The following is a 115,343-nucleotide window of genomic DNA, read 5'->3' as shown; positions in this document are numbered from 1 at the left end:
TTTGCTTTCGTCGAACCTGTCAATAAAGCAATTTTGACATCAAATGTTTCAAATAATTTTACCAAGCTGATGAAGTGCTGTTCTGCTAAAATTTCTGTAGGTACCATCAACGCTCCCTGATAACCGGCAGAAACTGCCGCAAAGAGTATGATCGCTGCCACCACTGTTTTTCCGCTTCCCACATCTCCTTGCAGCAGGCGGTGCATATGAAGGGGACTTCTTAAATCACGGCAAATATCATTTGTCACTTGCTTTTGAGCATTCGTTAACTCAAAAGGCAGCGCAGCAATAAATGCTTTTAATTGCTCCACGTCATATAAAATCTCCAGCCCTTGGGATAAAATTTTTTCTTGATACCGCAATTCCTGCATCCGCATCTGAAATTCAAAAAATTCGTCAAAGATAATTCGTCTTCTGGCTTCTTCGTTCATTGCCATATCTTGGGGAAAATGCATTTCTTTTACAGCTTCTTTTCTCCCCAAAAAATGATATTTCTGAATGAGACTCTCCGGCAGCCACTCTTCGATCAGCTCTTGATACTCATCCAATCCTTTTCCGATCAAGTCTACCAGCGTCCGTTGACGGATATGTTTATTCACATGATAGATGGGAGAAAACTCGTCTTCCTGATTGCCTGAACTTAAAATTTTTATGCCGGTCAAAGACTTCCTTTTATCATCCCATTTTCCAAAAACTGCAATATCTTCTCCCTGAACAACTTGTTTTTGCAGATAATGCTGATTAAAAAAAGTGACATTGATAACCGCATGGTCTTGCAGCATTTTAAAATTCAAGCGATTTTTTCGGTAGCCGTAGTGAGAAACTACTGCTTCTGTAATCGCCTGACCTTTTAGCACCACTTTTTCCTGATCAGCAATATTTTCAATGGAGCGTACCTGAAAATCATTGTAGCGGAAAGGAAAGTATGTCAGTAAGTCTTCTATGGTATAGATACCTAAATTATTCAGATGTTCCAGTCTTTTTGGCCCCACTCCCGGAAGCACGATTACACTGTCTTGCAAACTTTTCACTCTGACTCACCTCATTAATTTAAAAAAGCCAAACAAAATGTTTGGCTTTGGCTTTTTTGACAACACCTATTCTACTGAAAACAAGTATGGATAAACAGGCTGGTCTCCTTGATGAATCTCAACCTCCAACTCATCATTCAAAGATTCGATACGCTCTTTGATTTGATTAGCTTCAGCAGCGACTGCCTCTTCCCCGAAAATAATGGTGACGATTTCGCTATCCTCCGTCAGCATATTTTTAATCGTATCTACAGCAGCTTCAAGACGGTCGGATGCCGATACGACAATGTCCCCGTCAACCATACCGATAAATTCGTCTTTATGAATTTCCAGACCATTTATTGTTGTGTCTCTGATAGCAGTGGTTAGCTGACCGCTGATAACTTCGTCCAGCATTTCAGTCATTGCTTCTTGATTTTCTTCAAGAGACAGCTGATCATTAAATCCAAGCATGGCTGTCATTCCCTGAGAAATTGTTTTGGCAGGAATCACAACAGCAGGGACATCGCTGACTTCTGCTGCCTGATCTGCAGCCATAAATATATTTTTATTATTAGGTAAAATAATGACTTTCTCAGCATGCCCTTCTTCAATGGCTTTCACAATGTCCTCTGTGCTTGGATTCATCGTTTGTCCACCGCTGATAACATAATGTGCACCTAAGCTTTTGAACAGCTCCTGCACCCCTTCACCCGCTGCAACTGCAATCACACCATACGGTTTGCGAGTCTGCGGTTTTTGTTGGGCATTTTCCTGATCTGCTTCTAAAATCGTTTCATGTTGCAAACGCATATTATCAACTTTGATTTTTAGCAATGAACCAAATTTTTGACCGTAATTCATCACTTCACCTGGATACTCTGTATGCACATGGACTTTTATCACTTCATCGTCAGCAACCACTAATAAAGAATCTCCTAGGCCGCTTAAATAATTACGAAAAGTATCATAATCAAACTCGCTGTCGACAGTTTCGCCTTCGCCGATCTTTACCATGATTTCAGTACAATAACCGTAAGTTATCTCGTCAGTCGAAACATGTCCCGCTACACTTCGATGGTGTTCAGCATTGACCATTTCTGTCATTTCTGCCTGACTTGGCTGATAAACTGGAAATTCAGCAACTTTTCCAGAGAGTGCTTCTAAAAAGCCTTCATAAATAAAGACCAGTCCTTGCCCGCCACTGTCTACTACGCCAACTTCTTTTAGCACTGGCAGCAACTCCGGTGTTCTCTCTAATGACTTCTTGGCAGATCTAACGACTTCTTCCATCACTGCCACACAGTCATCTGTTTTCTGAGATTTTTTGATCCCTGCTCGGGCACTTTCACGGGCAACGGTCAAGATTGTTCCTTCTACCGGCTTCATGACGGCCTTATAAGCTGTTTCTACCCCATTAGCAAACCCAGCAGCAAATTGCTGACTGTTTAAAGTCTTTTCTTCTTTCACTGCTTTTGAAAACCCTCTGAATAACTGAGATAAAATGACTCCTGAGTTCCCTCTGGCACCCATCAAAAGTCCTTTTGACAACAACTGGGACAGCTCTCCCACATGCTCAGACACTGAGTTTGTCACGGCCTTTGCGCCGCTGGTCATAGATAAATTCATATTAGTTCCCGTGTCTCCATCGGGTACAGGGAATACGTTCAATGAATTGACATATTCTGCATTTTGTTCCAACCGAACAGACCCTGCTCTAACCATCGCCTGAAACTGCCCACTGTTGATTTGTTTGATTTCCACTTGAATAATCCTCCTTGAGATTCCATTGATTCGACAACTAGTCTGGCAGTACACGTACATCCTGAACAAAAACGTTCACTGAATTTGCAGTGATTCCCAACATCGTTTCCAAATTGTATTTCACTTTTTCCTGAACATTTCGACAAACTTCAGAAATTTTTGTCCCGTAACTGATAATTGTGTACACATCTACTGCTACACCATTTTCTTCTTGGCGCACGACTACTCCTCGTGAGTAGTTCTCTTTACGAAGGATATCACTTAAATTATCTTTAATTTGATGTTTACTAGCCATACCAACGATACCATAGATATCTGTTGCTGCACCTCCCACAACAGTGGCAATCACATCATTGCTAATTTCAATGGTTCCTGCTTGTGTATTAATTTTTACAGCCATAAAACTAATCCTCCTTAGGGCACAAAAGGCCATTTTCTTACATTATTTTATCATAGTACGTGTTAATTTAAAAGGTTAACCCGCTTGTCTAAGTGAAACTATTTTAAACTTTCGCTGAATTTTTGAAAAATTTACTTGAAAGTTTCATCTAGTATCCATCTTTTCCACTTGCATTCACTCCTAGTTTATGATAAATTATTCTAGTATGAGCTAGTCGATAATCGCTCCGAGATCAAAGCAAAGGAGGAAGGAACATGGCAAAAGAATGTTATATTACAGGACGCAAAACCAGAACTGGCAACTCTCGTTCTCATGCACTGAACGCATCTAAACGTACTTGGAAACCTAATCTGCAAAAAGTTCGTATTTTAGTGGATGGTAAGCCTAAGAAAGTTTGGGTTTCAACTCGTGCTTTGAAATCAGGTAAAGTTGAGCGTGTTTAATTTTTAATAAAGTAAAAAACTGTTGGCAGTCAATGCTAACAGTTTTTTTTATCGTCTTTACTTTGAATCACGACAACTATCCCTTTGCTAAAAGAAAATCGGGCAGTCTCTCCGGTAAACTCGTTGCTGGCGTAACTGATGGGACGAGGAACATACTGATTGGTCAGGTGATATTTGGTATCGTACAAAGTCAAGTCCTCGACTTCCGTCAAACACACAAATGCTAAATATTTTTTGTCCGATTCTTTTTCGATGACGTATTCGCCGGGCAGAAAATAAGAAAGACTGTTCTGCCTGTCTAAAATAGATATCTGGGATGTATAAGGAGCTAATACCGAATTAAACGGCAGCCACAAATTTGACAGCAAATGGTCCAAACGTCCTCCAGTGGCACCGATAATTTTCAGCGAAGCCTCAGGATATGCAATAAAAGTTTTGTGTACCCCCAACTCGGTGTCGGTAAAATCCTTTTCCGGCTGGGCATAATGAATCGTAGCAACACTTTTCTCCACCGTTTCTAACTCTTCTTTTGTCAGTGAATCAAAATCCCCTACGGCCATGTCAGGAATAATGCCTTGTTCCAGCAAATGCCATGTGCCACGATCGACTCCCACCCAAATCGAAGAAGAAAAAAACTCATTTTTTATGTCAGGCCACAACTCGGGCGGCCCTCCTGCTGCTAAGATTACTTGAGTCATTTATTTGAGCGCATCCTTTAATTTTTGAATCTGTCCTGCCGGATCATCACTGGCATAAACATAAGAACCTGCTACGAAAACATCGGCTCCGGCTTCTGCACAGCTCTTGATCGTTTCATCTGTCACGCCGCCATCTACCTCTATTTCATAGACGTAGCCTTTAGTTTTTTTCAACTCCGCTATTTCTTTAACCTTCTCTAGGGTTTCAGGTATAAAAGATTGCCCGCCGAATCCCGGATTAACAGTCATAATCAATACCATATCTACCATTGATAAAACAGGTTCGATGGCACAAACGGGCGTGCCCGGATTGATCACCACACCAGCCTTCACTCCAAGGGATTTGATTTGCTGAACTCCTCGGTGTAAATGATTGGTGCTTTCAGCATGAATCACAATAAAGTCTGCTCCTGCCTTGGCGAAGTCTTCTATGTACCTTTCAGGTTCCACAATCATCAGATGCACATCTAAGGGTAATTTTGTCACAGGTCTCAAGGCTGCCACGATATTAGGGCCTAAGGTAATATTAGGAACAAACTGACCATCCATCACATCAATATGTATATAGTCAGCTCCCGCTTCTTCAACCATCACTACATCTCTTTCTAAATTTGCAAAATCTGCACTTAAAATCGACGGTGCAATTTTCATCTCACTCATCCTCCTCATTAATTTTTACTTCGACCGTAGACGGGTTTTCTATTTTCTAATTCATCCAACATTTGTAAATAATTTTTATAACGACTTTCAGAAATTTCTCCCTGCTCCACTTGTTTTTTTACTTCACAAGAGGGTTCATGAAGATGGCGGCATTCACGGAATTTGCAAAATTCACTGGCCCGGTTCATCTCAATAAACTGTTTCGATAGCTCGCTTAACTCCATGTCCGGTAAATCAAGCGCGCTGAAACCGGGAGTATCTCCTACCAAACCGTCCAATAACGGAATAAATTCCACATGTCTTGTTGTATGCTTCCCTCGGCCCAGAGATTGGGAAATCTCTCCCGTTTCTAAAGCTAATTCAGGTGAAATTTTGTTGATCAAGGTAGATTTTCCAGCACCAGTTTGCCCCATAAAAACGGTGATATTCTCCGGGAAATATCTTTCAAGCTCTCCTAAAAGAGAGTCAGGATCTTGAAATTTAGGAAGCAAAACATCGTAACCGATTTTCTGATAATAGCGGCAAATTTCTTCTATTTCCTGATATAAGATGTTATCTAACAAATCCGTTTTTGTCATATATATGATGGGCGTGATCTGCTGGTACTCCAAATAAACTAAAAATCGGTCTAAAAGATTGGCAGAAAAATCGGGTTCCACGCAACTGACAATAAGCACTGCCTGATCGATATTGGCTACCGGGGGACGAATCAACTCATTTTTTCTAGGTAAGATTTCAAGTAAATAGCCGTCCGTTGTCGAGTCACTTTTAAAAATCACATCATCACCTACAAGAGGTGTGATATTTTTATTTCTAAAGTTTCCCCGCGCACGTGTCTGATAGGTTTCTCCTTCAGAATATACGTAATAAAACCCGCTTAAAGCTTTTCTGATCTGCCCTCTTGACAAACAAATTCCTCCTTTATGTTGGCAATTATTCTCACTAACAGTTCAAGTATAACATACTCTTTTTTACAAAGAAAAAGAAACTGTCAGCTTAAAACTAACAGTTTCTATCTTTTAATTCCCAGCCCCATCGCCCTCATTTTTATCAGGCGGATCTTCTTTATTCTCATCTGTTGGGTCTGGCTTAGGCTCTGGGTCAGGTTTGGTTTCAGGTTCTTTACTCTCCGACGGCTCCGGTTGCGGTGCTGGCGGTGGCCCTAAGGAAATAATCAGTGTCACATTGTTTCCTTTTACCAGTTCAGTACCAGCATTGGGAGAGGTTCTGACAACGTTGCCGAATGCAACAGTTTCTGAGTTAACTTCCTGAATAGAATAAGTTAAGCCATTGTCATTTAGATAGGCAATAGCTTCCGCTTGAGACCAGCCTGTTAGGTCTTTGAGCGTGACCTTTGTTTGTCCCTTGCTGACTTTCAAAGTGATTTTCCGGTCTTTCCCTATTTTAGAACCCGCAGCAGGATCCTGAGAAAAAACCTGACCGGCATCAAAATCTGCATCTTCTTCTTCAACTTTGGTGATATTCTCTCGTTTGAAGCCTAATTCTATCAAATCTCGTCTCGCTGCTTCAAAGGTCATACCCACGTAGTCGCTAATTTCAACCAAATCCGCGCCTGTGCTGACAATCAGTGTGATTTCTTTACTCTTACTGACTTTGCTGTCCGCTACCGGATTGGTTTTGATCACATAACCTTCCTCTACGGTATCACTAGGCTCTTCCTCGATTTCATCGGCAACTTTAAACCCTTTATCCTCTAGCGCTTGCCGCGCATCCTCCACTGTTTTTCCTGCTACATCCGGCACAGCTTCTGACCGGGGGGCAAATATAAGAAAGCTGACGACTGCCAAGATAACGACGCCGATACCCAGCACCCAAAACTTTGCCCGTTTCTTTTTCTTCTGAATCTTTTTGAGATTTTTTTCGTCTTCCTGTTTCTCAAGAGAATCTTCTGGCGAAGCAGGGGTCTGTTCCATTGCATGGAACTCTTCCGGCATATCTCCGGTAGTGATTGGCGTCAATACTTTGGTTTCTTCAATCATTGATTGAGGTTCAAACCGCGGCTCATTCGCTCTGCCCGGCGAAAGACTCGTTGCAATATCATTAGCCATTTCATCTGCAGAAACATATCGGTCAGCCGCTTCTTTTGTCGTTGCCTTTAAGATGACGTTCTCCAACGCTTGGGGAATCGCCGGGTTAAGTTCCCTGACCGAAGGAATCTCTGCTTGAAAATGTTTCAATGCAATTGAAACGGCAGATTCTCCTTCAAAAGGTACGGAACCAGATAAAAGCTCATATAAGATAATACCCAAAGCATAAATATCTGACTGACGGGTAGCCATGCTTCCTCTGGCTTGCTCTGGAGATAGATAATGCACTGAACCAAGCAGCGTATTTGTCTGAGTCAGCGATGTTTCTGACAAAGCAATCGCTATCCCGAAATCAGCAATTTTTACGTTGCCCTCTTCATCCATCAGAATATTCTGTGGTTTCAAATCTCGGTGGATAATCCGATGTTCATGGGCCAACGAAATTGCCGCAAGAATCTGACGCATGATGATGACGACATTTTCCAAAGGGATCGGATAATTGTGCTGAATATATTTTTTTAAATCAGTTCCTTTGACATACTCCATAACTAAATACTGTCTGCCATTTTCTTCACCGACATCGTAGACGCCGACAATGTTTGGGTGCACTAATTCTGAAGATGCTAAAGCTTCACGCTGAAAACGGCGGATAGCTGCTTTATCATCCAAAAAGTCAAAGCGCAGCACTTTAACGGCTACGTCACGATCCAAAATCAGATCATGTGCCAAAAAAACATTGGCCATGCCGCCGCTGCCGACGTTTCCAATGACTTTATATCGGCCATTTATCATATCACCTATTTCAACCATGGGCCTGTTCACCTGCTTTTCTTTCGTAATCTACCAACAGAACAGTAATATTATCCCTGCCGCCAGCTTCATTGGCTTGCTTTATCAACGTATCGACTGCTTGCTTTATATCATCAGCTTGCGAAACAATAGCGAGTATCGTGTCATCTGAGACCATATTACTCAGTCCATCGGTACAAAGTAATAATCTGTCTCCTTCCAACAGTTCAAAACTAGTGACATCAATTTCAACAGTGCCTGGAATTCCCAAAGAACGTACCAGAACATTTTTTCTTGGGTGAGTCAGCGCCATTTCCTCCGTGATTTCACCGGTCTTGACCAGTTCATTCACTAGAGAATGATCTTCTGTTACTTGTTTGATGGTTTCTTGGCGTATCAAATAAGAACGGCTGTCCCCCACATTTGCTAAAACAACGGTCGTGCCTAACAAAACAGCAGCAACAATCGTTGTTCCCATGCCTGTCTGTCTAGGATTCACTTGACCTTCTTCGAAGATTTTTTCATTGAGCCGCTGGATATTTTCCAATAGCCATCTGATAACCTCTTCCTGATCCGTCATACTTGTTTCTCGCCAAATATTTCCCAAATCCGACACGGTCAACTGGCTGGCGATATCCCCTGCCTGATGCCCGCCCATTCCGTCAGCGACAATAGCCAGACGAATCTGTTCTTGATTATAAAAAATACCGACTGAATCCTGATTAGTTGTTCTTCTTTTCCCTACATCAGTTTGAAACTCGATTTTCATATTACACCTCTTACTTTACAGTTGCCTACCTGCGACGTTGAATATTACAGATAAAAAAGCCATCCGTACCGTACTCATGTGGATACAATGTCACGTAGCCATTAGAATTTTTTGCGAATTGCTCTGCACCTTTTACTGCTGTCATCTCAAACTCCGGATGGTTTGCAATAAAGGTCTGGATTACTTTCTCGTTTTCTTCCGGTAAGATTGTACACGTACTATATGTTATTATACCCCATTGTTTTACCTTTTTGGCAACACTTTCTAAAATTTCAAGCTGGATTTGAGGTAATTTTTCAAAATCCGCCAATGTTTTACTGTATTTAATATCAGGTTTTCGCCTCAAGAGTCCAAGTCCGGAACAAGGGGCATCCACCAAAATTCTGTCAAAGCTTTCATCTGAAAAAGTTTCTGGGACTTTTCTGGCGTCAAGTTGCCTGATTTCCACGACATCAGCGACCCTCTGTCGTTGACTATTTTCCTCAATCAACTTTGTTTTATGCTGGTGAATATCCAAAGCAATCACTTTTCCACCTTTTTCTGCCTCAAGATATTGAGCGATATGTGTTGTCTTGCCTCCTGGTGCGGCACAAGCATCCAATACTAAGTGATCAGCTTGAATGTCCAAACCGGGGGCTACGAGCATCGAACTCTCGTCTTGAATCGCCATTGCACCCGTCTTAAATAAGTTGCTCCCAGCTAAAAATCCGCTTTTCCCAACAATACCGACTGGGGAGATGCTACTGGCTGCAACATCGTAGCCTTCCTGAGTCAGCATTTCTATACCTTTTTCACGGGTTAATTGCTTTTTATTGATACGGGCACTGGCACGACTTGGCTGAAATAAAGACTCCCCCAACTTGATAGTTTCTGTTTCGCCCAGTATCTCTATCAACTTGTCTATCAACCAGACCGGCAAGCTCAACTCGGTGGATAATCTTTCACTTTTATCTTTTATTTCTTCAGTTTTCGGCAGAGAGCTTCTTAAAATCGTCCGCAAAACACCATTGATAAATTTACCGATGCCGGGATTGCCGTATAGCTTGCCAATCTCTACTGCATCATTGACAATGGCATGCTCTGGTACCCGATCTAAAAAACAAAGTTGATAAAGAGAAAGCAGCAACAACTGTTTCACCCAAGGATCGATTGTTTTAGCCTTTTTAATAAAAGGATGTAAATAATATTCCAATGTTATTTTTCGGCTGATTGTACCATAAACAATCTCGGTCATCAACCGCCCGTCCTTTGAGCTCAGGTTTCCCTCTCTGATTCCTTGATCGATTAATAGATTAGAATATGCTTGTTGTTCAGCGACTTTAACAAGTAGCTGCATCGCAACAAAACGCGGATTATGCTTGATATGTGCACTAATTTTTTTCTTTTTAGCCATTAAATCAACTTCTCTCCAATAGTCAGCTTTCGTCCCACACCATTCAGAAACTCTCGTGCAGTCAGGGCACCTTTGCCAGCTGGCTGCAACTCCAAAATTTCATAGACAGTGTTATTCCCAGCTGCCACATCAATCCCATCTTTCGACAGTGCTGTTATTTCCCCGGCTGATTTCGTCGTTTGTTTATCGCTTGCTCTTCCGGCAATGATTTTCCAGCGCTGACCATCATAAGTCGTGTAAGCAATAGGCCAAGGATACATCCCTCTCACCTGACAATCGACTTCCGAAGCAGTTTTTTCCCAGTTGATTTTCTCATCTTCCCGAGAAATATTAGGGGCATAGGTCGCTTGTTCCTCTACTTGCGGTGTTGGCGTAATTTTCTGATCAAAAATCAGCGGCAGCGTGTCTAACAGCAGATCTTTCCCAACTACACTCAACTTATCAAACATGGTTCCCACGTTGTCAGTCGCTTCTATCGGCACAGCTTGTTGGGTCAAAATATCTCCGGCATCCATTTGTCGGACCATCCGCATGATCGTGACCCCTGTTTCTTTTTCTCCGTTGATGATCGCATAATGAACTGGCGCACCTCCCCGATATTTAGGTAAAAGAGAGGCGTGGACATTGACAGAGCCAAATGTTGGAGCATAAAGCAGCTTTTCCGGCAAAAATTGGCCAAAGGCTGCAGTGACGATCACGTCTGGTTTTAATTCTAAAACCCGAGCCATCTCTTTTGAGTCGGATAATTTTTCAGGCTGCAACACTTCTATGCCGTGTTTTAATGCCGCTTCTTTGACCGGCGGCTGTGTCAATATTTTTTTTCTGCCCACGGGACGGTCAGGTTGAGTCACCACAGCCAGTATCTCATAATTCTGAGACAACAGCCCTTCTAAAATAGGGACCGAAAAAGACGGTGTCCCCATAAAAACTATTTTAGTCATCCTGTTTCTCCTCCATGTATTTTTCTGCTTCTTCACGGGTAAACCGTTGGATTATTTTGTCGATAAAAACTTTGCCATTGAGATGATCTATTTCGTGCTGGATAATCCGCGCCAAATAATCACTGGCTTCCATCTCATATTCCAGCCCTTGCCGGTCAAAGTAACGCAGCACAACTTGTTGGGCACGGGAAACCGTACCGTATTGGTCAGGGATGCTGAGGCAAGCTTCCACATCTATCGACTCCCCTGACTCTTCAATAATTATCGGATTGATCAATTCCAAGACTTCTTCGTCATCTAATTGAATCACGGCAACTTGCAATCTTTTCCCGATTTGCGGTGCCGCCAAACCGACACCGTCATGAGCTTTCATCGTCTGTTGCATATTATCCAGCATAGCAATCAACTCGTCAGTGATTTCAGTAACTTCTTCAGAGACTGTCATAAGCAGTCTGTCTGGATATAAAATTATGGGATAAATCATTTTTCTCCTCTAGATAAAATTCAACGGCTCCATGTCAATGGTTAGCTTTAGGCCCCGCTGAATCTCCTGTTGACTTTCATTTAATATTTTTTTTAGCACAGTCATCAATTCTGATTCAAATTTATATTTAATCACGATTTGATAAAAATAACGATTATTTACTCGCATCACAGCTTTAGGTGTCGGCCCTAAAACAATTGTCTTGTCGGAAACTGATTGGACCAGCTGTTCCGCTATTTCATACATTTTTTTTGCCACGGTGATTTCTTCTTCGTGGCTGCCGACAATTTGCACAGTAAAGAAAAACGGCGGGTAATTCCCTTGATGTCTTGCCACCATCTCTGTTTGATAAAAACTTTCATAATCATGTTTCTTAGCCAGCTGAATCGCATAATGCTCAGGATTAAACGTCTGAATCAATACCTCTCCCGGTTTGTCTCCTCGGCCTGCCCGGCCGCTGACTTGGGTCAACAATTGAAAAGTTTTTTCGCTGGAACGAAAATCAGGCAGATTTAAAGCCGTATCCGCATTGAGCACACCTACAAGGGTAACATTAGGAAAATCCAGTCCCTTGGCAATCATCTGAGTCCCCAATAAAATGGAAGCCTCGTGTCTGCCGAAGGTATCCAGCAATTTTTCGTGAGCACCTTTTCTTCTCGTAGTGTCCACGTCCATTCGGATAATACCCGTATCCGGAAATAACGTCTGCAACTCTTCTTCTACTTTTTGTGTCCCCGTTCCATAATAACGGATTTTATTACTGTGACATTCAGGGCAAATTTTAGGAATAGCTTCTTCATGCCCACAGTAGTGGCATTTCATGGCATAACTGTCCATATGGAGTGTCAGTGATATATCACAGTTCGGACAAGTATGAACATAGCCACAATCACGACACATAATAAATGATGAGTAGCCCCTGCGATTTAAAAGCAAAACGATTTGTTCTTCTCGAGCTAATTTTTCTGTCATTCGTTCCAACAACTGGGGAGAAAATGTTTGCATCTTCCCCTTGGCAATGACGTGACGCATGTCAATCACTGTGGTATCCGGCAACTGCGCTTCCGAAGAAGCCCGTTTTGTCAACTGCAAATGACGATACACTTTTTTTTGAGCACGGGCCCTTGATTCCAAAGAAGGGGTCGCACTGCCCAAAACGACAGGACAACCGTGATACTCCCCTCGCCAAATCGCTATATCTCTAGCGTGGTATCTTGGACTCTCCTCTTGTTTATAACTGCCTTCATGTTCCTCATCGACCACAATAACACCGATGTTTTCTAAGGGGGCAAAAATTGCTGAACGTGCCCCTACTACCACATGGGCTTGTTTTTTTTCTATTTTCCGCCACTCATCGTAGCGTTCTCCTTCTGATAAACCGCTATGGAGCACTGCTACTTCTTCACCAAAACGCTCTTTAAAACGTCTCACAGTTTGAGGTGTCAGAGAAATTTCCGGCACGAGCAAAATCCCTGTTTTCCCTTGGTCCAACGCGTGAGCAATCACTTGAAGGTAAACTTCAGTTTTGCCGCTGCCGGTAATCCCCTGAAGCAGAAATGTTGTGGCCTGATTGTCATCCATTGCATGAACCATTTCGTCACAAGCCGTCTGCTGCTCATCGTTCAGTTGTTCGGCTGACGTTTCTTTGAACTCATGGTTGGCATAAGGGTCCCGCTGAACTTCCACATCGACGATTTGCAGCCATTTTTTTTCTGCTGCACTGCGAATCGTCCCAGGAGTCAGTCCGTAATTTTTCTGAGCCTCTTGATAAAGCATTGTCTTATCTTGCAGCGTCTGCAAGACTGCCAGCAGACATTGCTGCTGATGGGCATTGGCTCTGATTCCCGCTCGGACTTCTTCTACTTGCTCAAAATCCAACAGGGAAACAAATCCTCTTTTGGTTTTTATTTTATTACGTTTTAGAACTTCGTAGCGAACTTCTATTTTATCTTCATTTCTCAGTCTGGTTAACAAAGGCAGATGCCCTTGCGCCTCAGCCTCCGTCCAACTAATTTCATGCAACCCTTTGAACACATCAAATTGAATGTCTTCGGAGACTTCATCAATCAAAACAAAATATTTTTCATAAGAAGTTTTCATCACGCTTGGAAGCATGGTCTGCAAGCAAGTAATTTTAAAGGACATCGTCGTCTGACTCATTTCTTCTGCCAAAGCTAACATCTCTTGATTAAGCACGGGAGAAATATCCATCACACGGTCAATAGCCTTTAATTCAAATTCTTGCGTCTTTTCATCGATGTTTTTGACATTTAAGACAAACCCTTGAACTTTTCGATTGCTGTTGCCAAAAGGCACGACCACCCGCATTCCTGCTTGGATCACCTGTTGCAACTCAGGAGGAACAAGATAAGTGAAGGGTATATCTGTCTGCATGGTCGGCACATCCACAATTACTTCCGCAACATCCGTCATTTCCTCCATCCTTTCTTTCTTCACAGTTTCATTTTACTAAAAAAAATAGCGTTTGTCTCCTAAACGAAAGAAAACAGAACAAACTCTCCGTTTGCTCTGTTCAACGTTTTATCTTTCTTCTCTAAGTTTTGCTTCTAATTCAGCCCGCTCGCGATTTTTTTCAGCCAAGCGCTGTTCTTCCTTTTGACGTATCAACGCCCGTTTTAACTCTGGGTTTGGATCGACGACAACGTCTCCTTCGACGATTTCCTCCAAAGCCTGTCCCACACGCTTCACAGAATAAAATTCCTCTTTCATCGGGGTTGCCCCTGATTCTAATTCGTGGGCTCTCTTGCTGGCTAAAATCACCAGTGAATATTTAGAATCGATTTTTTCTAACAAAGCATCAATCGATGGTTTCAACATCATAAACTACCACTCCTTTATCATTTCTTCATAGCTGCCTAATACGTTGGCAATCCGGCAGTGCTCACTTTCAATAATACAGCGAATCTTGCTGACTGCTGAATCGATTTGATCGTTCACCACTGCATAGTCATAGTGACTCATCATTTCAATTTCCTGCTGAGAAACTTTCATACGCTCTTCTATAACTGAAAGATCATCTGTCCCGCGTCCAACAATGCGCGACTTCAGCTCTTTTAAGTCCGGGGGAGTTAAAAAAATAAAAATACCCTCTGGTACTTTCTCTTTTACTTTCATCGCCCCTTGAACTTCTATTTCCAAGAAAACGTCATAGCCATCCGCCAGCGTTTTTTTGACATAATCCAACGGCGTTCCGTAATAATTCCCAACATATTCAGCATATTCCAGCATCTTGCCCTGAGCGATCAGCGCCTCGAACTCCTCTTTCGTACGGAAAAAGTAATCTACTCCTTCTACTTCTCCCTTGCGCTGATGTCGTGTCGTCATAGAGACTGAATATTTTAAACCGATCCCTTCTGATTCAAACAGCGCTTTTCGAACTGTTCCTTTGCCTACACCAGATGGGCCGGATAGTATGAATAATAACCCTTTTTCCGGCATGCTGTCTTCCCTTTCACTTTTCGATTACTTATCTCATCATACTACGCTAAATTCCAACTGACTGCAAGGGTTATGATAAATTTTTCATCTTTTTGCTTCTGTCGTCTATTCGACATTTTGAATCTGTTCCCTGATTTTTTCTAGAATTGTCTTCATTTGGACTACAGCATTTTTAATAGACATATTCGTTGATTTTGATCCAATGGTATTAACTTCACGGTTCATCTCCTGCAGAAGGAAATCTAATTCTCGGCCGATAGGTGTTGCTTTTTCCAGCAGTTCTGCCACTTTTTGCTGATGTATATTTAAACGATCCAATTCTTCATGAATATCCCCTCGGTCGATTAAAAGCGTGATTTCTGTCAACAGACGCTGTTCATCATACTCACGACCGACTTCGGTCATCAATTTGTTTTCTAGTCTCAAGCGGTGATCTTCCTCAATCTCAGGTGTCAGCTTGCTTACGCTGCTCACTTGTCGAGAAAAATCATGGAAGTAGTCAACTAAGACCTGACGAATTTCCTCCCCTTCTTTTTGACGGGAAGCATCCAACTGTGTGACTGCTTCTTCAAATGATTCTTCCAGATAATTGATCAAGTCTTCCGTCATTTCCCGGTTTTCTATAACTTCAAAGAAATCCTCACGGGTAGCTATGGCAGAAAGTATTTGCTCCGGATCAAAAGCCACCTCTTTGTAACGAGTCTCCTTGGCTTGCCAAAGCTGGGAGATGATGTCATCCAACAACCCCCATTGAATCTGGACTTTCTTTTGATCTTCTCGTTGATTGATAAAATAAATCGAACATTCTACTCTACCACGCTGGATTTTTTTATTCACAATATTTTTTAGGCGATGCTCAAATTGTTGGAATTCCCGCGGCATCCGAAACTGACAATCCAGAAAACGATTATTTACGGATTTGAGTTCTATTTCTAAATGATAACCATCTTTTACTAGCTGACTTTTCCCAAAACCAGTCATACTTTTCATTTTGACAGGGCCTCCTTCTCTACATATCAAGCATGGCTTGCTTTAAAGCATCAAATTCTTCGTTAGACAATGTGATTCCTTTGCCCATCTTTTCATGGCCGGGAGCCCAATCTCTTAAATCAAACTTAGCCGGACGCTCGTTCCAACTCACCAAATTCAGCTCTTTGCGCCAGCCTTTGGCATTTTCAGACAACACGGCAATCTCTTCAACAATCTCGAATTTAAATTCTTGTGCCATTTCGTTCACTTCCTTTTCTTTAATCAAACAACTTAACATTTGTGCCATCAGCACGATTACTGGATGGAGTTTCATCCCGATTTTCCAAACTTCTGTGGTAATCCGCTCTTCAAGGAAATATTGCAGCAATAAGAACAGCTGTGCTTCATCACCAATCACCGGTGTTTTCTCCAAATATTTTTGAATCCATTCTATGGGAGATAACAACATGTCTTCATAAGACATTTCGGCATCGTAGGACGGTCTCCCTTCGTAAGCTGTTAAAATACCATCAATGAATGACTCCAAAGTGTAACATTTACTAGGGGGCAAATCAAAAGCTTCCCCAAGCAACTCTAAAATAGCAAACAACCATGTGTGAACGGATACCCTGTCATGGTATAGTTTACGGATTTTTTCGCTGACTTCATCTATAAACTCATGAGAAAGAATTTTTATTTGCTCAGGTGTCAGCACTTTGCGCATCAATAATTGATTGTAACGGACCACTGCACCGCTAGCCGTCGAATCACTGAACGTGTACCAGCTGCCAGAATATTCTCCCAACATTTTTTTTGTTTCTAGATAGCCTAGCTGGATATTCAACTGGGAGCGCCCGCTATCAAACAGCAAGACAGTCCCTAAAGGCCAGCGACTCTTCAACAGATGCGTTGCCGTTTTAAGGGGAATAGAAGTATTTTTAGCAAACCCCGGACCAGAAATGTCCACAATAATCAACTCGGTCGCTCCTCGATTGATTGCTACATCTATCGGGATATTGTTTCGATACCCTCCATCAACATAAAATTCCCCCTCAATTTCTGTTGCTTCCATGGCTGGATAAAAGGAGGCAGAGGCAAGCAGCCAGTCAATCAGTTGTGCTTCTGGCACATCCTTGATATCTATCACGACTTCGACTAAATTTTTCATTTTTGTCGTACATAAGAACAACTTTTTTTCAGAAGCAAGTAATTGTTGGGTGTTAAGCAACTGTCCGACCAAATCTCTTAAAGGCTTGCTGCTTACGCCTTTATTGGTCAGCGCAGAAAAGGCAAAATTTTGCATTTCCTCCAGTAATCTATCCGGCGAACGGATAGCAGTGTCTTCCTTCATAGGAAAATCTAAAATTTTTCTGGTTTCGATTTTTTGCCACATTTCCTGTGCGGCTTTTAAGTCCCCCTGCAAAACCAAACCGCCATTCAAAGCTCCCACGGAAGTTCCTGAGATTATCTGAAAATCGACCCCGTGTTCCATCAGCGCTTGCCAGACACCGATTTGATAAGCTCCCTTTGCTCCTCCGCCAGCTAAAACCAACCCAGTATGATAGCTCAAATCATTGGTATATAGCAATCCTTGTTTTTCAAAACCGTTGGCCTGCAAAAGCTCATCAATATAATGATTGTTTTCCAGTAAAGAAAGGCTCATTCTTTCCATAAACTGTTTTTTAGCACCATTGATCAGTAAATCCAGCACACTTTGGATGCTTAACTTCTCTTGCCTTCTCACCAAAACACTTGTAACCCGACCTGATTGTTGCTCTTCTTCGATTCGAAAAGCCAACAGGATATGATTGTTTTTTGTCACAAGATGATACGAAGAGGAACCACCAGCATCATGAAAGTAGGCTGTCAGCCAATTTTTTTTACTATTGTTCAATGATTCTTCCAAAGGCAATAAAAAGGCTGCTTGCTCTAAAAATCCCAAAAGTTCCCCAACCGTTGACTGATAGAGAGGTATAATTTCATAAGATTTCATCTGCTCACATCCTTTCCTTTGACCGTCATCTTTTTAGCCTTTTTATAAACTAAGTTTTCCTGCTCTTCACTTTATTATAAAGCTATTAGAGTTCAAAAAAATTGAAATGTTGCTTTGTCTTTGTGTTTTTTGTATAATAGTAACACATGGTGAAAGATTGGAGGGAGTCCCTATGGAAAATAAAAGTAAACGCAATCCGATGAAAAATTTCACAAAAATTATTTCCGATTCTTCTCAGCGTTTTTTGGCTTCTTTTCTCGATGACTCTTTAGCGCAGAAGAAAGAGAAGGAGAAGAAGAAAACTCTTATTCGGCAGGCAATCTCGCAAAACAATATGGTTGTGTTGCAAATTGTTTTGGAAGACCATCCAAACGGCCCCTTTGAAACTCTTTACGGTAAAGTCAGAGAAAATAAAAATAATTCTGACGTCGTGGTGCTTGTATCAAAAGATACGAATGAAATAAAAATGATTCCCATGGATCAAATAAAAAAGGTCAGCATTATGGGACACTCACATAAAAAAATGGCAAAATAAGTCGAAAATATTTTCGGCTTATTTTTTTATTTCTTCCAAAATGATTTGCCCCACTGCCACCAAGTCCGAGTGGGAAATAGATACGTGAACTTTCCCTTCAAAAGGCGAACGAGTCACCACCGGCTTGCCGCTTCGCTCGTTTAAAATCTCTATATCCTGTAATCCCAGTACCCCGATGCCTGTTCCCCACGCTTTGGAAAAAGCTTCTTTACAGGCAAATCGGCCGGCAAAAAATTCTGCCTGCCTTTTCTCCCCAAGTGCTTCAAACAGCTCCAGCTCTTTTTCTGTCAACACACGCTTAACAAAAGCCGGATTGGTTTGAAGAATTTTTTTAATACGGGAGATATCTGCCACATCAATCCCTATACCATAGATACTCATCTGCTGTCACTTCCAAAAAAATTTACTTTTTAAATCAATGAAACAGAAAATGAATGACTCTTTTCTGCCCATGAGTGTTGATTTTTTAACGACTGCTCTGTTCTAAGGATACCATTTTCAAAATAATTATCCCAGTAAAAAAACAATTAAACGGGAGAATACGCCCGATTAATTGTTTTTAACTTTTTTATTTATGATTGGTACGGATGACAAAATCCCGTTTGCTTTTATTGCTGCGTTTTTTGCTATTCCAGTCTTTACGCTTATTTTTGTTGCTTCCCTGAAAATCACGGTCACGTCGATCATTGCGACGAGAGCCGCCGCCTCCGCCTCGGCGATCACCAGTTTTTTTGCCTTTTTGCTTTCCGTTATTCCGACGTGTAGCAGGCAAAGGTCTTTCAGGTGTGATTTTTACTGGAACTTCAGAGGCGTCTTCTTTAGTCACTGCCTTGATTAACAGTGCCACTAAATCTTCCGCAGAATACTGCGTCAAAAGTTCGCTTGCAGTTGCTTGATAAATTTCCAAGCCATTTTTTTCCAAATCTTCCTGAATTTTCTCCACAGCTGTTCCAATTTGTCCTTGAAAAGCTTCTCTTTGCGTTGGAGGACGCAAAGGAGACATTTTTTTCTTAGTAAGTTCTTCAATCACATGAAGATAGCCCATCTCATTCGGTGTAACAAATGTTACCGACATGCCGTCTGCTCCAGCACGACCTGTCCGGCCGACCCGATGCACATAACTTTCCGGATCTTGAGGGATGTCATAATTAATCACGTGAGTCACACCAGAAATATCCAACCCGCGAGCTGCTACATCTGTTGCTACCAACACATCAATTTTATTAGATTTGAACGCACGTAAAACACTCATTCTCTTTTGTTGGGTCAAGTCCCCATGAATGCCTTCAGCTTTATAACCTCTTGCCTCTAAACCTCTAGACAACTCATCTACCCGGCGTTTAGTACGTGCAAAGACAATCGTCAACTCCGGTGTCTGAACATCAAAGAAACGTGTCATCACATCAAATTTTTCAAAATCTTTACAACGAACATAGTATTGATCGATCAAACTTGCTGTCATTTCTTTAGCTTTGATCGTGATATGTTCTGGATTTTTCATAAATTTAACACCGATATCTTTGATACTTTTCGGCATAGTCGCTGAAAAAAGTAGTGTCTGGCGGTCTTTAGGGGTTTCAGAAATGATTCTCTCAATATCTTCTAAAAAGCCCATGTTCAGCATTTCATCTGCTTCATCTAAGACCAAGGTGCTAATTTTATTCAAACGTAATGTCTTGCGCTGAATATGGTCAATCAAACGTCCCGGAGTCCCCACAACAATATGAGGGTTGTCTTTCAAACTGCGGATTTGACGACCAATATCTGCCCCGCCGTAAACAACTTGAACGCGTACTCGCTTTTCTTTTCCCAGTCTGAAAAGTTCTTCCTGAGTTTGGATGGCCAGCTCTCTTGTAGGGGCTACAACCAATCCTTGAATTTCTCTTTTGTTAATATCTATCTTCTGGATCATAGGCAAACCAAACGCTGCTGTCTTACCAGTTCCTGTTTGAGCTTGACCGATGACATCCTTTCCTTCTAAAGCCAACGGAATTGTTCCTGCTTGGATTGGGGTGGCTTCCTCAAATCCAATTCTCTCAACTGCACTTAATAGTTCTGGTGCTAAACCTAAATCTTCAAACTTCAAATAATATCCTCCTAAGTATTTTTCTATCTATTTTTTTACGAACAAAATAATTCTTATCAATGTCCACATCTCTATAATATTAGCATAAAATGCTCTCCGTTACAAACCATTAATCCTGTTTTCTTGAAATTCCCTCAACTATTTCTGCAAGTTTCATACTATTGCTGCCTTTAAATAAAATTATATCTTGAGGCTGAAGCACTTCTTTGATTTTTTTTATCAATGCCTCCCGTTCTTCAAGAGGAAAATAAAAATAAGTCATTTCTTCTTTTTCTGCCAATTCAACCGCTAGATTTTTCATCCACTGCCCATACAACAGGACCACGCTGATTTTCTCAGAATCAATAACATCCGACATCTCACGGTGCATGGCAGCTGAGTCAGTCCCCAGCTCTCCCATGTCAGCCAAAACAGCCACTCGTTTTCCCATCGGCTCCAAGTCAATCTGACCAAACGTTTTTAACACCAAGCGCATGGCGGTAGGGTTAGCGTTGTACGCATCATTTAAAATATCTGCCCCATTCCAAGCTTTTCTCCACTCCGCCCGACTATGCGTCAAACGAAGAGAAGCCAGACCGGCATAAATGTCATCTTCTGATAATCCAAAATATTCTCCCACAGCTATGGCAATCAGTGCATTGTTGACGTTGTAATCACCTACCACTGGAATCGTAAACTTTCTTCCAGCAAAATGATTTGTAACAAAGGTGATGGCGGTTTTGGTACGATCCACGATGTCGGCTGTCACATCTTCCGTTCCTTTTTGGCCGAAAGTCACGATATTCTGCGGCAGATTTGCCAGCAAACTGGTCAGCAGTGGTTCTTCTCCAGGAACGATCAATTCTCCATTATGAGATAATCCTTCAGTTATTTCCATCTTCGCCTCGGCAACCCCTTGACGAGACCCTAAATACTCCAGATGAGACTCTCCAATAATCGTGATGGCAGCGACTTCAGGCTCGGCAAGCAAAGACAGAGGGCGTATCTCATCTTTATGGTTCATGCCCATTTCCAAAACCAACGTTTCCGTATCTGAAGGCATATGTAAAATAGTGTAAGGAAGGCCGATTTCATTATTAAAATTCCCTTGAGTCTTGTAAGTTTTAAATTTTTGACTCAACACGCTGGCAACCATATCTTTTGTGGTAGTTTTGCCATTGCTGCCTGTGATACCCACCACTCTAGGCGCGATTTTTTTAACAAAATAATGTGCCAAATCCTGCATAGCTTGCAAACAATCCTCTACAATCAGCAAAGGGAAATCTTTTGGTTTAGGGTAAGATGTCCCCTCCTCCCAAAAACTGACGCTGGCACCATTTTCAATCGCCAAGTCAATAAATTCATGACCGTCTCGTGTCCCCTTCAAAGGAACAAACAAACTATTTTCCACTACTTTTCGCGTGTCAAATTCCACACCTTTAATGATGACCTCTGACCACCTGCTGATATCATTTTTAGCCTTCACGATGTCAGCTATTTCAATTAAAGTAAACATTTCCCCGCCTCTTTCTCCGGTCGCTCTTCTTTCAAAAAAATAAGGTTGAGACGTTTTCCATCATCAACCCCATCAATAGCACATTAAAATAAATGACTAGACAACTGTTCCTTCTCAAAGCAATAAGCACGTGCCGCTAATTCAAAATAAATTTTTTTGAAACTAATGGCTTATTCGCTCGTATCATCACTTTGTCTAAATCACTTGCATTTATTCATGAACAAACTGTTGTTTTTCTTTATGACGCATCAAGGCTAATTGAATCAACTCTTCAATCAAATCGCCGTACTTCAAGCCCATCTCTTTCCAAAGCAATGGGTACATACTGAAAGGAGTGAAGCCGGGCATTGTATTCAACTCATTTAAGAACAATTCGTTATTGTTGGTCAAAAAGAAGTCGCATCGGCTCAATCCGCTGCAATCTAAGGCAATATAGGACTTTTTAGCTAATTCTCTAGCTTTGTCTTGGATTTCTTCAGGAATATCTGCCGGAATTTGCAACGTCACCTGATTGTCGATATATTTTGATTCGTAATCATAAAAAGCCACATCTTTCACGATTTCGCCGGGCACTGTAGTCCGGACTTCATCGTTGCCTAAAACACCGACTTCGATTTCTCTAGCGTCAATCCCTTGTTCTACGATAACGCGGCGGTCATATTGAAAAGCTAAATCGATAGCCTTTTGCAACTCTTCTCTTGTTTCTGCTTTACTGATTCCCACACTGGAACCCATATTGGCCGGCTTGATAAACATGGGATAAACTAAAGACCCTTCACAGTAATCAAAGACCCCTTCCTGATCATCTTTCCACTCACCCTTTGCAACCGCCACATAAGGCACTTGGGGAATCCCGATTTGCTGCAAAACATGCTTAGTCATAATTTTATCCATGGCGCAAGCACTGGACAAAACCCCGGTCCCTACATAGGGCATATTGATAGTTTCCAAAAGTCCTTGAATCGTGCCATCTTCTCCGTTAGGCCCATGTAAAATCGGAAAAACTACTGCGTCTTCCTCTACAATGTCTCCAACTTTAATTTTAGTTGCTGTTTCTTCCGTTAGATGAAGAACTTCTTCGGCTGTTGGCGCTTCGGTCAACAACGGTCCTTTCAGCCAAGTGCCTTCTTTGGTGATATACACTAATTGCACCTGATAGTATTCATAATAAAAAGCTTGGAGCATCGAGTAAGCCGACAAAATTGAAATCTCATGTTCAGCACTCTTTCCACCATACAAGGCAACAATCTTCATATTTCTCCCCTCAATTCTACAAAACTGTCTTCATTATAGCAATTCCCAACAGAAAAAAACAAGCCTAAATTGATTAGACTTGTTTAGAGCCATATAATAAACCAACATCCTCATATTCGATCGTCCACGTCCGGTCCAGATGGGAATAAATCAGCGTTAAAATCTTTTCGTCTCTTTCAGTGGCTGTCTTGATTTTATCTTCCATAATATACACTGGGACACAATATAAATCATCGATCATCTCTTTTTGAGAAAAATCAAAGACCACACCCTCTTGAAGGATTGATTTGGCTTCTTTCAACAGTTTTAAGTCCACTGTCGGTATCGCCACTTTTTGCTGAAAAAACAATCTTCTATGATTGACCTGCTCTTGGACTTGTCTTTCAATACCCCGCTGCAATACTAAAAAAAACTCATCTAAATGACGATAATAAACTTTGCCGTAGTCATCCTGACGGCCAAAGAAAACAAAATTATTTTGTAATTTATAGAAAAATGGCGAATGGAGATGTGTTCTCATGTGAGCAAAATAAAGTAATTCAGAAATTTCAATCGGAGTCAGTTGTCTAAGCAAGTCGATACTTTTGAAGTCGATCCATTTCATACTATTGCCGTTATCCAGAGAGCTGTTAAAAAATTGACGAATGGCTTCTTCCCCTCGAATCATTCGCAAGCCTGTAGAGGGTTCAAACTCTCCCGCAGATGGTTCCGCAGATAACAACAAAATATTTTGAGGAAATAAAGTTATGGCTTCCTGAAAATCTACAAGTGACATTCCTTTTGACATAACTGAATTTGAAATCGTATCTAAATGAACATACACTTGAGTCGCTTTCACCTTGTTCACCCCTTTTAACTTTTACCCATGTATTCTATTTTACATCATTTTCAAGAAAATAGCAGAGTTACAAGTTTAAATTTTGGTTACATTCCCGCGATTGGAAACACTATTGTAATATTTATAATTCACTTCCAATGCTATTTTCATTTTTTTATGTTATTATAATCAAAAAGAAAAGGGGTGAGGAGGATCACCGAAAAGAAAAACAGACAAGCACTTCACGGAAAAAAAGCATCAAAAAAGAAAAAACCAAACAGGATGAAAAATTTTTTTATCAATCTATTTCTCCTTCTGTTACTGCTTGTTGGATTAGCATTAATCTTCAACAAACAAATCCAATCCTTCCTGCTGAGCCAACTGCTGGATAAAAATCGAGTCGAAAATGTTTCTAGAAAAGATATTGAAGCCAATATGAATAAGAAAGCCAGCTTTGATTTTGAAGCAGTAGAATCTGCTGATTTTGAATCAGTGTTAAGAGGGCGTCTCAACAACGAAAATATGTATGTGGTTGGCGGCATTGCCATTCCGGAAGTCAACATCAATTTGCCTGTATATAAGGGCTTATCGCCAAATGCTATCACATTTGGTGCAGGAACTATGAAAGAGGAACAAAGGATGGGCGAAGGAAACTACGCACTGGCAAGTCACCACATGATCGACCGGGAAATTTTATTCGGTCCCTTGGTTCACATCGAGCTGGGACATACGATTTACTTGACAGACTTAGCCTACATCTACGAATACACGGTGGTTTTCAAAGAGTACGTTGCCCCTACCAGAGTGGATTTGATTGACGATGTTGCTGATAGAGTATTAGTTACTCTGATTACTTGTGATTATACAGGTGCTAATCGTATCGCCGTTCAAGGAGAATTAGTACAAAAAGTGTCTGTCAAAGAAGCTTCTAAAGAAATGCAAAATGCATTCAACTTAAAAGAAAATCTAATCGAAGGTACTATCGTCAACTAGCTTTAAAAGAAAATTAACCCTTAGTATCTAAATGTTCAACTTACTTATGATTAATACAGGCATGAAAAAAAGATAAACTCTTATTTCCATGCCTATTTTTTTCGGTCAATGAACCACAAATGATTTTTTTACTTTAAGTCTCTCTTCAAGTATCCCTTGGAGCATCCCTTAAAAACTTAAATTTCTTGTTTGATTATATCCAGCCACACCTCACTGCCCCGATCAATCAACTCGTAAGTATGGTCAAAATCCCCTGTATAATATGGGTCCGGCACTTCATCTGCTGCTACATCATCGACAACAGATAAAAATAAATGTATCTTATGATGATAAACTTCGGGAGATTTTCTCTTCAAATCAATAATATTTTGAGCGTCCATCCCGATAATGTAATCAAAAGAACTGAAATCTTCTTTACGAATAACTTCTGCTCTAATACCAGAATAATCGATCCCATGTCTGTCTAAAAGCTTTCTTGTCCCTTGATGGGGCTGCCGTCCCACGTTCCAGCTCCCAGTAGCTCTAGAAGATACCAAGACTTGTTCCGCTAACCCATGATCCAAAAGTTTCCGGCGAAAAACAGCCTCAGCCATAGGAGAACGGCAAATATTTCCGAGACAGACAAATAAAACTTTCTTCATTCTTCCACCTCATCTAACATCTGTTCAAATTTTTTCGCAAATTTTTGTCGTGATGCCTCACTAAATTTTTTGGGCCCTTTGGTTCTTTGACCGCTCTGTCTCATTTTTGCTGAAAAATGCCGACTTTCGAGAAGCATATCAATAGTTGCTTGAGTGTACTCTTTCCCTGAATGGTGAACCACTCTGACCTTTTTTGGCAATGCCAGAGATGCCAAACCATAATCTTGGGTCACTAAAATATCCCCTGTGTGTAATAAAGATATGATTTTAAAATCTGCAGAATCTTGTCCTCTGTCGACATAGACACAGTTAACATTTTCAGGAACTTTATTTGACGAATGGTCATAGCTTGTCACCAAAGTTACGGGAACTTGATATCGTTCACAAATCGTATAAATAATCTCTTTCACCGGACAAGCGTCACCATCAATGATTACTGTTATGCTAATCTCCTCCTCTAGATTTCACCGCTTTAATGAGAAAAGATGATGTGCCGAACACATCATCTTCCCTTGCGGCATTAATTTGCCACGATATTAACTAATTTATTAGGAACTGCGATGACTTTTCTAACCGATTTTCCTTCCAGCTGTTGCGCAATTTCTTCATGGGCCAGAGCAAATTCTGTCAACGCATCTTTTTCCATATTACTAGAGACAGACACACGGGCTCTTACCTTGCCGTTAATTTGAATGACGATTTCCACCATATCTTCCATCAATTCTTTTTCATCATAGTCTGGCCATGGAACGTAAGTCAAACTGCCGTCCATTCCCAGTATCTCCCACAATTCTTCCCCCAAATGAGGTGCGATAGGGGCAAGCAATTGAACGAAGCCTTTGATGTAATCATAAGGCAGAGAATCCAGTTTATTAGCTTCATTTACAAAAATCATCAACTGGGAAATCGCTGTATTAAAATGCAGCATTTCAAAGTCTTCCGTGACTTTCTTTACTGTTTGATGATAAACTTTCGTCAACTTGCCGTCATTATAAGTAGTGATGCGATCTCTCATTTTACCTTTTTCATCAACTATCAAACGCCATACACGATCCAAGAATTTACGGGCGCCCTCCAAACCGTTCTCGCTCCATGAGATGGAAGCATCCAGCGGCCCCATAAACATTTCATACAAACGCAGTGTGTCAGCTCCATATCTTTGGACCACATCGTCAGGATTGACAACATTTCCTTTTGATTTAGACATTTTCTCATTGTTTGCACCCAAAATCATGCCTTGGTTGAAAAGCTTTTGGAATGGTTCTTTGGTAGGGACTACACCAATATCATACAAAAACTTATGCCAGAATCGGGCGTACAGCAGATGCAGCACTGCATGTTCTGCACCGCCTATGTAGATATCCACAGGCAGCCAGCGTTTCAGTTTTTCCGGATCAGCAATTTCATTTTTATTATGAGGATCAATAAATCTTAGATAGTACCATGAGCTACCAGCCCATTGCGGCATCGTATTAGTTTCCCGACGGCCTTTCATGCCTGTCTTAGGATCAACCACGTTCACCCAATCATCAATATTAGCTAAAGGTGATTCCCCTGTACCGCTAGGATGAATATCTGTTGCAATAGGCAATTTCAACGGCAGCTCTTCTTCTGGAATAGCTGTTGTTGTGCCGTCTTCCCAATGAATAATCGGAATCGGTTCTCCCCAATATCTTTGACGGGAAAAGAGCCAGTCTCTCAAGCGATAATTGATTTCTTTTTTACCGACTTTATTTTCTTCCAGCCAGTCAATCATCGTTTGAATGGCCTGTTCATTTGTCAGACCGTTCAAAAAATCTGAGTTGATGTGGTCCCCTTCTCCTGTATAGGCTTCTTCTTCAATATTTCCCCCTTGAATCACAGCGCGAATCGGCAAATCAAAGGTTTTTGCAAAGGCATAGTCACGCTCATCGTGAGCCGGTACAGCCATAATAGCGCCAGTACCATAACTTGACAAAACATAATCTGCAATCCAAATCGGCATTTTTTCTCCGTTGACCGGATTGATGGCGTAAGCACCTGTAAACACACCGGTTTTTTCTTTCGTCAACTCTGTACGATCCAACTCCGATTTGTTTTCAGCTTCCTTGATATATTTTTCAACGGCAGATTTCTGCTCTGGAGTCATGATTTCTTTAACTAAAGGCAATTCTGGCGCAAAAACTGCATAAGTCGCACCAAACAACGTATCTGGACGAGTTGTAAAAACGGTAAACTCCTTATCCGTCCCCTCGATTTTAAATGTCACTTGGGCCCCTTCTGAACGACCAATCCAGTGACGCTGCATCTCCTTGATACTTTCTGGCCAATCCACTAATTCCAAATCATCAATCAACCGGTCAGCATAGTCGGTGATTTTCAACATCCACTGCTTCATCGGGACACGGTAAACCGGAAAACCTCCTCTTTCCGTCAAACCATCGATAACCTCCTCATTGGCTAAAACTGTCCCCAAATCTGGCGACCAGTTCACCGGCACTTCCGCTTCGTAGGCCAAACCTTTTTCGAATAATTTAGTAAAAATCCATTGCGTCCATTTATAGTAAGCAGGATCAGTGGTATTGATTTCACGATTCCAATCATAACTAAACCCTAAAGAATTGATCTGTCTTTTAAAAGTCTGTGTGTTTTTTTCAGTAAATTCAGCTGGGTCATTGCCAGTGTCCAAGGCATATTGTTCAGCTGGAAGCCCAAAAGCATCCCACCCCATTGGATGAAGCACGTTATACCCTTGCGCTCTTTTCATTCTCGCCAAGATGTCAGTTGCAGTGTACCCTTCCGGATGCCCTACATGCAGTCCTTGACCTGATGGATAAGGAAACATATCTAAAGCATAATAATTTGGTTTGCTTTCCTCTTCCGTTGTTTTAAAAACTTGTTCTTTGGCCCAATACTTTTGCCATTTTTTTTCTACTTCGAGATGATTAAACCCCATTTTCGTCCCTCCTGTAATTAAATAAAAAAGTCCTATAAAAGCATGATTTTTGCTTTTATAGGACGTCATATCAACGTGGTACCACCTAAATTTCATCGGGATTTCCGATGCTTTAATGCTCAATAACGTGAGCAAACCGTCTCAGAATTTTTTAAATCAACTTTTTTGTATATTAAGGCAAGTTCAAAAGCTCCACCATACACATTTTCACCAAACATGTGCTCTCTGCCATGATCTGACTTTTTACTACTCCTCTTCTGGATGATGACATCATATCAAAAAAGAATTACTTTTGCAAACATTACTTTACTCTAAGGCTTTGCCCCACATAGATAAGATCATTTGTCAGCTGATTCCATTGTTTAAGCTGAGACACAGAAACTCCCTTATCCCCTGAAATTTTCCATAGGGAGTCTCCTGCTTTAACAGAATAAAACGACGACCCTGAAGCTGGCTTAGTACTGGTCGATGCGGACTGGTTTACATTTAACTTTTGTCCCACATGTATAATATCATTCTTCAGACTATTCCAAGACTTCAACTGTGCCACAGAGACACCATATTTTGCCGCAATCGCAAATAATGTATCCCCAGATTTTATCGTGTATGTTGTCTTGCTGGTACTTGTATTCGCTGACGTTTCCGTCTTGTTGGGGTTACTTGTATTGCTCGAACTACTTGAAATTTTTAATTTGCCTCCAACGTAAATTACGTCGCTTTTCAAATTGTTCCAAGATTTCAGTTGTGAAACTGTCACACCATATTTTGCTGCGATACCATATAATGTATCTCCTGATTTGATGGTGTAGCTGGCTGTCGTATTAGTCGATTGATTATTGCTTGGTGCCGTTGTGCCAGCCGAAGTACTCGTTTTTAATTTTATCTTTTGACCGACATAAATCAGGTCGCTGGATAAACCGTTCCATGATTTCAATTGACTGACAGACACATTGTATTTTAAGGCGATACCATATAACGTGTCCCCAGATTTCACAGTATAACTTTTAGTGCTGTCCGTTGAAGCACTGTTATTAGTATTGTTTGTCGTATTGCTGTTACCTGTGGCAGCACCTTTTGAATTTATTTTCAACTGCTGCCCGATAAAAATCGTATCGCTTTTCAGATTATTCCAAGTTCTCAGCTGGGCTACGGTCACGCCGTATTTCAATCCCAAACCATATAAAGTATCTCCAGCTTTGACCGTATGAGTCGTGTTGCCGGAAGGAGTTGACGACTGATTTCCCGAACTGCCGGTATTTCCTGAACCGCTAGAACTACTGCCGGAAGTATTAAGTTTCAATGTTTGTCCCACATAAATCATATCACTGGACAGATTGTTCCAAGATTTCAACTGGGCCACGGTCACACCATGTTTTAAGGCAATACCATATAAAGTATCCCCAGCTTTTATCGTGTAAGTTCCATTCGTTGACTGATTATTATTGCTGTTGTTTTGATTGTTGTTGGAAGAAGTTCCGCCGCCGGAGACGCCCCCGCTCACGGAATTTTTTACTGTAAGGACATTTCCAACATAAATCGTATCACTTTTTAGATTATTCCAAGATTTCAGTTGCGCTACGGTTACGCCATATTTTAAAGCAATGCCATAAAGCGTATCCCCTGCCCTAACCGTATGTTTGGTAGAATTATTGTCAGGAGCAGTCGGCGGTGTGACTACAGTTCCGCCAGAATTATTCCCGCTGTTGCCTGTGTTTTCATTACCCGTATTTGTATTGCCGCTGCCCCCCTGCGTATCATAAGAGGTTAAGCCATAGCGGTCGATAATACTATTTAATTTAGAACCGTATGCCGGGTCCGTCGCATAACGGCCTGTTAACCAAGCAGTCGCATCTCTGAAAGATCTGGTATTGCTCTTCCATGCCCCTGAATAGAAATAATTGCCTGCAGAAAAACTTGTGTTTCTCAATACATTCGCATTGTCCTGTAACGATTCACTATAAGAAGGATACTTTCTAAAAGCTGCTGGAACTATAATATCTTTCCCATTGATGTGTTCCCACGTCTGCATCGTCACAGATTGCCCTTGATAGCTCCCTTTGATACCAAATAAGTTATGGTTTGGCGGCAGAGACAGCGCACTGGAACCCCAGCCGCTTTCTAAAATTGCTTGAGCGATCATAATGGAAGCATATAAGTCGTTGCGTGCAGCTACTGTTCTAGCCTGATCACCAATCGTTTGAATGAAATCCTGCTCTGAAGAAAAAGCACTGTAACTTCTGGCAGAACGATACATGGCAACCATTCCTGTTGGAAAAGCATTTTCCTTCAACTCTTTTTCTTCCGTCACGATCGGTCCGTCTGGTATTCCCTCTTCTCCTTCATAGAGAACTTCTTCTGTACTTTCCTCGTTAACATTTTCTCCCGATGGTTCCCCATTTTCAATGATTTCTTCAGATGATCCAACTGTTTCTTCTTGAGAGTTGACTGTTATTTCATCTGCCTCTGAACTTTTTGTTGTCTCAATATCAGGAAGTTTTTCCGTTTCCTGCTGATCTATCATTTTTGGCTGCTCAGGGTCCAACTCTGAAGCTTTCACTGTTTTGATTCCTTCAAGCGTTGGTACTAAAGCGGAGCCGACAACCATTGATGCACTTAATAAAGAAGCACCTTTTCTAAAAATCACAGGAGATTTCGGGTGATTGTTTCTTTTTCTTTCTGAACGTTTCTCACTCATCTTTTTCACTCCTATTTCCCTAAAAATTCACGTTTAGATAATTATAGCATTATTCCCTTAAAAATAACTGTTTAACACTTATTTGTTACAGAAAAATAATAAACGTTATACAATCGGTTTTGCCCTTTTCGCAGAAAAAATCACGTTGGAAAAAAATGGTGAACAAAATCTGATACGACTGATAAATCAATAAAACTCTAGTCTAATCCCTCCTCATACTTAAGCCCGATTTTGACCAAATCCTATTGTAATCAAGGTAAAAACACTATATATTGAGTATAGAAATCAATGTAAAGAAAAGAGGCTCTCTATGAACAAGGAACATTTTCTGACAGAATTGAAAATTCAGTTACGTCCTTTATATAATGCACAACTTGTTTCCGTGCTAGAAACATTTGAACAAAAGTTCGCTGAAGGCGAATTGGCCGGAAAAACAGAACAAGAAATCTCTAAAGAACTCGGCTCTCCAGTCAAGATTGCCCAGGAAATTTTAAAAGACTTAAACATACAGCCGGCAGCAGAATCACATACTTACCATGACTGGGAAGAAGTGATTCCTGATAATTACAATCAGGACAACAGCTTTGATTATTATCACGACTATGATCAACGCTATGCTGCACCGCCGAAAAAAACATCTCTTTTTTTACGGTTCTGCCAAGTCGCAGGCGTCATCTGTTTTAATTTATTTTTCATGATTTGGATGCTCTTTGCTGCTGCCATGTTTTTCGTGGGCCTTTGGATAGCAGATATCGTCCTTTTACTTACACCTATCCTAGGTATTATCAGCTTTTTTGTTCCGTTCACCTCCTATCGCTTTCTAACATTGTCAGGAACTATCGTATTGTTTGGGCTAGGCCTGCTGGGATTTGTTATTTTAAAAGCCTTGACCGTCTATTTCCTGAGATTCTCAAGATTTTATCTCCAATCTAATCTAAGAATATTGAGAGGTAGATAACAATGAAAAAGAGTACAAAATATCTTTTAATTATTGCTGTTTTTGCCATCGTCGTTGGGGCTGTCGGGGTCGGTATCGGGATTGGTCAAGTCAATGAGGATCGTCTGAATGTGGATCTTGCGTTGAAAAAAGACATAGAAGAATTGACTCTGCGTATCGATAATACAAGCGAGATAGACCTGCATATCAATCAAAGCGAAACCGACCACATGACAATTTCAGACCGGTTCATGCCTACCAATGCTTCTTACGAGTTTAATGAAAAAGGTAAAACAGCAGAATTAATTTTTAAGTTTGAAAAAAATAATTCTCTGCCTGAAGGGGTTCAATTAGGTATCAGTTCAGGAAACGAATTGGAAGTAACTATCCCTGACAGTGTGAAGAAACTTCATATCCAGTCAGATTCTAATCAGCAGACCTACTTGAACATCAGTCAATTGGCTTTGGACAAACTGTCTATGGGTGTGACCAAAACAGAGTCTCATCTCTATGACACTGCCATTCAAGAGTTGGAAGTGACTGCCGACAGCGGTTCTTTTCATCTGAACGACAGTAATGTTACCGGAAAATCAACTATTAAAGGCAAATCGGCTCATATCGTTCTGGAACGGTCAACTTTAGCAGAAGATGCCCAGATTACCTCACAATCAGGGGATATCCAACTTTGGAACGTGACGGCAAAAGATTTATCGCTGGAAAATAATAAGGGTGACACCACATTAGAAGAGATAAAAGGTCCCGTCAAAGTTACTTCTGAAACAGGAGACATTTATTACGCCGCATCCAAATTAACTCACGATGTTGAATTGACTTCAAAAAACGGCAAGGTCATCTCAGTATTGAGGGATAAAGCAAAATCTCAAACGAAAATTCAAGTCAAAAACAGTCCAGATGTGTTGTTGTTCAATGAAGAAAAAATGACCGTCGATAACGAAAAAGCAGAGCATACGATGACCCTTCAATCCGATTTAGGTATTGTCAGAGTGTATGAGCTTCTCCCAATTGGTTACGATGAAGAAACTGGAGAAATCGTACTGGACAAAGATGCTGATGATGAAACCATCGATCACTATCGAATTGATGGGGAGGATGAAACTGCTATGGAAAATTCTCGTATTGATTTTCACAATGAGTATTGGCCAAACTATCAAATCTTCGAAATTTATTACCATTATTAAGAGTTGGTCGCCTAACAATTTTGGCCTCTCCTTAAATAAAATTTGTGTTATAATGAAAAAGCCCTTTAGCTGCCTAAAGGGCTTTTTACTAACTGAAATGAGGAATCTAATTGAAACATTCGAATAAAGCACTTCTTATGCAATTTTATGCCAGCTCTGCCTTGGTCATTTTTATGCTCATCGGCTACACCGCTAAATTTTATGAAGAATTATTATTGGCAATCGATCTGCCTATAATAACTTTTATTGCTGACCATCGTTCAAGAGTTCTGACCAGCATCTTTACTTGGCTGACTAAATTCGGCAATGGCGTAACGGTCATTTTCTTATTACTAGTAGTGGTTGCCTTCCTTTGGCAACGAAAAAAGAAGGTGGAATCTGCTTGGCTGTTAGCGAATTGCGGGATTTCTGCCAGTGTCAATTTTTTGATTAAATTTTTATTTGAACGGCCTCGCCCTTCTGTAAAACATCTGGTTCCAGCGACTCACTTTAGTTTTCCCAGCGGGCATGCCATGATTTCAATCATGCTGTACGGCACTATGATCATTATTTTGGCGCCTTACGTCAGAGTAAATGTTTTTGCTAAAATGGCACAGGTGATACTCGCCCTTTTGATCGTGCTGATTGGCATCAGCCGCATCTACCTAGGTGTTCACTATCCTTCAGATATTATCGCAGGGTATTTATTAGCTCTCAGCTGGCTAGGCCTGAGCTATCCTGTGTTCGCTAAGTATCGTTATAAGCAACTATTCCATCACCCTTAAGAAAGAGAGTTTTATATATGACTTTTATTTATTCCAATGACCCAAACAAACGATTTCATACTTTGAATTACGCTTTTAGAAAAAAATTTGGCGAAAAAGTATTTAAAGTGACCATCGACGGCGGTTTTGACTGCCCCAATCGTGACGGAACAGTGGCGCACGGCGGTTGTACTTTTTGCAGTCTTTCTGGTTCAGGGGATGCGATTTTAGCACCGAAAGACCCGCTGCCGGTCCAATATCAAAAAGAAGTGGCCCGAATGCATGAAAAATGGCCATCAGTCAATAAATATATCGTTTATTTCCAAAATTTTACAAATACTCATGCCCCCTTGGAAGTCATCCGGCATCGTTTTGAACAAGTGATAAACGAAGAGCGTGTCATAGGGCTGTCCATCGGTACCCGGCCAGATTGTCTCCCTGATGATGTGGTCGAATATCTGGCAGAATTGAATGAACGGCTATATTTGTGGGTAGAATTGGGACTGCAAACCGTCCATGAAGAAACTAGCCGCAAAGTAAATCGGGCACATGACTACCAAACGTATCTGGATGGCGTGGAAAAACTCCGTAAACATCAGATACGGGTGTGTACCCATCTTATCAATGGTCTTCCCGGTGAAACACCGGACATGATGAGGGAAAATGTCCGCCGTACCATTTTAGATTCTGACATCCAAGGAATCAAAATTCATTTGCTCCATCTGATGAAAAACACCCGAATGATGCGGGATCATGCCAATGGAAATTTGAGGTTCATGAGCCAAGAAGAATATGTCAGTTTAGTTTGCGATCAACTCGAAATGATTCCCCCGGAAATCATCATTCATCGTTTAACAGGTGATGCCCCTCGGGAGGCGTTAGTCGGTCCTATGTGGAGTATCAATAAATGGGAAATCCTAAATGCCATCGATGATGAGATGAAACGCCGGCAGACTTGTCAGGGAGCACACAATGTCAGACTGGAAGGAAGCAATCAACTATGTTAGTCAGTGCATTGAAATTTGGTCATCAGCTGTTAGCAGAAGTTATCGTCTCTGGGGACACTGTGGTAGATGCAACTGTGGGTAATGGCTACGACACCTTATTTCTTGCTAAATTAGTGGGAAAGCAAGGGAAAGTCATCGGTTTTGATATCCAGCCCCAAGCCATTGAAATCACAAAACAAAAATTGCTGGAACAACATCTGTCATGCCAGACCCGCCTTTACTTAAAAGGGCATGAAAAAATTCAAGACGTTTTAACAAATGAGGAGCGAATCAAAGGGGCTGTTTTCAATTTAGGCTACCTCCCCAAAGGCGACAAACAAATCATCACTCAGGGAAAGACCACTATCACAGCTCTGTCTACATTGATGGACCATTTGGAAAAAGGCGGTCGAATTGTTATGGTTATTTACTATGGACACCCCGGGGGCGAACAAGAAAAAGAAACCGTCCTTGATTTTGTCAAAGCCATCCCTCAAGAGGAGTTTAATGTGCTGAATTATCAATTTATCAATCAAAAAAATTCCCCTCCGATACTGATTTGTATCGAAAAGAAGTTGAGAAAAAATAATCCTTAGCTGAAAAAATTTAACCTATTGACTCTTTTTCATCATAAATAAAGACTTTGACGTGTCTTACATCGGACTCGTCAAAGTCTTTATTTATTCTGCCAAACTAGCTAAAAGTGCTTCCACTTTATCTGTCCGCTCCCATGTAAAGTCAACATCCGTTCGGCCAAAGTGACCATAAGCAGCTGTTTTTTTATAGATGGGTTTGGTTAAATCCAGCATATCGATAATACCTTGGGGACGTAAATCAAAATTAGCTCTCACTGCTTCGACTAAACGTTCCTCTGCTACTGTCCCGGTGCAAAACGTATCGATAGCAATCGACACAGGGTAAGCAACACCGATGGCATAAGCCAACTGCACTTCACATTTTTTTGCCAACTTGGCAGCCACAATATTTTTTGCAATGTATCTTGCGGCATAACTAGCTGAACGATCGACTTTCGTGCCGTCTTTTCCCGAAAAGGCACCTCCGCCGTGACGGGCATACCCGCCATAAGTATCTACGATGATTTTTCTTCCGGTCAATCCGGCATCTCCTTGAGGACCGCCAATCACAAAACGTCCTGTTGGATTGATAAAATAACGAGTTTTTTCATCCAGCAAAGAAGAAGGAATCACAAAACGAATTACTTTTTCCATGATATCTTCTTTAATTTGCTCTAGAGTGATGCCATCTTCATGTTGGGTACTGATGACAACTGTATCGATACGCTGGGGCTGACCCTTGGCATCATATTCTACCGTCACCTGAGACTTGGCATCGGGTCTTAAATAAGGAAGCTCCTTGCTCTTTCTCAATTCTGCCAAACGACGCACCAAATGATGACTTAACGAGATAGGCAGCGGCATAAGTTCTGGGGTTTCATCACAGGCAAACCCGAACATCAGTCCCTGATCTCCCGCACCGATATCCTTGTCTCCAAGAGCTTCTTCTCTAGTCTCCAAGGCATTATCCACACCTTGTGCGATGTCTGGCGACTGTTCGTCGATTGCTACCATGACGGCGCAAGTATCTCCGTCAAAGCCGAATTTGGCCCGGGTATAGCCGATGTCTTTAATGGTTTGACGCACCACCTTTTGGATATCCACATAGCCTGTCGTAGATATTTCACCAAAGACAAACACCAAACCAGTCGTCACTGCTGCTTCACAAGCAACCCGTGCCTTTGGATCTTGTTCCAATAAAGCATCTAAAATCGCATCACTGATTTGATCTGCTACTTTATCTGGATGGCCTTCAGAAACAGATTCTGAAGTAAATAATCTTTTTTCAATCATTTCCATTCCCCCTTTTATATTTTTCGGTTACAAGGAATCTTTAAAAAGAAACTTTTTAAATCCTATCGGGAATCTTGCAACGTTCTTAGTATAACAAATTTAAAGCAAAACGCTATATTTATTTAAAAATCAATCACTACTTGACGAAATTCCGTTCTTTCTATAGGATTATTAACATAAGCCATTACTAGAAGAGGAGGCGCAAAGTGAACAAAACAAATAATCAGTCGTTTAATTTCCCGTTTATTTTATTAAATTCCGTAGCTCAAGCAATCATCGGCTTTCTCCCAGCGATGCTGCTAAATAAAACGGCCCGTTCTTTTTCGTTACACCTGCTGATTTTTATCGGCTACTTGCTGTTATCCGAATTTTTCATGGCTTTGATCCGAAGTCGTTATCAATTTGGGCGAAGACTTTCTATCCAATTGTACAGTGTTAAATTGGCTGTTTCTTCACTGCTCATTTTTTCATATGGCATGAATACCACATGGCAATTCGGTGTCATTTTAGCCAGCTATGAAGCGTTTCAGTTTTTGTTTTTCTCCAGTAATTATTACTATCCAGATTCTCTGCTTTTCACTATCACACAAGCTTTTTTTAAAGGCATTGTTTTAAATATGATCGTTTACTTGTCGGATTCATATTCATTTAAAATCGACTTGGCTCTCTTATTCGTAGTCAGTGCCAGTGTTATTTTATGGCAGACACTGATTATTCAAAAAACATATTCATATTTAAACCGACAGAAACTTTTCAGTTTGTTCAGTCTGATTTTTATGATAGTGAGCGTCGGTTGCCTATATTATTTTAATATACAAAAGCAGCTATCTTTCGTTACCTTCATAGCAGCTGCCCTTGCGTCAGTCATAGTTTTTTCACTGTCCCATCTGATGAGGAATCAGAAAAAAAGAGAACTTTTCTTAAATTTCAGCATTTTAGTGTTATTGTTTTTCATCTATATCAATTGGAAATAACCACACAGACTAAAAAATCTGCGTGGTTTTTATTTTTTCAAAAATAGACATAAAAAGAGTAGATTTCTCTACTCTTAAATGTCGAATCTTTAGAATCTACTACAAAATACTGCTTTTTTATAGTGATTATTTTAATTCTACTGAAGCTCCAACTTCTTCCAAAGCTGCTTTCAATGCTTCAGCTTCTTCTTTAGCTACGCCTTCTTTGACTGGTCCTGGAGCAGCATCAACAACAGCTTTAGCTTCTTTCAAGCCTAGGCCAGTAGCTTCACGAACTGCTTTGATAACTTTAACTTTTTGGTCGCCGATAGCTGTTAATTCAACTGTAAATTCAGTTTGTTCTTCAGCAGCAGCTCCGTCGCCAGCTCCACCTGCAACTGCAACAGGTGCTGCAGCTGATACACCAAATTCTTCTTCGATAGCTTTGACTAATTCACTTAGTTCTAAAATGCTTGATTCTTTCAAATCAGCAATGATTTGTTCAATATTTAATGCCATTTTGTATTCCTCCATTATTTGTATTAGTTTTGTTATGAAAATTTTAAGCAGAAATTAAGCTGCTTCTTCTTCTTTGGCTTCCGCCACTGCTTTGACAGCGTAAGCCACGTTGCGTACAGGTGCTTGAAGTACTGAAAGCAACATAGAAAGCAATCCTTCGCGGCTTGGCAATTTTGCCAACGCACTGATTTCCTCGACTGAAGAAACTTTTCCTTCAATAATACCACCTTTGATTTCCAATGCTTCTGCATTTTTAGAAAAATCAGCAATGATTTTTGCTGGTGATACCACATCTTCGTTACTAAATGCTACTGCAGTCGGTCCAGTGAATACTTCGTCTAAGCCTTCCAAACCAACTTTTTCTACTGCACGTCGTAAAATAGAGTTTTTGATTACTCGCATTTCAACACCGTTGTCACGCAATTGTTTACGCAACTCAGTTACTTCCGCAACAGTCAATCCACGGTAGTCAACCACGACAACAGAAGCTGCCTGATTAAACTTTTCTGCGACTTCTTCTACTAATTGTGCTTTTTTTTCAATCACTTTGTTGTTCATTGATTAAATTTCACCTCCGTAATAATAGATGGTGGAGAGTCTGTTTTCTATCGGCATCAAACCATTAAAACGATAAGTGCTGACGGAAAAACAAAAAACTCCATGCCACCGTTGACATAGAGGGACTATTGATCATACTCAATGTGGTCCTCGGCAGGAAATTAAGGCATCAGCCACCTACTGTCTTCGGTACATAATTAAATTATTTGATTTAACCTAGACAACTTTATCATGTAAAGTCGTCTAGGTCAAGCATTTTTTATTATAGAGATTGGGCGTCTACTTTTACTCCAGGTCCTAAAGTTGTTGTGATCACAAGGTTTTTAATATAATTTCCCTTGGCAGATGCTGGTTTTGCTTTCAAGATCACATCATGGATAGTTTGGAAGTTTTCTAGCAGTTTCTCATCAGAAAATGAGACTTTCCCCATAGGCATATGAACGTTTCCTTGCGGATCTACACGGTAAGTTACTTTACCAGCCTTAACTTCTTCAACTGCTTTTGCAACATCCATTGTCACTGTTCCAGTCTTAGGGTTAGGCATTAATCCTTTAGGTCCCAACACACGTCCTAATTTACCAACTTCAGCCATCATGTCCGGCGTTGCTACAACAACGTCAAAATCGAACCATCCACCTTGGATTTTTTCTACTAAGTCTGCTTCTCCTACATAGTCAGCCCCTGCTGCCTCTGCTTCTTTAGCTTTATCGCCCTTAGCAAAAACCAAAACAGATTGAGTTTTACCAGTACCGTTTGGCAAAACAACTGCCCCACGGATTTGCTGGTCTGCTTTCTTAGGGTCTACGCTCAAACGATAGGCAACTTCGACCGTTGCATCAAATTTAGCGAAATCTATCTCCTTAACCAAAGCAATCGCCTCAGCTAATTCGTAATTTTTTGTGTTATCAACTTTTTTCAAAGCTTCTTGCATTTTCTTGCCTTTTTTAGCCATTTTGTTTCCTCCTTGATTGTGGTTATAGCGGTAGAACCTCCCACGTAATTTATATTTTTCAATATAAACCGACTGAGAAGCTACTTCTTCGTGATTACTAGTATTATTCTACTGTAATCCCCATGCTTCTTGCAGTACCTTCTACCATGCGCATAGCTGCTTCAACATCAGCGGCGTTTAGGTCTTCCATTTTAAGTTCAGCAATTTCTTGAACTTGTGCTTTCGTTACTTTGGCAACTTTATTTTTATTTGGCTCACCAGAACCTTTGTCTACCTTCGCTGCTTTTTTCAATAGAACAGCTGCCGGCGGTGTTTTTGTAATAAATGTGAATGAACGATCTTCATAAACAGAGATTACAACAGGGATAATCAAACCGATTTGGTCTTGTGTACGAGCATTAAACTCTTTAGTGAATCCCATGATGTTAACACCCGCTTGTCCCAATGCTGGTCCTACTGGTGGTGCTGGAGTTGCTTTACCAGCTGGAATTTGTAACTTAACGATTTTTTCTACTTTTTTTGCCACGTGACATACCTCCTTAAGTCCGTGCTGTGGTTAATTGGAGCTAAGATTTCTCCTCCCACGATTCTTTTCGCAAAGAAGTGTGAAATTTACACACCCATATATTATACAATGCTTTCTGGAAAAAGCAAGAATATTTCTCTTGAAAACAAAGGATTTCTTTGTTTTTAGAGTAAGTTATCATTGGAAATTTTCAATTTTATGTTAAGATGAGTACGGATAAACTTGAAAGGGGTTTTTATCGATGAGCAACAACCAGTTTAAAAGCGTGTTCGATATTATCGGACCGGTCATGGTCGGTCCCAGCAGTTCACACACTGCCGGTGCGGCACGGATTGGTAAAGTCGTACGCCAGATTTTTGGAGAACAGCCTGAAACGGTCGATATTTTACTTTATGAATCTTTTGCAAAAACATACCGAGGACACGGCACAGATATCGCTATCGTGGGCGGACTGCTTGGCATGGAACCAGATGATCCCAGACTGGCAGACTCTTTAAAAATCGCCTATGAAAATAAGATGGAAGTTCTGTTTGTACCAAAAAAAGAAGCAGCTGAACACCCCAATCAAGTCACCTTGATTGTCAAAAAAGGTGAAAGAAAAATGCGAGTGACAGGTATTTCTATCGGCGGAGGAAATATTCAAATATCAGAATTGAACGGATTTAAAATCCATATTAATATGGGGACACCTACCGTTTTAATTGTTCACCAAGATGTGCCAGGCGTGATTGCTGAAGTGACGGATGTCTTCCGCAAACTCAACATCAATATTGCTACAATGACTGATTCACGGGCAGCTAAAGGGGAACAAGCCATTATGATACTCGAGATTGACGAACGTTCGACCGCAGATGCCCTTGAGAAAATCAAAAAAATAGCAAACGTTCATAACGTTTCTTTCTTTATTTAGGAGGTTAAGATGTTTAACACAATCGAAGAACTAATTGAGAGGGCTAATCATTGGGGCTCTGTAACTGAGGCAATGATTCAAGTGGAAATGACCCAATCAGAAACTAGCCGGGAAGAAATCTTGGCACACATGAAAAAAAATAAAGATGTTATGTTTCAATCCATTAAAAAAGGTGTGGGTGGTGTCACGTCAGTTACGGGACTGACAGGAGGAGATGCCAAAAAAATGCACGACTATCTTGGCGGAGAAAATTTTCTTAGCGGCAAATATATTTTAACCGCTGTTCAAAATGCTATCGCCGTCAATGAAGTCAATGCACAGATGGGTTTGATTTGTGCCAACCCCACGGCCGGCAGTGCGGGAGTTGCAGCCGGTGTGCTGGCAGCCGTGACCGAACAAAAACAATTAAATGAAGAACAGCAGCTTCAATTCTTATTCACCGCTGGAGCCTTTGGACTCGTGATTGCTAACAATGCTTCCATTAGCGGCGCTGCCGGCGGATGCCAAGCTGAAATCGGCTCGGCCAGTGCCATGGCCAGTGCCGGACTTGTAGAAATATCAGGGGGCACTCCCGAACAATGTGCCCAGGCCGTAGCTATCACGCTAAAAAATATGCTGGGACTGATATGTGACCCCGTTGCTGGATTAGTCGAGGTCCCTTGTGTGAAAAGAAATGCTCTGGGAGCTTCCCAAGCCTATGTCTCTGCTGATATGGCACTGGCTGGCATCACCAGCGTCATCCCCCCAGATGAAGTCATCAAAGCGATGCATAAGGTCGGTATGCAAATGCCTTCGATTTTCAAAGAAACAGCGGAAGGCGGCCTTGCCGTAACACCTACAGGGAAAAAAATAAGTCAGAAAATCTATGGCTGAGTTTAAGTCCTAATCTGAATCAGTTAAAATGATTCTCCATAAAATAGAAAAGAATGTCTTGCAGCTTTGACAGCTTGCAGGACATTCTTTTTACTTTATATTTTATCTACCTGATCAAAATCAACTTCGGTGGATGTCTCACGTCCGAACATATTGATATTTACTTTCAACTTGTGTCGTTCGTTATCTATTTCAGTGATTTCCCCAGTTAAATTAGCAAAAGCTCCTTCAATAATCGTGACAACTTCTCCTAGTTCAACATCTAATTCTGTGTGACGTTTGCTCATGCCAAGTTTCCGTAAAATCACTTCTATTTCTTCACTCAACAATGGAGCAGGCTTGCTTCCCGCACCATGGGAACCCACGAATCCAGTAACTCCAGGCGTATTCCTGACCACGTACCATGAATCATCTGTCATAACCATCTCAACTAGCACATACCCTGGAAAAGTCTTTTTCATATTGATTTTTTCTTTGCCATTTTTTACTTCACGCTCTTCTTCTTCCGGGACAACCACTCGAAAAATAAAATCTTCCATGCCCATACTTTGTGCACGTGACTCAATATTGGCCTTTACCTTATTCTCATAACCTGAATATGTATGCAGGACATACCATTGCTTTTCAAATGTTTCCATTTTTTCGATGCCTACTTTCTTATAAAATAAAAAAACCTCAGTCACATCCGAAGTTTTCCTCAAAACTAGTATAGCACTGAACCATCCTATTGGCTAGCAATTTATTATGCTAATTTTAAAGCAAAAAACGAAAGCAGCTACTTTTCGTTCCCTAAGCTATTTAGCAAAAAAAGTAACAACAAAGTTCAATGCGTAGTCTACAATTCCAAAAAATATCACAAATAAAACTGCCGTTTGGATAACGATAGCGACATCTTTACGGAGTTTTTTTCCTTTTGGCCATGTCACAAGTTTTAATTCTTCTGCCGTTTCCTTGAAAAATTTCATTTTATTTAAGCCTCCTGCTACTTGGTTTCCCTGTGGATCGTATGTTTTTTACAATATTTACAAAATTTTTTCAGCTCTAAACGTTCTGTTCTTTGTCCCTCACTAATTACTTTAGAATAATTCCGAGACCCGCAGACCGAACATGCTAGAGAAGTTTTTTTAATCGCCATTATACCAGCACCTTCTCACTTGAGTTTACTCATATACATTACCATTATTCAAACTTTGTGTCAATTCCAGGGAACAAAAAGATACAACTATTCACCATGTTCTTTTTATGATAAAATGAGTATGATAATAGAATTGGAGGGATGCTTTCTATGCTAATCAAACAAGTTTGTATACCTAAACGAGATCTAACGACAGTCAATGAAAATTGTACGTTAGAAAAAGCTCTTGAGATACTTGAAAAATCCGGTTTTCGGTGTGTGCCTATTCTGGATGATACCGGAAAGATTTTTCGAGGAAATATTTATAAAATGCATATTTACAAACATAAATCCGAAGGTAGAGATATGCAGCTGCCTGTGACTCATTTATTGAAAAACGCAACAAAATTTATACACTTAGACTCCTCTTTTTTCAAAATATTTTTTACTATCAAAGAGTTGCCTTACATTGCTGTTCTAGATGAACACCAGCAATTTTACGGCATACTTACCCACAGTAAATTATTAAATATCTTGGCACAATCTTGGAATGTCAACGAAGGGCGTTACGTGATCACTGTTGCCTCTTTAGGTAACCGGGGCGACTTATCCGCCGTGGCAAAAATCATTTCAAGACACGTGAACATTACAAGCTGTATCACATTGGATGTCGGACAAGATGAATTTATCCGCAGAATGTTATTCACACTTCCAGTTGAGACTAGCGATGACACGTTACAAACGATTATTGACCAGCTGGAACGAAGAAATTATGGCGTAATCGAAGTGGAAGACCTTCAAAAAGAACGGGAAAGATAATTTAATACCCTCAGTTAGAAACTTGTCTAACTGAGGGTATTTTTATTGATTCTTTTTATTCAAATCCTTCTGCTACAGCTTCTGGAAAGTTTTCTTCCACAATGTCAGCACAACGATGACAAAGTGTTGGTAATTTCTCATGGCTGCCCACATCTTTTTTGACTGCACGGCAACGTTCGCAAACGTCTCCCTCTGCTTTTTCCACTAGTACAGCCACTTGATCAAACTTCAGCGCATCTTCACTTGGAACTGTTCCTACTGGCATGATTTCCAGCTGTGAAACAATCAGCAGTTGTGCCAAATCAGTGTCTAAGCTCTTGAAAAGAACGTCTGTCACTTCATTTGGATAAAGGGTGACTTTTGCTTCAAAAGATTTACCAATCAGCTTTTCATTTCTAGCTTCTTCTAGAGCTTTCAAAACGTTGTCCCGCACTTTCATAAAGGCAGACCACTCTTCCATCAACTCATCTTGAGCTTCGAATTGAACGGCTTCAGGCATTTCTGCCAACTGAACGTAAACTTCTTCTTCTTTTAAGAAATGCCAGATTTCTTCACTTGTGTGAGGTAAAATTGGTGTCAGCAATTTAGTCAATGCCACCAGCACGTCATAAAAAACAGTCTGCATACAGCGACGGCTATCATCTTCCTCAGCTTCAATATATACAACATCCTTCGCAAAATCTAAATAAAAGGCAGACAAATCAACCGTACAAAAGTTTACGATTGTTTTATACACAGTAGAAAAAGAATACTTTTCATAACCTTTCTCTCTAACTGTTTGAATCACTTCATTCAGACGCACAGTCATATATTTATCCACCGAGCGAAGTTCGCGATAATTCACACGATGTTGTGCAGGGTCAAAATCACTAGTATTCGCCAGTAAAAATCTCATAGTGTTCCGGATTTTCCGGTAAGTTTCAGAAATTTGAGTGAGAGTATTCATATCCACACGCACATCAGATTCATAATCTACACTGGCAACCCAAAGCCGTAAAATATCAGCACCCATCTGTTTGATAACTTTACCTGGTTCAATCGTATTCCCTAAAGATTTACTTTGCTTTCTTCCTTTAGCATCCAGCGTGAAACCTTGAGACAACACAGCACGATAAGGTGCCACACCATTAATTGCAACACTTGTCGTAATACTTGAATTAAACCAGCCGCGATATTGATCTGATCCTTCAAGATACATGTCTGCCGGGAAGCTCAAATCATCCCTCGAACGTAATACCGCTTCGTGAGAAGAACCGGAGTCAAACCAAACATCCATGATGTCATTTTCTTTCGTAAATTTCCCGTTAGGACTGCCCTCATGAGTGAAACCTTCTGGCAGCAAGTCTTTAGCTTCATGGTCATACCACACACGGGAGCCATGGGCTGCAAATAAATTCGCCACATGTTCGATTGTTTCAGGAGTGATAATCGGCTCTCCATTTTCAGCGTAAAAAATTGGTAAAGGAACGCCCCATGCACGTTGACGTGAAATAACCCAATCTCCCCGATCACGAACCATGTTATATAAACGAGTTTTTCCCCATGGAATAATCCAATCTACCTTTTCGATTTCAGATAAAATATTCTCTCTGAATTTATCGATGGAAGCAAACCACTGTGGTGTGGCTCTAAAAATAACTGGTTTTTTCGTACGCCAGTCATGAGGATAACTATGGGTAAAGAAATCCAGTTTTAACAATGCGCCCTTTTCTTGCAGTAATTCTGTAATCATCGGGTTAGCTTTATCATAAAAAACGCCATCAAACCCTGGTGCTTCTTTTGTGAACACACCCCGATCATCCACTGGAGATAATATTTCCAAGCCATACTTGCGTCCGATTTGATAGTCGTCATCCCCGTGTCCAGGTGCCGTATGGACAAGTCCTGTACCAGCTTCCAAAGTCACATGTTCTCCAACCATTACAAGCGAGTCGCGTTCATAGAAAGGATGCTGAGCTATCAGCCGATCCATCTGGCTTCCTTTGATTTCTTTCAGCACTTCATAAGTTTCCCAGCCGATAGCCTCAGCCACATTGGCTAAAAGATCTTTTGCCACAACATACTTTTCATCTTCGACTTTCACCATGACATAATCAAAATCAGGGTGAACCGAAACACCTAGATTAGCTGGCAATGTCCAAGGCGTAGTCGTCCAAATAATCAATTGGGCATCATTATCAACAACACCTTTGCCGTCCTTCATTTTAAATGCAACATAAATTGATGGTGATTTAACATCCTTATACTCTATTTCAGCTTCCGCTAGAGAAGATTCGCTAGACGGAGACCAGTAAATTGGTTTCATCCCTTTATAAATATAGCCTTTTTCAGCCATCTTCCCAAACACACGAATCTGTGCTGCTTCGTAATCAGGTGTCAATGTGATATAAGGATTATCCCAATCTCCTGCCACCCCTAGTCGCTTAAAATCCTCCCGCTGTGTGTCGATTTGTGATAAAGCATAATCCCGACATTTATCCAAATACTCTGAACGGGTCATTTTTTTTCTATCCACACCTTTATTTGTCAACACCTGTTCGATTGGCAACCCGTGAGTATCCCAACCGGGCACATAAGGAGATCTAAAGCCGGACATTGATTTGGAACGTACAATAATATCTTTACTGATTTTATTCAACGCATGGCCTAAATGAATATTTCCATTCGCATAAGGAGGACCATCGTGCAAAATAAACGTTGGTTTCCCTTCATTTAATTCTTGCCTTTTTTCATAGACTTTTTTATCTTCCCAATCTTTTTGCCATTCAACTTCCCTGACTGGAAGATTTCCTCGCATTGGAAAAGCCGTTTTTCCAAGCTGTAGCGTGTCTTTCATCTTCATATTTGATTTTCTCCTTCTTCCTAACGATTCCATACTTCTCTGTGCATTCAAAATGATGAATCCTAAAACAATTCACCTTTATATATTTAAAAACAAAAAACACTTCGCCCTAACGCAGGGACGAAGTGTTCGTGTTACCACCCAAATTCCAAATAAATCAACTTGCATTTATTTGCTCTTATCATTCATAACGTGAATGACGCGGCAAGTACTAATATTAATTTCGCACTTGCTTCTCATGAAGGATCTTCCTTATTTTCAGTGTCCGTCAACCTCTCACCACCGTTGACTCGCTTTTAGGAATAAAAATAAGATTTTCTGTTTCATGATTAGTCACGTGAACGTCTCACACGACTGTATTTTGGTTTATTCTTTTCTACTATTTCATTTTTGTTTTCTTCAGCTTCAATGGCATCCAGCTCGATTGCCTGAGTATGTCCATCTGCAGTAGTTTCAGTTGAAGACTCAGCAACTTCACCCAATTCTTCTTCTACTTCTGTTGTCTCAAACATCTGCAGCTCTTCCTTCATTTTCTCTTCATTCTCCAACAGCTCTCTGACATGAGTATGTCTTTCGTCCATGTAGGTAGAGAATGGTTTCAATAAATCATCCCATTCACGGCCTTTGACGATTTCAAGCTGAGATTCTAAAATCAAAGAAAGATTGCGATGGAACTCTCTCGTTTTCTTCTTTAAGTCATCTGTTTCATTTGCCAACTGAGACGCTTGGATTTGCGCAGTCTTCAAGATTTCTGAAGAAATCCGGTTAGCATCTGCAACTGTCGCTTCAGCCGTCGCATTTGCTTCATCCAAAATCGCTCTGGCATCGGCTTGAGCCGTGCTGACCAATACGTCGGACTCTTTTGATGCTGTATTTTTTAATTTATCTGCTGTATCTTGAGCCACAATAATCGATTGATTTAAGGCATCTTTCAATTCATTAAAATATGTCAGTTTTTCCTCTGCATGTTTTAGATTTTTTTCCAACTCTTTTACTTTTCTCACAGAATCTTCATAGTCATCAATCACTTGATCCAGAAAATCATCCACTTCATCTGGATTGTAACCTTTGAACTTTGTAGAAAATGATTTATTTTTGATATCTAGCGGAGTTAATGCTGCCATCCCGTTCACCTCTTAATTTCTAATTTTTTATCACACCAACAATCAAACGAAACTTCTCTTTTCGTGTTTTTCCATCCATCTGTTCAAAACGAAAGCGACCATAGCCTCTGACAGAAACAGTATCAGCTACTTCAATCATACTATCGGCACGTTCAACGATACTCCAATTAATTCTCACTTTATTGGATTCTACCAAAGATTTCGCTTTTTGTCTTGAAATTTGAAAAATTTCGGAAATCAGCACATCTACCCTCAAAGAGCTGACAGTTATCGTCGCCATCTCCCAATTGTCTTGAGGGAGGATAATATCTCCAGCCGTCCGTTCTTCCAATCGGACACTGATATTTCCAATTTTTGTCAACTGCGGAACGACGTAATTTTGAACATTTCCACTAATAAAAAACTGCCAGCGGTCGCCATCAGTCAAGATATCGCCAAAGTATTCACGTTTGATACCCGTTCCCAGCAATGAGCCAAGAATATTCCGATGTTTCAATTCAGCAAATTTTTTAGGATACAATATTTCATAAATTGCTATTTCATAATCCTCTGCTGTCGGCTGATAGTATGACGGATAAATCAATCCACGTTTTCTTTCAGCATCTTTGTATCCCCCGTTGAATGAAAGTAGTAACTCATCACTTGAGGTCCTTAACATCGTTTCAAGCAAAAATTGCTGTCTTGGATCAAGAAAATCAGTCAAAAACGGAGAATAAAAGTGATCAACTTGATAAATCCAATCATTTATAGAGTCAAGAAAAGGATGCTCATCTTTCCGAAAATGTTGATAAACATTCACCTCCACAGATAATCATCCTCCCACAATTTTTCAACTTTACAAAAACACAACCAAAAACCTTACCAAAAGCCTTGATGCTAAATTCAATACAAAAATTGCCACTATTATGGTAAAACCTATTCCGCCAAAATTCAAATTAAAACGATCAAATAATCTCAGATAAGGTTCACATATCCGGGCAAGAAACTGACCAAAAATATTATCGTACCCTCCTGGGAACCAGGAAAGCAAAGCATATAACCCTAACAAAACCGAGTAAGTTTCAATCCCTCTAAGCAAATAGTATATTAAACTTGCCAAATTAATTCCCACTTTCTTAATTAAAAATCAGAAAACTGCGTGCGTAGTAAACTTTTGGCAACGGCGCTGTCGATTTCCATGTTTGCCGGTGTACAAATAAACATCAACCCATCAAGTCTTTGAATATCTCCATCTAAGGCATACACCGTTCCTGTGAGAAAATCAACAATTCTTCTCGCTTGGGACTCTTCGACAAGACGAAAATTAATAATCACTACCTCGTTGCGGAAAATCGCCTTAGCAATATCTTTGGCTTCCGTATAGGTACGGGGTTCGATTATGGCTATTTTTTTCACCTGTCCATCACCTTTAACTTTACCTTGATGTTTATTTTCTGTTCTTGATTCTCTTGAAACCACAGCTTTTTCCATACTTAATACATTACTTTCATTTTTGCTTGATGACTCACGAGCCGTCGATGATCGATTAGTTTGGCGACCCCCACGAGGCTCTGAAGTTGATCTGTTCTGAGGCTCCCTTGTCGGTTGCTTTGAATATTGAGATTGACGATGAGCTGGTTGCCGAACTTCCTGAGTTGCCTGCACAGGCTGTGAATATTCAAAATCATTGTCATAATCACTGGCTCCATCCAAGCCAAAAAACTTTTGTATTTTTTCAGTTGTCAATGCAAAACTCATTTGTGCTCACCCTCTTCATCATGATTTTCAAACAAACTTGTACCGATTCTTACAAATGTAGCTCCTTCTTCCACCGCTATTTCAAAATCATTGCTCATTCCCATACTTAGTTCAGTACAAGGAGCATAAGGCAGGTTTAATTCAGCTATATCTTTTTGTTTGTCTGCAAGTTGTCTAAAATACTTTCTGATGGTCTCTGGGGGTTCACCCAAAGGTGCCATGGTCATCAAACCGACAACTTGAATTTTATCAAATTTTTCCAAGTCTTCAATAAATTCTTTCACACCATCTAAAGAAATTCCTTGTTTCGTCGTTTCACCTGAAACATTTACTTGAACAAAGCATTTAATTACTTTTTTTGATCTTTTTTGAATTTCTTTGGCTGTTTTAAGCCGATCCAATGCATGAAAATAATCAATATCGTTAATTATATCTTTTATCTTTCGTGTTTGCAAGGTTCCAATCAGGTGCCAAGTGAGCTCATGCTGATCTTGAAGTTGATGCTGTTTTTCCAATAGATTTTCTGCACGATTTTCTGCTAAATCCACTACACCCAACTCTACCAATTCTTTTGCACGAGCACTTGTCACTGATTTAGTCACTGCTACAAGAGTAACATTTTTTCCCTTCGGAGCTCTTTGGAGCGCTTGATCAATTTTAGTTTTGACAACCTTTAAATTTTCCTCAAGCATTCCGAATTCTCCTATCTTCTTCTTCTAAAAAATGGTGGTGTGTTTAATTCTTCATCATCATCATTTTTGCCGTTAGCGTCAGAATCTCTCCTAAACGTTTCCAGCTCTCTTTTTTCCATTGTTTCAAAGTCAGCATCGCTGATTGCTTCACGTTGACTTGGCTCCTTACGGATATCCCAGTCCCCAAAGCCGCTTTCATCTTCTGGAGTTTCTGCCTTAACCGACTCAAACTCTACAGAAGGTCTGCTGATTGTCTGCTGCTGTGTTGGCACAGCTGCTGGCCGACTGCTTCGTGATTTAGAACGTCCTTTTTTCTCTTTTTTGGGAGAGTCGATACCTGTTGCAATCACTGTGACAATAATCTCATCTGATAATTCCTCATTGATAGAAGTACCCAAAATGATGTTTACATCACCGTCTGCTGCTGCAGCAATGATATCAGAAGCATCTTGTGCTTCGAATAATGTCATATCCAAACCGCCAGTGATATTTAACAATACTTGTTCCGCACCATCAATAGATGTTTCAAGTAATGGTGATGAAATTGCTTGTTTCGTAGCTTGTATTACTCGATCTTCTCCGCTAGCTGAACCAATTCCCATTAAAGCAGTCCCTTGATTTTGCATAACTGTCTTAACGTCGGCAAAGTCCAGATTGACATACCCTGGAGCAGTAATCAAATCAGATATTCCTTGAACTCCTTGGCGTAACACGTTATCAGCTTCTTTAAAAGCTTCTAAAATCGGTGTCTTTTTGTCAACAACTTCCAGCAGTCGATTATTAGATATAATCAATAGTGTATCAACATTTTCTTTTAATGCTGAAATACCTTCTGCTGCATAGCGGCCGCGTTTTGGTCCTTCAAAACTAAACGGACGAGTCACTACACCAACTGTCAAAGCACCAAGATTTTTAGCGATACGAGCAACTTCAGGGGCAGCACCTGTTCCTGTGCCTCCGCCCATTCCCGCTGTAATGAAAATCATGTCTGCGCCTTCTAGAGCTTCAGAAATTTGTTCTTCGCTTTCCTCAGCAGCTTTTTTCCCAACATCGGGTTGAGAACCGGCGCCAAGACCGCGAGTATATTTAGGTCCCAATTGAATAAGAGTCTCTGCATTGCTATCTCTTAATGCTTGAACATCTGTATTAGCAACGATGAATTCAACGCCTTTTACGTTTTCATCAATCATTCTGTTGATAGCATTGCCACCGCCGCCGCCTACGCCAATAACTTTGATTACAGCGCCGTCTTCCATGTGGTTATCTATTGTAAATTCCATTTTTGCTTTATCCTCCCATATTGATTAGTCAAAAATATTTGAAATGAAGCCTTTCACTTTATCCGACATTTTCTTTCCAGATTTTTCTTCCTCTGGATAATCATCATAAGCTGGCGGCTGTTCTTGTCTTACTTGTTCCGCAGGCTCTTGTGTCTGCTGATAAGAACTTTCCGGTGCTGCTTTAGTTCCTGTCACAGCATATTTTGAAATTTGATGAATTTCGCTTAGTTGGGCCGCGTATTCTACAATGCTGATAGCATTAGCAAAAATCGGATTTCGCAACCCCATGTGATTAGGTACATGAAGCTTGACATGAACGCCTAAAACATCAGAAGCCAGTTCAACTACTCCCGGAAGACTAGCATTGCCCCCTGACAAAACGACTCCGCCCGGTAAATCCAAAGAATCAATCTCAGCTAATGCCTCTCTAGCTTTTGTCAGGATTTGTTCTTCACGTGCTTCGATTATTTCAGAAAGATAACGTTCGTCCACTTTTATTGGGTCATTTTGACCAATAACATCTACAGGAAACTCTTCAGAAGAAGAAGTTCTTTCCGGATAAGCATCTCCATAATTAATCTTCAATGCTTCCGCATTAGTCAAGGAAGTATTAAGCACAACGGAAATATCTTTCGTGACATATTCGCCGCCCTCTTGCTCCACATTAGTGAATTTTAATTGATGTTCGTGCATGACAGCCGTCGTCGTTTGACCGCCGCCCATATCGATGATAATAGTCCCAAAATCTTTTTCACCACTTGATAAAATAGACTCAGCTAATGCCAATGGGGTGATGACCATCTCGTCCAATTGTAAACCAGCTTTTTCCACACACTTTTTGATGTTGTGAATAATGGTTTTTGGTCCGGTGTAAACAAGACCTTTCATATCTAAGCGGACACCGATCATCCCTCTAGGGTCTTTGATTCCGTCAAAGCCATCCACTTTATATTCTCGTGGAATGATAGTGATGATTTGACGTTCCGGCGGTGTGGACCGAACGATTGCTGCCGATGCCACATTTCTGACATCTTCGTCAGTAATTTCTTTAGACTCTGTACTGACTGCGATCATTCCTTCGCATTGCTCTACTTCCAAGAGATTAGCAGGAAGCCCCACATTTACTCTCCTAATTTGAATACCTGATTTTTCTTCTGCTTGTTTAATTGCGCGTTTAATAGTTGCGACTGCTTTATCAATATCTACAACGATGCCTCTGCTCAAGCCCTCTGACTTTGCATTGCCAACGCCAATAATATTTATTTGTCCTTCGATATATTCAGCTACCACAACTTTTACCGATGTAGTTCCGATATCCAGGCCAACGTATATTCCTGTGTTTGCCATGACAGGTGCTCCCTCCTACATATTTTCATACTTTTTGAGTGTTTTATTTTTAATCAATTTAGCTTAAAATTCAAAAGATTCCTACTCTTACTAATTCTACCATAAATTGGAAACATTACAAAACAAGAAAACGTAAATTAATCATTAATATTTTCTGTTTATTCCGTATTTTCTAAGTCTTCTTGATTCTCTAATTTTTCTTGTTCTTCTCTTTTTACTTTCTCTTGTTCATAGGATTCTTTGGTTGCAAAAGAGTAGGTAAAAACACCTGCTTCCATGTCTACTACACCAGGTTCTGACATTTGACTAGCAACTTCATGATAATAACCAATTTTTTCATCTAAATTCATTACAGAACCGATAATCTGGTTTTCATCTTTTAATCTAATGACCACCCGATTGACATTATGCTCTGTCGGCGACAAAATGACCTCAATAATATTGTCCTGCATAGCTTGATCTAGATCGTGATAAATCGACATCATTTTTTCTAACTTGTCACCATTTTCAAAATTGGTGAAAACCGGAAATCCCTGATGGGTTTGTTCTACTTCTTCATCAAGAATCAACCCATTTTCCAATATCAGGAAAAAGGCACCTTCTTTCTTAGCATAGGCAACTTCTTTATATTCTTCCACTGTTAATAAAATATTATTAATATGGCTGATGCTGCGATTCACCGATTTGATTCTCGGGTTGTTTTTTTTGACATCGTCTAGAGCCTTAGAGTCAAAATAGGCTTCCCAAAAAAATTGGTCTTTTTTATATTTAGTTGACATCGCAATGGCTTCTTCGGAAACTTTTTCATTTCCTGCAATTTCCAGAGCGCTTAATTTGCTGATAGGAGAAACATAATAAATCAGAGCAAGAGTCGCTACCCCAAAAATACCAACAATCAATAGTAAGCGACGCTTTAAACGATGTCGCCGTTTTTCTTTCATTTTTGGCAGCTTGTCTGCAAATGATTTTGACTTTGGTAATTCTTTAAGTTTTTCTGGGGTATCCTCATCTTTTTCATGGGATACCTTTTCTTCGCCTTCGTCATCATCTAGCTCTTCATCAGAAGTTTCAAGCAAAATAAATTTTGTATTTCCTACCTCAACTTTTTTCTCTTTTGAATGATCAGATGCATCACTGTCCTGCCCCTTAAAAGATAACTTCTCTACCTCTTCTTCTTTTGGGGTCTCCAACCATTGAGGTTCTTTTCCTTCTTGTTCAAGGTACTTTAAATTCTCTTGCTGCCAAGGAGTAAGTTTCTTATTATTTTCAGAATCATTATCAGTTTGCTTTTTATTAATTCCCACAAGACTTACCTCCTCAATTTCTATTGTATTTCTTTTAGCAGCAGGTATAACCTCTCGGCTGCATCAGGCATGCCCATACTTTTTGAAGCCTTGCTCATTGTTGAAAGCTTTTCTTCATCTAACATCAGGGCATCAATTTTTTTCAACAAGAGTTTGCCTGAAAGTTCGTTATCTTTTAATGTTTCCGCGGCACCTTTTTTGACCAAAGACTGGGCATTCTTGGTTTGATGATCATTGGTCACATTGGGACTGGGTATCAACAGTGAAGGCAAACCGACACCGGTTATTTCGGCAATAGAAGTTGCCCCTGCCCTTCCAACCACAAGTTGGATACTTGCCAGTACCTGTGCCATTGACTCAATGTAAGGAACTATTTTAACATTAGTCAGATGCATCCCTTTCGATTGGGTAACCATTTCTTTGTAGTATAAGTTTCCTGTACCGATCAATGTCTGGTAATCACGCTGATTCAATTCTTCCAAAATTTCCGTTACGGCTTTAGCCATGGAATACGCTCCCCGGCTACCTCCGAAAATCAATACAGTCTTTTTTTCAGGATCTAATGCGTAAGTCTCCAAAATACGGCTAGGACTTACTTCAGCTACCTCTTGTGCTCGAGGATTTCCCGTCAACACAACTTTTTTCTCAGGGAAAAAACTGGCAGCTTCATCAAAACAAATAGCAACTTTATCTGTATATTTCGACAAGAACTTATTGGCAATTCCGGGCACGCTGTTTTGTTCATGAATCAGAGTTGGAATGCCTAGTTGATGTGCCGCGTAGACGACTGGGGCACAAACATACCCGCCCGTCCCCACAACTAGGTCTGGTTGAAATTTTTTTAGTATTTTTTTACTTTCCTTCAAGCTGACTAAAAACTTCTTTACCGTCGTGATATTTTCTAAAGACAAGCTGCGACGAAAGCCTTGAATATCTATGGACTCAAAGGGTATCTTGGCATCTTCGGCTATCTTTTTCTCCAGTCCGTTTTCAGTACCAATATAGAGAAATTGCGAATCCGGCTCCACCGCTTTGACATATTGTATTAATGAGGTTGCGGGATAGACATGTCCGCCTGTTCCTCCGCCTGATACTAATAGCTTCATTAAAGATCCCTACTCTTTTTCCAAATTTTTAATCAAAGTTTTGAACTTGTCCCCACGAATTTCAAAATTCGTGAATTGGTCCCAACTGGCACAAGCTGGTGAAAACAAGATAATATCTCCCGGCTCTGAAAAATCAAATGCTGCTTGGACCGCCTCGTCTAGAACATCTGTCTTTTCTATGAGCTGAATCCCCACGTCTTGTGCTGTTTTCATTAATTTATTTTTCGTTTCGCCATAAAATACTCCCGCTTTGATTCCAGCCAGCGATTTTTCAAGACTCTCAAAGTCATTTCCTCGGTCCAGCCCGCCAGCGATTAAGATTACCTGATTTTTTTGATTCTCAAAAGAATGAAGGGCTGTTTCGGTAGCAAGGATATTCGTGGCTTTCGAATCATTATAAACTTTTCTTCCTGCTACAATGCCTACATATTCTAAACGATGGGCTACTCCAGAAAAGGTACTTAATGACTTTTTGATCACTGCATTAGAAACACCATAAAGTTTTGCAACAGCAATTGCAGCTAAGGCATTTTCTAGATTATGTTCACCCGGAACACCAAGATCGGCACTATTCATGATTTTTTCTTCTTGATAGAAAATTTCACCATGCTTGATATACACACCATTACTTAATGTATCTTTCCTAGAAAACGGTAGAATACTGGCTCTTGTTTTCTTACTTAAATCCCTGAGTTCTTTTTGATCGAAATTTAAGATTAGGTGGTCTGAAGGGGTCATATTTTTTTGAATCTGCCACTTAGCAGAAATATAATTTCCCCTGTTTTTATGGTAATCCAGATGGGCCTCATATAAATTAGTGATTACCGCCACTTGGGGATGAAATTCTTCAATACCCATCAGTTGAAAACTTGACAATTCTGTGACCATCACATTTTCTTCGGTCACACTTTGAGCTACCTGACTAGCTACCTTTCCGATATTGCCTGCCAGATAAGCAAATTGTCTTTCTCTTCCTTCATTTAATACTTGGGCAATCATAGTCGTGGTAGTAGTTTTTCCATTAGTTCCCGTAATCCCGATAATAGGAGCTTCGGAGATTTGATAAGCCAATTCTACTTCGGTAATTACTGGCAAACCTTTATCAAGGGCCTTTACTACCATCGGATTATCATAAGGAATACCCGGATTTTTAACCACGAGTTCAAAATCTTCATCAAGCAGTTCAGTAGGATGACTTCCTGTGATAACCTTGACGCCTAGAGCCAATAGCTGCTGGGCTTCTGGATTCTCATCAAAGTCTTTACCGTCATTGACTGTTACGATGGCTCCAAGCTGATGCAATAATTTTCCTGCGCTCAAGCCACTCTTAGCCAGCCCTAAGACTAAAACTTTTATGTTGTCATATTTTTTCACAACTTTCATCCTATTCAACTCCTCCTGATTTTGCAATATCATCTATTCCCAAGTTTTCATTTTAATATAAGATAACTAATGTCAATGTGGACATAATCAACCCGATAATCCAGAACACAATGTTTACTTTCCACTCCGACCAGCCAAGCATTTCAAAATGATGATGAATTGGTGCCATTTTAAAAATCCTTTTGCCTGTCAGCTTAAACGATGCGACTTGGAGCATCACGCTTGCTGTTTCAACAACATAGACAAAGCCGATCAACAGCAAGGTCCACTCTTGTTTTAACATGATAGAAATACCCGCTAGGAGACCGCCTAATGCTAAAGAACCAACATCTCCCATAAATATTTTAGCTGGTTTCTTATTAAACAAGAAAAAGCCTAATAATCCGCCAATAGTTGCTAAACAAATCAATAAAACATCTAATTGGGCCTGATTCCAAGCAATAATAGCATAAGTGCTGAAAGAAATCATCCCTAAACCTGCCACCAGACCATCCAGACCGTCTGTTAGGTTGACAGCATTAGAAAAACCGACTAACCAGATAATAATAAACAAGCCATAAAACAAACCTAAACTAATCTCACCAATTACAGGCAAGGTCACAACAAATGTGCTTGCTTGTTGAGATAAAACTAAGAAAAAAATAATCCCCCCAACAACTTGAGCAATCAGTTTTTGAAGAGAAGTCAATCCCATGTTGCGCTTTTTAAAGATTTTTATAAAATCGTCTAAAAAACCGATGGCACCATATAAAAATAGAATGAATAATAAGCCCAGCAACGTTGGGGTCAGCTGATGTGTAATAGCTCCGCTAAGTAGCGAAGTCACAAAAATACCAAACAAGAAGACCACGCCACCCATCGTCGGTGTCCCAGCTTTGACATTATGCCATTTAGGACCTTCTTCTCTGATTTGCTGTCCCTGCTTTTTCATCTGAAAGTATCCGATAAAAAAGGGCATAACATTAATGGTAATCGCAAAGCTTACTGCTATAGGTAAAAAAACTTGTGTCCATTCCATACTAGATTGCTCCTATTTCCATCTAAAATTCTTTTTAGGTCTTATTATTATTTTGTGTCTAAATCTAAAGCCATTTTCAAAACCGGATTGGAGATTTCAGCAACGACCTCTCCGCCTCCAACGGTATTATCCAATTTAACTGTGACGTACATGATGTACTTAGGATCTTCAGTAGGAGCGATTTGCGCTACTGAAAAAATATATCTGTCCTTATAGTAAGCACCCTTTTTGTTGTTAAAAATTTGTGCCGTACCCGTTTTTGCTGATACCCGGTATCCTTCTATGCCAAAATTTTGACCCGTCCCATAGTCTTTATCTTCCACTACAGAAGTCATCAAGTCCAGCGTCTGGCTGGCCGTTGTTTCTGAAATTGGTTGTCCAACTGCTTTCGGACCGATTTCTGTCGTTTTTTTGTCTCCATCAACAATCTTTTTAATATAGTTAGGCTTTAACATCGTCCCTTGATTCGCAATAGCCGTGTAACCTTGAACCATCTGAAAAGGTGTCACAGAAATCCCTTGACCAAAAGATGTATTCGCTGCATTAATCACGTTAGTCATGTCTGGTAAATATCCGGGATTTTCATTTAACAAGTTGGTTCCCGTAGGCTGTAAAAAACCAAAGCGTTTGATATAGTCCTCCCATTGCGTACCCATTCTCTCTTGTAGTGTAATCATGGCAACGTTACTGGAATAAGCAAAGGCTTGTCGATAGGTGACTGTTCCAACACCTTTGTTGTCCCAGTCATAAATTTTTGTTCCATCTTCAAATTCACGTACTCCGGTTTTTACAAAACCGTTTTGGTCAAATTGACCCAAATCTATGGAAGAAGCAACAGTGAAAGCTTTCATCGTGGAGCCCGGTTCAAAGGGCATTTGAGTCAACAAATTGTACCACTGAATACCTTCTTCATCAGATTCATCTGTCTCCTCGATTTCATCGATGACATCTGTATTTCCTTCCAAACCTTCTTTAGTTTCCGGATTAAATGTCGGCCGCTGAGAGGCAGCCACAATGTTTCCTGTTTTGGCTTCTACCAACATAGCTGTCATTTCATAAGGATTATACTTTTCCTGAACCTCATTCATCTTATCTTCCAAATATAGCCCTAGACTGACATCCAATGTCGTATATATATCTTTTCCATCTTTTGCTTCTTTTTTTACGATACGTGTGGTCGGGATTTCCCTCTGGTTTTTATCTTTCAGATATTCGATTTCACCATTTTCTCCTGCCAGCAAGTCGTTTTCAGCCTGCTCGATTCCCATTTGTCCAACTAATCCTTTAGTTTCATCCAATTCCTCATCTTCATTTTTAGGGAACTGTGCAAAGCCCACTAAATGAGATGAAAAAACTTCATTTGGATAAGACCTTGTCACGTGTTCATTAAAATAAACCCCTTTTATCTCTAATGCTTCCAATTCTTTTTCAATTGAATTTTTTTGTTCGATAGAAAGCTGCTTTCCGTCAGGACCAAATTCTACTTGCTTTTGATTTTTGTTAAGTTGTTCCAACACATAACTTGCCCCTAAGTTTGTATTACTCTCTAGAATTTCAGCGACATTATTCTTATCTTTTTCTTGAACAAATAATTTTTCACGATCTTTATTTTTACCTGTTTTGCTTTGTCCCAAATATTCTTCATCTAAAACAGCGTATAACGAATAAGAAGTAGCGTCCTCAGCAATTACTTCGCCATCACGATCATAGATGGTGCCCCGCTTTGCTTTCACTACGCTACTACCTTGATATAATTCCTGGGTCTTTCTGTCCAGAGAAGTTTGACCAACCTTCCCGACTAAGACAATATAATTAAATCTGGCAACAAAGATGAAAAAAACACCAATGGCAGCTCCAAACAGCAGCGTTGCGAACTTTCGCCGATTCAACTGTGGGTTAGTGCCTTTCTGTCTAATAAAATTTTGCCATTTTCTCCACATTACTCTGTCACATTCCTTATGTTCTCTTCATTCTTTTCAAGTCCTTCTTTTTCAGCAGCATTTTTCAAGCGCTCAGGTCTGGAAAGTTCACCTTTTTCTTGTTCCAGTTCTCTGACGTCTCCACGCAAGTTTTCTTTTTCTTCTTGTATGGTTGCGATATTCTGCTCTTGTTGTGCAATCCTATTTGATAGTTGTATTGTTAGTCCGGAAACTCCTAGAAGAAACAATACCAGAATTCCAAAAACAACTTTTTCCATTTTGGAAATTTTACGCAATCGGCTGACTGGTTGTTGATAAATGACAACTTCTTCAGTTGTTTCTTTTCGGTCATTAGAATAATGATTTTCATAATAGTCAACTCTATTTGGCTCTGCCATTCTTTCTTCTCCTTCCTTTCATAACATATTTTTTTCAACCACTCTTAATTTAGCACTTCTTGAACGGTTGTTATCTGCCAGTTCCTCTTCGGAAGCCACTATTGGTTTCCTATTGACCAGCTTCAACACTGGTTGATAGTCATCCGGTAACACCGGCAACCCATGAGGTGTTTCTTTAGGTTTGCTGTTTTCTTTAAAAATATTTTTTACTAGTCGATCTTCCAGAGAATGAAATGTGATCACTCCCAATCGACCCGTTGGTTTCAAAAGTTCGATGGCCTGCTCCAAAGATTCCTCTAAAACAGAAAGTTCGTCATTCACTTCAATACGAACGGCTTGGAAAATTCTCTTTGCCGGATGACCGCCCTTTCTTCTAGCCGGAGCCGGTATAGCTTCTTTAATGATTTCGACTAGTTCTCCAGTCGTTTCAATTGGTTTGTCAGCCCTCTTTTTTTCAATTTGGCGAGCTACCTGTTTGGAAAACTTTTCTTCGCCATAACGAAAAAAAATCTTAACCAGTTTTTCGTAACTGTAGTCATTTACCACATCTCTGGCAGTCAACTCCGACTGCTGATTCATGCGCATATCAAGAGGCGAGTCATGATGATAACTAAAGCCGCGTTCTATCTCATCTAATTGCGGTGAGGAAACGCCTAGGTCATATATAATCCCATTCACCTGACTAATGTCAAGCTTTTCTAGTTCTTCTCGAAGATATTTAAAGTTCTTTTTAATAAATGTGACTTGATTTTTTTCAACAAAAGGAGCTAGTTTTTCTTTTGCGTGATCAATTGCTAGCTGATCTTGATCGAAGGCGTAAAGATGCCCTTTGTTTGAAAGTTTCGATAACAAATAAGTGCTATGTCCTGCTCCTCCCAAAGTACAATCGACATAAATACCATCTGGGTCATTCACAATGTTGTCAACAGTCTCTTCTAAAAGCACTGTTACGTGATGGAATTTTTCAGTCATTGTCTAAGGTCCTTTCTTAAAACCCAAAATCAATCATTGATTCTGCTAATTCATTATAATTTTCTTCAGCATCTTCGGAGAACGTTTGCCATTTTTCTTCGCTCCAAATTTCGATGCGGTCCGATACTCCGATGACGACACAGCTTTTTTCCAATTCAGCATGATGTCTCAATGTTTGTGGAATATTTATCCGGCCTTGCTTATCAATTTCACATTCTGTTGCTGCTGAGTAAAAAAATCTTACGAACGTACGGGCGTCTTTTTTCGCTAGAGGGAGTTCTTTTAATTTTTCCTCCAGATGAGTCCACTCATTTAATGGATAACCAAACAAACAGCCATCCAGCCCCCGAGTCACGATAAACTTCTCTCCCAACTCTTCGCGAAATTTTGCGGGCATAATTAGACGACCTTTGGCATCGATATTATGTTTATATTCGCCCATAAACATGATAGACTACCTCCGTATCCACTCAGTAAATCTAGTCTACCACATTCCCCCACTTTCTACCACACAGATAATGAAAAAAATATATTTTTTTTTACAAACGAACAAAAACCTTGATAAATCAAGGTTTCAACATTTTAACTAAGCTAAAGATGATGGCAAAAGTGTATAAGAGAACGGTCGCTAAAAAAGTGATTCTCCAAAACATTTTAAAAAATCTTTTATACTGGATGTCTCCAAAATATCTTGCGTGTCCGATGGCTACGCCTATGCCTATCAGCAAGATGATGATCGCCACATAGGGCATCATAGAAACAGAAAATGATTCTATTGATAAAAAATGTAAGCCGATAAACAAAAAAAAGGTTGCGATATCCGGCATTCTAACGCCTACTCGCTCTGTCAGCGAAAGACGCTTAACAACAAAATTACTGGCAAACATAATCAAAAAAGGATATATGTACCAAAAAATCAGCATAATAGAAATTGTCTTCATAAATAATAAAATCCTTTCCTCTATAACTACATCATACAACGGCAAGTTTACACGTGCGTTGCAAACAGTTTAAACAGTGTGTTTTTTCTTTGTATTTTTGTCACAATAAAGCGATAACTTGTAATCTTTTGAAACAATCGTGTTACTTTCAGCTGTAAGGGATAATTATTTAATAAACAAAAAATAAATCCGATCGTATTAACAAAAGACTTGATAATCCTTACTTAAAACGCTAAGATATAGCTAATGAAAATAAAGGAAGTGAACCGTTTTGAATGGCAAGAAGTTTAAAATCATTAAAAATATCGTCATTTGGTTGATGCTCATCGCTATTGTCGGGTCTGTCGTCATTACTGGAATCATCAGTCTCCTGTAATTACTATAGGTGGGGAGTTTTCCCAAAATATTATCAATCAACTTAATTCATACATTAGTAAATGATAAAATTTTAAAAATTAATTTAGCCCCAGGAATTAGACTTGAAAACTAGTTCCCGGGGCTATGAATCTATTTAGCACTATTTAGACAGCTTCAGCAATTCAAAGGCATGTTGCCGAGATAAGTCGGTCACAACTTCTCCTGCCAGCATCCGAGCTATCTCTTCAACCCGTTCAGTTTGATTTAACTCACCAACTTTTGTTTCTGTGCGCTGATCAACCACTTCTTTTTCAATAAAATACTGATGGTCTGCAGCGGCGGCAACTTGAGGCAAGTGCGTAATACACAAAACTTGAGAATTAGTTGCAATATAATGGATTTTTTCCGCAATAGCTTGAGCGACCCTTCCGCTGACCCCTGTGTCCACTTCATCAAAAACAATACTGGTGATTCCCTGACTTTCAGAAAAAAGGCTCTTCATCGCCAGCATCACACGAGATAACTCTCCCCCCGAAGCTACTTTCACTAACGGTTTCGTCGGTTCTCCCGGGTTAGTGCTGATAAAAAATTCTATGTCGTCCTGTCCAGTTCGTTGCCATACTTTCTTTTGAAATTTAACTTCAAACACCGTTTTCTCCAAATACAAATCTTTGAGCTGAGCGATTATTTCCTGCTCCATTTTCTTTGCTGTAATCTTTCTAACTTCTGTCAGCTGATCTGCCGCTTTCTGCAATGCCTCTTCCACTTGATCCAGCTCATCAGCCAGCTGTTCCAACTGATCGCCAGCAGTCAAGGTAGCATCCAGTTCCTGCACAACACGTTCATAATGTGACAAGATGGCTTCTTCAGAATCACCATACTTCCTTTTGAGCTGACGAATCAAGTTTAGCCGCTCTTCAACAAAGTTTACACGACTTTCATCCAGCTCCACACTATCCAACTCTACTTTTAAACTGCGACTCGCTTCTTCAAGTTGGTAATAACTAGAAGCTATTTCTTCATATAAATGTTGATATTCTTGATTCAGTTCTTGAATACCATCCATTTCATCCATAGCAAGACCAATTTGAGATAAGCTGCTGAATTCGTTTCCTTGCAACGCTTCATAACTGCTGCTTAAAGCATCAGAAATTTTTTGATAATTCATGAACCACTGCCGTTCCTTTTCAAGCTGTTTTTCCTCTCCAACTTGAAGCTTAGCATCAGAAATTTCCTGTTTTTGGAATGTCAACATATCCATACGCTGAGCATTTTCTTTCTCATTGGTCCGGACTTCTTTTAATTTCCGCGTCAAAACTTGATAACGATGATAGATTTCTTGATAAGTATCCTTGATTTCCGCCACTTGCTCTTGCCCAAATTGGTCTAAAAAATCAAGATGGCGTTCTACTTTCATCAATTCTTGATGTTCATGCTGTCCATGTATATCAACTAAAAAGTGACCAATACGCTTCAACACTTGAATATTTACTAAGTGATTATTCACTCGGCAAACATTTTTACCGTTTTTTAAAATCATTCGTGAGACGATAACCACACCGTCGTGTATCTCGATTCCAAAGGTTGCCAGTTCCTCAGTCAAGGGGCCCAGCAATTTTGGGCCGACAAAAAACTGTCCTTCTAAAACAGAACGCTCTGCCCCCTGTCTCACAAAGTCCGCAGAACCTCTCCCCCCTGCCAACAACCCGACCGCATCGATAATTATCGACTTTCCTGCCCCGGTCTCACCGGTTAAAACCGTCATGCCGCTATAAAAAGAAAGGTTTAAGTCTGAAATAATCGCAAAATCTTTAATCGTTAATTCTTGTAACATTTTCTCACCTGCTTTTAGCCTGTATTACTTCCAGCTGCTCCTTCACCTCTTTTGCTTCCTCATCACCTAAGCAAAACAGGAGGATTTTATCATCGTCAGTCATTACTGTAAAAAGTTGGGAAGAGAACTTTTCCTCTACGACTTTTGCCAACGTCGTCGCTGTTCCAGGGACCGTTTGAAGCAGAACCAAATCATCCTTACGTTTTAACTTACGCAAAGAATTGCCTAACATTTTTTCTAATTTGATGGGTGGAGTTTCCCTGGTGTTGCTCATCATTTGATACTGGGTTTTACCGCCATCCAGCACCGTCTTCACCAGCTGCATTTCCTTAATATCTCTCGAGATTGTTGCCTGCGTAACAAAAACCGACTGAGCCAGCAAATGAGCCACCAACTCTTCTTGTGTCGCAATTTGATTTTCACGGATGATTTTTTCAATTAATGCATGACGTTCTTTTTTTCTCACGTTCAGACCTCCCTGGCTCGATTTGTTTATAACGATTGGTGAGCTTTAGCTACAATTTCTTGACTGAGTTCCTTGATAGAGCTTTCAGGTTTTATCTTCGGCTGTTTTGAATTGATCAAGTAGGCTAAAAACTCGATATTTCCTTCTCCGCCTCTTATCGGTGAGTAGCTGACACCTTGAATTTCATACCCTGCTTCTTGCATAAAAGACAGCAGTTGAAACAAGACCATTTCATGGACTTCTTTGTCTCGAATAATCCCATTTTTCCCCACAAACTCTCGCCCAGCTTCGAATTGCGGTTTAACTAAACACACAACTTCTCCCTGCTCCTTTAAAATAGTTTTTAATACAGGTAAAATCAATTTTAACGAAATAAATGACACATCAATAGTTGCGATATCCGGGACACCTTTTGTAAAATCTTCAGGCTTAGCATAGCGGAAATTGGTTTTTTCCATCACAACGACTCGTTCATCTTGCCTGAGTTTCCATGCTAACTGATTGTAGCCAACATCAAGAGCGTAACTTAATTTCGCCCCGTTTTGTAATGAAACATCTGTAAACCCGCCCGTCGATGCGCCAATATCCAGCAAAATCTTATCTGCCATCTCAATGTCAAAAACTTCGATTGCCTTCTCTAATTTTAAGCCGCCGCGGGAAACATAGGGCAAACGGGACCCTTTTAATTGCAGTTTCGTGTGTTCTGGGATTTTCATCCCCGGCTTATCCATTCGTTCGTTATTTTCATCGTAAACAAGTCCCGCCATGACACTGCGTTTTGCTTGCTCACGGGTATCACACAGTCCCTGAGCTACGACCAAAACGTCTACCCGTTCTTTTTTCATCTTAATCATCTCAACTTCCAGATCAGCTTTTCCAGTAACGATACATCTTTTTTGCTGATTTTATCTTGAACATCATGAAGGGAGGACACTGCTTGGTCAATGTGATGTTCTAATTTTTTTTGTGCTCCTTCGATTCCTAACAAAGAAGTATATGTGCTTTTGTTCAACGATTCATCTGAACCGGTTTTTTTCCCTAGCTCCTGTTCATCACCGACAACATCTAAAATATCATCTTTGATTTGAAAAGCAATACCGTAATTTTCACCATAAACAGTCATCAAGTCTTCAATTTCTTGTTCTGCCTGTGCTAATTTGCAGGCAGCCTGAACAGCAAACAAAATCAAAGCTCCTGTCTTCCGCTGGTGAGTTTTCTGTAATTGTTTCAAATCAAGTTGGCGATTTTCCCCTTCGATGTCTGCCGTCTGACCAGCTATCATTCCATTGGTACCAGCAGCTGAAGCCAATTTTTCAAGAAGCATCACTCGTAAGTCACTAGTCAAATCAACTGACGCAACTAAATGAAAAGCCTCCGTCAATAAACCATCCCCGGCTAAAATTGCCATCCCTTCGCCAAATACTTTGTGGTTTGTCGGTTTCCCTCGGCGAAGGTCATCATTGTCCATTGCAGGCAAGTCATCATGAATCAAAGAATAGGTATGAACCATCTCAAGGGCAGCCGCCACTTCGTAATGCTCTTTTTTTAGCTCCACACCTAAAAAGTCCAACGTTGCAAGAAAAAGTAACGGTCTGATGCGTTTGCCTCCAGCAGAAACAGAATAGTCCATCGCTTCCCACAAACTCTGCTCAGTAGTAACTTTCTGAAGAAAATCTCTCATCACCTGATTGACTTTAGGTAAATGAGCAGAAGAAAAATCTGCCAAACTCTGATTACTCATCCATTGGCTCCCTTTCTTCGAAAATAATCTCTTCATCATTTTCATTCATGATTTTAGTTAACACTTCTTCTGCATCAGTTAATTTTTTTTGACAAAATTGGCTGAGTTCAATTCCCTTTTTAAAACTGGTCAACGCTTCTTCCAAAGGGATATCTCCTTTTTCTAATTCTTTGACGATTCCCTCTAACTGCTCCAAAGCGGCTTCAAAGGACTGTTCTGTTCTGCTTACTGCCATCTTTTATCCCTCTTTTTTCTCTTCTATAGTTAACACTTTTGCCTCAGCTACGCCATCAGAAAAATGGATATTAATAAGACTGTCTGGCGTTAGTTGCGTAACGGAGTGAATGATTTTCTTTTCTTCAGTCACATAACCGTACCCGCGGCTCATTATTTTCAGCGGACTTAATAAGTCGAGTTCACTGGTGGCTTGCAATAAATCTTTCCGGCTTTTCTCGTATCTTCGGCTGATTTCTGCCAGCAGTTGTTTTTTCGTAAAATCTAATTGCTGCTGAGACTGAACTATTTGATTTCTAGGCTGTGTCATCAGCAATCGTTGGGCAGTATCATCAAGCCTCTTCTGTTTATCATCCAACACTGCTTTACTGTTCTGTTGAAATTGCTGTAACATACGATCTAATTTTAAAGTCACGCTTTCGTACAAACGATGAGGCTGTTTAAAAACATATGAATCCATCGGACGTAATAAACGCTGCTGCTTATGTCTTATCTGACCGATAAATGCCTGCAGCAAACGGTTTTCTTTTTCTTTGATTTTCAGTAATTCTTCCGACAGGTTAGGCACTGATAATTCTGCTGCCGCAGTGGGCGTAGCCGCTCTGACATCTGCTACCAAGTCAGCTATTGTTGTATCCGTTTCATGGCCAACAGATGAAATCACAGGAACTTCCGCTCCAGCAATCGCACGAGCTACCCTTTCTTCATTAAAAGGCCATAAATCTTCGATAGACCCGCCCCCGCGAGCGATGATTAACGTGTCAAAGTTACCTAACTTCTCAACTTTGTAGATATTTTCTACAATGCTCTGAGCCGCTCTATCCCCTTGGACAAGCGTGGGGAAAACCACCAGTTCAACAATCGGATATCTTCGCTTGACTGTCGTCATGATATCACGAACGACTGCCCCGCTTGGACTTGTGATGACGGCAATCCGTTTAGGAAATTTAGGCAAACTTTTTTTAGGCACAGAAAATAGCCCTTCTTTTGCCAGCTTTTCTTTCATTTCTGCCAGAGCTTGATATAAGGCGCCAATGCCGTCAGGTTCCATATGTTCCACATAGATTTGGTATTGCCCGCTGGCCTCATACAAAGAAACTCTGCCGATCACTAAGACTTTCATGCCTTCTTTAGGCTGAAACTTTAACTTTTGAAAAGCACCCTTAAACATAATTGCTGAAATTTTGGCTTTTTCATCTTTTAAAGAAAAATATTGATGGGCATTTGGCCGAAGTCGGAAATTTGACAATTCTCCTGTCAAATATATCCTTTGCAAATAAGGGTCCTGATCAAATTTATATTTTAAATATTTGGTAAGTGCTGTTACAGTTAAATATTGATTTTCAGACAAAGTGTCACCTCTTACTTATATTGATCCACAATTTGTTTCATAAACATGGTCAAGCCTAAAGGAGAGATGCCTCCTTTAACTAAACTAAGGTACCCTGCTTTTCCCATTACTGCGTCACTGTCCACATCTCCGGATAAATTCCCAGACTCATCCGTACTCATGCCAATATCCACAACAACGGCGCCTTCTTTGATATAGTCTCCGTTGATGAAGCGAGGTTTCCCTACGGCTGATATCACAATATCCGCTTGAGAGGCAATTTTTTCCGGTTCTTTTGAACGTGAGTGAAGGACTGTCACTGTGGCATTTTCTTTTAGCAACAAGGGAATAAGTGGTTTTCCCACAACTTTTCCTCTGCCAAAAACAACTACATGTTTCCCATTTATCGGAATATCATAAGCTTTTAATAATGCAATCGCCGCTAAAGGAGTTGGGGGCACCAGTCCTTTTTCACCCAGTAATAATTTCCCCTGATTGATCGGATGAAAACCTTCCATATCCTTATCGGGAGCCATAGCAAGTCTTAAAGAAAACTCATCTAAAGAATCAGGGATTTCTCCATCTAAAACCAATCCTGAAATTTTCTGATTTTGACTAAACGCTGTCATGATTTCATGACTATCGGCGGGAGAAATCAAGTGGTAGTCATAGACAATGCCCAGTTTATCTGCTAATTTTTTTCTGCGCTTATACAAAAAGGAAGGAGTCTCGTGAAACCCTAGCGTTACCACGCGAATATCTTCTGCAGCCTCTGATACTTTTCGTTTTAGTCCGTCTTGTAATTCAGCTGAAATTTTTTTACCATCCATGATAACTGTCATGTTTCAACTCCCCTTTCGGTAGGCATATATTTCCATTTTATCATAGTTCATAGACGCAGGAAAGAAATCAAAAAGCCCAGAAAGTCTTTTTGATTTTCCGAGCTTTTACTGATTTACAATATTCGACAAAACGCCATTGACAAATTTTCTTGACTGATCATCGCTGTAAATTTTTGTTAGTTCAAGAGCTTCATTTAACGCAACAATATTAGGTGTCTTTTCTTCATAAAGCATTTCATAAATTGCGATACGCATGATAATTAAATCTGTTTTAGCAATTCTGGAAATACTCCATTTTTTTAAGTTTTCTTTGATTTTCTGGTCAATCTCCGCTTGATGTTCAATGACTCCCGACACAAGGGTTTCTAGATACGAAGGGATAAAATTTTCTCGATCCGTATCCAACAAGTCTTCCTCACCAAATGTCAGGGCATAGTCGATCGCAGCTTCTTTCGTTAATTCTTGATGAAAATCGAAAGGATAAAGAGCCTGCAGAGCCTTCACTCTAATCTCACGACGGGTCAACTCCACACTATTCATCCTCTTCCAGTTGTAGTAATTCTTCCAACGATGGCGCAGTCATTTTTTCAGGAATTACTGCCAGCACATGAACATTGACCTCCAACAAATCCAAATCTGTCATGTACAGCACCTGCTGTCTGACTTTTTCTTGCATTTCCAAGGCTACTTTCGGAACCGAAACACCATAGTTCAAATAGCAGTATAAATCAACTTTTATTCCTTCATCCACAATGTTGAGGAACACGCCCTTGCCATGAGCCTTTTTTCCAAGAAGTTCATTCACATTGGAAGCTAAGTTACCGCGCATTCCGTAAACACCTTCAACTTTTGCCGCAGCAATACCAATAATGACTTCTAGAACTTCAGGAGCAATCACAATTTCACCGCCTGAATTTTCTTCCATATTTTCCAATATCAGTTCTGAATTTTGTACCATCTTACTATCTCCTTCCTGGAATGAAATGATTAGGCTCTTGATGAATAAGAACCATCTTCAGTATTAATAACTAGTTTGTCTCCCTGATTGACGAAAAACGGTACTTGCACAACCAATCCTGTTTCCATTTTGGCTGGTTTTGATCCTCCGGAAGCCGTGTCCCCTTTAATGCCGGGTTCAGTCTCAGCCACTTCCAGTATGACAGTATTAGGAAGAGAAACACCAATCGTCTCAGTTCCGTACATAATAATGTTGCAAATGCTGTTTTCCAGCAGATAATTCAACTCATCTTCAATCAATTCAGTGGGCAACTCTATTTGTTCATAGCTTTCCGTATCCATAAAAACATGACTATCGCCACTAACATATAAATACTGCATTTTTTTATTGTCGATTTGTGCACGACTGACTTTTTCACCAGCTCGAAAAGTTTTTTCTTGCACATTGCCATTTCGCAAGTTTTTCAACTTTGTTCGAACAAATGCTGCACCTTTACCCGGCTTTACGTGTTGAAAATCCATCACACGCCAGATGCCCCCATCAAACTCAATTGTCAAACCTGTTCTTAAATCATTCACTGAAATCATATTCGTCCTCCTAAGTTTTCCTGTTACTTATAAAATAATTAATTCTTTTGATGAATGCGTCAAGAGCTCAACGCCCGACTCTGTCACCAATAAATCATCTTCGATTCTTACGCCGCCAACTTCTGGATAATAAAGACCTGGTTCATTTGTAATCACATTCCCCGGTACAAAAGTTTTTTCAGCTAATCTTGAAACATTAGGCCCTTCATGTATTTCCAAACCAATTCCGTGCCCTGTTGAATGACCGAAAGCTTCTGCATGTCCTTTTGAAGCAAAATAATTTCTAGCTACACCATCTAACTGGACACCTGTCATTCCCGGTTTAGCAGCTTCTATGACCATCAATTGGGCATCTAGCACCAACTGATGAAGTTCCTTTAATTTTTCTGTCGGCTCCCCTAAGGCAATTGTACGTGTCATATCTGAAACGTAGCCCTCATAGTAGCAGCCATAGTCCAATGTAATCAAATCACCTTTTTGGATTGTTTTCTTACTTGCTACCCCATGAGGCATCGCAGAACGCACACCGCTGGCTACAATCGTATCAAAAGAAACTCCTGAGGCTCCAAGAGAACGCATAAAGAAGTCCAATTCATTAGCCACAGTAAGCTCTGTCATCCCCGGCTCGATAAAATCTAAAATGTGTTCGAAGGCTTGGTCAGCAATTTCACAGGCCTTCTTAATCACAAGAATTTCAGACGGTTCTTTTACTTCCCGCAACTCTTCAATAATGCCTTTAACCGGCAGCAAATCGCAAGCTAATAATTCTGATAGCACTTGATAAGTCCCATAAGTTACAAAGGTCTCTTCAAAAGCAAGAGAAGTTAAACTGTCTTGATCAACGATTGTTTTGACCTCATCATAAATCGGCCCAATATTTTGAATGATTTCGTAGCCTTCACACTCTTCGGCTGCTTGTTCAGTATAGCGAAAATCAGTCACAAAATAAGCTTTGTTCATGGTTATCAGCGCCAATCCAGTGGTACCGGTAAAACCAGAAACATAACGCAAATTATACGGGCTGGTCACTAAAAATGAAGATATGCTTTGTTCTTTCATCTTGTCTCTTAATTTGTCTACACGATGTCTCATGATGAAACCTTCCTTCTAAAAAACTAATACCATGGTCATTATACCAAAGTAACGAAAAGATTGAAACAATAGACTTTACTAAATCCTTGTACACACTTTGCTATGTTGCTATACTGATTAAAAGCATGGGAGGGCTTACTTTAATGAAAACAATCGGATTAATCGGAGGAATGAGCTGGGAAAGTACTCTCACTTATTATAAATTGATCAACGAGGGGGTCAGGAAAAGACTAGGAGGCCTACACTCAGCGAAATGCCTGCTGAACAGTGTTGATTTTGAGGAAATCGAGCACCTTCAATCGACAAATCAATGGGGGAAAGCGGTGGGGATTTTAGGAGAAGCGGCACAGTCTTTAGAAAAAGGCGGAGCTGATTTTATTATCCTTTGTACCAACACGATGCACAAAATTTTTGATGAACTAACCCCACTAGTTTCCATTCCCTTTATTCATATTTCTGATGCAACAGCGGACACTCTTAATGAAAAGAGCATAAAGAACGCTCTTCTCTTGGGAACTAAATACACGATGACAGAAGATTTTATAAAACATCGGCTGAATTCTTCCGGAATCGACATACTTATCCCTAACACATCTGAAATAGAAGAAATCAACCGAATTATTTTTGAGGAGCTATGCATGGGCAAGATTGCTACTGAATCGAAAAAATATTTACTTGAAGTCATTGCGCGTTTTCAACAAAAAAATATTCAATCTGTCATACTAGGCTGTACAGAAATCGGCTTACTTATCAATCAATCCGATTGTGAGATTCCAGTGCTTGACACCACTGTTGTTCATTCTGAAAAAGCAGTTGACTTTTCTTTAAGCTAATACTTAATTAAAATCAGACTTGCTTTAAAGATCGTTCCTGTTTATCCTGCTAAAAATTTCATACAAAGAGAAGAAGTCACCACACGCGTGATGACTTCTTCTTTTTCTATAATATTCTTTTAAGTCAGATTACTGTCTCTCAACGACTTTTTCAAAAGTTGGTGCGTTGGCGATTGTGTCTATAACAGGACACGTCTTTTCGATAAAATCCACGAAAGAATTGATTTCTTCTTCCGTATTGTCCGCCTTGATTTGATAAGTTGTTTTGATATTGAACAACCCGATTTTAGCTTCAGGATTTTTACCTGAAAACCCGTCTGTGTCAATATCTCCTTCCACTTTTATCACAATGTCTTCAAGGGCAATTTTTTTAACTCGACAAAAACTTCTGGCAACGATGACTTTGCAACCGCCAATAGCGGAAAGCAAAGCTTCCACAGGATTCATCCCCTCATTTGTTCCCCCTAAATTTTTAGGTTCATCCATCACAAACTCAAACTCTCTGACCTTGCTAACAGTCTTCAGTCCCTTAACCGATTGTACTGTAGCACTCAACCTTTCTTTGGGCATTACTACCCCTCCTTATTAATGTGTTGAATCTAGCTTAGCACATGGTGAAAACGTTAACAAACTTTTCCGAGTTTTTTCATCAAAAATTAATTTTTATACGTTTGTTTATTTTAATGTTGCTGTTGAACTTTATTAGAGTAAAACAGCTCTCCAAAATCCTTGATTTTGAAGAGCTGACAGTGCAGAAAATATCTATTTTAATTTTTTGCGGTCTTATTAAATTTATTCGTCAAAACAATCATCGACAACGCACACGCAAGACTCCCGGCAATCAACGCAATAAGGAAGTATAAGACATTGTTGATTGCATTAGGTATTAGCGCTAGAAAAAGACCGCCGTGGGGAGCAGTAATTTCTAATCCTAGAGAAAATGATACCAAGGAACCTACAAATCCGCCAATCATGAAAGAAGGCACTGAGCTTTTTGGTTTAGCAATCAAGAAAGGAATAGCACCTTCAGTAATAAAACTCATACCAAGAATCAATGCTGTTTTTCCTGCTTCTCTCTCTTCCAACTCAAAAAGTTTTGGCCGGATGAGTGTTGCTAAAGCCATACCGATTGGGGGAACCATCCCTATAACCATGATCGCACCCATCGGTCCATAAATTTTTTCTGAGAGCGCAGCTAATCCAAAAGAGTAAACCATTTTGGAAATAGGTCCGCCTAAATCGAAATACAATAAACTAAATACTAGAGAAAGAACGACAATGCCTGTATTATTATCTGATAAACTAGACAAAAAGTTCATAACAATTTCTTGTAAATAAGCAATAGGTGTCCCAATAACGAAAATAGTAACAAGTCCTACAATCAACGTAGTAACAACGGGAATAAAAACAATTGTTTTCAATCCTTGAATACTTTTAGGGAAAGGTAGTTTTCTATTAATAAATAGAGCGAGATAACCAGCTAAATAACCTGCAACCAAAGCCCCAAAAAATCCTGAACCAGTATTATGTGCCACTAAGCCGGCGATAATCCCTGGAGCAAAACCTGGCTTATCAGCAATATCATAGGCAATAAATCCAGCTAAAACTGGAAACATCAACGTAAACGCTGAAACATTCCCAATTTGAAATAAAGCCCAAGGTAATGTCCCTTCATTTTCAAAAGCTGTAATACCGAATGAGAAAGAAAGAGCAATCAATATCCCACCAGCAACTACAATAGGAATCATTGATGAAACACCGCTTAACATATGTTGATAGAAAGACTTAGTTTTGTTCTGACTACTTTGCGAACTGCCTATTTCAGCACTTTCCGTTGAATGCGATGCCATTTTAAATGTTCCTTTTTTATCGATCGCATCTTCAATAACATGCAATCCTTCTTTAATGGCTTTCCCAGGAGAGATTTTTAAAACATCTTTTCCGGCAAAGCGGCTTTCATCAATTCCTTTTTCAATCGCCAGTATCACTGCATCCGCTCCAGCAATTTGCTCAGCAGTTAATTGATGCTCCACCCCTCCAGCGCCTTGGGTCTCAACATTAATCTGAACTCCTAGTTTTTCAGCAGCTGTGTATAACGATTTTTCCGCCATGAAAGTATGGGCAATTCCTGTTGTACAAGCTGTTACCGCCACAATTTTTTTAGCAGAGGCATGAGTTGGTACTTGATGGGAGCTTTCTTTTTTTTGATTTTGAATAAATGCTACTATTTCATTGGGATCATCCTCCGAATCAATCACCTTGCGAAAACCTTCATCCAGTAAAAGGACAGAAATATCACTCAAAATTTTAACTTGATTATTTCTTAGGTCATTAGGAATGGCCAACATGAAAACATGTTTGATTGGCTGATCATCTAAAGCTTCGTAACTGATAGGAGAAGCCAATCTATAGTATAGAACAAACGGTTTTTCAACTGTTTCTGATACACCGTGAGGAATAGCAACACCATCCCCAATAGCAGTAGGTGATTGTGCATCTCTTTCTTGCAGAGCTGTCATAAACTTGCTCTCATCTTTTATCGCACCAAACCCTTTTAAATCATTAGCCATTTTCTGATACAAATCTTCTTTGTCCTTAACAGTCATATCTAATTTTATAGCATCTTTATTAAATATATCCAATAGCTTCATGAATTTATCCTCCCTTTTTATCTTGTTTGAAATACGTCATAGTAGTGTGATAGACAATTATAAAGTCCATTAGCAAAATGATCGTTTATCTCAAATATATTTTGTGAGTCGTGTTTATTTATTTCATCCATCCCCGCAGTAACTAAATCCGTGAAAATATTTATTTTTGAAATCCCATTTACTGCACAACGATTGAGGTTTGCATCTCCACTAGATGAACCGCCATGTAAAACAAGAGGAGTATCTATTTGAGTTCTGATACTTTGCAAGGTGTCAAAACTTATTTTTGGTTCGCCCTTATATGCGCCATGGGCAGTACCAATGGAAATTGCTAAAGAATCAACATTGGTCAGTTCAATAAACCTTTTCGCTTCTTCAACTTCGGTATAGATTGAATCTGTATGTGTATGGTTTTCATAATTTTCACCAGCTCCAACATGACCGATTTCCGCTTCAACCACTACACCTACGGCATGAGCTGCTTTTACGATTTCTTTTGTCCTTCTCACATTTTCATCAAAACTTTCACTTGACGCATCAATCATGACAGAAGTAAAGCCATTTTTAATCGCTTTCATAATCGTGTCATAAGTCATCCCATGGTCTAAATGTAACACGACAGGCACATTTGCTTTTTGGGCATGATACTTTCCAAGTAAGGCAGCTTCTTCTATCTCCATAAACTCTGTATGAACTTCTGCAAAACAAGCTAAAAGTGGTAATTTCTTTTCTTCAGCACATTTTACGTACGTCTTCAATGACAAATCATTCACAAAATTCGGAGCAGGAATAGCATAATTTCCTTTCTGGGCCTGTTCAAACAACTCTTTACTCGTAACTAACATAATAAAAAACCTCCAATCAACGTTAAATACACTTTAACACAAACGACAAAATAAGTCAATTATCGAGTAAAAACGAGCTAGATTGAACGGATAAAATAAAATCGCATTCATTTTATTTTATAGGATTTACATGGTATAATCATGATTGAAACTATTTTAGAAGAGGTGTTGTTATGCTTGAAGTAGAACGACATATTGCTATTGTTAACAAACTGACAAAGGATAAAACAGTGACAGTCAATGAGTTGGCTGCCATGTTAGATGTTGCAAAAACCACTATCAGAAAAGATCTAACTGAATTAGAAAAGAGTGGCGTTTTAACTCGAATACATGGCGGGGCAGTATTAAAAGATGAATATTTAGTGCAAACTGACTATGATGAGAAAAAAATGCAAGATTTTGATAGAAAAGTGTTGATTGCTCAAAAAGCATTAAATTTAATACCGGACAACGCTTCTATCGCCCTGAATACTAGCACGATAACTTCCTTGATTGCTGAATATTTGCCAAATAACCAATATACAGTCGTTACAAATTCTCTGGATATTTTAAATATCCTAGCAAAAAAAGATAACATCAATCTTATCAGTTCAGGCGGAAACTTTATTACTAAACACCGTTCATTTGAGGGACCTGTTGCTGTGGGGGGGTTTGCTAATTTCTCTTATAACGTTTCTTTTATAGGTGCTAACGGTATTCACCACGAACAAGGAATATCCACAAAAACTTTTTTAGAAGCTGAAGCAAAAAAGACAATTCTCAGAAATTCTATAGCAAGTTATGTTGTAGCTGAAGAAAAAAAATTTGATCGTATCGGATTAATCAAAGTCTCAGATTTTTCTGATATTACTGGTATCGTTACAGACAGCCCAATGGAGAACGATAAATTAAAAAAATATCAAGAGAAAACTGAAATCATCTTCCCTAATATTGTATCGGCTGAAGTGAACTAAAAAAATGATTAAGCAGTCTTGTTTGGCCTTTAAAACTTTTATTATGTAAAATCAAAAATCCAAATAGACCTTTCTAAGAGTTTCACTTCCATAATATTTTAAAGGTCAACTTATGATAGTTTAACAAAGCACATTTCATTACTATTGCCTTAGATGCATTAGTAGCAAAATGTGCTTATTTACGCCTATCTTTCATAAAAACAAAAAAACTCCAGTTCCAATGATCTACAAGGAAACCGAAGAATAAAAAGTATTTCAGTATGATGTTTTTTTCAAAAAATTGTGTTGCCTCAAGACAAAGAAACCATCCCTTGTCCATCACTTATTTCTTCTTGAATTTTGCTTTTAACCCTCTTTGAATTACTTCAAAAAAACCTAACGATTGAACCATGCGACTCGGTTCAACATATTTTCTTACTGCTCTCAGTACATCTTTTGGTTTTTTCGAGGCAAACGTATAGGTGCCGTTTTTCTTTGTTTGAATAGCATATCGAGGAATCCATTTGCCTTTAAAGAGCACTGACGCAAGGACATAATCAACTTCTTCCCAAGGTATTTGAATGAACTTACGCGTATCACGTGCATGATAAAATTCAAACCCTTTATCCCCAATCATGATTTTCCCATAATCGGTCAGCCCTGTATAGGCGGTCCCATCAATAACCAAATCAACTTTTGTGTTAAGCGATTCTACCATTGTATCTGCCCCATTCCTAAAATCTCTAGTCATATAGAGTATAAACTTTTTCTACCAAATAGGCTAATAAAAAAAGCCTGGCACTAAGTCCAGGCTATGCGAATCAATTATAGCAATCCGATAACGTGTCCAACGATTCCGACTACGAATAGTCCAAGAATAATAACAATTGGAGACACTTTTTTCTTCAATAGCCACATGCATAGAAGCGTCAACAACAATGGGACTAAACCAGGAATCAATTCATCCAAGTTATTTTGCAATGACGTAACTTTAATTGGCGATAATGCCAAACCGGAATTCACTTGCTCGAAAGCTTTCTGAAGTCCTTCGCCCGTCATCGGTATTTTATCCCATTCGATATAAGCCCCTTGGTCTAGCTGAACTCTGGATACGATCGGCTGGAAGTTGATAGATACCCACCGTTGTACCAACGCCGCTAAAACGAACATCCCTAAGATTGAAGCTCCTTTAGTAACATCTTGCAACAAGCCGCCTGAAAGGTCTTCAGTAATTTTAGAACCTGCTCTGTAACCAAATTCTTGTGTGTACCACATGAATGCCCAACGAATAACGTTCCATGCCACAAAGAAGATGATTGGTCCAAGAACGCTGCCGCCCATAGCTAGAGAAGCACCTAATGCTCCAAGCATTGGTCTAACTGTAAACCAGAAGACCGGGTCTCCAACACCAGCTAACGGTCCCATCATACCAACCTTTACCCCTTGAATTGCCACGTCATCAACTGGTGCACCATTGGCACGATCTTCTTCAAGTGCCAAGGTTACTCCAAGAATTGGTGAAGCAATATATGGGTGAGTATTAAAGAATTCCAAGTGACGTTTCAAAGCAGCTGAACGATCTTCTTTAGATTTATATAATTTTTTAATTGCTGGAATCATTGCAAAGCACCAGCCGCCGTTTTGCATACGCTCATAGTTCCATGAACCTTGAATAAATGTCGAACGCCATGCCACAGACAGCCGATCTTTTTTTGTTAACTCTATTTTTTCTGCCATCTCTATTCTCCTCCTTCAAAATTAATAGTCATTGAGTATGCTATCTAACGGATCACCATGACCGCCTCCGCCGCCAGAAGTGCCGCCCATTTTAGATAAATTCAAGTAAATTAGAGCAAGCGCAACACCTAGTACCCCTAGACCAATCAAAGTGATTTCTGTAATTGCTGCTACAACAAATCCGATAGCGAAAAATGGCCAAACTTCTTTTGTCGCCATCATATTGATAACCATTGCGTAACCTACCGCAACTACCATACCACCGCCAATAGCCATACCGTCTGTTAGCCAAGCTGGCATAGCTGCCAACGCTCCTTGAACTACATCTGCTGGAATAAACAATAGAGCACCTGCCGGGATGGCAATTCTCAGACCCTGCATAACAACTGCGAGAATATGCCAAAGCTCAACTTTTTTATAATCTCCTTCTTCTGCTGCACTATCCATAATATGAACAACTGGTACAGCAAGCGTACGAACGACCATTGTCAACACCAATCCAGCTACTGCAAGAGGAACAGCAATAGCAATCGCTGTGGAAATATCGCCTTTTGTAAAGCCTGTTTTCCCTTCAAGACCTAAAACTAAAATAATTGCTGATGCCACTGATGCCAATGCCGCATCCGGAGCAACTGCTGCTCCAATATTTGCCCAACCAAGAGCAATCATCTGAAGAGAACCGCCCAAAACGACTCCTGCTTCCAAATGTCCAGTAACTAAACCAATCAGAGTACAAGCTACTAATGGCTGATGAAACTGAAACTCATCCAGAATACCTTCCATACCAGCTAAAAAAGCTACAAGTACGACTAGAATTATTGTTACTATATTCATGATAAACCTCCTATTGTTGTTGATTTTGTAGTATTATTTAACATTACCTAATTCATTCTTTGCTTTGTTAAGTATCTCATCCATGTTATCTTTGGCATCATTCGGCACTTTACGTACATCGAAAGTGATACCTTTAGCCTTCATTTGTTCAAAAGACTCTACGTCTTCATGTCCCATAGACAACACTTTACTCACCACGACTTTACCTACTGAGTGAGCCATTGAACCGACGTTTACTTCTTTGATGTCTACGCCGCCTTCCACTACTGTCATAACATCTTGCGGATTTTCAAACAGCAGCAAAGCCTTAGTTCCGCCAAATCGAGGATCTTTGTAAATCTCAATCATCTTTTTGATTGGAATAACATTGGCTTTAACACCTGGGGGCGCCGCTTGTTCAATCAATTTTTTCCTCATATCATCTTTGGCAACATCATCAGAAACAACGATAATACGGTTAGGTCCAACAGATTTTGTCCATGCTGTGGAAACTTGTCCGTGCAAAAGACGTGAATCGACACGAGTCAAAACGATTTTCAGTTTGCCGTCACCCACAACTGTTCCTGGCGGCAATGCCCCCTTAGGTTGTGAATCTTCCACAGCAGCAGCTGCTGGCGTTGCCGGCTCTAATGATTCAGGTTTGACTTTCACACCATCTTTCGCCACATCAATGATATGAGTAGCAATCTCATGTGCAGAATCCATAGACAAGCGCGAAGCAAACGTTTCAATCAACATAGGCAAATTAAGTCCACTGACAACTGCCCATTTGTCTTCGTTGCCGCTAAGCAAGTGGTTAGCCTGATTAAATGGAGTCCCTCCCCACATATCAACTAAAAACAGCACTTGGTTGTCTTCACCAAATGATGCAATAGCATCTTCGATTTTTTTCCTCAAATCTTCAGGACCCTCACTAGGCATTAACGTCACAGCCGCTACTTTTTCTTGTTCCCCAAAGATCATTGTGCCGGATTGTAAAATTCCTTCAGCAAATTCTCCGTGGCTCGCTAGAATAATCCCTACCATTCTTTCTCCCTCCTACAATTTTCTCAGTCTTACTTAACTTAAAGTTTTCGGCAAATCGTTACAGAAGTTTAATAAATTAAAATAATTTCTTTTTGCGAATCAACTCCATTAGATCTTGCTTGTTGTCAGCAATCACTTTACGAGTCTCTATCTCAATTCCTCTGTCCGATAAATAATAAAAAGCTTCTACATCCTTTTCATCTACTGCCACAAAATTAGAAACCATCTTTTTTCCGTTCGTGTAGCTCATCCCCCCTACATTAACAGACGTTAGCACGACCCCGCCTTCGACTACTTGAACAACTTCCAGCGGATTCGTGAACAGCAACATGACTCTAACATTCATGAATAACGGGTGATTAAAATTTTCAATTAACTTTTCAGGTGTGATCACATGAACTTTAATTCCGGGCGGTGCCGCCTGCATTAACATAGTCTTGCGCATGGGATTTTGAGTGACCTCACGGCCGACGACCAAAATCCTTTCTATATTAAGCATCTTTACCCAGACAGTTGCTACTTGCCCATGGATCAATCGATCATCAATCCGAGCTAATTGAATTTGCATTTTTTTCACCTGCTTTTGCTTTAAACTTTAAGTTAACCAACACCACCTTAATATAAGCAACTATCATGCCAACCTTAGTGTGTTGTCATAGAATGCGTATATCATCACAATCACAAATAAAAACAACACACTCGTTAGTGTGTTGTTTTTATCGATACACTAGATTTCGCTAGTGTGTTTTTTATATTTTGAATTGTATAAAAAATTTCTTCTTCAGAAAATTGGAGTGAAAAAATTTCCTCTAGTTCACGGATTTCTCTCACAACAATATCATACAGTTTTGTTTCTTTTTCAGCATTGACTTGCTCTGTTTCTGCACTTAAACTCTCATGCCTGGCTGCACGTTCCAATACTCCTGCCATGTGCATGACCACATTAATATAAGAGCTGTGGCTGGCTTGCGGAACGAAATATGCGTTGACTCTATCTGTAAATCCCCATAACGGATCAATGACTTTTGCCGGATTAATAAATGTAAAATAGCTTTCGAGTCCTTCTTGACAAAGTTTTCGTGCTTCTGACTCATTAATTTCTACTGATGTTAATTCAACAGTTTCTGTCAGCAGCAAATCCTGCAGCTCTTCCACTGCTTTGCCGGATAATAATGCCTCTAAAGAAAAATATGGAATGTCAATATCAGGGTCCACCAACCCTGTGATGGCAATTAAGTCATAGTCCGAACGAATTTGATTTAATGTTTCTAACATATTAATGACTGAAATCGGCAAGATCGTTAAATCTTCTTGATAATAATCTCCCAGTTGTTCGCTAATAATCGATTTCATCCGCTCAGCTGCTCCTTTACCAGAAGCACAAATCGCAACAATGGCTTTGTTTTTGCCTGATGCTATGTGCTTAGCAGCGATGGCAGTTTTTTCTTCACGCTTGACTTGGCTGTAACCGTAAAAATTTTTCAAGGAATCGAACAGACGATTTAAATCTGTATCGATCAGTTTTGTTTTTCTGGCCGCTTCTAACACGAGAGCGGTAGTGACCATGTCGATGGTTTTAACTTTTAGACCGGTTCGATGCATAATCTCTTCTTCAAAAGTAAAAAGGGAACCCATATCTACCAGTAATAAAATCCCACTTTTAGAGCGGACCTTTTCAGCAGCGGCAACCATCAGCTCCAGAGCTTCCTTCGGCGGCATATCCACCGGCATATCTACGGCGGCGATATTCTCATTGCCAAAAAGCTGCATAGCCACTTGGGCCATACTGGAAGCCGTACTCTCACCGTGGGCTGCTACCACGATACCTATCTGCTGAGTACTCTTATCTTCTTTTAAAGAAACGATCAGCAACGTCAAATAATCCGTTTCTTCCACCGGCAGTTCCACTTGATATTTTTCAGCAAGCAACTCTTTGATCATCAGCGCTACTTTGTACTCTTTGGGACACTTTCGCACGATTTCCTTGATACTTTCGTTACTTTCCAAAAGGTCTTGGGAACCATTTTCCGCCCGCCTCAGATACGCACTGATATGAAGACTCAAAGCGTAGATAAAATTCACTTGAAAATCATACTGCAGGTCTTCAATGGCGATTTCACGAATTTTTTTGGTTAATTCGATGAGTTCAGGATCAACCAATTCTACTAAATTATTCTCGGCTCCTAGGGTCAGTCCATGATTTTTATAAAACCGGCTCAAATGTTCCTGAATATCTTCCATGACAAAACCGATGATTTCTTCTTGGGGAACTCCCTCTCCTTTTAAAATAGTCGCTTTTTCACCGATCCATTCATACAAATCATAAGGCAGTTCATAAGCGTCCGGCGTTTTCGACAAATCTACCTGATTAGGAGAAATAACCATTTTAGGCTCCAAGAGCTGCGCCAACTCCATGGACATATGGCGGTTAGCGACAACTTCGGTCAGACCTTTTTTCAGCTCGCCCGGTAATCCGTCAACATCGATAATCAAATGTTCTTTGCCTAGATGATTTAAAAACCCGCGGGCACAAACTAATTGCACATGAGATTTCAACTGTCCTACATTTCCGAAAGTTACACTGCCGATAATTGCTTTGATAACGTCTGCCGTCAATATAATATCCCGCTGAATACGTTCGGCCTCAATCGCAAACATCCGAAGCGTCAAATCGATCTTTTCCCGGGGTGTTCTCTGATTGAAGTTCGGTAATTGAATGTTGATTGGTATACGGCGAATAAACGTGTTCAGAAGTGCCGATGCCGGTTCTTCTGTCGTTGCACAAATAATTCTGACATTTGCTTGACGATTTTTGGTAGTTTCACCTAAACGATTATAAGTCCCATGATCCATGAAGTAAAAAATCATTTCTTGCCCTTCTGGCGGCAAACGGTGGACTTCATCAAGAAACAACATACTGTTATCCGCTTCGTAAATCAAGCCTTCTTTTTCTTGCTCCGCTCCCGTAAAGGCGCCCTTTGCATAACCAAACAAATGACTCATCAATAATTCAGTATTATGGGAATAGTCTGCACAATTAAAAATAATCAACTGTTTGTCGTAGTCGATCAGTTTATTTTCTTGCGCGAATTCAAACATCAATTTTGCAAAATATGATTTCCCCGAACCCGTCGCTCCTGTGATCAGACAATTCAGACCCTTTGGCGGATATAATACTGCCGCTTTTGCTTGTTCCACAGAAATTTTTAAACTTTGAGAGGCACCGATCAATGATTCAAAAACACTTTGCTTCATTTCCGGTTCATACTTATTCTCATTAACCAGAATATTTTCTGCCGTAAAATTAACCATATACCTTACTGGTCTGCTGTTGCTTTTTATGACAAGCCCTTCCCTGACCAATTCATTTAAATCACGGCTGGCATTCGGGCGTTGGATATTTAATGCTTTGACAACATCTTCTGTCGTCACTCCTTTAGATTCTGCAAAATCAGTCGCTGTCAGATGGCTAGTCCGTTCCACCACAAACGTATAAACTCTATCAGATCTCTTCATCTTCTCCCTCTTTCAACTATCGGCAACTGCTTCCCCTTGCTATGCATTAATTATGGTAATTATAACAAACTTGCTTCCATTTTCCCATAATTCTTCTTACCCATCTTCCATCATTCACGCCTCAACAAAATAAATGTTATTTAAAAATAATATATAATTGGTTGTAATTTCACCATTTCACTATATTATAAGTATGAAAGGCAACTTTTTCCAGTATCATGAAGATTTACGTTTAACATATATTTTGTTATTATAATTGATATAAAGAAATTAATATCTCTATCATCTAACAAATAATAGTTTTATGAACAAAAATTATACAGGAAACAAACGTTCAATATCAAGTGTGTTTCTCGTGTTATAAACCTTTGAATACACTTAATTTGTTTTATTTTAAGAATACTTCTCATTTTTTAAATAGCCAAAAAGGAGTCACACCAATTACATGAAAATCCGAATATAAATTGTATAATTAACCGAAGGAGGTTGAATAATGTTGAACTCAATAATATTTCACCCCATTAGCAGAAAAGAAATCGCCCTTAAAGAAATCAGCGACCATGATGTATTGATTAAAGATCATATTTTCAGGCCAAAAACATGGGAGCGTCTGTCCCTTCCAAATGAAACTAAAGAAGATATTAGATTTTTTGGACTTGAATTTGAATTTAACATTATCTCAACGAAGAAAAACAAGCACCTCGACAACACGGCCATTTGCAGAAATATTTTATCATTGCTGAATGCTTCGGGTCCCCACTTTCATATCATGGTCGACAACTCTGTCAGAAATGGCATCGAAATTGTTTCGAACCCTATGAGCATCGCATACATCAGAAAAATGTTCAACTTTCCTGCAATCACAAAAGAACTGGAAAATCTAGGTCTTGTGGCATCCAACGACACCGGTTTTCATATACACGCAGGATTTAATCACACGCTAAGAGAAAGAAATCTTATTTTAAAATTATTTTCGATTTCTTATCCCCTTTGGCTGGAACTTTCCAGAAGAAAAATAGTTCGATTACAAAACCGTTATGTCTCTACAGAATTTTTTATGATGAACGAAAAGACACAAAGAAGACACGAGCATAACATCCTCTCATTGATGAAGACTGGTAATTCTTTTGTAGATTTCAACGATTTATTTTTTGATAACTATGAAGTAAAAAACAGATACAATGCAATCAATTTTTTAAATCCGGACACAGTAGAATTCAGACTGCTTAACGGCACGGTAAATCCTGAAATCATCACTGAAAGTATAGATTTTATCACCGATTTCATTGCATTGGTAGATGAAATCTCCGTCACCCGGGAGGATGATATTTTTCATCTGCACCATTTTGTTGAGAGGACAAACAGTTCTCCATTACTGAATAAAACAGTCAAGCAGATAAAAAAAACTTACAGTCTTTTGGAAAAAAATAGACTCTACTATAACTATTTCTACTTGTTGGATTGCTATTGGTACGAGAGCAGTCTGACGTTTGCCGAAGAAGGAGACTACGTAATAACGATAAAAGACTATCAGCACTACCTGACATTATTAAAGAAAATCACAGCCCTTCTTCAGCGTGGAATGGTCCTTGAAGCAAATCCAATCAAGGAGCAAGTCAATGACTTTTTACTGGCTTCGATAACGGAGGTAGTTTTAGTAGAAGACTTTGTTTTAGGCGTGATTCCCGTCATACACAACGTCTCTTATACGGAACTATCCAAAGAACATTTTCATAAAAAGTATGTCCTCTTAAAAGGCGTTAACAAAGACCTGGTCACCCCATTGCTAAAATATATCCATCGGAAAAGTTGAAAATCATCCTATTTTGATACTACGGAAAACTTTAACAACTTTTTGCTACCATCATTTGCTGCATTGGCGAGAAAATCAGCTGCACTGGAGTTTAGTTCTTATCACTATTTTCTTTGTGCAATTTTGGATGCTAAGTACCTTATCTAGAAACAGATTATTGATTGTCTAGGTGTCTTTTAATTTTAAAAAATGAAAATGTCCCATGATTCAAAAACATACATTTGATGATGATACATTTTGCAAAAAGGAGTGACTTAAACTATGATTGAAACAGACAGGTTGTTCATCCTTCCAGCTTTCAAAGAAGATATCGACACCATCCTTGCCATCGAACACGCTCCTGAGAATCGAAATTTTATTTTTAGAGGAACGAGAGAGGAACATCTGGCAGAAATTCATGACCCGTCGACAGGTATTTGTCTCATCAAAACAAAAAAGAACAGGAAAACGATTGGATTTCTCATCTTTGATTTAGACAAGGCGTCAGAAAAATTTGAATTAAGAAGGATTGCTATCGTTCCCAAAAATCAAGGGTATGGCACCGAAAGTTTAAAGGCTGTTTTCAAATATGCCTTTGAAAAGTTGGAGATGAACAAAGTCTGGCTGGATGTCTACACAGATAATTTACATGCCATCAGTTTGTATGAAAAACTCGGCATGCAAAAAGAAGGGATTCTTAGACAAAACCACAAAGACGAGTGCGGATTTTTAGATCAAGCTCTCTACTCACTGTTAAAAAATGAATATTTTGACCTTAAAAGTTCAAAAATCTCTGATTAGTAAACCCTCAGCAAATAATTTTATTGTTTTGAGAAGCAAGAATATATCATGGACCTGCGGATATGTTGCCAATGTAAAATAAGGCTAGATACACGAAAGGAGTTGTTGAACTAATGGTAAAACCGCAAGAAGTCAATAGTCCCAAAGAAAAACTTGAAGTGATAACTATTATTGAAGACGGCACCGTGACTGGCAAGGGCTATTCTTTTGCCAAAGTGAAGTGGAAAGGAAGAGATGCCCATGCTATCAGATACGATGGGGACAATGACAATGATAAAGGTTTCCCTACTAGTGGCAGAGGCTATCATCCAGCTTGGTTTATTTTGCCGGACGCTGTCGCCCACCCGTACTTAAAAGACCTTATCGCACAAAAGCATTTTGTCGAACAATTAGAAAAATATTTTTAGCAAAAGCAGCATTGGCTAAAACAAGTATTCGTCACCAGCGTTCCTAATGAGGATAAAATCATTTTTTTCGGACTTTGCTGGCAATAATCTAGGTCTTGAGCCTTTCGTTTCCAACAAAAAAAGCAGCCACACTATGTGACTGCAGAAACTTTTGTTTTATTATTGAGCTACTGGATAGACGGATACTTGTTTTTTGTCCCGTCCTTTTCTCTCGAAACGAACCACGCCGTCGATTTTAGCGTACAATGTGTCGTCGCCTCCGCGTCCAACATTTGCTCCAGGATAAATTTTAGTCCCACGCTGACGATAAAGAATAGAGCCGCCAGTTACAGTTTGTCCATCCGCTCTTTTAGCGCCTAAACGTTTAGACTGTGAATCACGTCCGTTAGCAGTTGAACCGCCACCCTTTTTAGTCGCAAAAAATTGTAAATTCATTTTTAACATGTCATCGCACCTCCGAATCCTATCTCATGCTGACCTCAATTTTAACAAATTGAGGATACTCTTCTTCTACATCCTGTAATCCAAGTAAAAGATTTTCCAAGAGAACTTGTGAAATAGCAAGTTCTTTTTCTGATAAATCTTCTCTCAAAGTCACATACAAATACCCTTCATTTTCATTATCTATGTCGACCAAAGGCTCAACGTTTGATAGCGCAGCGATTCCGTTGACAGTAGAAAATGCCAGCACTGAAACTGCCGCACAAACAATGTCTTCTCCCTTAACTCCCGCTCCGGCATGACCCGAAAGCTCAAAGGAATGAACACTTTTCTTTATTCCATCCCGTTTAAAGGAACCTTTAATCATGAGACAACCTCTTTTCGAAAATGAATTATGCGTTGATCGCTTCGATCATCACTTTAGTGTATGGTTGACGATGTCCTTGTTTACGGTGGCTGTGTTTTTTAGGTTTATACTTGAAAGTTACAACTTTCTTTTGTTTGCCTTGTTTTTCTACAGTTCCTTCAACAGTTGCACCTTCTACAAAGGGAGTTCCAACTTTCGTTTCTTCTCCGCTTACTAAGATGACCTCATCAAAAACAACTTTTTCTCCAACCGCTACGTCCACTTTTTCAACGTATACTGCTTGGCCAACCTCAACTTTAAGTTGTTTTCCGCCCGTTTTTACAATTGCATACATGCTTGTAAAGCACCTCCTTATTATTAAACTTAGACTCGCCATCGTAAGTGACTATTTCCAAAGAAATAATACTTAGACTTATTCTGTGCGGTTGTAGTTGTGGTGCCCACAATTACAACATTAAAATTGTACCAAAAAAGAGAAGCTAGGTCAACTAACTTCTCTAAATAAACACCAACTAGTCTTCGACGACAAAAAACTCTGTCAATCCAACATCTTCAATAAATTCCGACATTAAAATCTTTTTTAGATTATTTGCCATATAATGGGTCGCATAAATCTTCCCTTGAGAAATCCAACCATCTACATAGCCCAACAAAGTGTACATCAGATAGTTAAGTAAAATCTCTTTTGGAATTTTACCATCAGCGATTCCGGCAGCTTCTTTATAGTCATCAATGCATGTCATCAATGAATATTCTAACAACTGTCTGTAATCAAAAGCGTCTTCATCTTTCAGCAAAGCATCAAAAAATTCCGGATGTTCTTCCACAAACTCCAGCATCCGATTCAGCGAGAAATACTTAGTATCCTGTCCTTCTTTCTCGATCATCGTAGCTGCAAACAACTCTGATACTAATTGCTCCATCATTGCCGTGACAAATGTATCCTTGTCTTTGTAATGCAAATAAAACGTTCCCCTGGTCACCTCTGCCGTCTGTGTCAAGTCCTTAATATTAAAATTACTCAGCGATTGAACAGATAACAGTTTAAGAAAGGCGCCCTTCAATTTCCTTCGAGTTTTTAAAACTCGTGGATCGATTTTTCCTTCCATGTGTAGTCTTCCTCTTCCCTTTCCCTTATGATGTTTTCCCCTCAACATCCCCAAATATTGTTAAGAACAATTTCTAGTGTATCTATTTTTTCAAAATTTGTCCATTTATATCATCATTTTGTCTGCTGAGACCGCGAAAAAAATTTTATTTTACACGAAGAAAGAAAACAGGACCACTTAATTATTCTTAAGCAGCTAAACTTTTGGAAAAGAACCCGAAAACAGTTGACATAGTTAACTAGATTCACTATAATAATCTATGTTGTTCAATTTTGTCATAGTAGCTCAGCTGGATAGAGCATTCGCCTTCTAAGCGAACGGTCGGGGGTTCGAATCCCTCCTATGACGTCTGATAAACACAGAAAGGCACCAAGGTTAATATAACATCCTTGGTGTCTTTATTTTAGTTAATTTTATTGAAAAAAGCAAAGAAAACGCTCGCAAACCGCTTTTTATAGCACACCTTATTTTTAGCTAAAAAAAATTATATAATCTTTTTTTAGCAATACCCCTTTGACTTGTGTCTCTTTTAACTTTGAATCTTTAGATGATTTGTACATCCTAAAAAAATATCAACGTTTTTTATTAAAATAAAAGAGAGTTTACAGTTCAACCTCATCTTGTTCTTTTGTCACTAAAAGTACACCATCACCAAGGGGAAGCAGACTGGTAGTTAAATCTTCATGAAGTAAAACTTTATCAAATAACAAATTTAATTTCCGGTAGATACTGCGTTGACTACGAGGAATTTCCTCAATAGGCTGCAAAATAGTGCCCGCTTGAAAGACATCATCAATCATGATGACTCCCCCCTTTTTCAACATTCTCAGACATTCCGGTAAAAAATCTATATATTTTGACTTGGCACTATCCATAAAAATAAAATCATAAGGCCCTTTTAACGTCGGCAAGATATCTGCCGCATCCCCTTCTAAAAGAGTCACTTTATCTTCAATATCTAACGTTTTAAAATTTATTTTTGCCTCCTTGATCATCACATCAAAGCGATCAATCGTGGTAATACGTGCATCTTCCGGCGCAGACTGAGCCAGCAATCCGGCAGAAAACCCTATAGCTGTGCCAATTTCTAAGATTTCTTTTGGTTTGATTTGTTGAAACAAAAATTGTAAAAAAACAACTGTTTCATGTGGAATGATCGGTACATTGCGTTGATTGGCTTCTTTTTGTATCCTTCCCAAAGGACCTGTCAACTGTTTTTGTTTTTGACGCATAAAATCTACAATTTCTTGTTTGACGACTGGCCGTTGCATCATTGGATTAAGCAAAGTGTTCACCCTTTCATAATTTGTCGCTTTATTATTATACGAAAGACTTGATCTAGAAGCAATTAAATATTAAACTTGATTTAAATCATAAAAATGGTATAGTCGAATAAAATGAATTAAAATATACTTTACTATACCTACTATCGAATTAGGTATAGCCGAAAGAGAGTCGAGAAAATGAACAGTGATAATAAAATTTCTGTCCGCTATTTAACTGAAGAGTTAGCTCATTTAAAGGCTTCCCTTGAGCTTCCAAAAGGAACAGAATATTTTATGAGTGATTTACATGGCGAGTATCACCATTTTTCTACGGTCATTCGCAGCGGTGCAGGTACTATTAAAGAAAAAATCCATTATTGTTTTTTTAATCAGCTTGATGAAAAAGCACAGACCGACCTTGAATCTCTCATTATCAATCCTGAGACCTTTTTAGAATCAGTCAGCAAGGAAGAAAAAGCAACTGAAGATTGGATTGACCTGACCATTGACCGCTTAGTCTCATTAACCAAATTTTTAAGCGGCAAGTATTCCAAAGAAAAAATCATTTCTTTGGCTTCTGAACACACTGATATTATTGATGAACTTTTATTTTCAACATCTGGCGATCCAAAAAAAATCAGCAAAAGAATTACGCGTGAAAAACTGGCGGATGAACTAATTATTACATTGAGTCAAATGATTCAAAAACTCACCATCGACCACTTGCATATTATTGGAGACATTTACGACAGAGGACCTGCCCCAGATAAAATCATCGATTTCCTCCAAAACTATCATTCTGTGGATATACAGTGGGGAAATCACGACATCACTTGGATGGGGGCCGCAAGAGGATCCAACATCTGCCTGATGAATATCATCCGTATCTGCGCTCGGTACGGTCATCTGAATATTTTAGAAAAAGCTTACGACATCAATTTGAACCCGCTCTATCATTTTGCGTTTGTTTACTATAAAGACAACCCTGCATTTGTGCCAAAAACAGAGGACGATGCCACAGTATCCCCACACCAAAAAAGCTTGATGAACCGGGTCCAGCAAGCCGCAGCGATGATTCAATTCAAGCTAGAGCATCAACTGATCAAACGTCGGCCAGAATTCAAAATGAATCACAGGCTGCTTTTCAATAACATCGACTTTGATCAATTATTAATGGAAAAAAATGGAAAAGTCTATTCTCTGGAAAACACTTGCTTTCAAACTATTTGCTCGAAGCATCCCGACGTGCTGACAACTGAAGAATTAGAGCTGGTTGCCATGCTGCGACTATCCTTTGACCAATCTGAAAAACTGCAGGAACACGTTCAATTCCTTTTGGACAAAGGCAGTATGTATCTTTGCTACAATGATAATTTGTTGCTTCACGGGTGCCTGCCACTAAACCCTGACGGCTCCTTTCAGTCAATCACGCTACAAGGGGAAAAACTATCAGGAAAAAGTCTCATCGACTTTTATGAAAAACAGGTCCGGCTATGCTGTGCCCATCCTAAAAAAGAAACGGATTTTTCTACTGACATGCTTTGGTATTTATGGGTAGGGGAATTCTCCTCGCTATTTGGAAAAAAGGAAATGACCACTTTTGAAAGATATTTTATCGCTGACAAGGGCACACATTATGAGGAAAAGAATGCTTATTATCAATTGAGAAATAATCAATCGGTATGCGAAAATATTTTAAAGGAATTCAATTTGCCTAAAGATGATGCTCATATTATTAACGGTCACACACCGATAAAAGAAGTTAAAGGAGAAAATCCCATCAAAGGAAACGGAAAATTAATAGTAATTGATGGCGGTTTTTCAAAAGCTTATCAGAAAACGACAGGCATCAGCGGTTACACGCTGATATCAAATTCTTTCGGCATGCAGTTAGTGACACATCAAAAAGGAGTGGTTCATTCCAACAAACCACAGGCTTTAATCAGACGATTAGTAGATCGTGCCAGTCGAAGAAAACTAATCAAAGACACTACGGAAGCAGAAAAACTTAATCACCAAATCAAAAAAATCAAACAACAAATAGTCACTCTAGAACAATAAACTTTCAAAACTAACACCCCCATTGAATCAGGATGATAGCTTGATTCAATGGGGGTGAATTATTCATAATGGTACTACAAGTTCATTCATTTTAATTTTTTTATGTACCAGCAATCCATGGCGCTATGCTCAGGATGTCCCAACGGTCTCGATATCTGATTAAAATCATACTGCTGATAGAGACTGTTAGCTTCTTTTAAGATATGATGGGTTTCGATATACAGGTAATCATAATCCTGACTTGCATGAGATAAGATATGATCCATCAATTGCTTTGACAACCCCTGTCCCCGTTTATCTTTTCTAACATACAATTTTTGCAATTCTCCCATGTCTGAAACGCCTTCTATCGGACCATAGCCGCCGCAGGCAACAACTTCGTCCTCATCTTCAATAACCCAAAACCGGCTTTTTGGCGTGTCCAAGTAAAATTGTGATAATTGACTTAACTGGGGATCCATGTAAGCTGTTCCCTTCATTGCCAACCCAACTTCCTTTAGAGAAGACTTGACTAACCGCTCCACCGCTTGATTATCTTTAGAAGAAATAGTTCTCAGCACCATAACATCCTCCTTCTCTTTTTCTCTAACTTTATTTTATCATTTTTACTTACTTTTTTATAGACACCTTGCGTTAATCTTTCGGGATAAATCTGTCTCTTTCTATTTATCTGTCTTTTGCGGAAAAACCGCATAAAAAAAGGATTTCCCTATTAGGAAAACCCCTCATAATGTCACAACATTCTAACACATCACAATTACTCTTGTGCGTTTTCGTCTGTAAGACCATATTTTTTGTTGAAACGATCCACACGTCCATCTGCTTGAGTGAATTTTTGACGACCTGTGTAAAAAGGATGTGAATCAGAACTGATTTCCACCCGAACTAATGGATAAGTGTTGCCATCTTCCCATTCGATTGTTTCAGTCGTATGTTTCGTTGATCCTGACAGAAATTTGTAGCCAGTGGTTGAATCCATAAATACAACTGGTTGGTATTTTGGATGAATGCCTTCTTTCATTGTTTATCTCTCCTTTGCCCTGGACCATTTGCTGAACCAGAGTTTCTATTTCTTTGCTTTCACAACATTATGATATTATCATATCTTTTTTAATTAAGCAATGATTTTATCGTAAATTAATGGCGGGTATTTTTACCAAAAGAGACATCTTTAAAGGCTTTAAACAACTCTTGATTGTTTTTTGTTCTTCTAAGAAAATTCAACAATTGTTCCGTATACTCTAACGAGTCGCCTTTCATATTGCGACGCAATTTCCAAATATCATCAAGATTTTTCTGGTCGATGAGAAGTTCTTCTTTTCTGGTACCGGACTTCTTCACATCGATGGCTGGGAAAATACGTCTTTCAGCTAATTCCCTAGAAAGATGCAGTTCCATATTCCCTGTTCCTTTAAACTCTTCATAGATCACGTCATCCATCCTGCTGCCTGTATCAATCAGAGCAGTGGAAAGAATCGTCAGACTTCCGCCCTCCTCAATATTTCGAGCAGCCCCAAAAAACTTTTTAGGACGATAGAAGGCAGCCGGATCGATCCCTCCGCTTAATGTTCTTCCGCTAGGTGGAATGACCAAGTTATAGGCTCGGGCAAGACGTGTGATGTTATCCATTAAAATAACAACATCTCGTTTGTCCTCCGCTAGTCGCATGGCACGTTCTAAAACCAACTCCGATATCCGGGTATGATTTTGCGGTTGTAAATCAAAGGTTGAGGACACCACATCGGCTTTTACACTACGCTCAATGTCTGTGACTTCTTCAGGACGCTCATCAATCAACAGAACAATCAACTCTACATCGGGATAATTAGTTGTAATGCCATTGGCGATTTCTTTTATCAAGCTTGTTTTTCCGGCTTTCGGCGGAGCAACAATCAGTCCCCGTTGACCAAAACCTACAGGAGAAAAAATATCGATCATTCGAGTGCCCAATCTGCCTGGCGTTGTTTCCAAAATCAGCTGTTCATCAGGGTAAGTCGCCGTTAGAGCAGGAAAATGTGGTCGTTCTTTTGCTTCTTCCGGATTTTTCCCGTTAACAGTTTCCACATGCATTAACCCATAATAACGTTCGGATTCTTTAGGGGGCCGGGCTTTTCCTGAAACTTTATCACCGTTCCTCAAGCCAAAACGTCTAATCTGCGAAGAAGAAATATAAATATCTTCCTGACTAGGCGAATAATTAATCGGCCGCAAGAAACCATAACCGTCTTGGGAGACGATATCCAAGATTCCCTCCATCATGAAGAAACCTTGTTTTTCCGCCTGCGCACGGATGACCGCAAGAGACAGTTCTTTTTTATTCATCTGACTGTAATAGGGGATCTTAAATTGTCTTGCATAAGCATAAATCTCTTTGAGAGTGCTGTTATCCAACTCTCCCATGGTTAAATAGTCTTTCATAAAGACTCCTTTCACTTATCGGGCTGCTGCCGCGACAACACCTTCTGTATTCCTTTTTAAATAACTTTCAAAAACGTTTTTTTCACCTTAAACAACTAAGATTTTTAAAAAACAAATCAATCTTCTTCAATCATACGAATATCTGCACCCAAATTAATCAGCTTTTCAATAATAGAATCATATCCTCGTAAAATATACTCTACATTAGTAATAGTCGTTTCTCCTTCAGCAATCAAGCCGGCCATCACAAGGCAAGCCCCAGCCCGCAAATCACTGGCAGCCACTTCTGCTCCATATAATTTTGCCGGTCCGTTCAAAATAATCATATTGCCTTCCACATGACAATCTGCTCCCATACGGGCTAATTCAGGGATATGATTGATTCGCTGCTGATAGATGGTATCTTCAATGATACTTTGGCCGGTTGCTTTTAACAATAAAGGAGTCAGAGGCTGTTGCAAATCTGTTGCAAACCCAGGATAAGGAAAGGTCTTCACATTAACGGCTTTTAATTCTTTAGCTGGATGGACGTACACGGCATCTTCGCTAATATCTAAATTCACGCCGATTTCTTGAAGTTTGGAGATGAAACTTTCGATATGTTCGTGAATCACATTGCGGATTAAGACTCCCTCGCCTGCCACAGCGGCCAAGGCAATGTATGTCCCCGCTTCAATACGGTCAGGGATAATCGAGTGTCGACACCCTGATAAGCTTTCTACACCGTCAATTCTGATTTCAGTTGTTCCAGCACCGCGGATTTTAGCGCCCATATTATTCAATAACGTCGCCACATCGATAATTTCCGGCTCTCTGGCAGCATTTTCAATTACCGTCCGCCCTTTAGCCTTGACTGCCGCCAACATAACATTAATCGTGGCACCAATGGAAACCACATCCATAAAAATTCGTGTGCCGGTCAAGCCAGTTTCTGGTGCACGTAAATACATGGCTCCATGCTCTGAGTCTACTTTAACACCTAACGCCTCAAAACCTTTCACATGCTGATCAATAGGTCGCGGTCCAAGGAAACAGCCTCCTGGCAGTCCTACCACCCCTTCACCAAATTTGGCTAATAATGCCCCCATAAAATAGTAGGAAGCTCTTAAACTGTTAATTTTTCCACTTGGCATAGGAACCGAGACCATCTCTCGAGGATCGATCGTCATCTGGTCATTTTCGAAACTCACTTTCACACCCATGATTTCTAAAATTTCTTTCAGAGAATAGACATCATCTATATCTGGCACACCTTCTAACACTACAGGTGAGTTCGCTAATATCGCTGCCGGAATCAATGCAACAGCACTATTTTTCGCTCCATTGATCGTCACTTCACCTTTTAAAGGCTTCCCGCCATTGATCACAAATTTTTTCATTTTTCCACTCATTTCTTCAAATCTTATCTATTTAACAGTTAGCAATTTTTTTATTTCATCCATAATCTTTTCTATTTTAACATAAATAGAGGCTTTTAAAAAGTAGCCACCGTCTAATTGAAACAAATATCCTTTTCTCAGGAGATTTTTGCTTAAAAGGTTCATTTTATTCCGCTTTATTCAGTGAGTTTCACTACATACAATCATTAGCGGACCTTCAATTCAGACTACGTTACTGGAAAACAACCAATCACTTAGTAAACTCATACAAAAAAGCTGTAGAAGATGAGGTCATCTTCTACAGCTTAACCTGACACAGTTTCGAGCTTTCTACACACCATCAAATTATTTTTTCGGTTTGACTCTAAACCAGATGTGGATACCATTTGGATCATCGACCTGTAAAATCTTTTTCCCTTTATTAAAGAAAAACTGACAGCCCATCGCTTCGACATTTTCCTTCAACGCCTTCAAAGCCTCCATGCTTTCAAGGTGAAAAGAGATGTAATCCAAGCCTAAATGTTTGTCATCCAGCACATCTACCTGTTCCCAATTACTTAGACACAGATGGTGATGGTAGGAACTTGTTGTTAAATAGTTTACACTTCTAAACCGTGCATCTCTGATTTGAAATCCTAAAACATTTTCATAAAAATCTCTGCTTTTTTCTAAATCAACGACATTCAATTGCACATGGCCTACTCTGGCTTCTGTTGTCAGCGTTTCGTAAGGCTCATCAGTTTCTGCTAAGAGAGAGTCTAAATCTAAAGGCGCGTACTCACAAGCAAATGCATTTTCCGAATCATCCTTGTCCCAATAAATTTCCAAAACATTAAATTCAGGGTCCCGGATAACAATCGACTCAGCATATCCATGGTCAACTAACTCCAAAATCGGATAGTCATTTTTTTCCAAATGCTGATAAATTTTACTCAATTTCTGTCTAGTTGGGACCACCAAACCTAAGTGATTCAACCCATTATGAATGTAAGGACTCGATAACCCATCCGGCTGTTCCAGAAGGATCAATAAACTCTCTTTTGTCTCCTTGATACCTAAAAATACCATACCATTTTCTTCGCTCAATATGTCAAATTTTAAGAGGTCTTTATAAAAGTTCAATTGCTTCTCGATATCTTTAACTTTTAATGCCACCAATTCAACAGACGTCTCTTGATCTATGCGAAATTTTCCCATTATAAACTTCCCACACTTTCTTATTAATACAACCATCATTCTAACATTGAATGAAAAAAAAGTGTAGAAATAACCACCCGGTCCTTTTAAAGCGTTTTTTAATTCGTATAATTCCAGATAAAAAAGCCAAATATACGCTTCGTTGTACCTAGCATATATTTGACCTCATTTTTTTAAACAGCTACATCTTCAGAAAATTGGCTGTTATATAATTCAGCATAGAATCCATTTTTTTCCATCAATTCATCATGATTTCCTGTCTCAACAATTTCACCGTGATTCATCACAATAATTTTGTTGGCATCTCTGATGGTAGACAATCGATGGGCGACAACAAAACTCGTCCGTCCCTTCAATAAACGACCCATGGCAGTTTGAATCAAACTTTCAGTCCTAGTATCTACACTTGAGGTAGCTTCATCCAAAATGAGAATTTCTGGATTTGCTAGAAAAGCACGAGCAATGGTAAGGAGCTGTCTTTGTCCTTGCGAGATATTGCTTGCTTCCTCATTTAAAATTGTTTGATAACCGTCTGGTAAGCGTCGAATAAATTCGTCAGCGTGAGCTGCTTTAGCTGCTCGAATGATTTCTTCTTCAGTGGCATCTTTGCGTCCATAGGCAATATTGTCAAAAATAGTGCCGGTGAACAACCACGTATCCTGCAGCACCATTGAAAAACGACTGCGCAGTTCCTCACGTGAAATATCCCGGATGTCTTTTCCATCCAATTTAATACAGCCGCCACTCACATCATAAAATCTTTCCAGCAGATTGATCAAGGTCGTTTTTCCGGCCCCTGTCGGTCCAACTATGGCAATAATATTCCCTTCCGGAACCTCTAAATTAAAATCAGTCATCAGCAAGTCTTCTGAGTCGTACCCGAATTGAACATGATCAAAAATAATTTTATTCGGAGTGCTGATCGGTGCAATGTTGGATTTTTCATCTGTCATTTCTTCCTCGTCCAACACTTCAAAAATACGTTCTGCTGAAGCAATCGTCGCTTGAATGGTATTCATCAAGTTAGCCATTTGAGTAATTGGCTGAGAAAATTGCGTTGTATATTGTAAGAATGCCTGCACGTTACCCAAAGTCATATTGCCATTTGCAACTTTGATACCTCCCAGTACCGCAACAAAGACATACCCCAAGTTTTTAATAAAGTTCATCAATGGCATAATCATCGCTGAAATAAACTGGGCCTTCCAGCCAACTTCAAAAAGAATTTCATTTTCTTTTTCGAATTCTGTGATCGACTCTTCCTCATAATTAAAAGCTTTAATGACTGTATGACCTGCATAAGTTTCCTCAATCTGGTCATTCAGCAGTCCTAAACTTTTCTGCTGGGTACTAAAAAACTTTTGTGATTTAGGCGCAACAATCATTACCACAATCAAACTCAAAGGAACAGTCAAAAGTGCAACTAATGTCAGCTGCCAGCTAATAGACAGCATCATCCACAGAACACCAACAAACGTCACTACACTGGTCAGCAGTTGAGTCAAACTCTGCTGCAACGTCCCGGAGATGTTGTCCATATCGTTGATTGCTCGAGACATGATATCCCCGTTAGAATGTGTATCATAATATTTGATGGGGACTTTATTCATTTTTTCTTTCAAATCATTTCTCAACTGATAAACAGTTTTTTGAGAGACTCTCGTCATGATTAATTGTTGAAGCAAGCCCATCAATGCAGAAACCAAAAACATGATACCAACTGAAACTAAAATCGTCTTCACTGCATCAAAATCCACCGGCAGCTCTTTGATTGGCTCGCCTTTTTGCATCATTGCAAAGCCTTTTTTAACTCCCTCAAAAATTTCTGTCGTTGCTTCACCGAGCCTTTTTGGTGCCCGTATTTGAAAGATGGTACCTACAATAGCAAAAATAAACACTGCTAACACGGCATATATTTTTGAAGACATATATTTCAGTAAACGTTTAGTCGTTCCCCAGAAATTTTTAGCTTTCTCCGGTCTGCCTGATATTCTTCCCTTAGGTCCTGGTCCGTGTGCCATTAGATTTCCTCCTCTCTCAACTGGGATTCTATGATTTCACGATAGGTTTGATTAGTTTCTTTAAGCTCTTCGTGAGTCCCTTGACCAACGATACGGCCGTCATCGATCACTAAAATCAAATCCGCATCAACCACCGTACTGATTCGCTGTGCCACGATTACCACAACTGATTCTGTGATTTCCTGTAATAACGCCTGCCGCAGCAGCTTATCGGTCTTAAAATCCAATGCAGAGAATGAATCATCAAAAACATAGACACTTGATTTTTTTACTAACGCTCTGGCGATACACAATCTTTGACGTTGCCCCCCAGAAAAGTTAGAACCATTTTGCTCAACTTTGCTGTCCAAACCTTCTTCTAATCCTTCCACAAAGGTTTTAGCCTGTGCTATTTCTAGAGCATGCCAAATTTCCTCGTCTGTGGCATCTTCTTTTCCGTATTGCATATTTTCCCGGATCGTTCCTACAAACAATTTCGCTTGCTGAGGCACAAAGCCGATACGATCTCGTAAATCTTTTTGCCGGACCTTGGTAATATCATGCCCGTCTACGAGTATCTTGCCCGATTCCACATTATAAAACCTTGGAATCAGATTCACCAGTGTGGTTTTCCCTGAGCCGGTCCCCCCGATGATAGCCACTGTCTGCCCTTGAGTTACATTGAAGTGAACATCATGCAACGCAAGCTTTTCGGCCCCTGCATAACGATAATTGATATGATCAAACGTCAGAGAAGACGCTTCAGTATCAGAAAAACTTTCCGAAGAAGTCGGATCGACTATTTCAGGAACAGATTCTAAGACTTCGTTGATACGTTTAGCAGATGCCTGACCTCTTGGAATAAAAACAAAAATCATGGTCATCATCATAAAACTCATCAAAATTTGTGTTGCATACGTCATAAACGCCAAAAGATTCCCTATTTCTAAATTACCTTCTGCAATATAATGACCGCCCACCCAGACGATACCGATATTTGTACCACTCATAATCAAGGTCACTACCGGAATCATCAACGAAATAATCGAAAATACTTTAATAGCGGTGTTGACATAATCTTTATTTGCCTTATCAAAACGTTTTGCTTCATAATTAGACCGGTTAAATGCCCGTATCACTCGGATACCTGTCAGTCCTTCACGGAAAACCAAGTTCAATTTATCCGTCTTTTTTTGCAGTGAACTAAACAAAGGAACCGCAAAGAATAAAATGATAGCAATAAATACAATTAATATCGGCAACACAAATAAAAATATTTTTGTTAGCTCAGCATCTTTCTGATAAGCTAAAAAACTTGCACCAAGTAGCGTAATCGGTGCATTAATCATGATTCTCAAAACCATTTGAGAAACCATTTGAATTTGGTTCACGTCATTGGTTGTCCGCGTTATCAAGGAAGCTGTACCAAATTTGTCAAACTGTTCATTTGTTGAGTATTCGACTTTTTGATAAATAGAGGAACGTAATTCTTTCCCCACTGTTTGCGCCTCACGAACAGCAAAAAAAGTATTTCCCACAGCAGCGATGATACTGATAACCGACACACCAATCATAATAAAACCAATTTTCCAAATGTAGTCGATGTCTCCTGTTGCTACACCATTATTGATAATATCTGATGTAAGTGTAGGCAGGTACAGATCGCTAATCACTTGAACGATCATAAATAAAATAGCACCTACCGCTGACCAAGGCGACATCTTCTTTAAAATTTTTAACATCTAGTCAACCTCCCCGTTGATTTCTACTCCATTTTTTAACCAGTCTAGTTTGCGATCAAATTCCATAATCGCCTCATCGACTCGTTGTTTAGGAGGTAATTTTTCTTTACGATAAGCCTGTACGATTGTAGAAAATAAAATGTGCAAAATCAAATGCACTAATTCTTTTAATTCTTCGTCTGACTTGATACGCAAATTGGTTGTGTCTAAATCTTTAAGGGTAATTCTGCCCGGACCTTTTTGTTTAACAGAAAATTGTTCCATCCCTTTTGGATACCGGTGCGTTCTGACATTAAATCCTTTTGACACATGACGCACAACATGATTATCCATATTCAGAAACAACTGGCGAAAATAACCTACATACTCTCCCTCCATCACTTCATGGATAAGAATTTCAAAATATTGCGAATAAGATTCAAATAAATCCCCTTTAGTCTCATCCAAAAGATGGGAAAAAGTCTCCATGCTATTTCTTCTCAAAAAATCAAAAAAATAGAGATACAAGTCTTCCATGCCATCAAAGTATTGATAAAAACTTCCTCTAGGTATGTCCGCAAGTTTAATAATATTAGAGATAGAAGCTTCTCGAATCGAATGAACCGAAAATTCTTCCTTAGCAGCAGCCAGTATTCTCGCTTTTTTTTCTTCAGGCAAACGAAAAAAAGTTTCCGTTGGCATTATTCACACCTCCTATTTATGACACATTGTCATTTTATATGACATCATGTCATATTGCAAGTCATTTGTTTCATTTTATTTTCTTGAAAATGTTGAAAAATTGTTTTTTTCAACGTATTCTTAGAGTGGATGGATTTTATAAAAGTTAATCATACATTTTTTATTCTGGCATTCTAAAGAACTTCTTAGAATTAGAATTCTTATTGATTTTTTGAGCATTATGATTTGCTGCTATATATTATTTTTGTGTTCGGTTTAAAGTTTAGTAGGCTTGGTGAGCAGAAAAACTCGTCTTATTCACTAACAAGATTAACAACTTTCTAAAAAATTTTTACACACGGAGGAAAACTAATGAAACAAAAACTTTCCCTGGCATCTTACCTCGCCGTGGGTTCTATGCTTTTCGGCCTTTTTTTCGGTGCGGGAAATCTGATTTTTCCAGTATCCATGGGTCAACTAGCTGGAAAAAACACTATCCCTGCAATGATTGGATTTATCATCACCGGTGTGGGATTACCATTTTTAGGCGTGATGGCTATCGGTTTTTCAAAAAGTACGGGACTTTATGACTTGGCTTCCAAAGTATCCCCAAAGTTTGCCGCCTTTTTCACTATTGCTCTCTATTTGACAATTGGTCCTTTTTTCGCCTTACCCAGAACGGCAACCGTCTCTTTTGAAATCGGGTTGACTCCATTTATCTCTGAAAAATGGTGGTCTTTAGGACTATTAATTTTTACAGCAGCTTTTTTCATCCTAGCTTGGTTATTTGCTCTGAGACCTTCTAAAATCATGCTGTGGATTGGAAAAATTTTAAACCCTTTGTTTTTAATTTTTTTGTCGATTTTGATCATCAGTGCCTTTATTTCGCCTATGGGAACAATTAATCATGGAATTCCTCAAGAAAATTACGCCACTCAAGCCTTTATGACTGGATTTTTAGAAGGCTATAATACGATGGATATCTTGGCTTCATTAGCTTTTGGAATTATTGTAGTCCAAGCGATTAAAAGTCTCGGTGTGAACTCTCCCCAAAAAATTGCCATCGATACATTAAAATCAGGTATTGTCACGATTATTTTGATGAGTATCATCTATGGGAGCTTGGCTTTGATTGGTGCCATGAGCTTAGGAAAGCTTGATATTGCAGAAAATGGCGGACAAGCATTGACACAGATTGCCAATTTTTATTTTGGTTCATTTGGCACTATCCTGCTGGCAATCATCGTCACACTCGCCTGTTTAAAAACAGCCATAGGTCTGATTACCGCTTGCAGTGAAACTTTTCATCAATTATTTCCTAAAATCAGCTATTTAAACTTTGTTCATTTGTTCAGCTTGACTGGCGCTCTAATTGCAAATATTGGCCTATCATCAATCATTGAATTTTCAATTCCGGTATTGATGTTCCTTTATCCGTTAGCAATCGTCTTGATTGTTTTGGCCTTTATTTCACCTTTATTCAAAAATAAGCAGATTATCATGCAAGTGACGATGTTATTTACTGGTATCGCTGCCGTCTTTGATGGTTTAAGAGCATTCTCATGGATCAATAATAGCGAACACATCCTAGCCAAACTGCTGCTTAGTCTGACACAAACAGTTGATAATCTTCTGCCCTTCTCTGAAATCAGTATGGGCTGGATAGTGCCTTCATTGATAGGGGTGGTTATTGGGATTCTTTGGAGTCTGATCCCACCAAAGCCGTCCCATAATTAAATTGGAAATGAAGTTGGATTCATTTTTTGTTTTTAAAATAACGTTTTATCAGCTTAAATTGTACTTTTTAATCCATACAATATTCTTTTGATATTTATATTAAAAAACTTATCTGAAAATTTTCAGATAAGTTTTTTATTATTACTTTTCCACATTTATCTAGCAAACCCTCATCATTCAAAGGATGTTAGGGAATTCCGACCGAAAGCTTTAAAAAATCTAAAGTTTCTAAAGTTTTATATCGGCAACCAATATAAAAATGTATATTTAGAAGAAATAATTTGATTTATCAAGGTTATAAAATAACAAATTTATTCTCTTACCAAAAAAGCTGCTTGATAAAATGGCACAAGTTGCTGGTAAGTTTCAAGCATATATTTTCTGGAAGCTTCATGATCTTTTAAGATTTTATCTTCCTTTTTGATGATACGACCAATCATAAACTCCCCTTTTTTCACGTCACGCCAGCGAATCAGAGCTTTTTCCAAATCCACTTTTTCTAATCTTTCTATCGTTTCTTTCGTATGATCCAAAGAAACAACAAAATCTTCAGATAGATTTTTGAAAGAGTCTTGATTCTCTAAAAAAAACTGAGCCATTTCTTTTTCAAACTCGGGATTATCAATAAAACTCAACCACATACCAATATATTGATTGTTGATCGTCAGCTGAAAATGAGGAAACTTTTTATAGCCCCGTTTATTTCCTCCCATGGCACTCCACGTGCTCTCAGGTGCATGAGTTGTTCGGCGACGGTGTTGTGCAATATGCAGCATTAATTTTTCACCCAATAGGGGTTCTAACTCCTCAATAAAATAATCATCCAATTCTTGAAATTTAGGCTGTATTTCTGCTCTAATCGCCGCCATCCGCTCTTCAAGTCCTGGAATCTCAAATACATCGAAACTTTTTTCAGAGAACATTGATTTATACTCCTTCTGAATAATATATATTTTACATTTTTTAATTCTGAATTCATTGAATCCAGAAATGAACACTCTTACTCTAGTAATTATAACAAATTTGTTTATACACTGGGGAGAAATAAATTATCAAATGACTCAATAGTTAAAATATCAACTCTCTATCATCACTACTTCATTCTCAAAGAAACCCGACTTCCCTTATCTAGTCAAAAATTCTTCCAACAAATAAGAAAACCTCAGGCAAATGCCTGAGGCCTCTTTCATATAGCGTTCACTATTATCTAACATCTGACATTCTAAATTCAATTCCCATTGGATTTTTATAGTATTCTGGATACATTTCTCCACCACATTTCTCGCAAGTAAACTGTGGCGCTGTAAGTGGATCTGCTCCTTCGTCGAATAGTGGTATAAGTTCTACCACATCTTTGGGAATTTCCTCCTCAATCCCACACTTTAGACAGATATAGTTGACACTGCTTTTCCCAGTCGAAGCGAACTGTTTCAAATATTTCTTCTTTTGCTTGTTTTTGCTTATTCCTGAACGTTTCTTTTTCAATTTTCGCAATTTCCTCCTCCATATAACGTCTGGCATCCTTATTCTTCGCATATTTGATTGTCAGGTGTCCCTTTTGGGACACACTCATCCCCATGTACTCGTAATAGTTGCCACAACAGGAACATTTCAAAGGATTTTCTCCAAAAATTTCGTCTATTCTTTTATCCCATGTTTTCGTTCTTATTAGCTTTTGGGCATTCACTAAAAGTTTTTCCACCTTTTCCTGATAGATCTCCAGCATTTTTTTCTTAAGAGTCTTTATTCGACGGCTATAAACGCCGTACCTGCGAATCATTTTAAATTGCTCATCAGGAATATGCCGAATAAGAGCCCCTATAAACTCTTTGGTCCCCATTATTTTGGTTTCTTTAGTATTTGTCCGCTTATCATGATAAGTAAACATGACAGTTTCCCCGTCATACATTCGGATCCTGTTCACCGCAATAGGCCCACGATTCATATAACGACTAATATAGAGAAGTAGCCCTTTTAACTTAGTTCTGCTCCTTTTGGGAGCATGAACATAAAAACCATCTGCATTCTTTTTATACGCATTTTGAAGTAAATGTTGAACGTCTCTTTTCTCTCTCCGATTCAACACGCGGCGGATCAACTTTAAGACCGCATTTTGCCAGTACTTTCGTAACATGGCATAGGGAAGATAATCATAGGTTTCCCAACGTCCATCTTTCGTCACACCTCCCATTGTAACCACCATATGGACATGAGGGTTGAATTCAAGCTGTGAACCAAAGGTATGAAGAGCAGCGATAATCCCCGGCTGAATCCGCTTCTTTTTAAAGTAGGACAACATGATGCCTGCCGCTTCGTCCATTAGACCTTTCAACAATTTTTCTCGATGATATTTTAAGAAGATGGTTCGCAGGCCTTCATCAATGGTGAAGATGACATGGCGATGGATGACATGATAAAGATCTTGATCTAGTAATTCACTCCACTTTTGACTTTCTCCGACCGAACAGGTCGGGCAAAATCTTCCTTTACACCTAAAAGGGACTAACTTAGTATCATGGCATCCCTCACAAACAAACAATTTAAAACCTTTAGTGATATCTCCACAATCACGAAATTTTTCTACTTCCTTTACAGCAACTTTTCTTATACGCTTTTTATTTTCTTCCACAAATTCATTCCAGTTATTGAACTTATCGAAAAAAATAGCATGTAAAATATTTTGCTTCATACCTATATTCTACCAATTTTTAAGAGAAATAAAAATAGAGAAAACATTGTCATTTCAACATTTTCTCTATCTCTGATTTTATACTTTCTTATTAGTTTGAAAAAAGTCGGAGCGAAAATTCGCTCCGACTTTTCAGAATTAGATAATGCTAAATCTCTTTGCTGGTATAGTATTGATAAAAAACTCATTAAATCATCACAAACTACAATGCAATCAGCAAATCTTTAAACTTTCGTGACCTTGATTAAATCGAAAATATCTTGAAATTTTACCGGATTCACATGTCCTGTCTTTTCTTCCATAGTATTTAGCATTCCCAGAGTCATTGACGTTTTCAGAATGTCTTCAATGGCAAGCTCTTTTGAAAGTCCTATTGCCAGCCCACCCACTGAGGCATCACCGCTGCCAACTGGGTTGACAACTTTGATTTTAGGAATAACCACATCATAATAGGCATCCTCAAATTTAACAAATGCCCCTTTAGCACCTAAAGAAATTACGATTAATGGAATGTCTGCAAATAATTCATTGGATAATATCCCTTTGATGTCTTCCACGTTATCTTCATCAATTGTCTCATGGACGATACCTTGAATTTCTTCCAAGTTAGGTTTGATGGCATACGGTTTATTGCCGGAAGTTAAAACTGTTGCCAAGGTACTGCCAGAAGTATCCAAAATAACTTTTTTCCCTGCTTCATGAGTTTTTCTAATAATATCGATATAAACTTCAGGAGAAATTCCTTCGGGCAAACTGCCGGAAATGGTGACCACATTAGCATCGTCTAGCAGTTGGCTAAATTGTTTTAAAAATCCTGCCCCTTCTTCTGCTGAAATCACAGGACCTTTTTCTAAAACTTCAGTCTGTTTCCCATTGTCATGCAAAATAGCGATACAGTTACGCGTTTCCCCGCTGATAGGATAAAAATTTCCAGCGATACCTTCACTGCTCAACTTATCTTCGATGTATCTGCCTAAGGCTCCGCCTAGTAATCCGGTAGCCGTCACTTGATGTCCCATTTGATGAATCACCCGTGTGACATTCAGGCCTTTTCCTCCAGCCGTTTTACTATAATTCTCACATCTGTTCACCGTATCGATTTTAAGTTGCTCTAGTTTATATGAAATATCCACAGACGGGTTCATTGTTACTGTTAAAATCATTCCTACAGCTCCTAACCTAATTTCCCATGCCAAGATTGGGCGGTACGGTACAATACTTCGTTTAATTCTTCAATGTTTCTTTTCCCTTGAGTCTGCAACCATTTTCTGGCGGCTTCTTCTCCTTCTTTGGCAAATGTTGCAACACCATCTTTCCATGTTGCTCTTCCACATAAAACACCATTAAATGAGGAGCCGGCCTCAGCTGCAAAAACTAATGTCTCTTGAAACAACTCTGCACTCACACCTGCACTTAAAAAGATGAACGGCAGATCAGTTTTTTCGCTTTGTTCTTTAAAAAAGCTTAAAGCTTCTTCTCGAGAATGAACAATCGTATCATTGTTTTCTGCAAAGCCTTCTACATAATTCATATTGACTGGCACTTCCACTTTCAAAACATCGACGTGATATCTTTCTTTAGAAAATTCCACCATCATTTCATTCACTTTGTGAGGTTTTACTTTAGCAAACGCCACACTTGAATTATCCGCAATTTGTGCGTCATAGGAAAGCAGTTCTAAATAAAACGGGATGTCTTCTGCCACACATTCAGAGCCGATTCGCTCTACAAATGCATGTTTTCGATCATTAACAGCTTCTGATTCATCCACGTCATAATACAGTAAAAACTTAACTGCATCCGCCCCTTTTTCCTTGATTCGACGCACCGACATGTCAGTGATTAAATCAGGGAAACGCCCGGGTTCAGTAGCGTCGTAGCCCGTCTGTTCATAAGCCAGCAAAAGTCCTGCTTTTTCATCTTTGACCTTTGCTGCCGGCAAGCCGTATTCTGGATCAAGCAAGATGGAGGACGCATAGGGGGTCAATTCTTCTGAAACTAGTTCCTTAAATTTTACAACTGCTTCATCTATGTCTCCGCTATATTCTTCCTTTTGCAGCATCTTTCTTAAAGCCCCGCGCTGGTCGATTGCCAAGGCTGCAATAACACCTTGTTCTGTAGATAATTGGTTCATAAATTTTTTCTTTTGTTCAGTCAATACTTTCATGAATATCCTCCTTTAATGCTAAGTCAACAATTTTATAGTTCGTATAATGCTAGATCAACAATTTTATAATTCGTGGATAGTAACGCCTTTAACTACTCTGTTTACTGTTCCTGTCGGCGATGGTGTATCTGGTTTATTTCCCACTTTTATAGCAGTCAAAAGCGCAAAAATCTGGGCAATCATCACAAACGGCAGCGCAGCATACCCATCCGGCAATAGTTTATCGGAGATTAACTCCAGACTCTCACCATCAAAAGAAGCTTTATTTTGAGCGATGGCAACCGTGTTTACAGCAATACCATTACCTTTTATTTCATCTAAAATATCTCTATCATATTGCTGTGTATATGGGTCATTACTGATAAAAGTAAACACGATCGTTTTTTCATTGACAAATGATTTAGGTCCATGACGGAAGCCCATAGAGGAATCAAATGCAGTGGTAACTTTTCCAGCTGTCAATTCCAACAATTTTAATTGTGCCTCTCTCGTTAATGCAGACAAACTCCCCGAGCCTAAATAGACGACCCTGTCAAATTCGTGATCCACTAAATGCTGTATTTTTTCTTCTAATTCGACGGCCTGATGTCCCATAGCGACCATCGTATCAATAAACACTTTTTTCTCTGTATGCTCCTTATCAAACGTCAACAAAGCTGTCAATGTCATACATGAAAAGCTTCCAGTCATGGCAAATCCCTTATCATTTGATAATGCCGGCATCAATAACAAGAAGGATTTTGAAGATAGACGGCTATCATTAGCCAGTTGTCCCTCAGGTGCACAGGTGATGATCAAGTGCCTCAAATCTTTGACAATTTTATCTGCCAATCTGATGGCAGCCACACTTTCCGGACTATTGCCGCTTCTGGCAAATGACACTAGCACTGTCGGCTCATCTTCTTTCAAAAAACTATGGGGAGCTGAAACGATATCCGTGGTTGGGATAGCTTCGAACTGATATCTTTTAGTATCACCAAATCGAATCAAGTGTGGCTTTACCACATCTCCTACATAAGCAGATGTTCCCGCTCCAGTAAAAATTATTCTGATTTTCTTTGACACTTTATCTTCAAATTCTTTTAAAAATAGGTTTAGTTTCTCCCGGTGATTTTCATAAATTTCATAGGTCTCTTCCCATAATTCGGGTTGTTGTTTGATTTCTTTCGCTGTAATTTTCCCGCCCACTTCATTTAATTGTTCTTCCGTCCATTTCAACATGAGATTGTCTCCTTCTTTCTAAAGTCTATTATGTAGTATTTTATATCTAAATTGATCTGCCCGAGCCACACTGAGAGTATACTCAATCACTTCATTAGAAATATTATAAGTTTTTCTAATCAAATTCAGACTCGCAGCACCTTCTGGAATATCCAATTGCTTTGCATCTTTCGCATTCACTAGGCTAGCATAAAACTCTTCTTCAGCATATTTGATTTTTTCTTTATAATCTTCGCTAAAAATATCGTACATGGGTTTTTGTTCCAGTCTATCCGGTGTTAGATCGGCAAATTTCTTATATGGTAAATATGAACGTTCTAACATCATGGGTTGACCATCAGCTAACCTCAAACGCTTTATTTTTATGATTTTTTCCCCTTTGTAAATATCTAAATTAGTACTAAAATATTTATTGGCTTCCCTTATTTCAAATTCTAAAATTTTTGTTTGAGGATTTTTCCCCAATGATTTCATCTGTTCTGTAAAACTGTATGTCCCCGTCAAGTTTAAAATACTGTCGGATACACTGGAAACAAACGTGCCTTTCCCATGTTTTCTGTAAATATATCCCAAATGTTCCAACTCTTGCATAGCCAGCCGGACCGTTGTGCGGCTGACACCATAAATTTCAGCTAACTCCCTTTCAGATGGGAGTAAATCATGGGGTTTGAGTTCATTCTCAATCGTTTCCCGTATGGTGTCCACTAGCTTTCCATATAAAGATTGTTTTGTATTTTTCATATTTACCCTCCTCTCAGATAATACCAACTGGTTACAACCACTTATATTATTGCCCATTTCTTCTTGAAAGTCAAATCTTTTTAAAGAATTCAAATGATTATTTTTGTCTTTTATTCAAATGCATTGAAACTTTTTCATACTAAAAATCCAGAAGAACAAGTCTTCTGGATAATAATATTTTTAACTAAATTCATTGCCAAATGATTATGGCCAAATTGACGGCCAGACCCCGAAACCAGAACCGATTAATCCAATAACTAAAATCAGACCGATACATTTCAAAGGTGTCCATCCACGTTTTGTCAACAAGAAGTAAAGCATAACGGTAATCATTAGCGGAATAGCCTGCGGTAAAATACCGTCAAGAATTTCCTGAATATCAACGAATACTTCTTTTTCCTGATATTGATTGAAGATTACTTCATAGTCACCACTATCCAACACTGTTACGCCGGCACCATCTTGGAATTCATCTGTAAGCGCCCCATCATCGTTTGTTTTATAAAGGAACTCATCGTATTTTGATACATCTTGTTCAGAAGCAACGATTGTTGTCACTTGTCTGACTTCATTTGTTGTGCCATTAGGAATTTGCACATCCAGTTTTGTCGCACCATACACAGAGATAAGGGCACCTACCACAAAAATACCTAAGATACTAGCTGCCCGAGTGAATTCCTTAGCATTTTCTGTCAAAATACCAATAGCATTTGTTCCCAGTTTATAGGACCATTTCATTAAGAAAATACGAACTGCAAACTGAGCGATGTTAAAAATCAAAAGGAAAATAAATGGTGCAGCAATATTGCCGTTGATCGCCATATTAGATGTAATTCCCGCAGTTATCGGCACGAGAGTAAACCAGAAAAGAGCATCCCCGATACCGCCCAAAGGTCCCATTGCTGCGACCCTTACCGCACGAATCGTTGGTATATCCGCTTTATTCTGTTCCATCGAAAGAACAATCCCCATCACAAAAGTCACTAGAAACGGGTGTGTGTTAAAAAACTCTAAGTTATGGCTCATAGATGCCGCTAAGTCATCTTTATCTTTATGGATTTTCTTCAATCCAGGCAATATGCCATACAACCATCCGCCAGACTGCATTCTTTCATAGTTGAATGATGCTTGTAAAAAGAGTGAGCGCCAAACCATCTTATTTAGTGTCTTATCGTCAAGCTGTTCAGCTGGTGTTAAATCTTTATAAGTTTCAGGGATATTATATGCCATCTTCTTCTCCTCCTTCACCACTGCTTACAGCAGACGTTTTAAATTTAGTTTGGATTTGGAAATCCCAATAAGCGATTGCAAAACCGATAAAGGCTAAAATAATCAACGCTGGTCCGCTTAAAGCAGGAGAAGCCATGATAATCGTTGCCAAGCCAAAACCAGCCAATAAAAAGCCCCATAAATCTTTTGAAAGCATCACTTTCATCAAAATAGCAAACCCTACATAACGCATCATACCTCCGGCAGCACCTAAACCACTCATCAGCCACTCTGGTATCACAGCGACGACTTGAGCACCGAAAGCAGCACCTCCGATAAAGAACAATGTAACAATAATTCCAAAAATCAATCCCAATAATCCCATTGCTAAATAGTTGATACGTTCAATACCTTTTGTGTTTGCTTCATGAGCATAATTATCTGCTACCGTCATCATAGGTGACATCAGTGAGAAAATCAGAGTGACGGCATACTGTCCAAGAATGGAAAATGGAATCGCCGTTGCAACTGCTGCTGTCGGTTCAAGATCAAGTGTGATTGCTAAAACCGTTGCCATGATTCCTCCGATTACAGCATTTGGCGGTTGCGCTCCTCCCACTGGCATATTTCCTATAGTCATCAGCTGGTACGTCCCGCCGACGACCAATCCCGTCTGAACATCTCCTAAAATTAATCCAATAACTAATCCCGTAACAATTGGTTGATAAAGTGATTCCAAGAAACTAAACTGGTCAATTGCAACAATAAAAGTAACAATAAAAATCAGCAGTACTTGTAAAATTGAATAATCCATTGTTTCTCCTCCTATTTACTATACAATTTAGACACATTTTCCGGTGCGATTGACGGCACACGCTGAATCTCCAAAGTCACCCCTGAAGCTTCCAGTTTTTTGAATGCTGCCACATCTGCATCATCGACCGCTACCGTTGTTGCTACCTGTCTCTTCCCCTCGGACATGTGCATATTGCCGATGTTAACTTTTCTTATTTCCACACCTCCTTCCACTAGTCTCAAAGCATCTTGCGGACTGTCAACAATAATAAATATCTTTTGACGATCAGCCGCCTTATGAATAATATCGATTGTTTTTTGAATTGAAAAATATCTAGTAGCGACCCCCGTCGGTGCTGCCATATCCATCAGTCCTTGTCGTATCTTATCTTTGGAAACCTTATCATTTGCTACAAGGATAAGATTTGCACCGATAGAACTTGTCCACTGAGTGGCGACCTGCCCATGTATCAGTCGATTATCAATTCGGGTCAACAAAATATTGGCCATGATTTCTCCTCCATTAATTTAATATTTTTGATATTGCATATCTGGAAACTTCCATGATTTGACCAGACTTTACTTTAATATCTACTGTCTCTTTATTAATTGCTGCTATTTCTCCATAGATCGCATTCAAAAAAAGCACCTTTTTACCAACTCGTAAATTTTCATGAAGTGACTTATAATATTTTTTTTGCTTTTTCATATTTCTAAAATTAAATAAATAAACAATTCCAATTGTTGCAATGATGATCACAATTAAAACAATAGATGAATATAATACATTTTCCCACATACTTAGATACCATCTTCCTCAGCAAATTCGTCTTTCCTACGAATTTCTCCTTTTGAAACTCCTGCTCGACCAGTCTCTATCAACTTTTCAATAATTTCTTCTATGTTACTGTTTCCCAAACGACTCCCCGCAAACTCTAGCAGCACAGGTAGATTGGTACCAGAAAGCACCTCCACTTTTTCAAACTTCTCCTTTACAAGCATTGAGATATTAAAAGGTGTCCCTCCCAATAAGTCTGTCATGATAATGATCTCAGAACATTCCTTCTGCATGCTTTCAATAGAAGCAATCAACTGGTTTTCATACTCTTCCAACGAACTCTGCTCAAGAAAAGGTATCGCTTTAATTTCTGCTTGACTTCCAGCAATCATCTCAAGGCCATCCAACATACCTAAAGAAAAATCTCCATGCCCTGTGATGACACATCCAATCATAAAAATCCCCCTCTCACTTAATAGGTCATAATAACCATCTGGTTACAATCACTTATAATATATCTTGTTTTTGTGTCAACAATTTTTATTTAAAAAAATCTGTCCTGTCTTTTTTGAACAGAAATGATAACAGTCGAAATCAATGAACTACTAAAAGCAAATTTTTTTAATCCTTCAGTCCAATCACTTTGATATTTTTTGTTATTTATTATATGTATATAAAATCAGATGTTTGTATACATTATTCTAAAAACAATAAAAAATCATAAGTTTTAAAAAGATTTATTGAACATTTTAATAAAAAACCTGTGATAAAAAAAAGATTCCATGATATAATATGTATATCATTGGTATAAATATCAAAAAAAGATATAAAAATAGAATTTTTTTTATTATTGAGGAGGATGCTTATGAAAAGAAAAAGAAAATTCAGCGTTTTACTTTTGTTAGTATTGTTATTTTATATGCTTACACCCAACATAAGTTTAGCAACTGATACTGATAGTCAGAGAGAGACTAAATTGACTATTACACACATCGAATACGACAAACTAACGCAAAAAGAAAAAGAAAGTGTTACTTTAGACAAGTCTGAAACACTAGAAATCAAAAATACCACAGACAAAGACATGCACTTAACAGTCGTTTATAGCAAAATGGAAAGTCCTAAAAAAAAGACAGACAATACAACTTTACAGAAGCTGCTCCCAAAAACTGGAGCGAAGAAAACCTTTAGTATTTTGATTGGCATAGTATTCATATCTTTCAGTCTGCTGATTTTAATCAAAAGAAAACAACTAGGAAAATCTAAATTCTTTATATTTTTATTGCTGCTGGGGACAGGCCTTATTTTTCCAAATTTAAATGTCAGGTTTTCTGCAGATACCGATTACTTGCTGGATACTGAGGCTATTACACTGAACAAAGACGAAAAATTTATCTACAACATCCCAAAAATTGAAGGCTATGAAAAAATTGGTCATATCTTAAATCAAGACACTGAAGATCAAACTGTTCCCCCTACTCCTATTAAACAAATGGGAGAGGTGAAAGTAAACTATCTCGATACAGCAGGCAAACCAATATATGACTCCTCTCTACTTAAAGGAGAAGTGGGTGAACTCTACCAAACGGAACAAAAAGAATTCCCTGGGTATAAATTTGTTGAAGTCAAAGGAGCTCCCGCCTCTGGCGAGTTTAAACCAGAAAATCAAACGGTCACCTATGTCTATCAACAACAAGGTACTGTCACTGTCCGTTATGTGGACACGGAAGACAAAGAGCTTACTAAACCAATCACTTTGACCGGTGGTGTGAACGAACCTTATGACACAGCACAAAAAGAATTCTCTGGGTATAAATTTGTTGAAGTCAAAGGGGCACCAGCTGCGGGCGAGTTTAAACCAGAAAGTCAAACCGTCACCTATGTCTATCAACAACAAGGTACCGTCACTGTCCGTTATGTGGACACGAACGATAAAGAGCTTGCAAAACCAGTCACTTTGACCGGTGGTGTGAACGAACCGTATCAAACTGAACCAGAAGAAATCTCCGGATATAAATTTGTTGAAGTCAAAGGGGCACCAGCTGCGGGCGAGTTTAAACCAGAAAGTCAAACCGTCACCTATGTCTATCAACAACAAGGTACCGTCACTGTCCGCTATGTGGACACGGACGATAAAGAGCTTGCAAAACCAGTCACTTTGACCGGTGGTGTGAACGAACCGTATCAAACTGAACCAGAAGAAATCTCCGGATATAAATTTGTTGAAGTCAAAGGGGCACCAGCTGCGGGCGAGTTTAAAC

Annotated in this window: 116 protein-coding genes, 1 tRNA gene, 1 pseudogene, 1 riboswitch and 4 other annotated features (1 of these 123 running past the window's edge); of the genes and pseudogenes, 22 read left to right on the top strand and 96 right to left on the bottom strand. The window is 39.4% G+C overall.

Annotated features, from left to right (window positions below; translation table 11 throughout):
- The 3 genes from recG to CBF29_RS05415 all read right to left on the bottom strand — a co-directional run.
- A protein-coding gene (gene recG / locus CBF29_RS05425; RefSeq protein ID WP_126808195.1) for an ATP-dependent DNA helicase RecG crosses the window boundary here: on the bottom strand, positions 1-1,031 show its 5' portion. It extends 1,006 nt beyond the left edge of the window; 1,031 of the gene's 2,037 nt are visible here — the first part of the coding sequence; its start codon is at positions 1,029-1,031; the stop codon falls past the left edge of the window.
- Positions 1,032-1,097: 66 nt separating this feature from the next.
- Positions 1,098-2,774, bottom strand: coding sequence for a DAK2 domain-containing protein (locus CBF29_RS05420; protein ID WP_126808193.1), 1,677 nt, complete (start codon positions 2,772-2,774; stop codon positions 1,098-1,100).
- A 37-nt stretch (positions 2,775-2,811) separates the two neighbouring features.
- Positions 2,812-3,174: an Asp23/Gls24 family envelope stress response protein gene (locus CBF29_RS05415; RefSeq protein ID WP_126808190.1), complete on the bottom strand. Its 363-nt coding sequence runs from the start codon at positions 3,172-3,174 to the stop codon at positions 2,812-2,814.
- Between the two features lie 254 nt (positions 3,175-3,428).
- Between CBF29_RS05415 and rpmB the strand changes: the two genes are divergently transcribed.
- Positions 3,429-3,617, top strand: coding sequence for a 50S ribosomal protein L28 (rpmB, locus tag CBF29_RS05410; protein ID WP_126808188.1), 189 nt, complete (start codon positions 3,429-3,431; stop codon positions 3,615-3,617).
- Between the two features lie 35 nt (positions 3,618-3,652).
- Here the strand turns inward: rpmB and CBF29_RS05405 are convergent, their stop codons facing one another.
- The 14 genes and pseudogenes from CBF29_RS05405 to CBF29_RS13965 form a co-directional block, all read right to left on the bottom strand.
- Complete coding sequence (locus CBF29_RS05405) at positions 3,653-4,315, bottom strand: thiamine diphosphokinase (RefSeq protein ID WP_126808185.1); 663 nt, start codon at positions 4,313-4,315, stop codon at positions 3,653-3,655.
- On the bottom strand, positions 4,316-4,966 hold the full coding sequence (gene rpe / locus CBF29_RS05400; RefSeq protein WP_126808182.1) for a ribulose-phosphate 3-epimerase: 651 nt from the start codon (positions 4,964-4,966) through the stop codon (positions 4,316-4,318).
- 17 nt (positions 4,967-4,983) lie between these two features.
- Positions 4,984-5,889, bottom strand: coding sequence for a ribosome small subunit-dependent GTPase A (rsgA, locus tag CBF29_RS05395; RefSeq protein WP_126808180.1), 906 nt, complete (start codon positions 5,887-5,889; stop codon positions 4,984-4,986).
- Positions 5,890-5,994: 105 nt separating this feature from the next.
- On the bottom strand, positions 5,995-7,833 hold the full coding sequence (pknB, locus tag CBF29_RS05390) for a Stk1 family PASTA domain-containing Ser/Thr kinase (protein WP_126808177.1): 1,839 nt from the start codon (positions 7,831-7,833) through the stop codon (positions 5,995-5,997).
- Positions 7,826-8,581 (bottom strand): Stp1/IreP family PP2C-type Ser/Thr phosphatase, encoded by a 756-nt coding sequence (locus tag CBF29_RS05385; protein ID WP_126808175.1) that lies wholly within the window; start codon positions 8,579-8,581, stop codon positions 7,826-7,828. The genes pknB and CBF29_RS05385 overlap by 8 nt, the downstream gene beginning before the upstream one ends.
- A gap of 25 nt (positions 8,582-8,606) precedes the next feature.
- The gene (gene rsmB, locus CBF29_RS05380) at positions 8,607-9,974 is read right to left on the bottom strand and encodes a 16S rRNA (cytosine(967)-C(5))-methyltransferase RsmB (RefSeq protein ID WP_126808173.1); all 1,368 of its coding nucleotides are present in this window, start codon (positions 9,972-9,974) and stop codon (positions 8,607-8,609) included.
- The gene (gene fmt, locus CBF29_RS05375) at positions 9,974-10,915 is read right to left on the bottom strand and encodes a methionyl-tRNA formyltransferase (RefSeq protein WP_126808170.1); all 942 of its coding nucleotides are present in this window, start codon (positions 10,913-10,915) and stop codon (positions 9,974-9,976) included. Before fmt ends, rsmB begins: the two co-directional genes overlap by 1 nt.
- On the bottom strand, positions 10,908-11,399 hold the full coding sequence (gene def / locus CBF29_RS05370) for a peptide deformylase (RefSeq protein WP_126808168.1): 492 nt from the start codon (positions 11,397-11,399) through the stop codon (positions 10,908-10,910). The genes fmt and def overlap by 8 nt, the downstream gene beginning before the upstream one ends.
- Positions 11,400-11,408: 9 nt before the next feature.
- On the bottom strand, positions 11,409-13,832 hold the full coding sequence (gene priA, locus CBF29_RS05365; protein WP_126808166.1) for a primosomal protein N': 2,424 nt from the start codon (positions 13,830-13,832) through the stop codon (positions 11,409-11,411).
- Positions 13,833-13,940: 108 nt separating this feature from the next.
- Positions 13,941-14,240: a DNA-directed RNA polymerase subunit omega gene (gene rpoZ / locus CBF29_RS05360; RefSeq protein ID WP_126808163.1), complete on the bottom strand. Its 300-nt coding sequence runs from the start codon at positions 14,238-14,240 to the stop codon at positions 13,941-13,943.
- 3 nt (positions 14,241-14,243) lie between these two features.
- Entirely contained in the window at positions 14,244-14,858 is a 615-nt protein-coding gene (gene gmk, locus CBF29_RS05355; protein WP_126808161.1) for a guanylate kinase, read from the bottom strand.
- A gap of 105 nt (positions 14,859-14,963) precedes the next feature.
- Complete coding sequence (locus tag CBF29_RS05350; RefSeq protein WP_126808159.1) at positions 14,964-15,848, bottom strand: YicC/YloC family endoribonuclease; 885 nt, start codon at positions 15,846-15,848, stop codon at positions 14,964-14,966.
- A 19-nt stretch (positions 15,849-15,867) separates the two neighbouring features.
- A complete protein-coding gene (locus CBF29_RS13970; RefSeq protein ID WP_245987278.1) occupies positions 15,868-16,086 on the bottom strand; it encodes a YdbC family protein in 219 nt (72 codons plus the stop codon).
- 747 nt (positions 16,087-16,833) lie between these two features.
- Positions 16,834-17,490 (bottom strand): annotated as a pseudogene (locus CBF29_RS13965) (patatin-like phospholipase family protein); the annotation flags it as partial.
- Between the two features lie 502 nt (positions 17,491-17,992).
- On the opposite strand from CBF29_RS13965, the gene CBF29_RS05340 reads away from it, so the two are divergent.
- On the top strand, positions 17,993-18,355 hold the full coding sequence (locus CBF29_RS05340; RefSeq protein WP_126808154.1) for a hypothetical protein: 363 nt from the start codon (positions 17,993-17,995) through the stop codon (positions 18,353-18,355).
- An 18-nt stretch (positions 18,356-18,373) separates the two neighbouring features.
- Here the strand turns inward: CBF29_RS05340 and acpS are convergent, their stop codons facing one another.
- From acpS to CBF29_RS05315, 5 genes are all read right to left on the bottom strand, one after another.
- Positions 18,374-18,736, bottom strand: a complete 363-nt coding sequence (gene acpS / locus CBF29_RS05335) for a holo-ACP synthase (RefSeq protein WP_126808152.1) — start codon at positions 18,734-18,736, stop codon at positions 18,374-18,376.
- A gap of 187 nt (positions 18,737-18,923) precedes the next feature.
- Positions 18,924-20,441, bottom strand: a complete 1,518-nt coding sequence (gene cshA / locus CBF29_RS05330) for a degradosome RNA helicase CshA (RefSeq protein ID WP_126808149.1) — start codon at positions 20,439-20,441, stop codon at positions 18,924-18,926.
- A gap of 109 nt (positions 20,442-20,550) precedes the next feature.
- Positions 20,551-21,936, bottom strand: a complete 1,386-nt coding sequence (locus CBF29_RS05325; RefSeq protein WP_126808147.1) for a UDP-N-acetylmuramoyl-tripeptide--D-alanyl-D-alanine ligase — start codon at positions 21,934-21,936, stop codon at positions 20,551-20,553.
- A 210-nt stretch (positions 21,937-22,146) separates the two neighbouring features.
- Positions 22,147-23,190, bottom strand: a complete 1,044-nt coding sequence (locus tag CBF29_RS05320) for a D-alanine--D-alanine ligase (protein ID WP_126808144.1) — start codon at positions 23,188-23,190, stop codon at positions 22,147-22,149.
- A gap of 73 nt (positions 23,191-23,263) precedes the next feature.
- Entirely contained in the window at positions 23,264-24,028 is a 765-nt protein-coding gene (locus tag CBF29_RS05315; protein WP_126808142.1) for a hypothetical protein, read from the bottom strand.
- A gap of 261 nt (positions 24,029-24,289) precedes the next feature.
- Between CBF29_RS05315 and CBF29_RS05310 the strand changes: the two genes are divergently transcribed.
- Positions 24,290-25,000: a class A sortase gene (locus CBF29_RS05310; protein ID WP_126808139.1), complete on the top strand. Its 711-nt coding sequence runs from the start codon at positions 24,290-24,292 to the stop codon at positions 24,998-25,000.
- A 176-nt stretch (positions 25,001-25,176) separates the two neighbouring features.
- Here the strand turns inward: CBF29_RS05310 and CBF29_RS05305 are convergent, their stop codons facing one another.
- The 4 genes from CBF29_RS05305 to CBF29_RS05290 form a co-directional block, all read right to left on the bottom strand.
- Positions 25,177-25,641 carry a low molecular weight protein-tyrosine-phosphatase gene (locus CBF29_RS05305; RefSeq protein ID WP_126808137.1) on the bottom strand — a complete coding sequence of 155 codons (465 nt, stop codon included), beginning with the start codon at positions 25,639-25,641 and terminating at the stop codon, positions 25,177-25,179.
- Positions 25,638-26,072, bottom strand: coding sequence for a YaiI/YqxD family protein (locus tag CBF29_RS05300; protein ID WP_342775190.1), 435 nt, complete (start codon positions 26,070-26,072; stop codon positions 25,638-25,640). The genes CBF29_RS05305 and CBF29_RS05300 overlap by 4 nt, the downstream gene beginning before the upstream one ends.
- Before the next feature lie 89 nt (positions 26,073-26,161).
- Positions 26,162-28,576, bottom strand: a complete 2,415-nt coding sequence (gene leuS / locus CBF29_RS05295; protein WP_126808133.1) for a leucine--tRNA ligase — start codon at positions 28,574-28,576, stop codon at positions 26,162-26,164.
- A 55-nt stretch (positions 28,577-28,631) separates the two neighbouring features.
- Positions 28,632-28,845 (bottom strand) — a binding site (T-box leader).
- A gap of 32 nt (positions 28,846-28,877) precedes the next feature.
- Positions 28,878-31,271 carry a LysM peptidoglycan-binding domain-containing protein gene (locus CBF29_RS05290; protein ID WP_126808130.1) on the bottom strand — a complete coding sequence of 798 codons (2,394 nt, stop codon included), beginning with the start codon at positions 31,269-31,271 and terminating at the stop codon, positions 28,878-28,880.
- A gap of 310 nt (positions 31,272-31,581) precedes the next feature.
- Between CBF29_RS05290 and CBF29_RS05285 the strand changes: the two genes are divergently transcribed.
- The 5 genes from CBF29_RS05285 (at position 31,582) to mnmM (ending at position 35,732) form a co-directional block, all read left to right on the top strand.
- Positions 31,582-32,229, top strand: a complete 648-nt coding sequence (locus CBF29_RS05285; RefSeq protein WP_126808128.1) for a DUF1700 domain-containing protein — start codon at positions 31,582-31,584, stop codon at positions 32,227-32,229.
- A gap of 2 nt (positions 32,230-32,231) precedes the next feature.
- Positions 32,232-33,407, top strand: a complete 1,176-nt coding sequence (locus CBF29_RS05280) for a DUF4097 family beta strand repeat-containing protein (protein WP_126808126.1) — start codon at positions 32,232-32,234, stop codon at positions 33,405-33,407.
- A gap of 110 nt (positions 33,408-33,517) precedes the next feature.
- Positions 33,518-34,171 carry a phosphatase PAP2 family protein gene (locus CBF29_RS05275; RefSeq protein ID WP_126808123.1) on the top strand — a complete coding sequence of 218 codons (654 nt, stop codon included), beginning with the start codon at positions 33,518-33,520 and terminating at the stop codon, positions 34,169-34,171.
- A gap of 17 nt (positions 34,172-34,188) precedes the next feature.
- The gene (mnmL, locus tag CBF29_RS05270) at positions 34,189-35,157 is read left to right on the top strand and encodes a tRNA modification radical SAM protein MnmL/YtqA (protein ID WP_126808121.1); all 969 of its coding nucleotides are present in this window, start codon (positions 34,189-34,191) and stop codon (positions 35,155-35,157) included.
- On the top strand, positions 35,151-35,732 hold the full coding sequence (gene mnmM / locus CBF29_RS05265) for a tRNA 5-(aminomethyl)-2-thiouridylate-methyltransferase MnmM (RefSeq protein WP_126808119.1): 582 nt from the start codon (positions 35,151-35,153) through the stop codon (positions 35,730-35,732). Before mnmL ends, mnmM begins: the two co-directional genes overlap by 7 nt.
- Before the next feature lie 84 nt (positions 35,733-35,816).
- Here mnmM and metK read toward each other — a convergent pair whose 3' ends face one another.
- Entirely contained in the window at positions 35,817-37,004 is a 1,188-nt protein-coding gene (gene metK / locus CBF29_RS05260) for a methionine adenosyltransferase (protein WP_126808117.1), read from the bottom strand.
- A riboswitch (SMK box riboswitch) is annotated at positions 37,002-37,089 on the bottom strand. (Overlaps the previous gene by 3 nt.)
- A 121-nt stretch (positions 37,090-37,210) precedes the next feature.
- Between metK and CBF29_RS05255 the strand changes: the two genes are divergently transcribed.
- On the top strand, positions 37,211-37,978 hold the full coding sequence (locus CBF29_RS05255) for a hypothetical protein (protein WP_126808115.1): 768 nt from the start codon (positions 37,211-37,213) through the stop codon (positions 37,976-37,978).
- Between the two features lie 126 nt (positions 37,979-38,104).
- Here CBF29_RS05255 and rplL read toward each other — a convergent pair whose 3' ends face one another.
- The 4 genes from rplL to rplK form a co-directional block, all read right to left on the bottom strand.
- Positions 38,105-38,476, bottom strand: coding sequence for a 50S ribosomal protein L7/L12 (gene rplL, locus CBF29_RS05250; protein WP_126808113.1), 372 nt, complete (start codon positions 38,474-38,476; stop codon positions 38,105-38,107).
- A gap of 54 nt (positions 38,477-38,530) precedes the next feature.
- Entirely contained in the window at positions 38,531-39,034 is a 504-nt protein-coding gene (rplJ, locus tag CBF29_RS05245) for a 50S ribosomal protein L10 (RefSeq protein WP_126808111.1), read from the bottom strand.
- An 82-nt stretch (positions 39,035-39,116) separates the two neighbouring features.
- Positions 39,117-39,242, bottom strand: a sequence feature (ribosomal protein L10 leader region).
- Positions 39,243-39,296: 54 nt separating this feature from the next.
- Complete coding sequence (gene rplA, locus CBF29_RS05240; protein ID WP_126808108.1) at positions 39,297-39,986, bottom strand: 50S ribosomal protein L1; 690 nt, start codon at positions 39,984-39,986, stop codon at positions 39,297-39,299.
- Between the two features lie 103 nt (positions 39,987-40,089).
- A complete protein-coding gene (gene rplK, locus CBF29_RS05235) occupies positions 40,090-40,512 on the bottom strand; it encodes a 50S ribosomal protein L11 (RefSeq protein WP_126808106.1) in 423 nt (140 codons plus the stop codon).
- 241 nt (positions 40,513-40,753) lie between these two features.
- Here rplK and sdaAB point away from each other — a divergent pair, with 241 nt between their 5' ends.
- Positions 40,754-41,422, top strand: coding sequence for an L-serine ammonia-lyase, iron-sulfur-dependent subunit beta (gene sdaAB / locus CBF29_RS05230; protein WP_126808104.1), 669 nt, complete (start codon positions 40,754-40,756; stop codon positions 41,420-41,422).
- 9 nt (positions 41,423-41,431) lie between these two features.
- Complete coding sequence (gene sdaAA, locus CBF29_RS05225) at positions 41,432-42,295, top strand: L-serine ammonia-lyase, iron-sulfur-dependent, subunit alpha (RefSeq protein WP_126808102.1); 864 nt, start codon at positions 41,432-41,434, stop codon at positions 42,293-42,295.
- A 95-nt stretch (positions 42,296-42,390) separates the two neighbouring features.
- On the opposite strand, the gene nusG is transcribed toward sdaAA, so the two are convergent.
- The 3 genes from nusG to rpmG all read right to left on the bottom strand — a co-directional run bounded on the left by nusG (position 42,391) and on the right by rpmG (position 43,430).
- On the bottom strand, positions 42,391-42,933 hold the full coding sequence (gene nusG, locus CBF29_RS05220; RefSeq protein ID WP_126808263.1) for a transcription termination/antitermination protein NusG: 543 nt from the start codon (positions 42,931-42,933) through the stop codon (positions 42,391-42,393).
- Positions 42,934-43,089: 156 nt separating this feature from the next.
- Positions 43,090-43,260 carry a preprotein translocase subunit SecE gene (secE, locus tag CBF29_RS05215; RefSeq protein WP_126808100.1) on the bottom strand — a complete coding sequence of 57 codons (171 nt, stop codon included), beginning with the start codon at positions 43,258-43,260 and terminating at the stop codon, positions 43,090-43,092.
- A gap of 17 nt (positions 43,261-43,277) precedes the next feature.
- Positions 43,278-43,430 carry a 50S ribosomal protein L33 gene (gene rpmG / locus CBF29_RS05210; protein ID WP_126808097.1) on the bottom strand — a complete coding sequence of 51 codons (153 nt, stop codon included), beginning with the start codon at positions 43,428-43,430 and terminating at the stop codon, positions 43,278-43,280.
- Positions 43,431-43,580: 150 nt separating this feature from the next.
- Here rpmG and cbpA point away from each other — a divergent pair, with 150 nt between their 5' ends.
- The gene (cbpA, locus tag CBF29_RS05205; protein WP_126808095.1) at positions 43,581-44,228 is read left to right on the top strand and encodes a cyclic di-AMP binding protein CbpA; all 648 of its coding nucleotides are present in this window, start codon (positions 43,581-43,583) and stop codon (positions 44,226-44,228) included.
- A 55-nt stretch (positions 44,229-44,283) separates the two neighbouring features.
- Here the strand turns inward: cbpA and ileS are convergent, their stop codons facing one another.
- From ileS to CBF29_RS05120, 17 genes are all read right to left on the bottom strand, one after another.
- On the bottom strand, positions 44,284-47,070 hold the full coding sequence (ileS, locus tag CBF29_RS05200; protein ID WP_126808093.1) for an isoleucine--tRNA ligase: 2,787 nt from the start codon (positions 47,068-47,070) through the stop codon (positions 44,284-44,286).
- A 113-nt stretch (positions 47,071-47,183) separates the two neighbouring features.
- Positions 47,184-47,405 (bottom strand) — a binding site (T-box leader).
- Entirely contained in the window at positions 47,400-48,194 is a 795-nt protein-coding gene (locus CBF29_RS05195) for a DivIVA domain-containing protein (RefSeq protein WP_126808091.1), read from the bottom strand. It overlaps the preceding feature by 6 nt.
- A gap of 19 nt (positions 48,195-48,213) precedes the next feature.
- Positions 48,214-48,999 (bottom strand): YlmH family RNA-binding protein, encoded by a 786-nt coding sequence (locus CBF29_RS05190; RefSeq protein WP_126808089.1) that lies wholly within the window; start codon positions 48,997-48,999, stop codon positions 48,214-48,216.
- A gap of 30 nt (positions 49,000-49,029) precedes the next feature.
- Positions 49,030-49,299, bottom strand: coding sequence for a YggT family protein (locus CBF29_RS05185; protein ID WP_126808261.1), 270 nt, complete (start codon positions 49,297-49,299; stop codon positions 49,030-49,032).
- 14 nt (positions 49,300-49,313) lie between these two features.
- Positions 49,314-49,931: a cell division protein SepF gene (locus tag CBF29_RS13960; RefSeq protein WP_245987277.1), complete on the bottom strand. Its 618-nt coding sequence runs from the start codon at positions 49,929-49,931 to the stop codon at positions 49,314-49,316.
- Positions 49,928-50,623, bottom strand: coding sequence for a YggS family pyridoxal phosphate-dependent enzyme (locus CBF29_RS05175; protein ID WP_126808087.1), 696 nt, complete (start codon positions 50,621-50,623; stop codon positions 49,928-49,930). The genes CBF29_RS13960 and CBF29_RS05175 overlap by 4 nt, the downstream gene beginning before the upstream one ends.
- 11 nt (positions 50,624-50,634) lie before the next feature.
- The gene (gene ftsZ, locus CBF29_RS05170) at positions 50,635-51,903 is read right to left on the bottom strand and encodes a cell division protein FtsZ (protein ID WP_126808085.1); all 1,269 of its coding nucleotides are present in this window, start codon (positions 51,901-51,903) and stop codon (positions 50,635-50,637) included.
- Positions 51,904-51,927: 24 nt separating this feature from the next.
- The gene (gene ftsA, locus CBF29_RS05165; RefSeq protein ID WP_126808083.1) at positions 51,928-53,250 is read right to left on the bottom strand and encodes a cell division protein FtsA; all 1,323 of its coding nucleotides are present in this window, start codon (positions 53,248-53,250) and stop codon (positions 51,928-51,930) included.
- Positions 53,251-53,408: 158 nt separating this feature from the next.
- The gene (locus tag CBF29_RS05160; protein ID WP_126808082.1) at positions 53,409-54,554 is read right to left on the bottom strand and encodes a cell division protein FtsQ/DivIB; all 1,146 of its coding nucleotides are present in this window, start codon (positions 54,552-54,554) and stop codon (positions 53,409-53,411) included.
- Positions 54,555-54,574: 20 nt separating this feature from the next.
- On the bottom strand, positions 54,575-55,660 hold the full coding sequence (gene murG, locus CBF29_RS05155; RefSeq protein ID WP_126808081.1) for an undecaprenyldiphospho-muramoylpentapeptide beta-N-acetylglucosaminyltransferase: 1,086 nt from the start codon (positions 55,658-55,660) through the stop codon (positions 54,575-54,577).
- A 9-nt stretch (positions 55,661-55,669) separates the two neighbouring features.
- Positions 55,670-57,043, bottom strand: coding sequence for a UDP-N-acetylmuramoyl-L-alanine--D-glutamate ligase (gene murD / locus CBF29_RS05150; RefSeq protein WP_126808079.1), 1,374 nt, complete (start codon positions 57,041-57,043; stop codon positions 55,670-55,672).
- A gap of 52 nt (positions 57,044-57,095) precedes the next feature.
- On the bottom strand, positions 57,096-58,061 hold the full coding sequence (mraY, locus tag CBF29_RS05145; protein ID WP_126808077.1) for a phospho-N-acetylmuramoyl-pentapeptide-transferase: 966 nt from the start codon (positions 58,059-58,061) through the stop codon (positions 57,096-57,098).
- A 47-nt stretch (positions 58,062-58,108) separates the two neighbouring features.
- Complete coding sequence (locus CBF29_RS05140; protein ID WP_126808075.1) at positions 58,109-60,001, bottom strand: peptidoglycan D,D-transpeptidase FtsI family protein; 1,893 nt, start codon at positions 59,999-60,001, stop codon at positions 58,109-58,111.
- Entirely contained in the window at positions 60,001-60,378 is a 378-nt protein-coding gene (gene ftsL, locus CBF29_RS05135) for a cell division protein FtsL (protein ID WP_126808073.1), read from the bottom strand. The genes CBF29_RS05140 and ftsL overlap by 1 nt, the downstream gene beginning before the upstream one ends.
- An 18-nt stretch (positions 60,379-60,396) precedes the next feature.
- Positions 60,397-61,350 (bottom strand): 16S rRNA (cytosine(1402)-N(4))-methyltransferase RsmH, encoded by a 954-nt coding sequence (gene rsmH / locus CBF29_RS05130; RefSeq protein ID WP_126808071.1) that lies wholly within the window; start codon positions 61,348-61,350, stop codon positions 60,397-60,399.
- Positions 61,351-61,366: 16 nt separating this feature from the next.
- Positions 61,367-61,798: a division/cell wall cluster transcriptional repressor MraZ gene (mraZ, locus tag CBF29_RS05125; RefSeq protein WP_126808069.1), complete on the bottom strand. Its 432-nt coding sequence runs from the start codon at positions 61,796-61,798 to the stop codon at positions 61,367-61,369.
- Positions 61,799-61,916: 118 nt separating this feature from the next.
- On the bottom strand, positions 61,917-62,291 hold the full coding sequence (locus CBF29_RS05120) for a DUF3397 domain-containing protein (RefSeq protein ID WP_126808067.1): 375 nt from the start codon (positions 62,289-62,291) through the stop codon (positions 61,917-61,919).
- A 271-nt stretch (positions 62,292-62,562) separates the two neighbouring features.
- Here CBF29_RS05120 and CBF29_RS13955 point away from each other — a divergent pair, with 271 nt between their 5' ends.
- Entirely contained in the window at positions 62,563-62,667 is a 105-nt protein-coding gene (locus CBF29_RS13955) for a DUF4044 domain-containing protein (protein ID WP_245987276.1), read from the top strand.
- A 141-nt stretch (positions 62,668-62,808) separates the two neighbouring features.
- Here CBF29_RS13955 and recN read toward each other — a convergent pair whose 3' ends face one another.
- From recN to CBF29_RS05060, 11 genes are all read right to left on the bottom strand, one after another.
- Complete coding sequence (recN, locus tag CBF29_RS05110) at positions 62,809-64,482, bottom strand: DNA repair protein RecN (protein ID WP_126808064.1); 1,674 nt, start codon at positions 64,480-64,482, stop codon at positions 62,809-62,811.
- A gap of 4 nt (positions 64,483-64,486) precedes the next feature.
- Positions 64,487-64,948, bottom strand: coding sequence for an arginine repressor (locus tag CBF29_RS05105; protein WP_126808062.1), 462 nt, complete (start codon positions 64,946-64,948; stop codon positions 64,487-64,489).
- A gap of 26 nt (positions 64,949-64,974) precedes the next feature.
- Positions 64,975-65,793, bottom strand: a complete 819-nt coding sequence (locus CBF29_RS05100) for a TlyA family RNA methyltransferase (protein WP_126808254.1) — start codon at positions 65,791-65,793, stop codon at positions 64,975-64,977.
- 5 nt (positions 65,794-65,798) lie between these two features.
- Positions 65,799-66,689, bottom strand: a complete 891-nt coding sequence (locus CBF29_RS05095) for a polyprenyl synthetase family protein (RefSeq protein ID WP_126808060.1) — start codon at positions 66,687-66,689, stop codon at positions 65,799-65,801.
- On the bottom strand, positions 66,682-66,924 hold the full coding sequence (locus CBF29_RS05090; protein ID WP_126808058.1) for an exodeoxyribonuclease VII small subunit: 243 nt from the start codon (positions 66,922-66,924) through the stop codon (positions 66,682-66,684). The genes CBF29_RS05095 and CBF29_RS05090 overlap by 8 nt, the downstream gene beginning before the upstream one ends.
- A gap of 3 nt (positions 66,925-66,927) precedes the next feature.
- Positions 66,928-68,274 (bottom strand): exodeoxyribonuclease VII large subunit, encoded by a 1,347-nt coding sequence (xseA, locus tag CBF29_RS05085; RefSeq protein WP_126808056.1) that lies wholly within the window; start codon positions 68,272-68,274, stop codon positions 66,928-66,930.
- 11 nt (positions 68,275-68,285) lie between these two features.
- Positions 68,286-69,095: a bifunctional 5,10-methylenetetrahydrofolate dehydrogenase/5,10-methenyltetrahydrofolate cyclohydrolase gene (locus CBF29_RS05080; protein ID WP_126808054.1), complete on the bottom strand. Its 810-nt coding sequence runs from the start codon at positions 69,093-69,095 to the stop codon at positions 68,286-68,288.
- A gap of 105 nt (positions 69,096-69,200) precedes the next feature.
- On the bottom strand, positions 69,201-69,635 hold the full coding sequence (gene nusB / locus CBF29_RS05075; RefSeq protein ID WP_126808051.1) for a transcription antitermination factor NusB: 435 nt from the start codon (positions 69,633-69,635) through the stop codon (positions 69,201-69,203).
- Positions 69,628-70,053, bottom strand: a complete 426-nt coding sequence (locus tag CBF29_RS05070; protein ID WP_425469885.1) for an Asp23/Gls24 family envelope stress response protein — start codon at positions 70,051-70,053, stop codon at positions 69,628-69,630. Before CBF29_RS05070 ends, nusB begins: the two co-directional genes overlap by 8 nt.
- A 29-nt stretch (positions 70,054-70,082) precedes the next feature.
- The gene (gene efp, locus CBF29_RS05065) at positions 70,083-70,640 is read right to left on the bottom strand and encodes an elongation factor P (protein ID WP_126808049.1); all 558 of its coding nucleotides are present in this window, start codon (positions 70,638-70,640) and stop codon (positions 70,083-70,085) included.
- 27 nt (positions 70,641-70,667) lie between these two features.
- Complete coding sequence (locus CBF29_RS05060; RefSeq protein ID WP_126808047.1) at positions 70,668-71,732, bottom strand: M24 family metallopeptidase; 1,065 nt, start codon at positions 71,730-71,732, stop codon at positions 70,668-70,670.
- 143 nt (positions 71,733-71,875) lie between these two features.
- Between CBF29_RS05060 and CBF29_RS05055 the strand changes: the two genes are divergently transcribed.
- Positions 71,876-72,565 carry an aspartate/glutamate racemase family protein gene (locus CBF29_RS05055; RefSeq protein ID WP_126808045.1) on the top strand — a complete coding sequence of 230 codons (690 nt, stop codon included), beginning with the start codon at positions 71,876-71,878 and terminating at the stop codon, positions 72,563-72,565.
- A gap of 129 nt (positions 72,566-72,694) precedes the next feature.
- Here CBF29_RS05055 and CBF29_RS05050 read toward each other — a convergent pair whose 3' ends face one another.
- The 3 genes from CBF29_RS05050 to CBF29_RS05040 all read right to left on the bottom strand — a co-directional run bounded on the left by CBF29_RS05050 (position 72,695) and on the right by CBF29_RS05040 (position 76,061).
- Positions 72,695-73,135, bottom strand: a complete 441-nt coding sequence (locus CBF29_RS05050; protein WP_126808043.1) for an OsmC family protein — start codon at positions 73,133-73,135, stop codon at positions 72,695-72,697.
- A 197-nt stretch (positions 73,136-73,332) separates the two neighbouring features.
- Complete coding sequence (locus CBF29_RS05045; protein WP_126808041.1) at positions 73,333-75,216, bottom strand: PTS fructose transporter subunit IIABC; 1,884 nt, start codon at positions 75,214-75,216, stop codon at positions 73,333-73,335.
- Positions 75,217-75,233: 17 nt separating this feature from the next.
- Positions 75,234-76,061, bottom strand: a complete 828-nt coding sequence (locus CBF29_RS05040; protein WP_126808039.1) for a class II fructose-bisphosphate aldolase — start codon at positions 76,059-76,061, stop codon at positions 75,234-75,236.
- Positions 76,062-76,234: 173 nt separating this feature from the next.
- Here CBF29_RS05040 and CBF29_RS05035 point away from each other — a divergent pair, with 173 nt between their 5' ends.
- Complete coding sequence (locus tag CBF29_RS05035) at positions 76,235-77,014, top strand: DeoR/GlpR family DNA-binding transcription regulator (RefSeq protein WP_126808037.1); 780 nt, start codon at positions 76,235-76,237, stop codon at positions 77,012-77,014.
- Positions 77,015-77,336: 322 nt separating this feature from the next.
- Here the strand turns inward: CBF29_RS05035 and CBF29_RS05030 are convergent, their stop codons facing one another.
- The 6 genes from CBF29_RS05030 to CBF29_RS05005 form a co-directional block, all read right to left on the bottom strand.
- Positions 77,337-77,711 carry a DUF956 family protein gene (locus CBF29_RS05030; RefSeq protein ID WP_126808035.1) on the bottom strand — a complete coding sequence of 125 codons (375 nt, stop codon included), beginning with the start codon at positions 77,709-77,711 and terminating at the stop codon, positions 77,337-77,339.
- A gap of 107 nt (positions 77,712-77,818) precedes the next feature.
- On the bottom strand, positions 77,819-78,730 hold the full coding sequence (locus tag CBF29_RS05025) for a PTS system mannose/fructose/sorbose family transporter subunit IID (protein ID WP_126808033.1): 912 nt from the start codon (positions 78,728-78,730) through the stop codon (positions 77,819-77,821).
- A 21-nt stretch (positions 78,731-78,751) separates the two neighbouring features.
- On the bottom strand, positions 78,752-79,564 hold the full coding sequence (locus CBF29_RS05020; RefSeq protein WP_126808031.1) for a PTS mannose/fructose/sorbose transporter subunit IIC: 813 nt from the start codon (positions 79,562-79,564) through the stop codon (positions 78,752-78,754).
- A gap of 33 nt (positions 79,565-79,597) precedes the next feature.
- Positions 79,598-80,590 (bottom strand): mannose/fructose/sorbose PTS transporter subunit IIB, encoded by a 993-nt coding sequence (locus CBF29_RS05015; RefSeq protein WP_126808029.1) that lies wholly within the window; start codon positions 80,588-80,590, stop codon positions 79,598-79,600.
- Between the two features lie 76 nt (positions 80,591-80,666).
- Positions 80,667-81,158, bottom strand: coding sequence for a PTS sugar transporter subunit IIB (locus CBF29_RS05010; protein WP_126808027.1), 492 nt, complete (start codon positions 81,156-81,158; stop codon positions 80,667-80,669).
- 134 nt (positions 81,159-81,292) lie between these two features.
- Positions 81,293-84,106 (bottom strand): sigma-54-dependent transcriptional regulator, encoded by a 2,814-nt coding sequence (locus tag CBF29_RS05005; RefSeq protein WP_126808025.1) that lies wholly within the window; start codon positions 84,104-84,106, stop codon positions 81,293-81,295.
- A 493-nt stretch (positions 84,107-84,599) separates the two neighbouring features.
- Here CBF29_RS05005 and CBF29_RS05000 point away from each other — a divergent pair, with 493 nt between their 5' ends.
- The 3 genes from CBF29_RS05000 to CBF29_RS04990 all read left to right on the top strand — a co-directional run bounded on the left by CBF29_RS05000 (position 84,600) and on the right by CBF29_RS04990 (position 87,106).
- The gene (locus CBF29_RS05000) at positions 84,600-85,919 is read left to right on the top strand and encodes an amidoligase family protein (protein ID WP_126808023.1); all 1,320 of its coding nucleotides are present in this window, start codon (positions 84,600-84,602) and stop codon (positions 85,917-85,919) included.
- Between the two features lie 261 nt (positions 85,920-86,180).
- Complete coding sequence (locus CBF29_RS04995; RefSeq protein ID WP_126808021.1) at positions 86,181-86,699, top strand: GNAT family N-acetyltransferase; 519 nt, start codon at positions 86,181-86,183, stop codon at positions 86,697-86,699.
- A 113-nt stretch (positions 86,700-86,812) separates the two neighbouring features.
- Positions 86,813-87,106, top strand: a complete 294-nt coding sequence (locus tag CBF29_RS04990; protein ID WP_126808019.1) for a hypothetical protein — start codon at positions 86,813-86,815, stop codon at positions 87,104-87,106.
- Positions 87,107-87,265: 159 nt separating this feature from the next.
- Here the strand turns inward: CBF29_RS04990 and rpmA are convergent, their stop codons facing one another.
- The 4 genes from rpmA to CBF29_RS04970 form a co-directional block, all read right to left on the bottom strand.
- Positions 87,266-87,550 carry a 50S ribosomal protein L27 gene (rpmA, locus tag CBF29_RS04985; protein WP_126808017.1) on the bottom strand — a complete coding sequence of 95 codons (285 nt, stop codon included), beginning with the start codon at positions 87,548-87,550 and terminating at the stop codon, positions 87,266-87,268.
- A 19-nt stretch (positions 87,551-87,569) separates the two neighbouring features.
- Positions 87,570-87,914: a ribosomal-processing cysteine protease Prp gene (locus CBF29_RS04980; RefSeq protein ID WP_126808015.1), complete on the bottom strand. Its 345-nt coding sequence runs from the start codon at positions 87,912-87,914 to the stop codon at positions 87,570-87,572.
- 25 nt (positions 87,915-87,939) lie between these two features.
- The gene (rplU, locus tag CBF29_RS04975) at positions 87,940-88,248 is read right to left on the bottom strand and encodes a 50S ribosomal protein L21 (protein ID WP_126808013.1); all 309 of its coding nucleotides are present in this window, start codon (positions 88,246-88,248) and stop codon (positions 87,940-87,942) included.
- Between the two features lie 21 nt (positions 88,249-88,269).
- Positions 88,270-88,351: a sequence feature (ribosomal protein L21 leader region), on the bottom strand.
- Positions 88,352-88,426: 75 nt separating this feature from the next.
- The gene (locus CBF29_RS04970) at positions 88,427-89,023 is read right to left on the bottom strand and encodes a TetR/AcrR family transcriptional regulator (protein WP_170169997.1); all 597 of its coding nucleotides are present in this window, start codon (positions 89,021-89,023) and stop codon (positions 88,427-88,429) included.
- Positions 89,024-89,297: 274 nt separating this feature from the next.
- Here CBF29_RS04970 and CBF29_RS04965 point away from each other — a divergent pair.
- Positions 89,298-89,371, top strand: a tRNA-Arg gene (locus CBF29_RS04965).
- Positions 89,372-89,625: 254 nt separating this feature from the next.
- On the opposite strand, the gene CBF29_RS04960 is transcribed toward CBF29_RS04965, so the two are convergent.
- Positions 89,626-90,309, bottom strand: a complete 684-nt coding sequence (locus tag CBF29_RS04960) for an O-methyltransferase (RefSeq protein ID WP_126808010.1) — start codon at positions 90,307-90,309, stop codon at positions 89,626-89,628.
- Positions 90,310-90,486: 177 nt separating this feature from the next.
- Here CBF29_RS04960 and CBF29_RS04955 point away from each other — a divergent pair, with 177 nt between their 5' ends.
- Positions 90,487-92,349: a fructose-bisphosphatase class III gene (locus CBF29_RS04955; RefSeq protein WP_126808008.1), complete on the top strand. Its 1,863-nt coding sequence runs from the start codon at positions 90,487-90,489 to the stop codon at positions 92,347-92,349.
- A gap of 86 nt (positions 92,350-92,435) precedes the next feature.
- Here the strand turns inward: CBF29_RS04955 and CBF29_RS04950 are convergent, their stop codons facing one another.
- The 8 genes from CBF29_RS04950 to CBF29_RS04915 form a co-directional block, all read right to left on the bottom strand.
- A complete protein-coding gene (locus CBF29_RS04950) occupies positions 92,436-92,912 on the bottom strand; it encodes a GNAT family N-acetyltransferase (protein WP_126808006.1) in 477 nt (158 codons plus the stop codon).
- A 194-nt stretch (positions 92,913-93,106) separates the two neighbouring features.
- On the bottom strand, positions 93,107-93,370 hold the full coding sequence (locus CBF29_RS04945; RefSeq protein WP_126808004.1) for a type B 50S ribosomal protein L31: 264 nt from the start codon (positions 93,368-93,370) through the stop codon (positions 93,107-93,109).
- A 116-nt stretch (positions 93,371-93,486) separates the two neighbouring features.
- Positions 93,487-94,767, bottom strand: coding sequence for a transcription termination factor Rho (gene rho / locus CBF29_RS04940; RefSeq protein ID WP_126808002.1), 1,281 nt, complete (start codon positions 94,765-94,767; stop codon positions 93,487-93,489).
- Between the two features lie 116 nt (positions 94,768-94,883).
- Positions 94,884-96,146 (bottom strand): UDP-N-acetylglucosamine 1-carboxyvinyltransferase, encoded by a 1,263-nt coding sequence (locus tag CBF29_RS04935; RefSeq protein WP_126808000.1) that lies wholly within the window; start codon positions 96,144-96,146, stop codon positions 94,884-94,886.
- A 345-nt stretch (positions 96,147-96,491) separates the two neighbouring features.
- Entirely contained in the window at positions 96,492-97,343 is an 852-nt protein-coding gene (locus CBF29_RS04930) for a VOC family protein (RefSeq protein ID WP_170169996.1), read from the bottom strand.
- A 173-nt stretch (positions 97,344-97,516) separates the two neighbouring features.
- Positions 97,517-99,364 carry an ABC transporter ATP-binding protein gene (locus CBF29_RS04925; RefSeq protein ID WP_126807995.1) on the bottom strand — a complete coding sequence of 616 codons (1,848 nt, stop codon included), beginning with the start codon at positions 99,362-99,364 and terminating at the stop codon, positions 97,517-97,519.
- Positions 99,364-101,085, bottom strand: coding sequence for an ABC transporter ATP-binding protein (locus tag CBF29_RS04920; protein ID WP_126807993.1), 1,722 nt, complete (start codon positions 101,083-101,085; stop codon positions 99,364-99,366). Before CBF29_RS04920 ends, CBF29_RS04925 begins: the two co-directional genes overlap by 1 nt.
- Positions 101,086-101,766, bottom strand: coding sequence for a TetR/AcrR family transcriptional regulator (locus CBF29_RS04915; RefSeq protein ID WP_126807991.1), 681 nt, complete (start codon positions 101,764-101,766; stop codon positions 101,086-101,088).
- 351 nt (positions 101,767-102,117) lie between these two features.
- Here CBF29_RS04915 and brnQ point away from each other — a divergent pair, with 351 nt between their 5' ends.
- Entirely contained in the window at positions 102,118-103,482 is a 1,365-nt protein-coding gene (brnQ, locus tag CBF29_RS04910) for a branched-chain amino acid transport system II carrier protein (RefSeq protein ID WP_126807989.1), read from the top strand.
- Positions 103,483-103,793: 311 nt separating this feature from the next.
- Here brnQ and CBF29_RS04905 read toward each other — a convergent pair whose 3' ends face one another.
- The 12 genes from CBF29_RS04905 to CBF29_RS04850 all read right to left on the bottom strand — a co-directional run bounded on the left by CBF29_RS04905 (position 103,794) and on the right by CBF29_RS04850 (position 113,537).
- Positions 103,794-104,405 (bottom strand): DUF1054 domain-containing protein, encoded by a 612-nt coding sequence (locus CBF29_RS04905; protein WP_126807987.1) that lies wholly within the window; start codon positions 104,403-104,405, stop codon positions 103,794-103,796.
- A gap of 280 nt (positions 104,406-104,685) precedes the next feature.
- Complete coding sequence (locus tag CBF29_RS13950; RefSeq protein WP_245987275.1) at positions 104,686-104,832, bottom strand: hypothetical protein; 147 nt, start codon at positions 104,830-104,832, stop codon at positions 104,686-104,688.
- Positions 104,833-104,851: 19 nt separating this feature from the next.
- Positions 104,852-106,171: an IS91 family transposase gene (locus tag CBF29_RS04895; RefSeq protein WP_126807983.1), complete on the bottom strand. Its 1,320-nt coding sequence runs from the start codon at positions 106,169-106,171 to the stop codon at positions 104,852-104,854.
- 224 nt (positions 106,172-106,395) lie between these two features.
- Positions 106,396-107,334: a hexose kinase gene (locus CBF29_RS04890; protein ID WP_126807981.1), complete on the bottom strand. Its 939-nt coding sequence runs from the start codon at positions 107,332-107,334 to the stop codon at positions 106,396-106,398.
- 11 nt (positions 107,335-107,345) lie between these two features.
- Positions 107,346-108,338 (bottom strand): tagatose-bisphosphate aldolase, encoded by a 993-nt coding sequence (gene lacD, locus CBF29_RS04885; RefSeq protein WP_126807978.1) that lies wholly within the window; start codon positions 108,336-108,338, stop codon positions 107,346-107,348.
- Positions 108,339-108,401: 63 nt separating this feature from the next.
- Positions 108,402-109,559, bottom strand: a complete 1,158-nt coding sequence (locus CBF29_RS04880; protein ID WP_126807976.1) for an SIS domain-containing protein — start codon at positions 109,557-109,559, stop codon at positions 108,402-108,404.
- 18 nt (positions 109,560-109,577) lie between these two features.
- Positions 109,578-110,300: a GntR family transcriptional regulator gene (locus CBF29_RS04875; protein ID WP_126807973.1), complete on the bottom strand. Its 723-nt coding sequence runs from the start codon at positions 110,298-110,300 to the stop codon at positions 109,578-109,580.
- Positions 110,301-110,504: 204 nt separating this feature from the next.
- The gene (locus CBF29_RS04870; RefSeq protein ID WP_126807971.1) at positions 110,505-111,530 is read right to left on the bottom strand and encodes a PTS system mannose/fructose/sorbose family transporter subunit IID; all 1,026 of its coding nucleotides are present in this window, start codon (positions 111,528-111,530) and stop codon (positions 110,505-110,507) included.
- Positions 111,520-112,323, bottom strand: a complete 804-nt coding sequence (locus tag CBF29_RS04865; RefSeq protein ID WP_126807969.1) for a PTS mannose/fructose/sorbose/N-acetylgalactosamine transporter subunit IIC — start codon at positions 112,321-112,323, stop codon at positions 111,520-111,522. Before CBF29_RS04865 ends, CBF29_RS04870 begins: the two co-directional genes overlap by 11 nt.
- Before the next feature lie 11 nt (positions 112,324-112,334).
- On the bottom strand, positions 112,335-112,814 hold the full coding sequence (agaB, locus tag CBF29_RS04860) for a PTS galactosamine transporter subunit IIB (RefSeq protein WP_126807967.1): 480 nt from the start codon (positions 112,812-112,814) through the stop codon (positions 112,335-112,337).
- 13 nt (positions 112,815-112,827) lie between these two features.
- On the bottom strand, positions 112,828-113,103 hold the full coding sequence (gene yajC / locus CBF29_RS04855) for a preprotein translocase subunit YajC (RefSeq protein WP_126807965.1): 276 nt from the start codon (positions 113,101-113,103) through the stop codon (positions 112,828-112,830).
- Positions 113,104-113,105: 2 nt separating this feature from the next.
- A complete protein-coding gene (locus CBF29_RS04850; protein WP_126807963.1) occupies positions 113,106-113,537 on the bottom strand; it encodes a PTS sugar transporter subunit IIA in 432 nt (143 codons plus the stop codon).
- A 410-nt stretch (positions 113,538-113,947) separates the two neighbouring features.
- Between CBF29_RS04850 and CBF29_RS04845 the strand changes: the two genes are divergently transcribed.
- On the top strand, positions 113,948-115,343 hold a 1,396-nt coding region (locus tag CBF29_RS04845), incomplete at its 3' end, for a MucBP domain-containing protein (RefSeq protein WP_170169995.1).

It is taken from the genome of Vagococcus elongatus, assembly GCF_003987645.1.
In the GTDB taxonomy this organism is placed as follows: domain Bacteria; phylum Bacillota; class Bacilli; order Lactobacillales; family Vagococcaceae; genus Vagococcus_A; species Vagococcus_A elongatus.
Note: the sequence above shows the minus strand (reverse complement) of the source record. Positions and strands in the feature narration are given on the sequence as shown.

Coding starts and splice junctions, on each gene's coding strand:
- CBF29_RS05415 (WP_126808190.1), bottom strand. CDS start 3,174: ATGGCTGTAAAAATTAATACACAAGCAGGAACCATTGAAATTAGCAAT.
- rpmB (WP_126808188.1), top strand. CDS start 3,429: ATGGCAAAAGAATGTTATATTACAGGACGCAAAACCAGAACTGGCAAC.
- CBF29_RS05405 (WP_126808185.1), bottom strand. CDS start 4,315: ATGACTCAAGTAATCTTAGCAGCAGGAGGGCCGCCCGAGTTGTGGCCT.
- rpe (WP_126808182.1), bottom strand. CDS start 4,966: ATGAAAATTGCACCGTCGATTTTAAGTGCAGATTTTGCAAATTTAGAA.
- pknB (WP_126808177.1), bottom strand. CDS start 7,833: ATGGTTGAAATAGGTGATATGATAAATGGCCGATATAAAGTCATTGGA.
- CBF29_RS05385 (WP_126808175.1), bottom strand. CDS start 8,581: ATGAAAATCGAGTTTCAAACTGATGTAGGGAAAAGAAGAACAACTAAT.
- rsmB (WP_126808173.1), bottom strand. CDS start 9,974: ATGGCTAAAAAGAAAAAAATTAGTGCACATATCAAGCATAATCCGCGT.
- fmt (WP_126808170.1), bottom strand. CDS start 10,915: ATGACTAAAATAGTTTTTATGGGGACACCGTCTTTTTCGGTCCCTATT.
- def (WP_126808168.1), bottom strand. CDS start 11,399: ATGATTTATCCCATAATTTTATATCCAGACAGACTGCTTATGACAGTC.
- priA (WP_126808166.1), bottom strand. CDS start 13,832: ATGACGGATGTTGCGGAAGTAATTGTGGATGTGCCGACCATGCAGACA.
- rpoZ (WP_126808163.1), bottom strand. CDS start 14,240: ATGATGTTGAAACCATCGATTGATGCTTTGTTAGAAAAAATCGATTCT.
- gmk (WP_126808161.1), bottom strand. CDS start 14,858: ATGCCGGAAAAAGGGTTATTATTCATACTATCCGGCCCATCTGGTGTA.
- CBF29_RS05350 (WP_126808159.1), bottom strand. CDS start 15,848: ATGAAAAGTATGACTGGTTTTGGGAAAAGTCAGCTAGTAAAAGATGGT.
- CBF29_RS13970 (WP_245987278.1), bottom strand. CDS start 16,086: ATGGCACAAGAATTTAAATTCGAGATTGTTGAAGAGATTGCCGTGTTG.
- CBF29_RS05340 (WP_126808154.1), top strand. CDS start 17,993: ATGGAAAATAAAAGTAAACGCAATCCGATGAAAAATTTCACAAAAATT.
- acpS (WP_126808152.1), bottom strand. CDS start 18,736: ATGAGTATCTATGGTATAGGGATTGATGTGGCAGATATCTCCCGTATT.
- CBF29_RS05325 (WP_126808147.1), bottom strand. CDS start 21,936: ATGTTTACTTTAATTGAAATAGCTGACATCGTGAAGGCTAAAAATGAT.
- CBF29_RS05320 (WP_126808144.1), bottom strand. CDS start 23,190: ATGAAGATTGTTGCCTTGTATGGTGGAAAGAGTGCTGAACATGAGATT.
- CBF29_RS05310 (WP_126808139.1), top strand. CDS start 24,290: ATGAAAAATTTTTTTATCAATCTATTTCTCCTTCTGTTACTGCTTGTT.
- CBF29_RS05305 (WP_126808137.1), bottom strand. CDS start 25,641: ATGAAGAAAGTTTTATTTGTCTGTCTCGGAAATATTTGCCGTTCTCCT.
- leuS (WP_126808133.1), bottom strand. CDS start 28,576: ATGGGGTTTAATCATCTCGAAGTAGAAAAAAAATGGCAAAAGTATTGG.
- CBF29_RS05290 (WP_126808130.1), bottom strand. CDS start 31,271: ATGAGTGAGAAACGTTCAGAAAGAAAAAGAAACAATCACCCGAAATCT.
- CBF29_RS05285 (WP_126808128.1), top strand. CDS start 31,582: ATGAACAAGGAACATTTTCTGACAGAATTGAAAATTCAGTTACGTCCT.
- CBF29_RS05280 (WP_126808126.1), top strand. CDS start 32,232: ATGAAAAAGAGTACAAAATATCTTTTAATTATTGCTGTTTTTGCCATC.
- mnmL (WP_126808121.1), top strand. CDS start 34,189: ATGACTTTTATTTATTCCAATGACCCAAACAAACGATTTCATACTTTG.
- mnmM (WP_126808119.1), top strand. CDS start 35,151: ATGTTAGTCAGTGCATTGAAATTTGGTCATCAGCTGTTAGCAGAAGTT.
- metK (WP_126808117.1), bottom strand. CDS start 37,004: ATGATTGAAAAAAGATTATTTACTTCAGAATCTGTTTCTGAAGGCCAT.
- rplL (WP_126808113.1), bottom strand. CDS start 38,476: ATGGCATTAAATATTGAACAAATCATTGCTGATTTGAAAGAATCAAGC.
- rplJ (WP_126808111.1), bottom strand. CDS start 39,034: ATGAACAACAAAGTGATTGAAAAAAAAGCACAATTAGTAGAAGAAGTC.
- rplA (WP_126808108.1), bottom strand. CDS start 39,986: ATGGCTAAAAAAGGCAAGAAAATGCAAGAAGCTTTGAAAAAAGTTGAT.
- sdaAB (WP_126808104.1), top strand. CDS start 40,754: ATGAGCAACAACCAGTTTAAAAGCGTGTTCGATATTATCGGACCGGTC.
- sdaAA (WP_126808102.1), top strand. CDS start 41,432: ATGTTTAACACAATCGAAGAACTAATTGAGAGGGCTAATCATTGGGGC.
- nusG (WP_126808263.1), bottom strand. CDS start 42,933: ATGGAAACATTTGAAAAGCAATGGTATGTCCTGCATACATATTCAGGT.
- secE (WP_126808100.1), bottom strand. CDS start 43,260: ATGAAATTTTTCAAGGAAACGGCAGAAGAATTAAAACTTGTGACATGG.
- rpmG (WP_126808097.1), bottom strand. CDS start 43,430: ATGGCGATTAAAAAAACTTCTCTAGCATGTTCGGTCTGCGGGTCTCGG.
- cbpA (WP_126808095.1), top strand. CDS start 43,581: ATGCTAATCAAACAAGTTTGTATACCTAAACGAGATCTAACGACAGTC.
- ileS (WP_126808093.1), bottom strand. CDS start 47,070: ATGAAGATGAAAGACACGCTACAGCTTGGAAAAACGGCTTTTCCAATG.
- CBF29_RS05195 (WP_126808091.1), bottom strand. CDS start 48,194: ATGGCAGCATTAACTCCGCTAGATATCAAAAATAAATCATTTTCTACA.
- CBF29_RS13960 (WP_245987277.1), bottom strand. CDS start 49,931: ATGAGTTTTGCATTGACAACTGAAAAAATACAAAAGTTTTTTGGCTTG.
- CBF29_RS05175 (WP_126808087.1), bottom strand. CDS start 50,623: ATGCTTGAGGAAAATTTAAAGGTTGTCAAAACTAAAATTGATCAAGCG.
- ftsZ (WP_126808085.1), bottom strand. CDS start 51,903: ATGGAATTTACAATAGATAACCACATGGAAGACGGCGCTGTAATCAAA.
- ftsA (WP_126808083.1), bottom strand. CDS start 53,250: ATGGCAAACACAGGAATATACGTTGGCCTGGATATCGGAACTACATCG.
- murG (WP_126808081.1), bottom strand. CDS start 55,660: ATGAAGCTATTAGTATCAGGCGGAGGAACAGGCGGACATGTCTATCCC.
- murD (WP_126808079.1), bottom strand. CDS start 57,043: ATGAAAGTTGTGAAAAAATATGACAACATAAAAGTTTTAGTCTTAGGG.
- mraY (WP_126808077.1), bottom strand. CDS start 58,061: ATGGAATGGACACAAGTTTTTTTACCTATAGCAGTAAGCTTTGCGATT.
- CBF29_RS05140 (WP_126808075.1), bottom strand. CDS start 60,001: ATGTGGAGAAAATGGCAAAATTTTATTAGACAGAAAGGCACTAACCCA.
- ftsL (WP_126808073.1), bottom strand. CDS start 60,378: ATGGCAGAGCCAAATAGAGTTGACTATTATGAAAATCATTATTCTAAT.
- rsmH (WP_126808071.1), bottom strand. CDS start 61,350: ATGACTGAAAAATTCCATCACGTAACAGTGCTTTTAGAAGAGACTGTT.
- mraZ (WP_126808069.1), bottom strand. CDS start 61,798: ATGTTTATGGGCGAATATAAACATAATATCGATGCCAAAGGTCGTCTA.
- CBF29_RS05120 (WP_126808067.1), bottom strand. CDS start 62,291: ATGAAGACAATTTCTATTATGCTGATTTTTTGGTACATATATCCTTTT.
- recN (WP_126808064.1), bottom strand. CDS start 64,482: ATGTTACAAGAATTAACGATTAAAGATTTTGCGATTATTTCAGACTTA.
- CBF29_RS05100 (WP_126808254.1), bottom strand. CDS start 65,793: ATGAAAAAAGAACGGGTAGACGTTTTGGTCGTAGCTCAGGGACTGTGT.
- CBF29_RS05095 (WP_126808060.1), bottom strand. CDS start 66,689: ATGAGTAATCAGAGTTTGGCAGATTTTTCTTCTGCTCATTTACCTAAA.
- CBF29_RS05090 (WP_126808058.1), bottom strand. CDS start 66,924: ATGGCAGTAAGCAGAACAGAACAGTCCTTTGAAGCCGCTTTGGAGCAG.
- CBF29_RS05080 (WP_126808054.1), bottom strand. CDS start 69,095: ATGACAGTTATCATGGATGGTAAAAAAATTTCAGCTGAATTACAAGAC.
- nusB (WP_126808051.1), bottom strand. CDS start 69,635: ATGAATAGTGTGGAGTTGACCCGTCGTGAGATTAGAGTGAAGGCTCTG.
- CBF29_RS05070 (WP_425469885.1), bottom strand. CDS start 70,053: ATGGTACAAAATTCAGAACTGATATTGGAAAATATGGAAGAAAATTCA.
- efp (WP_126808049.1), bottom strand. CDS start 70,640: ATGATTTCAGTGAATGATTTAAGAACAGGTTTGACAATTGAGTTTGAT.
- CBF29_RS05060 (WP_126808047.1), bottom strand. CDS start 71,732: ATGAGACATCGTGTAGACAAATTAAGAGACAAGATGAAAGAACAAAGC.
- CBF29_RS05055 (WP_126808045.1), top strand. CDS start 71,876: ATGAAAACAATCGGATTAATCGGAGGAATGAGCTGGGAAAGTACTCTC.
- CBF29_RS05050 (WP_126808043.1), bottom strand. CDS start 73,135: ATGCCCAAAGAAAGGTTGAGTGCTACAGTACAATCGGTTAAGGGACTG.
- CBF29_RS05045 (WP_126808041.1), bottom strand. CDS start 75,216: ATGAAGCTATTGGATATATTTAATAAAGATGCTATAAAATTAGATATG.
- CBF29_RS05040 (WP_126808039.1), bottom strand. CDS start 76,061: ATGTTAGTTACGAGTAAAGAGTTGTTTGAACAGGCCCAGAAAGGAAAT.
- CBF29_RS05035 (WP_126808037.1), top strand. CDS start 76,235: ATGCTTGAAGTAGAACGACATATTGCTATTGTTAACAAACTGACAAAG.
- CBF29_RS05030 (WP_126808035.1), bottom strand. CDS start 77,711: ATGGTAGAATCGCTTAACACAAAAGTTGATTTGGTTATTGATGGGACC.
- CBF29_RS05025 (WP_126808033.1), bottom strand. CDS start 78,730: ATGGCAGAAAAAATAGAGTTAACAAAAAAAGATCGGCTGTCTGTGGCA.
- CBF29_RS05020 (WP_126808031.1), bottom strand. CDS start 79,564: ATGAATATAGTAACAATAATTCTAGTCGTACTTGTAGCTTTTTTAGCT.
- CBF29_RS05015 (WP_126808029.1), bottom strand. CDS start 80,590: ATGGTAGGGATTATTCTAGCGAGCCACGGAGAATTTGCTGAAGGAATT.
- CBF29_RS05010 (WP_126808027.1), bottom strand. CDS start 81,158: ATGCAAATTCAATTAGCTCGGATTGATGATCGATTGATCCATGGGCAA.
- CBF29_RS05005 (WP_126808025.1), bottom strand. CDS start 84,106: ATGAAGAGATCTGATAGAGTTTATACGTTTGTGGTGGAACGGACTAGC.
- CBF29_RS05000 (WP_126808023.1), top strand. CDS start 84,600: ATGTTGAACTCAATAATATTTCACCCCATTAGCAGAAAAGAAATCGCC.
- CBF29_RS04995 (WP_126808021.1), top strand. CDS start 86,181: ATGATTGAAACAGACAGGTTGTTCATCCTTCCAGCTTTCAAAGAAGAT.
- CBF29_RS04990 (WP_126808019.1), top strand. CDS start 86,813: ATGGTAAAACCGCAAGAAGTCAATAGTCCCAAAGAAAAACTTGAAGTG.
- rpmA (WP_126808017.1), bottom strand. CDS start 87,550: ATGTTAAAAATGAATTTACAATTTTTTGCGACTAAAAAGGGTGGCGGT.
- CBF29_RS04980 (WP_126808015.1), bottom strand. CDS start 87,914: ATGATTAAAGGTTCCTTTAAACGGGATGGAATAAAGAAAAGTGTTCAT.
- rplU (WP_126808013.1), bottom strand. CDS start 88,248: ATGTATGCAATTGTAAAAACGGGCGGAAAACAACTTAAAGTTGAGGTT.
- CBF29_RS04970 (WP_170169997.1), bottom strand. CDS start 89,023: ATGGAAGGAAAAATCGATCCACGAGTTTTAAAAACTCGAAGGAAATTG.
- CBF29_RS04955 (WP_126808008.1), top strand. CDS start 90,487: ATGAACAGTGATAATAAAATTTCTGTCCGCTATTTAACTGAAGAGTTA.
- CBF29_RS04950 (WP_126808006.1), bottom strand. CDS start 92,912: ATGGTGCTGAGAACTATTTCTTCTAAAGATAATCAAGCGGTGGAGCGG.
- CBF29_RS04945 (WP_126808004.1), bottom strand. CDS start 93,370: ATGAAAGAAGGCATTCATCCAAAATACCAACCAGTTGTATTTATGGAT.
- rho (WP_126808002.1), bottom strand. CDS start 94,767: ATGAAAGACTATTTAACCATGGGAGAGTTGGATAACAGCACTCTCAAA.
- CBF29_RS04935 (WP_126808000.1), bottom strand. CDS start 96,146: ATGAAAAAATTTGTGATCAATGGCGGGAAGCCTTTAAAAGGTGAAGTG.
- CBF29_RS04930 (WP_170169996.1), bottom strand. CDS start 97,343: ATGGGAAAATTTCGCATAGATCAAGAGACGTCTGTTGAATTGGTGGCA.
- CBF29_RS04925 (WP_126807995.1), bottom strand. CDS start 99,364: ATGGCACACGGACCAGGACCTAAGGGAAGAATATCAGGCAGACCGGAG.
- CBF29_RS04920 (WP_126807993.1), bottom strand. CDS start 101,085: ATGTTAAAAATTTTAAAGAAGATGTCGCCTTGGTCAGCGGTAGGTGCT.
- CBF29_RS04915 (WP_126807991.1), bottom strand. CDS start 101,766: ATGCCAACGGAAACTTTTTTTCGTTTGCCTGAAGAAAAAAAAGCGAGA.
- brnQ (WP_126807989.1), top strand. CDS start 102,118: ATGAAACAAAAACTTTCCCTGGCATCTTACCTCGCCGTGGGTTCTATG.
- CBF29_RS04905 (WP_126807987.1), bottom strand. CDS start 104,405: ATGTTCTCTGAAAAAAGTTTCGATGTATTTGAGATTCCAGGACTTGAA.
- CBF29_RS04895 (WP_126807983.1), bottom strand. CDS start 106,171: ATGAAGCAAAATATTTTACATGCTATTTTTTTCGATAAGTTCAATAAC.
- CBF29_RS04890 (WP_126807981.1), bottom strand. CDS start 107,334: ATGATTTTAACAGTAACAATGAACCCGTCTGTGGATATTTCATATAAA.
- lacD (WP_126807978.1), bottom strand. CDS start 108,338: ATGAAAGTATTGACTGAACAAAAGAAAAAATTTATGAACCAATTATCT.
- CBF29_RS04880 (WP_126807976.1), bottom strand. CDS start 109,559: ATGTTGAAATGGACGGAAGAACAATTAAATGAAGTGGGCGGGAAAATT.
- CBF29_RS04875 (WP_126807973.1), bottom strand. CDS start 110,300: ATGAAAAATACAAAACAATCTTTATATGGAAAGCTAGTGGACACCATA.
- CBF29_RS04870 (WP_126807971.1), bottom strand. CDS start 111,530: ATGGCATATAATATCCCTGAAACTTATAAAGATTTAACACCAGCTGAA.
- CBF29_RS04865 (WP_126807969.1), bottom strand. CDS start 112,323: ATGGATTATTCAATTTTACAAGTACTGCTGATTTTTATTGTTACTTTT.
- agaB (WP_126807967.1), bottom strand. CDS start 112,814: ATGGCCAATATTTTGTTGACCCGAATTGATAATCGACTGATACATGGG.
- yajC (WP_126807965.1), bottom strand. CDS start 113,103: ATGTGGGAAAATGTATTATATTCATCTATTGTTTTAATTGTGATCATC.
- CBF29_RS04850 (WP_126807963.1), bottom strand. CDS start 113,537: ATGATTGGATGTGTCATCACAGGGCATGGAGATTTTTCTTTAGGTATG.